110 protein-coding genes (1 of these 110 running past the window's edge) are annotated in these 115,343 nt (G+C 40.6%); 54 read left to right on the top strand and 56 right to left on the bottom strand.

All coding sequences use genetic code 11. The features are described from left to right. From EHQ64_RS19405 to EHQ64_RS19425, 5 genes are all read left to right on the top strand, one after another. Positions 1-281 (top strand): YdcF family protein (locus EHQ64_RS19405; RefSeq protein ID WP_135651465.1); only part of this gene is annotated, 281 nt, incomplete at its 5' end. A gap of 8 nt (positions 282-289) precedes the next feature. Beyond that, on the top strand, positions 290-697 hold the full coding sequence (locus tag EHQ64_RS19410; RefSeq protein WP_135651466.1) for a cytochrome c maturation protein CcmE domain-containing protein: 408 nt from the start codon (positions 290-292) through the stop codon (positions 695-697). A 95-nt stretch (positions 698-792) separates the two neighbouring features. Continuing rightward, the gene (locus EHQ64_RS19415) at positions 793-2,976 is read left to right on the top strand and encodes a heme lyase CcmF/NrfE family subunit (protein WP_135651467.1); all 2,184 of its coding nucleotides are present in this window, start codon (positions 793-795) and stop codon (positions 2,974-2,976) included. Next, positions 2,973-3,551 carry a cytochrome c-type biogenesis protein CcmH gene (locus EHQ64_RS19420; protein WP_135651468.1) on the top strand — a complete coding sequence of 193 codons (579 nt, stop codon included), beginning with the start codon at positions 2,973-2,975 and terminating at the stop codon, positions 3,549-3,551. Before EHQ64_RS19415 ends, EHQ64_RS19420 begins: the two co-directional genes overlap by 4 nt. Continuing rightward, the gene (locus EHQ64_RS19425) at positions 3,551-3,952 is read left to right on the top strand and encodes a zinc ribbon domain-containing protein (RefSeq protein WP_135651469.1); all 402 of its coding nucleotides are present in this window, start codon (positions 3,551-3,553) and stop codon (positions 3,950-3,952) included. The genes EHQ64_RS19420 and EHQ64_RS19425 overlap by 1 nt, the downstream gene beginning before the upstream one ends. A 14-nt stretch (positions 3,953-3,966) precedes the next feature. Here EHQ64_RS19425 and hisE read toward each other — a convergent pair whose 3' ends face one another. After that, positions 3,967-4,245 carry a phosphoribosyl-ATP diphosphatase gene (gene hisE / locus EHQ64_RS19430; protein ID WP_135651598.1) on the bottom strand — a complete coding sequence of 93 codons (279 nt, stop codon included), beginning with the start codon at positions 4,243-4,245 and terminating at the stop codon, positions 3,967-3,969. A 121-nt stretch (positions 4,246-4,366) separates the two neighbouring features. Here hisE and EHQ64_RS19435 point away from each other — a divergent pair, with 121 nt between their 5' ends. After that, positions 4,367-5,182 carry a thioredoxin family protein gene (locus EHQ64_RS19435; protein WP_135651470.1) on the top strand — a complete coding sequence of 272 codons (816 nt, stop codon included), beginning with the start codon at positions 4,367-4,369 and terminating at the stop codon, positions 5,180-5,182. 3 nt (positions 5,183-5,185) lie between these two features. On the opposite strand, the gene EHQ64_RS19440 is transcribed toward EHQ64_RS19435, so the two are convergent. From EHQ64_RS19440 to EHQ64_RS19460, 5 genes are read right to left on the bottom strand one after another with little or no spacing between them, the layout of a single operon-like run. Further along, entirely contained in the window at positions 5,186-6,496 is a 1,311-nt protein-coding gene (locus tag EHQ64_RS19440; protein ID WP_135651471.1) for a UDP-glucose dehydrogenase family protein, read from the bottom strand. 42 nt (positions 6,497-6,538) lie between these two features. After that, positions 6,539-7,741, bottom strand: coding sequence for an ABC transporter ATP-binding protein (locus tag EHQ64_RS19445; RefSeq protein ID WP_135651472.1), 1,203 nt, complete (start codon positions 7,739-7,741; stop codon positions 6,539-6,541). Next, positions 7,738-8,508, bottom strand: a complete 771-nt coding sequence (locus EHQ64_RS19450) for an ABC transporter permease (RefSeq protein WP_135651473.1) — start codon at positions 8,506-8,508, stop codon at positions 7,738-7,740. Before EHQ64_RS19450 ends, EHQ64_RS19445 begins: the two co-directional genes overlap by 4 nt. Positions 8,509-8,546: 38 nt before the next feature. Then, entirely contained in the window at positions 8,547-9,218 is a 672-nt protein-coding gene (locus EHQ64_RS19455) for a JAB domain-containing protein (RefSeq protein ID WP_135651474.1), read from the bottom strand. A 2-nt stretch (positions 9,219-9,220) separates the two neighbouring features. Beyond that, positions 9,221-9,445 carry an LIC12298 family protein gene (locus EHQ64_RS19460; RefSeq protein WP_135651475.1) on the bottom strand — a complete coding sequence of 75 codons (225 nt, stop codon included), beginning with the start codon at positions 9,443-9,445 and terminating at the stop codon, positions 9,221-9,223. Positions 9,446-9,722: 277 nt separating this feature from the next. Between EHQ64_RS19460 and EHQ64_RS19465 the strand changes: the two genes are divergently transcribed. Beyond that, positions 9,723-10,592 carry a hypothetical protein gene (locus EHQ64_RS19465; protein WP_135651476.1) on the top strand — a complete coding sequence of 290 codons (870 nt, stop codon included), beginning with the start codon at positions 9,723-9,725 and terminating at the stop codon, positions 10,590-10,592. After that, the gene (locus EHQ64_RS19470; RefSeq protein WP_135651477.1) at positions 10,589-11,887 is read left to right on the top strand and encodes a hypothetical protein; all 1,299 of its coding nucleotides are present in this window, start codon (positions 10,589-10,591) and stop codon (positions 11,885-11,887) included. Before EHQ64_RS19465 ends, EHQ64_RS19470 begins: the two co-directional genes overlap by 4 nt. A gap of 8 nt (positions 11,888-11,895) precedes the next feature. On the opposite strand, the gene pssA is transcribed toward EHQ64_RS19470, so the two are convergent. From pssA to lexA, 5 genes are read right to left on the bottom strand one after another with little or no spacing between them, the layout of a single operon-like run. Then, positions 11,896-12,654, bottom strand: a complete 759-nt coding sequence (pssA, locus tag EHQ64_RS19475) for a CDP-diacylglycerol--serine O-phosphatidyltransferase (RefSeq protein WP_135651478.1) — start codon at positions 12,652-12,654, stop codon at positions 11,896-11,898. Further along, positions 12,651-13,667: a tRNA (adenosine(37)-N6)-threonylcarbamoyltransferase complex transferase subunit TsaD gene (tsaD, locus tag EHQ64_RS19480; RefSeq protein ID WP_135651479.1), complete on the bottom strand. Its 1,017-nt coding sequence runs from the start codon at positions 13,665-13,667 to the stop codon at positions 12,651-12,653. Before tsaD ends, pssA begins: the two co-directional genes overlap by 4 nt. A 4-nt stretch (positions 13,668-13,671) precedes the next feature. Then, entirely contained in the window at positions 13,672-15,039 is a 1,368-nt protein-coding gene (locus tag EHQ64_RS19485) for a S41 family peptidase (RefSeq protein WP_135651480.1), read from the bottom strand. Continuing rightward, entirely contained in the window at positions 15,029-15,331 is a 303-nt protein-coding gene (locus EHQ64_RS19490; RefSeq protein ID WP_135651481.1) for an LA_1448 family UV-C exposure upregulated protein, read from the bottom strand. Before EHQ64_RS19490 ends, EHQ64_RS19485 begins: the two co-directional genes overlap by 11 nt. Before the next feature lie 59 nt (positions 15,332-15,390). Beyond that, the gene (lexA, locus tag EHQ64_RS19495; protein ID WP_135651482.1) at positions 15,391-15,999 is read right to left on the bottom strand and encodes a transcriptional repressor LexA; all 609 of its coding nucleotides are present in this window, start codon (positions 15,997-15,999) and stop codon (positions 15,391-15,393) included. A gap of 151 nt (positions 16,000-16,150) precedes the next feature. On the opposite strand from lexA, the gene EHQ64_RS19500 reads away from it, so the two are divergent. Continuing rightward, the gene (locus tag EHQ64_RS19500) at positions 16,151-16,396 is read left to right on the top strand and encodes a type II toxin-antitoxin system Phd/YefM family antitoxin (RefSeq protein WP_135651483.1); all 246 of its coding nucleotides are present in this window, start codon (positions 16,151-16,153) and stop codon (positions 16,394-16,396) included. Next, the gene (locus EHQ64_RS19505; protein WP_135651484.1) at positions 16,393-16,779 is read left to right on the top strand and encodes a type II toxin-antitoxin system VapC family toxin; all 387 of its coding nucleotides are present in this window, start codon (positions 16,393-16,395) and stop codon (positions 16,777-16,779) included. Before EHQ64_RS19500 ends, EHQ64_RS19505 begins: the two co-directional genes overlap by 4 nt. Before the next feature lie 4 nt (positions 16,780-16,783). Here EHQ64_RS19505 and EHQ64_RS19510 read toward each other — a convergent pair whose 3' ends face one another. The 4 genes from EHQ64_RS19510 to EHQ64_RS19525 all read right to left on the bottom strand — a co-directional run bounded on the left by EHQ64_RS19510 (position 16,784) and on the right by EHQ64_RS19525 (position 21,784). Next, positions 16,784-17,965 (bottom strand): efflux RND transporter periplasmic adaptor subunit, encoded by a 1,182-nt coding sequence (locus EHQ64_RS19510; protein ID WP_135651485.1) that lies wholly within the window; start codon positions 17,963-17,965, stop codon positions 16,784-16,786. Positions 17,966-17,967: 2 nt separating this feature from the next. Then, complete coding sequence (locus EHQ64_RS19515) at positions 17,968-19,326, bottom strand: TolC family protein (protein WP_246048863.1); 1,359 nt, start codon at positions 19,324-19,326, stop codon at positions 17,968-17,970. A gap of 200 nt (positions 19,327-19,526) precedes the next feature. Then, positions 19,527-20,189, bottom strand: a complete 663-nt coding sequence (locus tag EHQ64_RS19520) for a hypothetical protein (protein WP_342775383.1) — start codon at positions 20,187-20,189, stop codon at positions 19,527-19,529. Positions 20,190-20,221: 32 nt separating this feature from the next. After that, on the bottom strand, positions 20,222-21,784 hold the full coding sequence (locus EHQ64_RS19525) for a tetratricopeptide repeat protein (protein ID WP_135651487.1): 1,563 nt from the start codon (positions 21,782-21,784) through the stop codon (positions 20,222-20,224). 292 nt (positions 21,785-22,076) lie between these two features. Here EHQ64_RS19525 and EHQ64_RS20450 point away from each other — a divergent pair, with 292 nt between their 5' ends. From EHQ64_RS20450 to EHQ64_RS19550, 5 genes are read left to right on the top strand one after another with little or no spacing between them, the layout of a single operon-like run. Further along, the gene (locus tag EHQ64_RS20450) at positions 22,077-22,379 is read left to right on the top strand and encodes a hypothetical protein (protein ID WP_246048853.1); all 303 of its coding nucleotides are present in this window, start codon (positions 22,077-22,079) and stop codon (positions 22,377-22,379) included. Continuing rightward, entirely contained in the window at positions 22,376-23,041 is a 666-nt protein-coding gene (locus EHQ64_RS19535; protein ID WP_135651489.1) for an ABC transporter ATP-binding protein, read from the top strand. Before EHQ64_RS20450 ends, EHQ64_RS19535 begins: the two co-directional genes overlap by 4 nt. Further along, on the top strand, positions 23,038-23,943 hold the full coding sequence (locus tag EHQ64_RS19540; protein WP_135651490.1) for an ROK family protein: 906 nt from the start codon (positions 23,038-23,040) through the stop codon (positions 23,941-23,943). Before EHQ64_RS19535 ends, EHQ64_RS19540 begins: the two co-directional genes overlap by 4 nt. Beyond that, complete coding sequence (locus EHQ64_RS19545) at positions 23,940-24,290, top strand: histidine triad nucleotide-binding protein (protein WP_135651491.1); 351 nt, start codon at positions 23,940-23,942, stop codon at positions 24,288-24,290. Before EHQ64_RS19540 ends, EHQ64_RS19545 begins: the two co-directional genes overlap by 4 nt. 19 nt (positions 24,291-24,309) lie before the next feature. Further along, a complete protein-coding gene (locus EHQ64_RS19550; protein WP_135651492.1) occupies positions 24,310-25,278 on the top strand; it encodes a lysylphosphatidylglycerol synthase transmembrane domain-containing protein in 969 nt (322 codons plus the stop codon). On the opposite strand, the gene EHQ64_RS19555 is transcribed toward EHQ64_RS19550, so the two are convergent. Next, positions 25,268-25,786 carry an OsmC family protein gene (locus EHQ64_RS19555; protein WP_135651493.1) on the bottom strand — a complete coding sequence of 173 codons (519 nt, stop codon included), beginning with the start codon at positions 25,784-25,786 and terminating at the stop codon, positions 25,268-25,270. The two genes, EHQ64_RS19550 and EHQ64_RS19555, sit on opposite strands and share 11 nt — an antisense overlap. A 319-nt stretch (positions 25,787-26,105) precedes the next feature. Between EHQ64_RS19555 and EHQ64_RS19560 the strand changes: the two genes are divergently transcribed. Beyond that, positions 26,106-27,392 (top strand): beta-ketoacyl-[acyl-carrier-protein] synthase family protein, encoded by a 1,287-nt coding sequence (locus EHQ64_RS19560; RefSeq protein WP_135651494.1) that lies wholly within the window; start codon positions 26,106-26,108, stop codon positions 27,390-27,392. Positions 27,393-27,399: 7 nt separating this feature from the next. Continuing rightward, entirely contained in the window at positions 27,400-27,942 is a 543-nt protein-coding gene (locus EHQ64_RS19565) for a SiaB family protein kinase (protein WP_135651495.1), read from the top strand. On the opposite strand, the gene EHQ64_RS19570 is transcribed toward EHQ64_RS19565, so the two are convergent. The 5 genes from EHQ64_RS19570 to EHQ64_RS19590 form a co-directional block, all read right to left on the bottom strand. Then, positions 27,939-28,514, bottom strand: a complete 576-nt coding sequence (locus EHQ64_RS19570) for a Uma2 family endonuclease (RefSeq protein WP_135651496.1) — start codon at positions 28,512-28,514, stop codon at positions 27,939-27,941. The two genes, EHQ64_RS19565 and EHQ64_RS19570, sit on opposite strands and share 4 nt — an antisense overlap. A 112-nt stretch (positions 28,515-28,626) precedes the next feature. Then, positions 28,627-29,391 carry a PP2C family protein-serine/threonine phosphatase gene (locus EHQ64_RS19575; protein ID WP_135651497.1) on the bottom strand — a complete coding sequence of 255 codons (765 nt, stop codon included), beginning with the start codon at positions 29,389-29,391 and terminating at the stop codon, positions 28,627-28,629. Between the two features lie 153 nt (positions 29,392-29,544). Further along, on the bottom strand, positions 29,545-30,306 hold the full coding sequence (locus tag EHQ64_RS19580) for an SDR family NAD(P)-dependent oxidoreductase (protein WP_135651498.1): 762 nt from the start codon (positions 30,304-30,306) through the stop codon (positions 29,545-29,547). Continuing rightward, positions 30,303-31,184: a four helix bundle protein gene (locus EHQ64_RS19585; protein ID WP_135651499.1), complete on the bottom strand. Its 882-nt coding sequence runs from the start codon at positions 31,182-31,184 to the stop codon at positions 30,303-30,305. The genes EHQ64_RS19580 and EHQ64_RS19585 overlap by 4 nt, the downstream gene beginning before the upstream one ends. Continuing rightward, positions 31,181-31,624: an acyl-CoA thioesterase gene (locus tag EHQ64_RS19590; RefSeq protein ID WP_135651500.1), complete on the bottom strand. Its 444-nt coding sequence runs from the start codon at positions 31,622-31,624 to the stop codon at positions 31,181-31,183. The genes EHQ64_RS19585 and EHQ64_RS19590 overlap by 4 nt, the downstream gene beginning before the upstream one ends. 329 nt (positions 31,625-31,953) lie before the next feature. Here EHQ64_RS19590 and EHQ64_RS19595 point away from each other — a divergent pair, with 329 nt between their 5' ends. The 7 genes from EHQ64_RS19595 to EHQ64_RS19625 all read left to right on the top strand — a co-directional run bounded on the left by EHQ64_RS19595 (position 31,954) and on the right by EHQ64_RS19625 (position 43,028). After that, on the top strand, positions 31,954-33,768 hold the full coding sequence (locus tag EHQ64_RS19595; protein ID WP_135651501.1) for a CoA-transferase: 1,815 nt from the start codon (positions 31,954-31,956) through the stop codon (positions 33,766-33,768). Positions 33,769-33,840: 72 nt separating this feature from the next. Further along, positions 33,841-34,818, top strand: a complete 978-nt coding sequence (locus EHQ64_RS19600; RefSeq protein WP_135651502.1) for a ketoacyl-ACP synthase III — start codon at positions 33,841-33,843, stop codon at positions 34,816-34,818. Positions 34,819-34,867: 49 nt separating this feature from the next. Next, positions 34,868-40,243: an AAA family ATPase gene (locus tag EHQ64_RS19605; protein ID WP_135651503.1), complete on the top strand. Its 5,376-nt coding sequence runs from the start codon at positions 34,868-34,870 to the stop codon at positions 40,241-40,243. A gap of 30 nt (positions 40,244-40,273) precedes the next feature. Further along, positions 40,274-40,831 carry a SiaB family protein kinase gene (locus EHQ64_RS19610; protein ID WP_135651504.1) on the top strand — a complete coding sequence of 186 codons (558 nt, stop codon included), beginning with the start codon at positions 40,274-40,276 and terminating at the stop codon, positions 40,829-40,831. Positions 40,832-40,833: 2 nt separating this feature from the next. After that, a complete protein-coding gene (locus EHQ64_RS19615) occupies positions 40,834-41,208 on the top strand; it encodes a DUF1987 domain-containing protein (protein ID WP_135651505.1) in 375 nt (124 codons plus the stop codon). 88 nt (positions 41,209-41,296) lie between these two features. Then, positions 41,297-42,766: an adenylate/guanylate cyclase domain-containing protein gene (locus EHQ64_RS19620; RefSeq protein ID WP_135651506.1), complete on the top strand. Its 1,470-nt coding sequence runs from the start codon at positions 41,297-41,299 to the stop codon at positions 42,764-42,766. 109 nt (positions 42,767-42,875) lie between these two features. Beyond that, positions 42,876-43,028: a hypothetical protein gene (locus EHQ64_RS19625; protein ID WP_167882436.1), complete on the top strand. Its 153-nt coding sequence runs from the start codon at positions 42,876-42,878 to the stop codon at positions 43,026-43,028. On the opposite strand, the gene EHQ64_RS19630 is transcribed toward EHQ64_RS19625, so the two are convergent. Together EHQ64_RS19630 and EHQ64_RS19635 are read right to left on the bottom strand one after the other, a co-directional pair. After that, a complete protein-coding gene (locus tag EHQ64_RS19630) occupies positions 43,025-43,483 on the bottom strand; it encodes a VOC family protein (protein WP_135651508.1) in 459 nt (152 codons plus the stop codon). The genes EHQ64_RS19625 and EHQ64_RS19630 overlap by 4 nt on opposite strands. Positions 43,484-43,555: 72 nt before the next feature. Next, the gene (locus tag EHQ64_RS19635) at positions 43,556-44,641 is read right to left on the bottom strand and encodes an endonuclease/exonuclease/phosphatase family protein (RefSeq protein ID WP_135651509.1); all 1,086 of its coding nucleotides are present in this window, start codon (positions 44,639-44,641) and stop codon (positions 43,556-43,558) included. Between the two features lie 157 nt (positions 44,642-44,798). Between EHQ64_RS19635 and EHQ64_RS19640 the strand changes: the two genes are divergently transcribed. Further along, the gene (locus EHQ64_RS19640; RefSeq protein ID WP_246048854.1) at positions 44,799-45,824 is read left to right on the top strand and encodes a hypothetical protein; all 1,026 of its coding nucleotides are present in this window, start codon (positions 44,799-44,801) and stop codon (positions 45,822-45,824) included. A 21-nt stretch (positions 45,825-45,845) separates the two neighbouring features. On the opposite strand, the gene EHQ64_RS19645 is transcribed toward EHQ64_RS19640, so the two are convergent. Next, positions 45,846-46,796, bottom strand: a complete 951-nt coding sequence (locus tag EHQ64_RS19645; RefSeq protein WP_135651510.1) for an alpha/beta hydrolase — start codon at positions 46,794-46,796, stop codon at positions 45,846-45,848. Positions 46,797-47,110: 314 nt separating this feature from the next. Here EHQ64_RS19645 and EHQ64_RS19650 point away from each other — a divergent pair, with 314 nt between their 5' ends. From EHQ64_RS19650 to EHQ64_RS19660, 3 genes are all read left to right on the top strand, one after another. Next, positions 47,111-48,496 carry an MFS transporter gene (locus tag EHQ64_RS19650; RefSeq protein WP_135651511.1) on the top strand — a complete coding sequence of 462 codons (1,386 nt, stop codon included), beginning with the start codon at positions 47,111-47,113 and terminating at the stop codon, positions 48,494-48,496. Further along, entirely contained in the window at positions 48,497-49,201 is a 705-nt protein-coding gene (gene mtnC / locus EHQ64_RS19655) for an acireductone synthase (RefSeq protein ID WP_135651512.1), read from the top strand. 115 nt (positions 49,202-49,316) lie between these two features. After that, positions 49,317-50,591, top strand: a complete 1,275-nt coding sequence (locus EHQ64_RS19660) for a tetratricopeptide repeat protein (protein ID WP_135651513.1) — start codon at positions 49,317-49,319, stop codon at positions 50,589-50,591. Between the two features lie 15 nt (positions 50,592-50,606). Here the strand turns inward: EHQ64_RS19660 and EHQ64_RS19665 are convergent, their stop codons facing one another. Next, entirely contained in the window at positions 50,607-51,743 is a 1,137-nt protein-coding gene (locus EHQ64_RS19665) for a putative glycoside hydrolase (protein WP_135651514.1), read from the bottom strand. 93 nt (positions 51,744-51,836) lie between these two features. Here EHQ64_RS19665 and EHQ64_RS19670 point away from each other — a divergent pair, with 93 nt between their 5' ends. From EHQ64_RS19670 to EHQ64_RS19705, 8 genes are all read left to right on the top strand, one after another. Further along, entirely contained in the window at positions 51,837-52,763 is a 927-nt protein-coding gene (locus EHQ64_RS19670; protein ID WP_135651515.1) for a histone deacetylase family protein, read from the top strand. Positions 52,764-52,835: 72 nt separating this feature from the next. Next, a complete protein-coding gene (locus EHQ64_RS19675; protein ID WP_135651516.1) occupies positions 52,836-53,066 on the top strand; it encodes a hypothetical protein in 231 nt (76 codons plus the stop codon). Positions 53,067-53,356: 290 nt separating this feature from the next. After that, on the top strand, positions 53,357-55,396 hold the full coding sequence (locus tag EHQ64_RS19680; protein ID WP_135651517.1) for a 6-bladed beta-propeller: 2,040 nt from the start codon (positions 53,357-53,359) through the stop codon (positions 55,394-55,396). Further along, positions 55,393-57,402, top strand: coding sequence for a tetratricopeptide repeat protein (locus tag EHQ64_RS19685; protein WP_135651518.1), 2,010 nt, complete (start codon positions 55,393-55,395; stop codon positions 57,400-57,402). The genes EHQ64_RS19680 and EHQ64_RS19685 overlap by 4 nt, the downstream gene beginning before the upstream one ends. A gap of 17 nt (positions 57,403-57,419) precedes the next feature. Beyond that, positions 57,420-57,902 carry an SRPBCC family protein gene (locus tag EHQ64_RS19690; protein WP_135651519.1) on the top strand — a complete coding sequence of 161 codons (483 nt, stop codon included), beginning with the start codon at positions 57,420-57,422 and terminating at the stop codon, positions 57,900-57,902. 401 nt (positions 57,903-58,303) lie between these two features. Further along, positions 58,304-58,651: a hypothetical protein gene (locus tag EHQ64_RS19695; protein WP_135651520.1), complete on the top strand. Its 348-nt coding sequence runs from the start codon at positions 58,304-58,306 to the stop codon at positions 58,649-58,651. Between the two features lie 106 nt (positions 58,652-58,757). After that, on the top strand, positions 58,758-61,166 hold the full coding sequence (locus EHQ64_RS19700; protein ID WP_135651521.1) for a TonB-dependent receptor: 2,409 nt from the start codon (positions 58,758-58,760) through the stop codon (positions 61,164-61,166). A gap of 10 nt (positions 61,167-61,176) precedes the next feature. After that, on the top strand, positions 61,177-61,560 hold the full coding sequence (locus tag EHQ64_RS19705; RefSeq protein ID WP_135651522.1) for a hypothetical protein: 384 nt from the start codon (positions 61,177-61,179) through the stop codon (positions 61,558-61,560). An 8-nt stretch (positions 61,561-61,568) separates the two neighbouring features. On the opposite strand, the gene EHQ64_RS19710 is transcribed toward EHQ64_RS19705, so the two are convergent. Continuing rightward, positions 61,569-62,015 (bottom strand): methylglyoxal synthase, encoded by a 447-nt coding sequence (locus tag EHQ64_RS19710; protein WP_135651523.1) that lies wholly within the window; start codon positions 62,013-62,015, stop codon positions 61,569-61,571. Positions 62,016-62,108: 93 nt separating this feature from the next. Here EHQ64_RS19710 and EHQ64_RS19715 point away from each other — a divergent pair, with 93 nt between their 5' ends. Next, positions 62,109-62,915 carry an FcpA-related putative periplasmic flagellar protein gene (locus EHQ64_RS19715; RefSeq protein ID WP_246048855.1) on the top strand — a complete coding sequence of 269 codons (807 nt, stop codon included), beginning with the start codon at positions 62,109-62,111 and terminating at the stop codon, positions 62,913-62,915. Between the two features lie 11 nt (positions 62,916-62,926). On the opposite strand, the gene EHQ64_RS19720 is transcribed toward EHQ64_RS19715, so the two are convergent. The 3 genes from EHQ64_RS19720 to miaB all read right to left on the bottom strand — a co-directional run bounded on the left by EHQ64_RS19720 (position 62,927) and on the right by miaB (position 66,961). Beyond that, positions 62,927-63,763: a hypothetical protein gene (locus tag EHQ64_RS19720; RefSeq protein WP_135651525.1), complete on the bottom strand. Its 837-nt coding sequence runs from the start codon at positions 63,761-63,763 to the stop codon at positions 62,927-62,929. A 73-nt stretch (positions 63,764-63,836) separates the two neighbouring features. Continuing rightward, positions 63,837-65,615 (bottom strand): LptF/LptG family permease, encoded by a 1,779-nt coding sequence (locus tag EHQ64_RS19725; protein ID WP_135651526.1) that lies wholly within the window; start codon positions 65,613-65,615, stop codon positions 63,837-63,839. Continuing rightward, positions 65,612-66,961, bottom strand: a complete 1,350-nt coding sequence (miaB, locus tag EHQ64_RS19730; protein WP_135651527.1) for a tRNA (N6-isopentenyl adenosine(37)-C2)-methylthiotransferase MiaB — start codon at positions 66,959-66,961, stop codon at positions 65,612-65,614. The genes EHQ64_RS19725 and miaB overlap by 4 nt, the downstream gene beginning before the upstream one ends. Before the next feature lie 107 nt (positions 66,962-67,068). On the opposite strand from miaB, the gene EHQ64_RS19735 reads away from it, so the two are divergent. Beyond that, on the top strand, positions 67,069-67,716 hold the full coding sequence (locus EHQ64_RS19735; protein WP_246048856.1) for a J domain-containing protein: 648 nt from the start codon (positions 67,069-67,071) through the stop codon (positions 67,714-67,716). Continuing rightward, positions 67,688-68,329 (top strand): hypothetical protein, encoded by a 642-nt coding sequence (locus tag EHQ64_RS19740; RefSeq protein ID WP_135651528.1) that lies wholly within the window; start codon positions 67,688-67,690, stop codon positions 68,327-68,329. Before EHQ64_RS19735 ends, EHQ64_RS19740 begins: the two co-directional genes overlap by 29 nt. A gap of 10 nt (positions 68,330-68,339) precedes the next feature. Here the strand turns inward: EHQ64_RS19740 and EHQ64_RS20455 are convergent, their stop codons facing one another. From EHQ64_RS20455 to ribH, 5 genes are all read right to left on the bottom strand, one after another. Then, the gene (locus tag EHQ64_RS20455; RefSeq protein WP_246048857.1) at positions 68,340-68,729 is read right to left on the bottom strand and encodes a hypothetical protein; all 390 of its coding nucleotides are present in this window, start codon (positions 68,727-68,729) and stop codon (positions 68,340-68,342) included. A gap of 385 nt (positions 68,730-69,114) precedes the next feature. Next, positions 69,115-70,416, bottom strand: coding sequence for a HEAT repeat domain-containing protein (locus EHQ64_RS19750; protein WP_210410899.1), 1,302 nt, complete (start codon positions 70,414-70,416; stop codon positions 69,115-69,117). A gap of 35 nt (positions 70,417-70,451) precedes the next feature. Next, the gene (locus EHQ64_RS19755) at positions 70,452-72,521 is read right to left on the bottom strand and encodes a tetratricopeptide repeat protein (RefSeq protein ID WP_167882437.1); all 2,070 of its coding nucleotides are present in this window, start codon (positions 72,519-72,521) and stop codon (positions 70,452-70,454) included. Further along, positions 72,469-72,933, bottom strand: a complete 465-nt coding sequence (gene nusB / locus EHQ64_RS19760) for a transcription antitermination factor NusB (RefSeq protein WP_135651529.1) — start codon at positions 72,931-72,933, stop codon at positions 72,469-72,471. The genes EHQ64_RS19755 and nusB overlap by 53 nt, the downstream gene beginning before the upstream one ends. 3 nt (positions 72,934-72,936) lie before the next feature. Beyond that, positions 72,937-73,398: a 6,7-dimethyl-8-ribityllumazine synthase gene (gene ribH, locus EHQ64_RS19765; protein ID WP_135651530.1), complete on the bottom strand. Its 462-nt coding sequence runs from the start codon at positions 73,396-73,398 to the stop codon at positions 72,937-72,939. Positions 73,399-73,445: 47 nt separating this feature from the next. Between ribH and EHQ64_RS19770 the strand changes: the two genes are divergently transcribed. Together EHQ64_RS19770 and EHQ64_RS19775 are read left to right on the top strand one after the other, a co-directional pair. Then, positions 73,446-74,237 (top strand): tetratricopeptide repeat protein, encoded by a 792-nt coding sequence (locus EHQ64_RS19770; protein WP_135651531.1) that lies wholly within the window; start codon positions 73,446-73,448, stop codon positions 74,235-74,237. Between the two features lie 99 nt (positions 74,238-74,336). Next, complete coding sequence (locus EHQ64_RS19775; RefSeq protein ID WP_135651532.1) at positions 74,337-74,738, top strand: GxxExxY protein; 402 nt, start codon at positions 74,337-74,339, stop codon at positions 74,736-74,738. 79 nt (positions 74,739-74,817) lie between these two features. Here EHQ64_RS19775 and EHQ64_RS20280 read toward each other — a convergent pair whose 3' ends face one another. Beyond that, on the bottom strand, positions 74,818-74,985 hold the full coding sequence (locus EHQ64_RS20280; protein WP_167882438.1) for a hypothetical protein: 168 nt from the start codon (positions 74,983-74,985) through the stop codon (positions 74,818-74,820). A 75-nt stretch (positions 74,986-75,060) separates the two neighbouring features. Between EHQ64_RS20280 and EHQ64_RS19780 the strand changes: the two genes are divergently transcribed. Continuing rightward, positions 75,061-75,642 carry a hypothetical protein gene (locus tag EHQ64_RS19780; protein ID WP_135651533.1) on the top strand — a complete coding sequence of 194 codons (582 nt, stop codon included), beginning with the start codon at positions 75,061-75,063 and terminating at the stop codon, positions 75,640-75,642. Further along, positions 75,636-76,970, top strand: coding sequence for a peptidoglycan recognition protein family protein (locus EHQ64_RS19785; RefSeq protein ID WP_135651534.1), 1,335 nt, complete (start codon positions 75,636-75,638; stop codon positions 76,968-76,970). Before EHQ64_RS19780 ends, EHQ64_RS19785 begins: the two co-directional genes overlap by 7 nt. Here the strand turns inward: EHQ64_RS19785 and EHQ64_RS19790 are convergent. Next, positions 76,951-78,165: a helix-turn-helix domain-containing protein gene (locus EHQ64_RS19790; RefSeq protein WP_135651535.1), complete on the bottom strand. Its 1,215-nt coding sequence runs from the start codon at positions 78,163-78,165 to the stop codon at positions 76,951-76,953. The genes EHQ64_RS19785 and EHQ64_RS19790 overlap by 20 nt on opposite strands. 325 nt (positions 78,166-78,490) lie before the next feature. Here EHQ64_RS19790 and EHQ64_RS19795 point away from each other — a divergent pair, with 325 nt between their 5' ends. Further along, positions 78,491-80,794 (top strand): hypothetical protein, encoded by a 2,304-nt coding sequence (locus EHQ64_RS19795; RefSeq protein ID WP_135651536.1) that lies wholly within the window; start codon positions 78,491-78,493, stop codon positions 80,792-80,794. A 106-nt stretch (positions 80,795-80,900) separates the two neighbouring features. On the opposite strand, the gene EHQ64_RS19800 is transcribed toward EHQ64_RS19795, so the two are convergent. From EHQ64_RS19800 to lon, 5 genes are all read right to left on the bottom strand, one after another. Next, positions 80,901-81,368, bottom strand: coding sequence for a Dps family protein (locus tag EHQ64_RS19800; RefSeq protein ID WP_016543993.1), 468 nt, complete (start codon positions 81,366-81,368; stop codon positions 80,901-80,903). Positions 81,369-81,531: 163 nt separating this feature from the next. After that, positions 81,532-81,897, bottom strand: a complete 366-nt coding sequence (locus EHQ64_RS19805; protein ID WP_135651537.1) for a hypothetical protein — start codon at positions 81,895-81,897, stop codon at positions 81,532-81,534. A 207-nt stretch (positions 81,898-82,104) separates the two neighbouring features. Further along, the gene (locus EHQ64_RS19810) at positions 82,105-83,220 is read right to left on the bottom strand and encodes a DegT/DnrJ/EryC1/StrS aminotransferase family protein (RefSeq protein ID WP_135651538.1); all 1,116 of its coding nucleotides are present in this window, start codon (positions 83,218-83,220) and stop codon (positions 82,105-82,107) included. A gap of 59 nt (positions 83,221-83,279) precedes the next feature. Further along, the gene (locus tag EHQ64_RS19815; protein WP_167882439.1) at positions 83,280-84,485 is read right to left on the bottom strand and encodes an Lcl domain-containing protein; all 1,206 of its coding nucleotides are present in this window, start codon (positions 84,483-84,485) and stop codon (positions 83,280-83,282) included. Positions 84,486-84,752: 267 nt separating this feature from the next. After that, on the bottom strand, positions 84,753-87,221 hold the full coding sequence (gene lon / locus EHQ64_RS19820; RefSeq protein ID WP_135651540.1) for an endopeptidase La: 2,469 nt from the start codon (positions 87,219-87,221) through the stop codon (positions 84,753-84,755). A 434-nt stretch (positions 87,222-87,655) separates the two neighbouring features. Between lon and EHQ64_RS19825 the strand changes: the two genes are divergently transcribed. Together EHQ64_RS19825 and EHQ64_RS19830 are read left to right on the top strand one after the other, a co-directional pair. Then, positions 87,656-89,083: a pectin acetylesterase-family hydrolase gene (locus EHQ64_RS19825; RefSeq protein ID WP_135651541.1), complete on the top strand. Its 1,428-nt coding sequence runs from the start codon at positions 87,656-87,658 to the stop codon at positions 89,081-89,083. A gap of 70 nt (positions 89,084-89,153) precedes the next feature. Beyond that, the gene (locus EHQ64_RS19830) at positions 89,154-90,674 is read left to right on the top strand and encodes a pectin acetylesterase-family hydrolase (protein WP_135651542.1); all 1,521 of its coding nucleotides are present in this window, start codon (positions 89,154-89,156) and stop codon (positions 90,672-90,674) included. A 2-nt stretch (positions 90,675-90,676) separates the two neighbouring features. Here the strand turns inward: EHQ64_RS19830 and EHQ64_RS19835 are convergent, their stop codons facing one another. Both EHQ64_RS19835 and EHQ64_RS19840 read right to left on the bottom strand, forming a co-directional pair. Beyond that, a complete protein-coding gene (locus EHQ64_RS19835; RefSeq protein WP_135651543.1) occupies positions 90,677-91,234 on the bottom strand; it encodes an O-acetyl-ADP-ribose deacetylase in 558 nt (185 codons plus the stop codon). 293 nt (positions 91,235-91,527) lie between these two features. Beyond that, positions 91,528-93,024, bottom strand: coding sequence for a hypothetical protein (locus EHQ64_RS19840; protein ID WP_135651544.1), 1,497 nt, complete (start codon positions 93,022-93,024; stop codon positions 91,528-91,530). A 300-nt stretch (positions 93,025-93,324) separates the two neighbouring features. Between EHQ64_RS19840 and EHQ64_RS19845 the strand changes: the two genes are divergently transcribed. Beyond that, positions 93,325-95,037, top strand: a complete 1,713-nt coding sequence (locus tag EHQ64_RS19845; RefSeq protein ID WP_135651545.1) for a methyl-accepting chemotaxis protein — start codon at positions 93,325-93,327, stop codon at positions 95,035-95,037. Here EHQ64_RS19845 and EHQ64_RS19850 read toward each other — a convergent pair. Together EHQ64_RS19850 and EHQ64_RS19855 are read right to left on the bottom strand one after the other, a co-directional pair. Then, positions 95,034-95,669 carry a hypothetical protein gene (locus tag EHQ64_RS19850; RefSeq protein ID WP_246048860.1) on the bottom strand — a complete coding sequence of 212 codons (636 nt, stop codon included), beginning with the start codon at positions 95,667-95,669 and terminating at the stop codon, positions 95,034-95,036. The genes EHQ64_RS19845 and EHQ64_RS19850 overlap by 4 nt on opposite strands. 178 nt (positions 95,670-95,847) lie before the next feature. Continuing rightward, complete coding sequence (locus EHQ64_RS19855) at positions 95,848-96,879, bottom strand: zinc-binding dehydrogenase (RefSeq protein WP_135651547.1); 1,032 nt, start codon at positions 96,877-96,879, stop codon at positions 95,848-95,850. A gap of 247 nt (positions 96,880-97,126) precedes the next feature. On the opposite strand from EHQ64_RS19855, the gene EHQ64_RS19860 reads away from it, so the two are divergent. The 3 genes from EHQ64_RS19860 to EHQ64_RS19870 all read left to right on the top strand — a co-directional run bounded on the left by EHQ64_RS19860 (position 97,127) and on the right by EHQ64_RS19870 (position 98,968). After that, positions 97,127-97,705 carry a PaaI family thioesterase gene (locus EHQ64_RS19860; protein WP_135651548.1) on the top strand — a complete coding sequence of 193 codons (579 nt, stop codon included), beginning with the start codon at positions 97,127-97,129 and terminating at the stop codon, positions 97,703-97,705. Positions 97,706-97,782: 77 nt separating this feature from the next. Then, positions 97,783-98,214 (top strand): MAPEG family protein, encoded by a 432-nt coding sequence (locus EHQ64_RS19865; RefSeq protein WP_135651549.1) that lies wholly within the window; start codon positions 97,783-97,785, stop codon positions 98,212-98,214. Between the two features lie 139 nt (positions 98,215-98,353). Beyond that, complete coding sequence (locus EHQ64_RS19870; RefSeq protein ID WP_135651550.1) at positions 98,354-98,968, top strand: glutathione S-transferase family protein; 615 nt, start codon at positions 98,354-98,356, stop codon at positions 98,966-98,968. 45 nt (positions 98,969-99,013) lie between these two features. On the opposite strand, the gene EHQ64_RS19875 is transcribed toward EHQ64_RS19870, so the two are convergent. The 10 genes from EHQ64_RS19875 to EHQ64_RS19920 form a co-directional block, all read right to left on the bottom strand. Next, positions 99,014-99,397, bottom strand: a complete 384-nt coding sequence (locus tag EHQ64_RS19875; RefSeq protein ID WP_135651551.1) for a hypothetical protein — start codon at positions 99,395-99,397, stop codon at positions 99,014-99,016. 83 nt (positions 99,398-99,480) lie between these two features. Then, a complete protein-coding gene (locus EHQ64_RS19880) occupies positions 99,481-101,382 on the bottom strand; it encodes a PAS domain-containing sensor histidine kinase (protein ID WP_135651552.1) in 1,902 nt (633 codons plus the stop codon). Between the two features lie 96 nt (positions 101,383-101,478). Continuing rightward, positions 101,479-103,584, bottom strand: a complete 2,106-nt coding sequence (locus EHQ64_RS19885; protein WP_135651553.1) for an ATP-binding protein — start codon at positions 103,582-103,584, stop codon at positions 101,479-101,481. Positions 103,585-103,836: 252 nt separating this feature from the next. After that, entirely contained in the window at positions 103,837-104,499 is a 663-nt protein-coding gene (locus EHQ64_RS19890; RefSeq protein ID WP_135651554.1) for a YrhB domain-containing protein, read from the bottom strand. Between the two features lie 64 nt (positions 104,500-104,563). Then, positions 104,564-105,061: a hypothetical protein gene (locus tag EHQ64_RS19895; protein ID WP_135651555.1), complete on the bottom strand. Its 498-nt coding sequence runs from the start codon at positions 105,059-105,061 to the stop codon at positions 104,564-104,566. A gap of 170 nt (positions 105,062-105,231) precedes the next feature. Then, positions 105,232-105,960, bottom strand: a complete 729-nt coding sequence (locus EHQ64_RS19900; RefSeq protein WP_135651556.1) for a histidine phosphatase family protein — start codon at positions 105,958-105,960, stop codon at positions 105,232-105,234. 1 nt (position 105,961) lies between these two features. Next, a complete protein-coding gene (locus EHQ64_RS19905; protein ID WP_135651557.1) occupies positions 105,962-106,357 on the bottom strand; it encodes a DUF6285 domain-containing protein in 396 nt (131 codons plus the stop codon). An 8-nt stretch (positions 106,358-106,365) separates the two neighbouring features. Continuing rightward, positions 106,366-107,409 (bottom strand): phosphotransferase family protein, encoded by a 1,044-nt coding sequence (locus tag EHQ64_RS19910; protein WP_135651558.1) that lies wholly within the window; start codon positions 107,407-107,409, stop codon positions 106,366-106,368. Between the two features lie 2 nt (positions 107,410-107,411). Beyond that, positions 107,412-108,587, bottom strand: coding sequence for an acyl-CoA dehydrogenase family protein (locus EHQ64_RS19915; protein ID WP_135651559.1), 1,176 nt, complete (start codon positions 108,585-108,587; stop codon positions 107,412-107,414). A 20-nt stretch (positions 108,588-108,607) separates the two neighbouring features. Continuing rightward, the gene (locus EHQ64_RS19920) at positions 108,608-109,828 is read right to left on the bottom strand and encodes an SMP-30/gluconolactonase/LRE family protein (protein ID WP_135651560.1); all 1,221 of its coding nucleotides are present in this window, start codon (positions 109,826-109,828) and stop codon (positions 108,608-108,610) included. A 32-nt stretch (positions 109,829-109,860) separates the two neighbouring features. Here EHQ64_RS19920 and EHQ64_RS19925 point away from each other — a divergent pair, with 32 nt between their 5' ends. From EHQ64_RS19925 to EHQ64_RS19940, 4 genes are all read left to right on the top strand, one after another. Continuing rightward, positions 109,861-110,496: a Crp/Fnr family transcriptional regulator gene (locus EHQ64_RS19925; RefSeq protein ID WP_135651561.1), complete on the top strand. Its 636-nt coding sequence runs from the start codon at positions 109,861-109,863 to the stop codon at positions 110,494-110,496. A 3-nt stretch (positions 110,497-110,499) separates the two neighbouring features. Beyond that, positions 110,500-111,699, top strand: a complete 1,200-nt coding sequence (locus EHQ64_RS19930; RefSeq protein ID WP_135651562.1) for an acyltransferase family protein — start codon at positions 110,500-110,502, stop codon at positions 111,697-111,699. Positions 111,700-111,852: 153 nt separating this feature from the next. After that, positions 111,853-112,845: a hypothetical protein gene (locus tag EHQ64_RS19935; RefSeq protein ID WP_135651563.1), complete on the top strand. Its 993-nt coding sequence runs from the start codon at positions 111,853-111,855 to the stop codon at positions 112,843-112,845. A gap of 90 nt (positions 112,846-112,935) precedes the next feature. Further along, positions 112,936-113,589, top strand: coding sequence for a response regulator transcription factor (locus EHQ64_RS19940; RefSeq protein WP_135651604.1), 654 nt, complete (start codon positions 112,936-112,938; stop codon positions 113,587-113,589). On the opposite strand, the gene EHQ64_RS19945 is transcribed toward EHQ64_RS19940, so the two are convergent. Continuing rightward, positions 113,586-115,343 carry the 3' portion of a sensor histidine kinase gene (locus EHQ64_RS19945; RefSeq protein ID WP_135651564.1) on the bottom strand. The gene runs 576 nt beyond the window's last position, so the window shows 1,758 of its 2,334 coding nt (coding positions 577-2,334); its start codon lies off the right edge, out of view; the stop codon is at positions 113,586-113,588. The genes EHQ64_RS19940 and EHQ64_RS19945 overlap by 4 nt on opposite strands.

Raw genomic sequence — 115,343 nt, forward strand, 5'->3', positions numbered from 1 at the left:
AATGGAAATCCGCGATCTTAATTACTTCCGCATTTCATATGGAAAGATCTCTTTTAGTATTCTCAAATACTGGGATCAAGATCCATCCTTGGCCTACTGACTATAGGTCGAGAGTAAAAATCCTAACAATAGATGATTTTATTCCTTCTTCCCAGAGCTTGGAGAATACTAGCATTGCATGGAAGGAAAGGATCGGGCTTTTCGTTTACGGGTTTAGGGAGAGTATTTCCACTTTTCTTCCCCTCCGTATCCGATATCCTTGGTCTAAGGACTGGAATTAAACATAAATATGAACATAAAATTTACTGTGCTTGCAAGTATAATCGGACTGTCCTTGGGTTCGATCGCATTCTTCTCATCAAAAGAAACCTCTTATACTCTATTGGATGCTTCTGATCTGGCTGCAAATCCTGCTAAATACGAACCGGACGATCTTCTAAGAGTAAGAGGTTTTGTAAAATTAGGCTCTGTAGTTAGAGAAGGAAAAACAGCCAAGTTTGTTCTCCAACTAAACGAAAAAGAAGTTCCAGTTTTTTTTACAGGGGCTACATTATTACCTGACGCATTTAAAGAGGGCACAAGAGCCAGAGTGGACGGTGTCTGGAAAAACGGTGTTTTAGTCGCAGATAAAGTAGAAGCTAAATGCGCTTCAAAATACGAAGCGGGTTATAAGGAAGAAGACGGAAAAGAATATTAATATTATAATTTCATAATGGTAGAATCCTTGCGAATAGTTCGGATTTTTTTGTTCCAAGTTTAAACTAAGGTCCCAATTTTTAAAAAAGTAAAACAATGAACGATTTAGGCGCTGTTTGTCTCATATCCTCCTTTTCCATCCTATTATTCTCGATTGTCCAAACCAGTTACGGAATCTTTAAGAATGACACCAGGGCCTTAGAACTTGGCCGCTATACATTGATGGCCAATTTTGCGGTCATCCTTCTCGCATTTATTGTGTTGGTTGTCCAACTTATGAGAACGGATCTATCCAACTATTATGTTGCGATGCATTCGAGCCAACATTTACCTTTATTCTACAAGATCACTTCCGTATGGTCCGGATCTTCAGGCTCTCTTCTCTTTTGGAATTTATTATTATCAGGATTCACTTTTACAGTTCTCTGGCAAACCAGAGATCTTTTGAATGAAAGAATTCCAGTCATGAATCTTTCCCTGGGAGTGATCGCGTGTTTCTTCTCCTTTTTAGCGATCTTCTTTCCGGACGCGCAACCTTTTAGAGAATTCCAACCTGCGGCTGTTGCAGGAAGAGGTTTAAATCCTTTATTACAACACTGGGCGATGATCATCCATCCTCCGATCCTCTATGTGGGTTACGTAAGTTTTGCGATACCTTTTGCGATCGCGGCTTCCGCTCTTATTACAGGACAACTTTCCGAAAACTGGTTTAGATTCGTAAGAAGATGGAGTATCTTCTCCTGGTTCTTTTTAGGCACAGGGATCTTACTTGGATCCAAGTGGGCTTACGAAGAACTTGGCTGGGGCGGTTACTGGGCCTGGGATCCGGTGGAAAACGCAAGCTTAATGCCTTGGCTTCTATCCACTGCATTTCTTCATTCCATGATCATCCAAGAAAGAAGAGGAATGTTAAAATTTTGGAATATGCTTTTGATCATACTAGCATTCCATTTTTGCCTTCTCGGGACCTGGATCACTCGAAGTGGGGTTTTGGAAGGACCACATTCCTTTTCCAAATCTAGCATAGGAACACCTTTCATAGTATTTATCGGAGTAAGTTTCGTTTTCTACTTAGGAATACTGATATATAGAAAAGAGAAACTAAAACCGGAAAGAAATTTAGAAGCGATCACATCCAAAGAAGGAAGTTTCTTACTGAATAATTTCCTTTTGGTGATCGCAACTCTCTCCATTCTACTGGGAGTATTCTCTCCTTTATTATCCGGAGTGGAATATAAGGCTCCTTGGTTCAACTCCTGGGGAGTTCCTGCAGGGATCCTACTTATTCTTTTAATGGGAGCAGCGCCTCTTCTTGCCTGGAGAAAGGGAGCGGATAAGATCTTTTTTACTACATTATTCAAACCTCTACTCGCAGGTGTGATCGGTGCCGGACTTTATATTCTATATTACACCAAAAATTTCTCCATCAGTGATTATAGTTTAGGAGATGTGTTGGGAGAAGTTTATAGCGTTCTTACAGTCGGGCTCGCTATTTTTACGATAGCCGGTATAGTTCAAGAATACCATAGCGGCATTAAGGCGAGAAGAGCTGCTATTCCTAACGAGAATTATTTCCAAGCCGGTTTCAGAATGCTTCTGAAGAATAAAAGAAGATACGGCGGCTATCTTGTGCATTTGTCCATGGTAATCCTATTCATAGGCCTTGCGGGAAATGCATTCAAACAAAACACTTCCGTTAAATTTTTCTATTTCCTCAGATTTTCCCCAACAAATGAGCTAATCTATACGAGCGATGATACAGCAATTCTTGGAGATTATACGATCGGAGCAAACACTCTAAAGATCAAACCGATCGTAAACGGGGATCCCGAAGCCGGAGTCAATCATAGAAACGTAATTGTTTCTCACGAAGCTACCTTCGAAGTCAAAAGACAGCTGAAAGAATTCGATACGATGGTGACCGAACGTAGGTATTATCCTCAGATCTCACATCTTAGCGGGGATTTCGAGACTCATATTCCTACAAGTGAACCTTCTATCTCTTCCACACCGAAAGAAGATCTATATATTCAATTGGGTGCGATAGAACATGCGGATCTTTCCGATGAGAATCCTGATCTACCTGGAATGTTCTTGGATTTCTTTTTTACAAGAGATCCTGCGATCAAAGCAGCTAAGTATCTGAGATTTCCGAATCAAATCGTAGCAAACTTAGAAGTGTGGATCAACCCTCTTGTAAAATTCATCTGGGCAGGTTCCTTGATGTTCTTTTTATCCGGATTATTGATCCTTTTACCGATCGGAGAAGATAAAAAATGAGATCTACTTTTTCTAAGTTCCCAAAGATCCTACTTATACTTCTTTCATTCTTTGTTTGGACGAGTGCGATCTATTCGGATTCCACATTTACGAATCTAACGGATCCTGAACAAATTCGCAGCTTCCATAATGTTACCGAAAGGATCCGTTGTATCTGTATTCCTTCTATCGCGATCAAAAGTTGTTCCTTCAATAATTGCACAGTTTCTGCTAAACTAAAATTGTTTATCGAGAATAGGATCCGTGCAGGAGAATCTGCAGATGTGATCGTAGACAAAATGATCCACGGTTTCGGCCCGGAAGTAGAATCAGATCCGGTCATTGCAAAATTTATAGAAACCGGAAACCAAGGGATGGCTCAAGGAGTGATCATGGGATTCGGACCGGATATATTGGCAAAACCGGACTCTTCCTGGATAGACTTTAGCATCGCAGTAGCCGCGGCGTTGGGAATATTACTTATTTATTTATATCTCAAGAAAAGAACCGTTCCGAAAGCTGCGATCGCTACTGAGATAGAACACGATTCCTCCTTTAATAAATATATCTCCGAGATAGAGGAAAAACAGAAATAATGGATTATTTATTAATTTTCTTTTATATAGTTTTAGTAGGGATTATCGCCTCCCCTTTCGTTTATGTAAGCATGTTCGCTAAGCAGATCCCGTTCGAGACAAATCCGGAAAGTTCCGAATTATTCGATAGAAGAGATGTTCTATTAGATAACTTGAAAGATCTAAAAATAGAATTCGATACCGGAAAATTGACTGAGCCTGAATTTAAATCCATCTCTTCCGGACTCGTGAAAGAATTGGAAGACCAAGACAAAAAGATTAGCTCGGGCGCTGCGAGCCAAGTAACTGCATCAGAATCCAAACCACAGTTAGGAGGAAAGTTCTGTCATAACTGTGGATTTAAAATAGAAATTTTTGGAGCAAAGTTCTGCCCGGAATGCGGGACCAAACTACAGGCCTAAAAGAAGATCTGATCTTAAGAATGTCTTTTGCGGAGTTCTTCCACTATATCCGCGAAAGACAGGCCCCTCTCCACTAATAATACCTGTAAATGAAAGAGTAAATCTGCGGATTCATGAGTGAGTTCTTTTTTGTCGGCATTTTTTGCCGCAATAATGACTTCCCCAGCTTCTTCCCCTACCTTTTTCAAGATACGGTCTACTCCGCCTCTAAAGAGGTCCGCAGTATAAGATTTTTCTGGGAGTTCCTCTTTTCTTTTTTTAAGGATTTGCTCTAACTGAAGCAGAAAGTCCATCATTACCACCGAAGATACTTCGAATATCCGGGCCTGTTCGTACGGGTAAACAAAAAATTCCGCAATTTCTGCGTTTCCTTTAAAACGAAACGCGGAAAAAAAGGTCGAAGAGAATAGGCTCATGCTTCATTTTTTAAAGATCCCCTTTTTCATCCTACTCATCAGTCTTTCTTTCCCCGTATCCGCCGAAGTATGGGAAACTTCCGTAGAGACCGCCTTTCAAAAAGCGAAAAAGGAAGGTAAACCGATCTTCATAGATGTATATGCGGATTGGTGTGGTTACTGCAAAACCCTAAAGAAAGAAATTTATCCTAAAAAAGAAGTCCGAAAAGAAATGTCCAAATTCGTATTATTATCTTTGGACGGAGATCGTTTTCCAAATTTAAAGAAGAAGTATAGCGTAACAGGTTATCCCACTCTATTATTTTTGGATAAGAACGGAAGCTTAACTGAAAAGATCGCAGGAATGCCGGACCATAAAATGGTCATTAGAACATTACAGTCCGCTTATTTAAAACGAGATAAAGAAGTGGTATTACTTGGAGAATTAGAGAAGGATCCGGAAAATAATCTGCTCCTTCTAAAAATCGGCGAGTATTATTACGAAGCAAGAGATTATAAAAAATCTGCGGATTTCTTTTATAGATCCTTTGCTTCCGAAGATCCCAGAACTCCTGAGAACAGGCATAAGGCATTATTCAATCTGGGATTAAGTTTTTCCGAATTGAAGAACTGGGAGAAAACGATCAAAACGTTTTCATTATATTTGGATAAGTTCCCTACAGGTCGTGCAAAGGCTGCCTATTATTATAGAGGAGATGCACATAAGGCTTTGGGAAATAAAAAAGAAGCGACTGAAGATCTGAAAAAAGCCCTGGAGCTCAGCACGGATCCCGAAGAGAAAAAAGAGATCCAGGACTTATTAAACCAAATTTAAAAATTAAACCGGTTTTTTACCGATGGAAAGATATTTAAATCCTTCCTTCTTCATATGATCCGGACGATACTGATTTCTACCGTCAAAGATCACATGGCCTTTCATTAGTTTTTTCATTCTCGAAAAATCAGGCTCTCTGAACTCTCTCCATTCGGTCAAAAGGAGAAGTGCATCCGCATCCTGAAGAGCTTCATAAGCGTCTTTAGAATATTCGATCTTACCTTTAAAATAATGTTCGGAAGTTTCTTTCGCAACAGGATCGAACGCTTTGATCTTAGCACCTTCTTCATGCAGCTTTAATAATAAAGGAATGGAAGGAGCTTCTCTCATATCGTCCGTGCCTGGCTTGAATGCAAGACCCCAAACTGCGAAAGTTTTGCCCTTGATCTGATCTTTTCCGAAAAAATTCTCTATCTTAGTATATAAACGGACCTTTTGGTCTTCGTTTACATTTTCAACTTCTTTGATGATCCTCAAAGAAGAAGAAAAGTTTTCCGAAGTCCTAATAAGAGCCCTAACGTCTTTAGGAAAACAAGAACCGCCGTATCCGATCCCTGCGTATAAGAATTGGCGACCGATCCTTGAATCGGTTCCCATCCCTTTTCTTACGTCTTCATAATCCGCGCCAACCGATTCGCATAAGTTCGCGATCTCGTTTGCGAAAGAAATTTTTGTAGCTAGGAATGCATTACACGCGTATTTAGTTAGCTCTGCGGAAACTGTTCCCATTTTGATGATCGGATTTCCGTTCAATACGAAAGGCGCATATAATTGAGCTACAAGCTCGCCAGCCTTCTCGCTATCCGCCCCGATAACTACCCTTTCAGGTTTCATAAAGTCATCAATCGCAGCGCCTTCTTTTAGGAACTCCGGATTGGAAACCACATCGAATTCATGTTTTGTATTTTTAGAAATGATCTCTTTTACTTTTGCAGCAGTGCCCACCGGAACAGTGGATTTATCTACGATCACCTTGTAACCGTTGAGAGATTTTCCGATTTGTTCCGCGACTGCATAAACTGCACTTAGGTCGGCAGATCCGTCGTCGGATGTAGGAGTTCCTACAGCGATAAATATAAGTTCGGAACTTTCGACTCCCTCTTGGATGGAAGTACTGAAACCGAGTCTGTTTTCCTTATGGTTACTTAAAACCAATTCAGATAAACCAGGCTCATAAATAGGAATGATCCCTTTTTTTAAGTCCTCAATTTTTTTAGAGTCCTTATCCACACAGATCACATGATTTCCATATTCAGCGAAGGAAGCTCCGGCCACAAGACCTACATAACCGCTTCCAATTACGCAAACTTTCATACGGAAACCAGAATCCTTGCTATGGGAAGACTGGGAAGGAATTTATCCTGAAAAATCCCCTTTTTTCGCCTCTACTTTTACAGGGATCCAAGCTGCTCCTTCGAATTTAGGGATATCCAATCTTTCCAATTCAAATTGAATAATCCCGTCTTTCCAAAGATAGGAACCCTCCGCATGACTCTCTCCCGAATGTAATGCGATTCCTAGGGAATACTTGCCCGTGGATAAATTCATGGGAAAACGAAAATTTATCTCCACGACATCCTTAGGTTTTATATTTTTCTGACGACCGCCTATATGAAAGGTATTCGTTCCGAAGACCCGTATCCCTCTATGGTCGTCGATATGAAAACCAACAGTTAGATCATCCAATTGTGTCCGAAATGATGTCTTAACTTTTAATAAAATTTCCGCGCCGACCGGAAGGATTGCAGGATTCGTTTTGCCCGCATAAACGACTTCCACATCCAAAGATTCCACTAAAGAATCCCGATCTTCAATCTTAGTATTTCCTTCTAAGGAAGAAGAAGCGATGATCTGCATGTATTTCCTAAATCCGTCGATCGGATCCCCGTCAAAGACCAGTTTCCCTTTTTCTAATACTAGCAAACGAGTGCAGACCGATTTTAATAATTCTAGATCATGACTTACGATCAATGTCAAAGTCCCCTCTTCGGAAAACTTTCTAAATCGATTTAAACTTTTCTGTTGGAAACTTGCATCACCTACAGCTAATGCCTCGTCCACGATCAAAATATCAGGACGTTTTGCCGTAGCCAAAGCGAATCCTAATCTCATCGTCATTCCGGAAGAATAATTTTTTAGAGGACTCTTTCTAAATTCCGATAAGCCCGAAAACTGAAAAATTTCCTCGGAAGATTTTGCCAATTCTTCCGGATCTAATCCCCAAACGAGACCGTTATAGTATAAGTTTTCTTCTCCGGATAATTCCGGATTAAATCCTACACCAAGCTCCAGGATAGAACGAACCGTTCCTTTCTTCTCCAACTTACCTGAATCAGGCTTGGAAACCCCTGTTAATAATTTCAATAATGTGGATTTTCCAGCACCATTTCTACCGATGATACCGATCACTTGGCCTTTTTCAGCGGAGAAAGAAATACCATCCAGAGCCTTATACTTAACATCCAAGCCCAAATACCCGAAGGTCAAAGCGCTCAGTAAACGATTCCAAGGTTTACTATATCCTTGGTACGTTTTAGAAATATTTTCGATCTTAATCAAAGATGATCCAACACTACTTGGTTTAGTTTAGCCCGACTCAAAATAAAGATCCCTAAAAAAATGATAAGGAAGGGTAAGAAGTCTATAAAAACAGCTTTAGATTCGTATCCCACCAATAACGCCGAACGAAAAAGTTCCAGAGGGAAGAAAAATGGATTCCATACATTCAATTTCCCTAATGTACCTTTGGATTCGTAAACGATGGGAAGTCCCCAAAATAAAAATTGGGTCAATAATCTGACCAAAGGAGAAATATCCCTGAGAATTATATTTACCCTCGCCAAATAATTTTGAAGAAAAGATAAAAAAAGTCCCGCGCAAAAAATACAGAAAAAAGAAAGAGGAAAACTCCAAATTCCCAATTTACCTGCCCAACCTAAAAATAAAAAGATAGGGATAGAAGTGATCAGCCAATGAAGTAAAAATTGAACGAAGGGGATCCATAGAAAAATTTCAGGACCTAAAGGAGATCTTTTGATCAATTGCCTATTGTCCGTTAAGATCCCAGTTCCTCTGATCAAATATTCCTGTAAAGGGATCCAAAAGAGTAAGCCGCTAAGTACATTAGAAAAATATTCTATAGAATTTTCTCCTTGAGAACGAATTCCCAAAAAGTAAAACACAACGGTATAGATCAGGATCAAACTGACATTTTGTAGGAACATCCAGGTCAAACCGAGAGCGGAACCTGCATATTGTAGAGCGTAATCTCTCCTAACAAGGACGAGTAAGATCCTGAGATTACGAAAAAATGCAAAAGAGGTCACTAAAACAACCTGGGGATCAATTCTAAGAGGAGAAGGGCTTAATTCTCGTCTAGTCGAGTAGATTGTTTGCAGGAAAAGATCCCGTCAATTCCAAAAATCCAGTGATCCAAGAGCTCCACATCCAAATTAGCAAGAAGCTCCTTTAGATTTAAATACACTTCCCAATCCTCTTGGCTTGGAAAGCAGATCATTCCTGGATGATTATGAGCAAGTATAGCCTGGGAAGCCTCGTCGTTCAGTATGATCCTTACTAAATCTCTAGGTAGGACTCCTACTTCTTCCAAACTACCTTTGGAAACAATTTCTACTCTGAGAAGATTACCTGCAGGAGAGATTGTAGCTAAAACAAAACATTCTCTTTTTAAAGGGGAAAATAAGGACTGTAGATAGGTGGAAAGTGTTTGAGGATCATAACCTGCCATTTGGATGGATTTGTACTTCATCCGTTTTGCCAGCTCGATAGAAGCCATCAGAATCGAGGACTTGGTCTTTCCCAAACCATGAATATGAAAATTTCTGGAAATATCGGCGGAGAGAAGTCCTCCCAAACCTTGGGATGCTTTTAAAATATCCCGGCTTAGATCTTCGACAGGAAGTCCCTTGCTACCCTTACCTAAAAGAACGGCAATCAGCTCCCAGTCTTCTAGGCTCTGTGCATCGTGAAAGATACGAGTCCTAGGATCTTGGCCTGAGCCCCAGCGCTCAGCCAAGATTAGATTTTTCTCAAGTTCTTCTTACTCAGATCGGAAAGGGTCTCAGAGAACCAATTTCCGTCCTGAACCAAATCTCCTTGGAAAGACTCTTCTAAATAATCGGCGAAGGTTTTAGAGTTCGGTTCAGAAGAACGAACTTTTTCCCTCCAATCGAATCCTGCTCCCGCGAGACCTTTGCGGTTTCTCTCGTAAGCCCCTGAATCTTGTAGAGATCGAATCATCATAAACTTTCTCTCCCTGTCTTTAGTTAGACGACATAAATTTGATTTTTCACACCAATAATCTACTAAACGGTTATTTATATACTATACGAATTTATAGATACCGTCAAGCGTTTACTGTATTTTTTCAGGGAAATTCCCGAATTTCGATTCCGGAATCACCCTTTCAATAAATTCCATTCTACTCCTGGCCCGGACAAATTTCGGCCCTACCTTCTGAATTTTCAAAAAAATCCCAAAAATCGCCACCAACCTCTCTTCTTTCAGACCCGTCTTGGGAATGAGGTTCCTTCATTTACTCCTTTTTCTTCTACTTGCAGACCCGATTTTCGGGAAAGGCCAATCCATTCCCGCAGAGATCTGGTTAAAACCTTGGTGGGTTGGCGGAGAAGTTTCCGTTTTTGGAATATTCGGATCGGAAGAAAAGTCTAGAGCCGGAGTCAGTTTCCAGATCCCGATCAGGATCGAACCAAAAGAAGAATATAGGCTTCAGTACATCCGAACAGCTAGAGATTCCCAAAGAGAATTTTTTGAAATCCTTTCTCTTGGATACAAGGTAAGCCTAAATTCAGACTTCGGCTTTCAGGCACAGCTAGGAGGAGAAACCTCAGGCTACACTTCTTACTTTGGCGCTTTAGGATTTTATACTTCTAAAACAAGCTGGGATCTATTCGGCAGAAAAAATCAGGAAGAGAATTCATTCGGTATCTTGGTCCGTTCTTTACCGAACGATCAATATCGGATCAGTTTAGGTTACGAAAGAATTCGATCCGATCTTTTTGATCCTGAAGATAAATTCTCTATCGGAGTTTATTGGAGCTGGGAAAAACTTTTAGGTCAGATCCAGATCTTAGAAGGAGAAGGATCTCCAATCGGTACCGCGGGTCTCGGAGTTTCTCCTTTTATAAGATCCGAAACAAAAGTAGAAGACACCCCCACTACCATCCAAAGACCAAAACCAAAAGAAATATTTCCAATCTTAAAAGAAGAAGAGATCCTTCGTTTAGGATTTTCCCTGCAAGAGGCATTTCTTATCTCCAGTTTATCCAAAGGAGAGAGTGAAAAATTTCGCGAATACATAGAAGGACTTTCTGAGCCAAAGAGGAAAAAACTTAGAGGACTGATCTATTCCAAGAGGAGCTTGAAATGAAACGGCTCCTCTGGATCCTATTTGTTTTTCCGAATATACTTTTCTCGGAAAGTCTACCTTCTCCTTTTTCAATGGGAGTTTCTTTTTCAGGTTATGATTCTAGATTTTATACTAAACGGCAGGAAACGATCTGGATCAGAACTGATCTTTGTCTGAAATACCCGATCTTATTCGAATCATTTCCTGAATGTTCCAAACATAAATTCTTTTTGGAAAAACGTGGAGAAACATTTTTAGGATCTTATTTATACGAGGATCAGAGAATTTATCTTTCTTACGGGAACCGTTTCCGTCCTTTACAACATTTTTTCTTTCTGAGAGAAACATTCGATTTCTCCTCTTTTTGGTTTTTAGAACAACCGACTGTTAGGACCGGATTCTTGGGTATAAAGATAGGAGAAAGTATGTTCGGTTCCTATTACGCAGAAAATTCCGCGAAGAAGCAGCCAGGCTTCTTCTTTAAACCTTATAAAAATTATTTGGAATTCGCATATTCTCCGGAAACTAAGGAAGGTTTTTTTCTTTTAGAATTTCCTTCTTCCGAAGAAAGAAAATCGGAAACAAAACCATATTGGTTCAGAACTGAAATTTATGGAACAAAAGCGGATCCCCAAGGGATCTTCTCCGCATCTTGGTCGGATAGAGAAAAAGATCGCAGAATATTTTTTTCAGGATTCCGAGGAAGAGCAGGACAATTATTCAATCTATCCGATAGCAGAGAACCGGAAGAAAGAGCCGAACTTTTCAGATTTGTATGGGAACCGGGGCTTTACCAAAGATTCCAATTTGCAGAATCGGATCTTTATTCATCCGATGGAAAAAGGTCTTATTCTGCAAAATCCATTTTAGGAAGAATTTCTATTTTAGAATTTCCTTGGATAGCAGTGTTAGCTCAATTGAGAACATATTCTTTTTCGGAAACATCCGAGTGGATCTGGGGGCGAGGATTATATCTTTCTTATCAGAAAAGATTTTGGAAATGGGAGATCGGACAAGAATGGAGAAAAAACGGAGATAGATTAACCGAAGCAGGGATCCAACTATCGATCGGCAAGGAGTGGAAAATTTATTCCAGCTTAGTGTATGCGGATGAAAGAAATCTGTTACCTTCCTTTGCAGAAGAGTCAATCACTCCGGAAGAAACAGGATTAGTAGTAAATGATAAGGCTTTTTATTCTTTTTTACGGATCTTTCATCCATACTTTGCGATCCATATCCGCCACACTAGAGAAAAAGAAAGTTCTGGTGACGGATTAAGTGTTCGATTTCAGGTATATTTGCCTGTGTTGGAGTGAAGTCGGACTTAATCCAACTTCACCCTTAGTTCTTGGATTATATGAATGAGGAAGGTCAATAATCCGGAGAATATATAAAGACAGATCAAACCGTAAACAAGCCAAGGCCAACGTTGGAAACCTACAAAGAATAAGGCAACCAAAGCGGCACCTAACATCAAACCCGCCTTCAAAGGAGTTAATGTAGAACGGATCGCTGCTTGAGGTTTTCCATAACGAATATTAGAAACCATTAAAAAAGCGATTAGAATGAAAAGTGGGATCCCGACCCAATGAGGAAGAGTATGATCTTTTCCTAAGAAGATAGGAAGAAAACCGATCGTGATCCCGGCAATTGGAGAAGGTAGTCCTGTAAAAGAAGAAGGATCGTGAGCGACATTAAACCTTGCGAGACGATACGCGGCACAAGCAGGAAAAACGGCAGCGATCAACATTCCGATCGGGAAAAGATCCTCTTTTCCGAATACGTCTATCTTATACTCACCCAGAACCATATTATAAAAAAGGAATCCTGGTGCGATACCGAAAGCGGTGAGATCTGCAAGACTGTCCAGGTCCGCTCCTAACTCACTCGTAGCATCAAGCGCTCTTGCGACCATTCCGTCTAAGCCGTCGCAGATTGCAGCGAGCAGAATAAAAAATCCGGATAGGATGTAAGATTGGGGACCATTCCCCGTTGCTTCGGAAGCGATGAGTATGGAAACAAATCCCATACTCAAGTTTCCGAGAGTGATCATATTTGGAATCCAATGTAGCTTGCGATTCATATATAGGTCTCCTGCCTAACCGGACTTACGGTAAAGTCCAAACTCTTAGAATATCCCTGCTGAAACAGATAATAACCGAGGGTCGCAACCATAGCGCCATTATCCGTGCAGTAGATCTTTTTTTGGGGAGAAAAAAATTCCAGGGAATTTTTTTTCGCGAATCCGGATAATCTAGCTCGAAGAGTAGAATTTGCCAAAACTCCCCCTCCGGCCACGATCCTTTTAATCCCGGTTATAGAGACCGCACGTTTTAAATTTCTTTCCACAAGTTCGAATGCGGTCTTTTGGAAATGATAACATACCGCAGGAACGGAAAGGTCCGGTTGTTTAGCGATCAAATGAGAAACCGCCGTTTTTAAACCTGAAAAGGAAAACGCAACCCTATCCTGTTCCAAATTTCTAAGCAATGGAGGCAGAAGATCTTTTTCTTTGGGAGAAGGATTGTATTTAGAGGCTTCTTTTTCGATAGGAGGTCCACCTGGATAAGGTAAGGATAATAGACCTGCAACCTTATCAAAAGCTTCTCCTAAAGCATCGTCCATTGTGTCTCCCACAACTTCCATCTTACCAAAATGTGGGATCTTATAAATGGCCGAGTTTCCACCGGAAAGAAGAAGGCCTAATACCGGGAAGACCGGTTCCACTCCTTCCAACTGTAGTACGGCAAAATGTGCCTGCAAATGACAAAGAGGAACAATCGGAGTTCCATGTATTGCATGGATCGATCGAGCCAATTGAGCTCCGATCATCAAGGAACCAGTTAAGCCGGGAGAACGGGTCACCGCTACATAGTCCAGATCGGATAATTTCAATTTAGATTCTTCCAGAACTTCCGAAAGCAAAGGATTTATCTTTTCCAAATGTGCTCGGGAAGCGATCTCCGGAACAATCCCTCTGAAAGGTTTATGCAAATCGATTTGGCTAAAAATTTTCAGGGAAAGTAATTCTTTCCCGTCTTTTACTATACCTAAACTGGTTTCGTCGCAGCTAGTCTCTATCCCAAGACCGATCATAAAATTATGATTTGGAAGAAAGAAGGTCCACTGCTTTTTTCAACTGAGGATCCAACTCCATATCCGTCATACTTCTTTCTTTTTCAGATTGGGTTTTATTCTTATAAACTGCTCGAGCGACATCTGAACTAAGTTTGACCCCTTGTTCTTTCAGAGCTTTTTCGAAATTATTAAAATTCTGCTCATTATAGTCCGGATACTTTGCAACCAATTGGTCCAAAAGTTTTTTCTCGGTCATTTTTCTGAGATAAAAACGATCGTCTTCATTCGGCTCGATCGCCTTAACCGCAACGTCAGGCTGGATCCCTTTTCCGTGTAAGGATTTTCCGGAAGGTGTATAATATTTCTGTACCGTAAGTTTTACTGCCATTCCGAAAGAAAGAGGATAAACGATCTGAACAGAACCTTTTCCAAACGAAGTAGTTCCTACGATCTTTCCTCTTTTATGGTCTTGGATCGCGCCTGCAAAAATTTCGGAAGCGGATGCGGAACCTTCATTGATCAAAACAACCAGAGGAATGGTCGCATACTTTTCTCCACGATTCGTGGATTTGGAAACGTCTGCGAGTTCTCCGCCTCTTCCTCGAACGGAAACTATATCCAATCCTTCCGGAAGAAAAATATCGGAAAGAGAAACTGCTAAAGGCAATAATCCACCAGGATTCATCCTTAGATCTACGACCAGTCCTTCCGCTTTTTTATCCGACAAAGATTTGAGATGTTTTTTAAACTCTTCTAATGTATTCTCTCCCATGAATTGGTTCAAACGGAGATAGCCCACTTTTTCTTTTTCAAAGAAATAGGAGCGAACATATCGGATCTTGATATTTTCACGAACAAGAGTGAATTGAAGAGGCTCTTTTACGTTCTTTCTTTCCACTTTGATACTTACGGAACTTCCAGGTTTCCCTCGCATCAATTTGATGCCTTCCGAGTATCCTAAGTTTGCAGTACTTTTTCCGTCGATCTCTATGATCCGATCCTGAGGTAAGATCCCTGCTTTCATCGCAGGAGTATCTTCGATAGGAGAAACTACTACGATCGCGCCGTCGGTGTACGCGACTTCCATCCCCACTCCACCGAAAGACCCTCTGGTCTCTTCTCTCATTTGCCTATATTCTTCTTCTTCTAAAAAAGTAGAATGAGGATCACCGAGAGAACCGAGCATTCCTTTGATCGCTCCGAGGAAAACTTTTTCTTCATCCACGGTTTCGACATAACCGTTTTGCATAAGTCCGAAAACTTCATGGAATAATTGCAGATATTTTTCAGCAGTCTCAGAAACCGCTTTTGCTTGGACCGGACGGAATACTATTAAGGTAAAAAGGACAAGAACCGTTCCTGCCCAGGCGAATCTTTCTTTATTTTTCATTTTTACCGACCAATGCAAAATATGTTTTAGGGTATTTGATCCGGATCTGTTCTATTACAGAATCCTTATCTAGTTGATATCTTTCGCAGGCAGCTTCTAAAATTTCTGGATCTGTTCGGATCGTTTGTTCGGAAGTGTAATTTAATCTTTCCGCAAGCCTGGCTTCGGTTAGATATTCTAATACAAGTTTTAAGTCGCGATCACCGATCTCTTTTTTTCGAGAGGCACAATTGAATAAGAGAAGTAAAAGGAATAATGCCGCAGAAATGCGGAAAAAGGAAAGATTGTTCACTCTTTCAAAATCTTTCCTTGATCGGGACCAAGTGTCAACTAGGAAATCCGGAAATCGGATCAATACGAACGATAGAGTCCGATGAGTTTTCCTACGATGACGACTTTTTTACTACGGATCGGTTTGTATTTTGGATTACGAGCTTCCAAACGGATATGATCCGCCTCTTTAAAATATACTTTTAATGTAGCCTCGTCTTCGATCAGGGCAACTACGATCTCCCCATTACGAGCGATGTCTTTTTTTTGTATGATAGCAACATCCCCATCATTGATCCCAGCCTCGATCATCGAATCTCCCTGCACTTTTAAAGCAAAGGTGATCCCTTTGGATGCCATTTCTTCCGGAACAGGAATATAAGCTTCAATGTTCTCTTCTGCGAGGATCGGTAGACCAGCGGCCACTCGCCCTAAGAGAGGAATGCTTGGAGTAGGAACAGGTAGACTTTCGAAAGGACTCTGACGGGTAAGCTCGATTGCGCGGGATTGATTTTTGGAAGTCTTGAGGTATCCTTTCTTTTCGATCGCTTTGAGATGATCGTAAGCGCCTTTTGCTGTGATCCCAAACTCATCTCCGATCTCTCGGATTGTAGGAGGAAAGCCTCTTTCTTTGATTACACTGGTAATAAATTGTAAAACTGCGAGCTGCTTTTCCGTTAAGTCCTTCATGCTTAACAAGTTATTAGTGAATAAATGTTTTGCAAGTACTTTTTTGGGAGGAGGTAAAAAATAAAAAACCGATCCAAGACCAAGAGATTTTTTATATAGACATTCCTTAACTATTAGTCTAAAATTAGACTAATAGTAGACTACTACTTATATGAAGAAAGTAAATCTAAGCAAAGCGAAAGCCCATTTAGGGAAGTACCTGAAAGCAGCAAGCGCAGGGGAACAGATCGTTATCTTAGAAAGAAATCGCCCTGTGGCAGAACTAAAACCTATTTTCGAAACGATCCGGATCAGACGTTTAAAGCCCGGAATTTTAACCGGAAAGTTTTCAGTGCCTGATGATTTTAATTCTCCCTTATCCGAATTCGAATCCGATTATTACGGAGATCAGGTTTGAGAGTTATCTTATTAGATACCCAAATCATACTTTGGTTTTTACTGAACGATCCCAAACTTCCCGAAAAAGTAAAAGAAGTCTCTAAAGAAGAAGATACACGCTTCCTATTCCATCAAGTATCCATCTGGGAGATACAGATCAAATATGATCTGGGGAAATTGCCCTTGCATGACGCGCCTGAAAACTTTTTTGTCAAAGCTTGTATCCAATCCGGCTTAGACAAAGCGGATCTACAAGACGAAGCGATCTTCTTCTTAAGTAAACTCCCTAATTTGCATAGGGATCCATTCGATCGATTGCTTCTATCTCACGCCATGGTGAACGGTTGGGAATTCGCTACTGCGGACGAGGTATTGAAAAAATACCCTGTCCGTATATTATAAATTACTAAAACTTTAGATACTCGCTCTTTAGAACGAATGAACCTTTGGAGACAACTTCCGATCCGTCAGGAAGTCCTCCGAGTATAATGACATCGTCTTCGATGGTATCTCCCACCACAACATTAATCGCTTCGAAATTCCCTTCTCCGCGAGGAACAAATACAAAAGACTTTCCTTCTATCTCGTGGACAGCTTCTAGAGGGACCATTTTACGTTTTCCTCCACCGGAACTGACTACAAGACCTGCAACCTTGGCGGTCACTGTTTGACCCGGTTTCAATTTATTTCCCTTGTTGGAAACCATGATCCGAAGTTTTGCGGTACGTTTAATATTATCCAAAACGGTTCCTACATAACCGACTTTTCCTTGGATCTGTATATCACTATGCTCGTCTCCTAAAGGAAAGATGGTTGCTTGAGCACCCTCTCTCACTCCGGCGAGATCTTTTTCGTATACATCTAATAACACCCAAAGATGACTTAAATTCGCGATAGTGAATAATTCCTCATTTCGAGTTACTTGTTGGCCCAAGATTGCCTTTCTTTCGGTAACTTCTCCGTTGATCGGACTTCTTAAAATTAAATTAGAAGAAACGTAAATCCCTCTTTCGATCCCTTCTATCTCGGAAGGTGTAAGACCGTAATTGTCCAATTTGATCCGAGTGGTTTCAACTTCCGTTCTTGCGGTTTTATATTGCATGGTCGCGAACTCGTATTCTTTTGCAGAAGTAACTTTCATTTCGAAAAGTTCCTTAGCACGGTCCGCTTGCATCTTTAATGCGTCCAAGGAGGCCCTTGCTTTCACATAAGCGGCTTCCACTTCTCCCAATTGTATGGAAGAAAGGATCGCGAGAGGAGATCCTTGGCTTACCTTGTCCCCTTCTTTTACCAAAACCTTTTTGATCCTTGCTTCTACCTGGGATCCTACCTTTGCCATACTTTCCGGATCGTAGGTAATCCTACCAGGCAAGGCAAGTTCTTCGAATTGAGAGACTTCTTTTAAACCGACGTAAGTGAGAGGATGTCTTCTTAAAACATCTTCCGGAACAGTGAAGACGTTTCGATTCTCTTCGACCTGTTTTTTTTCGGGTTTTTTCTTGGACAAATATTTATAACCGAAAAAGGCGATCGTGATCCCCAATGCCAAAACGATTAATACTTTATATTTTTGGAATAATGCTTTCATGATCATTCTCCCTTCGCCTTATCACTGGAGGAAATTTCCGCAATTTTACCTGTCGCGGCTTTATACGCTTCTACAGCGTTAAAATATAGATAGAGTAGATCGTAGTATTCTCGGAGGATGGTGAGGTAATTTTTTTCTGCTTGAAGGAAGGTAACTTGATCGGAGGCGCCACGGACATATGCGATCCTGGATTTTTCTTCTAACTGTTTGTTCTTTTGAAGAAGATTGATCCTTTCGTATTTGGTCAAAAGTTCTTCCCGAGCTAATAATTCCTTTTTAGCCGCTTCTATTTCCGCGATCACTTCGCGTTTTTTCGCATCCAAGGCCAATTCGAATTTTCTGTATTCTTCTTTTGCAGAATATACTTTTCCTTGTCCTCTATCATTCATAGGGATAGGAATGGATGCGAATACTCCTCCGTAATTTTCCCCACCTTTGACTCTCCACTCTCCGCCTAACTGTAGCCAGCCGAAGGACTCCCTTCTTTGCAGTTCGATATTCATCTTCTTTTCTTGGAGTCTTTGTTCCAAGGCGGTAACGTCCGGGCGCTCTATAGAAGGAAAGTCCTCTTTTAGGTGGAGGCCCATTTCGTCCAAGGGCCTGAATCTCATGGAGTCTACTTTAAATGCGAATACACCTTCTTCTTCCGAAAGCCCGGAAAGAATTCGAAGGTCTTTTTCGATCGACTGTCTTCGAACAATCGCGTCACGATAAAATTTTTCGACCTGGATCCTTTCCAACTCCAAACGTTCGAATTCCAAAGGAGAAATATCTCCCTTCTGCACTCTGAACTTTGTGAGCTCCAAAAGATCGCTATAGTTTTCGTAGAATTCCTTATTGGTATCTACTAAAAGAGTTAAAAATACGAATGCCCAATAATTTTGGCGAAGTCTCATCCTAAAGATCCGATCGAAATTTCGGAAGTCTTGGATAGAAGCTTCGAATGATTTTTTTGCAACTCTGGTCCGAAGAGGAACTACTCCGTACACATCCACTTCTTGGTAAAGTCCAGGCGCTGTTTCCGGGCTTCCCCCTTGGGAATTCGGGGTTCCTCCGATGAACTGCTGTTGGAATTGCATCACAGGATTTCTATATAAGGAAGCGGTAATCACCCTTCCTCTTTCGATCCCCATATTCTGCCTTTCGGATAAATAGAGAGGGTTGTTCGAGACCGCATATTCGGTCAGCCGATCCACATCCCAATCGATCACCTTTCCTGCAGCTTGTGTATTCGTAGAAGAAGCTGTAGTAGTTACCGGAGGCACACTAGGATTCGGTTTATTAGAACTTGAATTTTGGAGATTTCCTTTTTTCTCTTCCGAACCTGATTCGAAAGGGATTGTTTCCGGAAAAACGACCATCCCAAAAGGGAATAAGAATGAGGAAGCGGCAAAAATAAAAAGAAGGATCCAACTTCTAGTCTTTTGATAGGAAGTTCTATCGAGTAGATCTTGTTCGGTTAACAATTGGAATTCCCGCATCCTCTTTCCTTATGACTATTTCAATACCAAGCCCTGGTAGAGCAAGTCCGTTTGCTTTTTTAGAAGGCTTAATCTGAAGTTTAGAAAAGCCTGAATAAGTACCATTTCCCGTCCTGCTTTATGAAATACGGATTGATGAGTTCTTTTTCCAATTTGGGATTTTCTCTGAACCTAAGTTTGAGTTCGCAGGCGATTTTACTCTCGTAATAAAAATCGGCTTCCACTCCTCCGGAAGAAAGGAACAGATCTCGGACGGTCCTTACCTCATTTGAGCCCTTTTGTTTTGCGAGAAGCTCTCGATCGAAAAAATAGGTCCGAAAATAATTCTCTGTCGAAGAAAGTTCTGAGATCAGTTGCTCTTTGGTCCAATTTCCTTTCAGATCCAGATAAATCCCTTCTTTCTTGGAAACCAGATCCGGTAAAAAATTCAAATCCTTAGCAACTGTTCCATCGATCAGTCGTTTTAGGATCTTAAGAATTTCTTCCGTGTCTTTTGTATGATCTCCAATATGCCCCGCTAAAAAAACTTTGCCCTGTCTGATCTCGGGAGGAAGTTCCGGATTTCTTTTAGTAGAAATCAGATTTTCTCCAAAACTTATGCAATGAAACTGTAATAGAAAAAAACTAAAAAAAACGAATCTAAAAAGATAGGACAGAGCCGATCGAGAACCGGAACTAAAAGAAATAGATTGGGAACCGAATTTAAAAGGCAAAACAAGTCCGAACGAAGATAGATGGAACATTGGTAAGACCTCTTTAGAAAGTTTAAGTTCCCTTATCCTTGGGACTTCAGTGCCTTTTTTAACAATTCTTCTAAATCCCTGCCGTATAATACCGAGAGCCTGGATGGGTTATCCGCCAAAAACCTTCGAGCTCCTTCCGTGAACTCTGCATCACCTACGATAAATGCCTTATCGAGTCCGAGGTCTTTGACTTGGCTCAAAGTGTCCCTCAAGAAAATGTCCGATATTTTAGCGTCTTTCCATTTTCTAAATTTGAATAATGCTCTGGTTTCTTTGTCGGTTTTATTCAATCCTTGGAAATTGACCCCGTCTCCTTCTTTGTTCGGGATCTCTCTACTAACAGTATAATTCAGGGCAAGGACCACTTTGACACAAAGGTTCTTAAAATCGACTCCCTTAAGTGATCGGTAATGATCCATAGCGCTGATCCCGATCTTATTAACGTCTACTATGATCTTATTTCCTTCTTCGTCTATGATCCCTTTAATATGGAAAGACTTAGAGGATTTTAAACCCGAGATCTCATAATAACGTTCTACAGGAAACAGCTCTGCGAATAATTTTCCGATTTCCTGATCCGGACTAAATCCGTTTTTAGAAACCTTTCCAAGTTCTAATCGTTTGGTCTCGACCTGATATTTATAATTCGCAAGTTCTATGATGCGATCGTCGTCCACTCTTTCGGATTCGGCTTCGATCAGATATTCGCTTGCGTCTTCTAATCTTCCCATCTTGACCGCGATGAGCGAGAAATGAAAATCGGAATCTATCATTTCCTGTTTCCATCCATTGTTCCTCGCGGTCTCCATGCATAATCTGGAATGTTTTAATGCTTCATTCCAATTTTCTTTTAGTATGAATTCCAACATGATAAACTGGAACAATGTGTATCTCACATATTCGTCCGTCACAACATCTACTACAGAGTTTGCGACTCTGATGGACTCGTCATGCTCTCCTGCTCTGGAAAGTGCTACCGCATACAAAAAACCTGCGACGGAAGATGTTGGATCTTCTTCAAATGCTCTTTGGAAATATGTTCTAGGGTCCCCTTTTCTAAGGATCGCTGAAACAACTCCCTTGCCGATCAGAAGTGCAGGCATTTTCAGTTTTTCATCCGGAACTCTTGAAAGGAATTTGTCTGCGATCCCGAATTCTTTTTGTCCGATCGCCATAAATCCGATCCGGATACAAGCTTCTAAATTATCCGGGTCTACTGAAAGTGTATCTGAATAGTGAAAGACCGCCTCTTCGTATAGGTCCTGTTGGTAAAAAATATCTGCGATCCTATTTGAAACTGCAACTTCGGAAATTTCCTTATCGAAGGTCCCGATCTTTTTTACCTTATCTAAATGTTTGGCTTCGTTTGTATAATCGCCTTCCATGGCGTAAATTTTTGCCATGATGAAATGAGCTTTCGCGTTAGAAGGATTTGAATCCAGTATATCACGGATCAAGATCCTGGAATCCACATAGTTTCCCATGGCCGCAAGAGCGAGTGCTTTCTCAAAAGAGTCCTTCTTGGACTGAATGAGAAAGGAACCTGCCGCGACGATCAGGATGATTCCAGCTGCAACGAGAACTACAAAGATCATTTTTCGGAATTTCTGCTATTAACTAAATAAATGTTGGATAAAATCAAACGTTTTCAATATCCTGCTCCCGATGGGAAGAATCACTTACCTGAGGTTTGCATTTTCCCTCTTCGTTCGGGATTGGACCACCAGCGTTTTGCATGTCGTATTCTCGACATTTTTCGCTTACGGATTTTTATTCGGATTTTTCTCCTTTCGTACGGAAAAAATACCCACCAACCTTTCTAGTATCGATCTGTTCTTGAATTCTCCGTATCTGCTTTTATCTCTTTGTGGCCTGGCTTTCATTTTTATGAGCATTGTCCGGGTCACGACTCGTTCCGGGGATAACGGTATAATGATGGCGGTAGGTGGCAATCGAAAGGGAGTCGTGTTCCTGCAAACCATGGAATTGTGGATCATTCACGGGATCGGCTTCCTTGCAGCACTGATTTTGAGCGTTTTTATCCCTTTCGGAAAGTCCGAATTGGTTTCTCCCCTCGACTATATCGGCAGTTTGGCGGCAGAAATTATTCTCACCGGGGCAACCGGGGCATTTGTAGCATATCTTCACACTTTAGTAGATCCGTATCAATCTATTAGGAGGGGAAAATGATCCTTCGGATTAATAATCTCTCCAGACAGTACGGTTCTACCAAGGCGGTAAATGGGATCTCGTTCGATATTAATCAATCCGACTATGTCGCGATTGTAGGACCTTCCGGTTCGGGTAAAACCACACTCCTTTCCATGATCACCGGAATGTTATCCAGTAGCTCCGGAGAAATTTACTTCGACACTCTCAGACTTTCTTCCATGAGCAAAGGTGAACTCGCAAAATTTAGAGCGAGAAATATCGGGCTCATCTTTCAATTTTCAGAACTAGTATCTCATTTAAGTGTAGAAGAGAATATTCTACTTCCGGCACTTCTCGTAGGAAAATTCGAAGAGCAGGAATACAGAGAAAAATGTGAATATCTGATTTCCAGTTTGAACTTACATCCTATCCGGAACCAACTTCCGACCAGCCTTTCCGGTGGACAGATCCAGATGACTGCGATCGCAAGGGCGCTCATCAACGAGCCTGAAATTTTATTAGCGGACGAGCCTTCGGGAGATTTGGATCCTGAAAACAGCGAGCTTGTTCGTAAACTTCTCTCTGACTTCAATTCCAGAGGTCTTACAATCCTACTCGTGACTCATGATATGAATTTAGCTTTCGACGCAAAAACGATTTACGAAATGAGAGAAGGAAGTTTTACCAGAGTCGTAAAATGAGATCTATCATCGGCGTTGATATAGGCGCTCAAAGTATTAAAGCCTGCCTAACAAACGAAACCGGAAAAATCTTTTTTCAATCCGATCGTAAGACCGGACCGGGAATGGATTCGAAACTTTTTTTGTCCTTATTGGAAAATCAAATCTCCGAACTAGTTTCGAAATCAGAAAATCCGATCTCAGGGATAGGACTTGGAAGTCCCGGACCGATAGATAAAGAAAACGGAATATTAGTATCTTCTGCAAATCTTCCTTTGCTAAAGAATGTTCAGTTAGTCGGTTTTTTAAAGGAGAAGTTCGGTGTCCCCGTATTCTATGATAACGACGCGAACTGCGCTGCGATCGGAGAATATTGGTTTGGAGAAGGGAAAAATTCTCCGAACCTGATCGTTCTCACTTTGGGAACAGGACTCGGCGGAGGCTGGGTCTTAGAAGGAAAACTTTTCGACGGTTATTTAGGAAATTCTATGGAAGTAGGACATACTACCATCCATCCTAATGGAGCACTCTGTGGTTGCGGACAAAAAGGATGCGCAGAGGCTTATTTTAGTGCGAGTGGATTTTCTTCTAGATTTTTAGAAAAGACAGGATCCACTCTTCCGGATATCCAAACATTATTCGATCTAACCACACAAGATCATAAAGAAGCCAACGAAATTCTGGAAGAAGGGATCGAAGCACTAGCACAATTGATCCGTAATCTGATCCATCTACTCAATCCGAAACATATAGTTCTTTCCGGAGGGATCGCTAAGTCCTATTCCTTTTTCGGAAAACGACTTGAAAACAGGGTGAAAGAAATCATATTTCCCATATTCAAAGAATACGTTAAAATACTTCCTGGAGAATCCGTAACAGGTGCTCTAGGAGCAGCAAGTTTGTGTTTGGACAATAAATCATGACAGATCCGAATTGTATATTTTGTAAGATCATCAACAAAGAAATACCTGCCAGAATAGAATTCGAGGATGAAAACCTATTAGCTTTTCATGATATTGCTCCTCAAGCGCCTACGCATGTTCTAGTAATTCCCAAAAAACATATCGTAGACCTGGATAAAACAGGTCCCGAGGACAAAGCCCTCCTCGGCGAAATTTTACATAGAGCTTCCGAAATCGCAAAATCCTTGGGGTTAAACAAAGACGGTTTCCGAGTGGTAAATAATATGGGAGTGTTAGGCGGACAAACGGTCTTTCATCTTCATTTCCATATTTTGGGTGGAAGACAAATGAAATGGCCTCCGGGTTGATAGAGCGCGGAGATCGATTTTGAAAAAATTATTATTCGGTTTTTTGATCAGTGCGGTATCCTTAGGTTTCCTATTCTGGAATCTGGATCTTTCAGGCTTTAGTTCCATCCAAGAAAGATGGAAACCGATCTTCCTAATTCCGTTCTTTATCGCAATACTCTGGGGTTTGCTACTATTCTCATGGAGATGGTATTTATTATTAAATAAAAAAGTACCGTTTAGAACCGCACTTCTTTCCGCATATATTGGAGTAGGAGCAAATCAATTCCTTCCTGCTAGAGGTGGGGATCTATTTAGATTGTATCTCTGTAAAAAAGGAGAAGATATCGGATACGGAAGTTTGGTAAGTGGGATCTTTTTGGAAAAGGTCTTGGACTTCTCCTTCATCTTTTGTGCGGGGCTAGGAGCACTTTTCATTCTAGGCGTGAATCAGTCCGAAACTAAAATCCTTTTCCCATTGCTCGGTATCCTAGGAATATTCTCTGCACTCGCGATCGTTCGCTTCTTTCATAAACAATTGATCTCTTTGGGGGAATTCCTATTTTCCAAGATCGGAAAAAAGGAATTTTTCTCCGAAAAACTTGCGCCACAGGTTTTCGAACTCGGAAGTTTTTTAACATTTCGTAATGTATCTAGTTACGGATTATTAACTGCAGCTACTTGGCTTTTCGGTTATGCGATCCATTATACCTTATTACAATATTTAGTAGGGATCCATTTAAGTCCATTAGAGACTGTATTCATTATGTTCTGCGGTGCTGTCGGAGTAATGGTCCCTTCCGCTCCTTCCGGGGCTGGAGTATATCACGCTTCCATCACTTCAGGATTCGTTCTCTTAGGAAGAGAAAGTTCGGAAGGCCTAGTGTATGCTACCACTGTACATTTAGGGCAAATGGTAGCTTTAGGAATATTAACCGCGATCCTTTATATTTACTGGTCTTTTACCGGAAAAGAGAAACAGGGATCCGGCCTATCTCTTAAGAACTGAAAACTTTATTTTCTATCTTTGCATTCACTTTAGTTCCTGAAGATATCGTTTGATAGACTACGCAATATCTTTCAGTAAGTTTTAGTAATGTCTGGATTTTTTCTTGATCCGCATTTGAAACCAAATCGAAAGATAAACGAATATCAGAAAACCCTACAGGCGATTCTTTCGACACTCCTAAGGTCCCTCTAAAATCCAAATCTCCTTCCGCATTCACAATTCCTTCTTGGATCTGTATTCCGAGAGAAGTTGCCACTGCGCTCAAAGTCACTCCTGCACAAGCGACTAAAGCTTCTAATAGTAAATCGCCTGAGCAAAGCTGCATTCCGTCTCCTCCTGTAGCAGGATGAAGTCCGGCACTCGCCAATGCCCTACCTGTTTCTACGTTACAGGAAATACCCTCACCTAATTTTCCTTTCGCTCTTAATGTGAAAATTGCTGCATCAGGATTTTCACGATATTTATCTTTTAAAGGAGTTTGTATTTTTTTTAATTCCTCTGAATTCATACACCGGCTCTATCTAATTTTCTCGGCCCAAAAAAATTCAGAGACCGATATCGATACAACAATCAAATCTTGGATATATTCGGAGAAATTTAAGAATGATCCTATACAATTCCCCCCGGATCGATTTCAGAAACAAAACCTGATATAACACAAACTTACTAAACCGAAATCTGATCATATTCCGCTAAAATCTAAAATTCTTTCGCCTATTTCCGGTTTTATGAGATTTTTCGCCGTTTTTTGCGTCGGATACGTTTTGGAATGATTTTTTTATTTCCAAATCCAATCCTCCTAGGTAATTTCTAAACCCTCTAATTCTATGGATAAATCTAAAAACGGAAAAAACTCTCGAGTAGTTATCACAGGAATCGGAGTCATTCTTCCGAATACTTTCAGTGTTCAGGACTTCTGGACAAATCTTTCCGAAGGGAAATCTCAACTAGACTTTATCACTCGTTTTCCAACGGAAGACTTCCCGATTAAAGTCGCGGGAGAAATGAATACTTTCGACTGGAAAAAACATCTTCCGGATCTGAGTGATAAATATTCAAAAAATTATAATACGGAAACTCTTGCATTGATGGCTGCTATGGAAGAGGCAAATAAGGACGCAGGAATTAAAAAAGGAGAAATCGCTCCTAGTAGGGTCGGCTTCATAGATTCTTCCTCTAGAGCCTCGATGGCTTGGTGGGATTTTGCCTGGAGAAAATATTTAGAAGAAAAAGATCATAATGTTTTCGATCGATATTCTGTTCTTACTTCCATGGCTTCCAATCCTACAAACCTGACAGCGATCAACGCGAATATACAAGGTTTTGTAACTACAGTTTCTGCGGCATGTGTCGGAGGACATCACGCGATCAGCTTATGTTACCAAGCGATCCGAAAAGGTAGAGCAGAAGTAATGTATGCAGGAGGCCATGAATTTCCATTGCTCAAACCTTTGATGATGATGTATTCAGATCCTTTGAGTAGAGTAATGTCTACCGAGAAGGATAATCCTAAAAAAGGAATTCGTCCTTATGATAAGAATCGAGATGGATTTTTGTTAGGAGAAGGCGCGGTCGTTTTGGTAATGGAAAGATTAGATAGGGCCATACAAAGAGGAGCAAGGATCTACTCCGAAGTTTTAGGAACATATAGTTATAACGAAGCGGATCATGCGATGAGAATGGACATGACCGGAAAAAAAGCCACTAACGGACTACGCCATCTTCTCAAGATCAGTGGATTACGTTTAGGTGATATAGATTATTTCTGCGGACATGGAACCGCAACACATAATAACGATTTAGCGGAAAGTAGAGCGATCAGTCAGCTTTATGATGAGAAACCCAAATTTCATTGGGCGCCCGTAGGTTCCATCAAACCGATCTTCGGTCATACTTTCGGAGCAGCCGGGATTATTAATGTTGCGGCAACCTCTCTCATGCTAAAAAATCAAACTCTTTGTCCTACGATCAATTTGGAAGAACCGGATCCTGAATGCGACCATGATCATGTTGCAGAAGGAGCGAGGAAAACAAAGGTACGAAACGCAATCTCTATGGCGTTCGCGATCGGAAGCCAATCTTCTTTTGTCAGTTTAGCAGCACCCGAATTTTGAGGAATATATGCAGTTATCAAAACAATATAATGTCTTAAAAAGGACCGGAGTCGCTCTTTTATATAAAGGACCTTTTTCAGAAACTACGATTTCTTCTTTGAACGATCTTCTGAAAGAGAAATTAGAAGGAGAGAAAAAGAAAAATCGGATCCTGACTGTCTTTGTGGAAATGGCACAAAACGTAGCTCATTATTCCATAGAAAGGGACGAGAAAAGTGGGATCGGAATTTTAGTTTTAAGAAGAAAGGCCCATAACTGGGAACTGAATTGCGGAAATGCGATCACCAGAGAACAGGCTGATTTTTTAACAAAACGTTTAGAAGAAACCAAACAATATTCCCAAGAAGAACTCAAACAAAAGTATAATGAACAGATCCGATCCGACAGACCTGAAAAAAGCAAGGGAGCCGGTTTAGGATTTTACGAGATCGCAAGAAAATCGGATATGCCTTTAGTCTATCAATTTGAAGAGTCTGGAGATTCGGAAGAGATTTTCTTTAGACTTACCGCAAGATTCCTATTGGAAGGCGCCTACTCCACCGGTCTCTAAACTCTTTCGTATAAAAATTCGGAAGATTCAACGTAGAATCCAGGAAGTACATCGCTAATGATTATTCTTCCGGATTCTTTTTTCCAAATCTGATTGTTTTGGTTTTTCCACACCTGTATCATTTGGTGATTCGGATCTATAATCCAATATTCTTTTACACCGCAGGCAAGATACCGATCCGCTTTTTTACCTAAATCTAAACTTCGAGTAGATTCACTTAAAACTTCACATACCAAATCTGGAACTCCACGAATATGATCTTGGATAGAATTTTTATTTTCGTTCAGGATCACGCTGATATCAGGTCTTAGCACATATTTAGGATCTGGGAAAAAACTATCGGTTTCCATTGTCATTCTTGCAATCGGATTTCTGCGTAAGTATTCTCTCAATTTATATACAAAGATAGATTGATTTTCCCCATGAATAAAAAAAGCACTTGGACTCAAACACAATACTCCTTCGATTAATTCGTACTTGAATCCGTCTTCTGGAAGATTGTTGTATTCCTCTTGGGTGAGCGCCTTTCCTAAATTAGGAGAAAATCGGTGTGCAGATAGCAGGGCAGTCATAAAAAAGATTATAGGTGGAAAAATTTTTGGATCAATAGAAAAAGAGCGGAACGAAAATTCCAAACCGGAAAAGTCATTCCGGAGTTTTAAATTATAAAAATAGAATATAAATTCAGATCTCGTCAATCCGGATCACTAAAATAGTATGATTGTCTTTAGTTAGTCTAAGATTTGCCTCTTCCGAAAGTATCCTACAAGTCTCTCTCAGATCCTCGTGTTCTCTCATGATCTTTTCGATCTGATCTATATTCAGGACTTCCGTCAGTCCATCCGTGCAGATGAGAAGAAAATCTCCCGAAGAGAATTTTCCGGAAAAATCAAATGTGTCGACTTCTATACTTTTTGTTCCGCCACCGATACAGCTTGTGAGCAAATTTCGACCATAACTGGAACCCAACTCTTCCCCGATATTATGATCTACAGTAACCTTGCTCAGACCATTTTTATTGAGATGATAAAGCCTGCTATCTCCTACATTAAAGATCCAAGATTTTCTTTTTCCTAAAAGACAACCGACTAGTGTAGTTCCCATCTTGGGTTTCCCTATAGATTCTCCGTAGGCATTTACTTCATTATTAATTTTACGTAGAAGATTTTTCCAACCGGAAGAAGGGAGTTCCTCGATGGGTCGGATCGCCTTCTCCATCCAAGAAAGTTTTTCTAGAGCGACTCTGCTTGCAATCTCCCCTGCCTCATGTCCGCCCAATCCGTCTGCGAGTGCGAATAGCCCTGCCGTCTCATCCGTATCTAAAATTTGTACGGTATCAGACTCTCCATGGGTTTGTCCACAGACCAAATTTTCATGAGCTAGAAAGGAATCCTCATTATGAGATCTAAAATTCCCTTTGTCTGTGATGGCATAATACCGAAGTTTCATATTTTTTTGGTCGGAAAAACCGATTACGAAAATTTTCGAAACGGAATAACGTATCTTTGACTCATCAGAAGATTCCTACAAGAAAAAAGAATTCGCTCTTCATATGAGAAAATAACGAAATTTTGATGGATTCCCAAACAAATTCTGTGATTTTTATTTTGCAGTGTATCCGCCATCTACCGGAAGCGCCACGCCTGTAATGAAAGAAGCCTCGCTGGAACATAACCAAACTGCCGCTTTCGCCACTTCCTCAGGTTCGGAGAGTCGATTGACTGGATGCAATCTTGTGATCTTTTTTTCCGCCTCTTTTGGATCCGGAGAAGAGTGAAATAAACCTTCTAACATTTCTGTCCTGATGAATCCGGGACAAACAGCGTTTACTCTGATCTTTTTTTCTGAATATTCCAAAGCGGCGGATTTAGTAAGCCCGACCACTCCATGTTTGGCGGCAGAATACGGAGCTACTTTCCAATCTGCTCCCACAAGTCCTGCGATCGAAGAAATATTTACGATAGAACCACCTTGTTTCTTCAGCATGAGTTCTATCTCGTATTTCATACAGAGCCAAGTTCCCTTTAGATCCACTGAGATCACTTTGTCCCAGACTTTTTCTGGGTACTGGTGCAGATCCTGGGAGAGCCCACCTACAGCCGCATTATTTACCGCAAAGTCCAAACCTCCAAATTCGGACTCTGCCTTCTGAACGAATTCTTTTACTTGAGAATCGTTGGATACGTCACAGGGAAAATATTTCGCTGTTCCGCCTAGTTTCAGGACTTCTTCTTCCGTTTTTTTTCCTTCGTCTTCTCTTCTTCCACAGAAGATTACTTTCGCCCCTCTCGAAACGAATTCAAGAACGATTGCTTTTCCGATCCCGGTATTTCCTCCGGTAACTAACGCGATCTTATCTTTCATCTGATCTTTCTAGTTTCTCCGGTTCGTACTTTGTTCAGGTATTTTTTTAGATGAGAATTGATCGTTTGTAAGTCATCCAACTCTTGGGAAGGATCTACTTCTCCCAGATCTGCAACTAAGATCAAAAGATATCTAAGCTCTTCCAAATGAACTTTCGCTCTTAGGATATTTTTTACTTTTTCGGAGCGGATCCTTGTTCCCCATGCCCCTGCGATCCTTACGGGCAATAAAGAAGAAATGGATTTGATATGTTCGATTAAGCTAGGTTCCACCTTGTCTTTCCAAGTTTCGCAAAGCTCATATAAATGAAGAAGAAATACGTGAGATAGATTCCAAACTTCCAGTTTACGAAAACCGAATACGAATCCGTCCGGCCCTAATATGTTTTCGGACCCTTTTCCGATCTCAGGACTAGGTTGTTTTACGAATTTTCCGCCTTCGAATTTTTTACGGAATTCGGAAGGGATCGGAACTACTTTTCTTTCTTTATAATCAAAGAATAATACTCTGATCTTGACCAAGGATACTTTTTCCGTCCGATTCTTTTTAGAGAGCCTAAAATATAGATCGAATGACTTCTCTCCCAGATTATTCAAGGATACGTCTATGATCACCTTATCCTTAAATAATAATTCTCCCTGATATTGAATGGAAGCGTTCGCAAAAATAATACTATTCCCATGGATATCCGTAACGGAATAACCTAGGTATTGGAAAAACTGAAGATGAGCTTCCATCACAAGATCCAGAACACTCGCGAAAGAAACATGAATGTCTAAACTCAGATCTATCTTACGGATCGGGATCTCCGTGGAAAAAAAATATTCGGAGGGAAATTCCAATTCACCCGTTTGAGATGTTTGGGGTTTGGAGCTCATACGCTAAATTTTTCCCTAAAGCCGGAAGGGATCTCCAAAGTTTTTTTGGACAAGTAATCGTAGAAGACCAGAGAGATTTTTGCGAAGCCAACTTCTTCTTTCGAAACTTTTTGAACTGCTTTGATATGAAGTTCACAGGACTTTTTTCCCAATTGAAAAGCACCTGCAAAAAATTCTAAAACGTCTCCAGCCTTAGCTTCGGATCTGTATTCCACTTCCATTTTAGGGATGATGATATTCGCACCGGAAATATCCGCTTTGGACCATGAGTATGATTCTAAAAAAGCGTCAAAGACCTCGTTCACTAATGGAATAAAAGTTTCGTATGTTAGGTGAGAAACGTATAATCCGCCTACTACGGTCGCACTTCTGGTGTCGGATCTACGAACTGTCAGTTCCATTTGGAATGGATAAGAGGTTTGGATCTGGGTTTCGGACATCCGGTTCTCACATCGAGGGTTTCTATCTTAGTATCGGAACCAAGAAATCTGATCTTAAAGCGAAGCTCCGGCTTCTCGGGCCAGATTTAGCGTATACTGGAAATTTTTTATACTCGAGTCTGGTCGAAAAAAATGGGATCTAATCCTTCCGATTTAGAAAACTAAACCGTATGATACGATGTTAGTTTATGAGAAAAAAGTACGGGGATTAAAACCTCTATTGGCAGTATTTTCCTTGAGATTTCGTATGAATCCGGCCTTTTTTCCGTCAAAAATTAGACCTTTGGTAAAAGGGCCTATTTGTCCGGGTCTTTTTGCAAAATAAACGAATGCCGCAAGAATTTAAACATCCAGAGTCGATAAAGATCCTCTCCGATCCGGACTCCCTGGTAAGGGAATTCGTTAAACCCGGCATGTACTTACATTTGGCCACCACTATGTCCAGGCCAAACGCTCTTATCTATTCTCTCTGTAGAGTTTTCGAAGGACTAGATCCTAAATTCACGATCAGTGTAGCAGGAATTCACTCGAACGCTCACAGTCTTGCTCTCTCTGGGATCGTTAAAAAAATGATCACCGGATTTGCGGGAGATAATTATCCGAAACCTGGGCCAAACGGTTTGTATAAGGACTTAATGAGAGGGCAACCTTTCGAACTGGAACTCTGGTCACTTCTTTCCTTAGTGCAAAGATTAATGGCTGGAGCGATGAAACTTCCAGGTTTTGTTTCAAACTCTTTAGTAGGCTCGGACCTGATCACGGACAAATTAGGTAAGACTGCCTTCTTATATCATAAACCTACCGAAGGAAATGCTTTTGGAGAAGCAGCAAGTCCTCACCTAGTATCTGAAAGTCGTGGCACAAAAGAAAAGGACATGGTGGTACTTCTTCCTCTTTGTCCTGAGATCACTTTAGTGCATGGAGTGGTTGCGGACGAAGATGGAAACATCGTACTTTCTCAACCTGGAGGAGAAGCCGCCTGGGGAGCGTTAGCCGCAACAAAAGGTGTGATCGCTACTGTAGAAAAAATCGTTCCGAGAGGAACCATACCTCCAGAACTTGTACATATTCCTAGTTCTAAAGTTTTGGGAATTGCTCCTGCAAGATTCGGAGCTCATCCTCAATCTTTAAGAGTACAAGGTTTTCCGGATCTTCCCGCATTCGAAGGAATAGACTCCTATTTGGATGATTACGAATTCCAAATGGAATCCAATAAGGCCGCTGGAATTCCTTCCAAGGCAGAGAAATGGTATAAAGAAAACGTAATGTTATCCGGAGGCCATGAGGAATATCTGGATATGATCGGAGAAGTCAGGCTCAGACGTTTGAAAATGACTCCTCCGGAACATTCTCTCAATTCTCCTGAAAATCCTAAAACTGTAAACGACTCCGAGCAGATGATCATTCTTGCAGCAAGAGCGATCATTGAAAGAATAAAAACGAAAGGTTATAAGACCATACTCGCAGGAATAGGTGCCGCTCATATGGCGGCCTGGACAGCCGCGAAACTTTTGGAAAAAGAAGGGATCCATATTAAGATCGTCGCAGAACTAGGTTTTTACGGAATGAAACCTTTTGCAGGAGACGTATTCTTATTCAGTCAACTTCATACTCATTCCTGCTCCATGTTATCCGATATAGTCAGTATATTAGGTACAGTAGTTCCTGATGATTGTTTAGGAGTCATAGGCGCTGCGGAAGTGGATTGGTTCGGGAACATCAACTCGGTGTTAGACGGTAAAGGAAATTTCCTCGTAGGATCCGGCGGTGCAAACGATATCGTCTCCACTGCGGACACGATCGTAGTCGCAAAAGCGAATCGTTATCGTTTTGTTAGAAAAGTAAAACATATCACTTCTCCGGGAGACAGAGTTGTGGAAGCAGTCTGTCAATTCGGAAGATTCAAGAGAGAATCTTTTTCGGATCATCCTTTCGAGCTTAGCTCTTGGATCGCTCCTGCATCCGACGATGAAATGGAAGCGGAAGAAGCGGTCCTAAGATATACATTCTGGCTTCCTCCGGACGAGGACCTGCCTATTTCGCAGGAAGCGCCGATCACTTCCGAAGAATTGACCGCTCTTAGAGAATTGGATCCGGAAAGAATTTACACAGAACAATTTATGGTCTACACTCGTTTGCCTTAACTATGATAAAGATGAAGCAAAAGATTGGAATTATGACTGGAAATTTATTATGGACCGAAGGAGTATTGATCCATGGCGAATTCTAAAAACCTAGCCTCGAACGGAGTTAGGATCACCGGGATCGGGCATTATCTTCCGGAAAAGATCGTCACAAACGACGAAATTCGTCCTAGATTAAAATATCCTGAAATGCATCCTGCAGAGAAAGCTGTGATCGGAAATATCGGGGTCGTTGAAAGAAGAAGGGCAAACGAAAAAGAAACCGCTCAATTTATGGCGGCAGAAACTTCTAAAATGATCCTGAAAGACGCGGGAAAAAAAGCGGAGGATGTGGACTTATTCATTCTTGCAAACTGGACGGACCGTCTTTATCTTCCGGATCTTGCCCCACAAGCTTCTAAACTTGCAGGCACATCCAACGCGCTGGCATTCGATATCTGTACTGCATGTACAGGGTTTGTTCACGGAATACAAATGGGTGCTGCGTATCTTGGCACCGGAAAATTTAAAACCGCACTCGTGATCGGAAGCGAAAGATTCTCCGTTCGTACTAGAATGGGTGGTTATGGAGAATTTACTGCAGGAGATGCAGCCGCAGGAGTTCTACTCGAATACACTGGAAATAAAGAATTCGGGATCATCGATTCTTTCTTAAAAGATAATGGGGATCTTTCCAATATCATCGAAACTGGACCAGGACCGAACTTTTACGTAAAAAGTTATCCTGAGTTGGTCACAAATGCTGCAGACCTCACTCTTTCTTCTATGGATGATCTTTTAGAAAAGAACGGAGTTTCTTTAGAAGAGATAGATTGGGTGATCCCACATCCTGGAACGGATGTTGTGGTCCAAGACGTTCTCAAAAGGACAAAATTCCCTAAGGAAAAAATCCTTTTAAATTTCGAAAGAGTCGGAAATACTTCTGCAGCTTCGATCCCTATCGCTTTATCCGAATATTATTATAAAGGGATCGTCAAGAAGGGAGATCTGATCCTCTCTCCTGCGGTTGGAGCCGGATTTTACTGGGGCGGACTTTTATATCGTCTCTGATAATTCGATAATTAGAATAGAAAAATACAAAGCAAGGTGAAGTAGAAGGATGATCGTAACAGGGTTCGAACTAAGAGAAAGATTAAATGCCGAATCTGCGTCCGAAGTTTATAAAGCTGTCCGTAAAGAGGACAACAAATCAGTTATTATCAAATTTCTTCCTGTATTAGATGAATTACATCCTTCCGTAGTGAATCTTAGGAACGAATACGATATCTTAAATTTATTATCATCCGGTTTTTTTGTTAAACCTCTTAAATTCGAAAAACTCCAAGACGGGTTCGCTCTTTTTATGGACTTCGTTCCTGGAGGTTCCTTAAAGGATTTTATCTCTAAAAAGCCGATGACACTTTCGGACTTTTTTCCGATCGCGATCCAACTCGCAGAAAGACTTAGCGAAATACATTCTAAAAAGATCATACATAAGGACTTAAAACCGGAAAACATCATCTTCAATAAGGATGAAAAACAGATCCGGATCATCGACTTCGGGATCTCCACTCGTTTGAATAAGGAAGAAACTTCCTGGTCCGCTCCTAATATTTTAGAGGGTTCCATTCATTATGTTTCTCCTGAACAAACAGGAAGAATGAATCGTTCCGTAGACTACAGAAGTGATTTTTATTCTCTCGGGATCACATACTATGAGATGCTTCTCGGGAAATTACCTTTCGATGGAGAAGATCTTCTTCAATTAGTGCATGCACATTTAGCTAAGACCCCTTCTGCTCCTAGAGAAGTCAGATCGGAAGTTCCTACAGTACTTTCCGAGATCGTAATGAAACTTCTCGCGAAAAACGCGGAAGACAGATATCAAACCGCAAGAGGTTTGCAGGGAGATTTAGAAAAAGCATATTCTTTATGGAAAGAAAAGACTGATTTCCCTTCTTTCCCTCTGGCCCAAACAGATTTTTCCACAGAATTTAAGATCCCTCAAAAACTATACGGAAGGGACGAATACATCCAAACTCTTTTGGAGGAATTCAAATCAGTAGCAGCCAATGGAAGATCCAGAATGGTACTCATCGGAGGTTATTCCGGAGTAGGAAAATCTTCCTTAGTAAAAGAGATCAATAAACCTCTTACCGAATCCAAAGGATATTTCATTTCGGGGAAATTCGACCAATACAATCGAAACCTACCCTTCTCCGCAATTATCCAAGTGTTCTCTAGTCTTGTGGAATTGATCCTAACAGAACCTCCAGAAAGGATAGAAGCCTGGAAGAGTAAGATCAAAAAAGCTGTGGGCGCCAACGGGAAAGTGGTCACTGATGTGATCCCTGAATTAGAGATCATCATAGGCAAACAAGAACCTGTCCCAGAGCTTGGCCCCCAAGAAAACGCAAACCGTTTTTATATAGTATTCCAAAACTTCATTAAGGTTTTTGCAAGTTCGGAACATCCTCTCGCGATCTTCTTGGATGATATGCAATGGGCGGATACCGCTTCTTTGGAGCTCATCAAGAACCTGATGGAAGATGTTACGGTAAATTATCTTTTCATCATACTTGCTTACAGAGACAACGAGGTGGATTCTTCCCACCCTTTCCAAGCTCTATTGGATACCTTGGAAAAAGAAGGTTTGGATCCTTACAAGATCGTTCTTCAACCTTTAACTCTTAAGGACGTAAAACAACTTTTAGCAGACAGTTTGTATATCTCGGAAGATAAGATCGGAGAATTAGGAGAGATCATCCATTCCAAGACAGGAGGAAATCCATTCTTCATCGGAGAACTTCTAAAACAACTTGCTAAAGAAGACTCCGTCTATTTCGACCAAGGTTCCGGAAAACCTGGTGAAGGTATCTGGAAATGGGACATCAATAAGATCAAGAACACTAAGATCTCTGATAACGTAGTAGAACTTTTAGTAAATCGGATCAGAAAACTTTCTCCTAAGATCCAAGAAACCTTGGAACTAGCTGCATGTATCGGAAGTAGTTTCGATCTAGCTCTTTTAACCAGGATCTTGGAAACGGATTATAAAACAGCGCTTGGTTCCTTACAAGAAACAATCTCCGAAGAATTGATCGTTCCGATCGGAGAAAACTATAGATTAGCGGAATCCTTCGAAGAAACAGAAGCGAATAAGGATAAGAATTATCAGACCGCAAAGACTGTTACTTTCAGATTCCAACATGATAGGGTCCAGCAAGCCGCTTACGAAATTATAGAAGAAGAAAAGAAAAAGAAAATCCGCTTACAATTAGGAAGATTCCTAACAGAAAACGCGGACTCCAAGCAGATCGAAGATAATATTTTCGATATCGCAAACCATATGAATATCGGGTCCGGACTTATCACGGAAGCTTCCGAAAAATTGAAATTGGCTCAATTGGATCTGATCGCAGGAAAGAAGGCAAAAAATTCCACTGCATATAAACCTGCACTTTCCTATATCGCAAAAGCGAGAGAATTACTCTTCCTTCTTCCGGAAGCGTCGGAAGGAGATGATAAACTCTGGGCTTCCAGATACGAACTTTGTTATTCTATTTTTAGAGAACTGGGCGAAACCCAATATCTTACCGGAAATTTCGAAGATTCTCAAAATACGATCGATACGATCCTGAAATATGCGAAGTCTCCGATCGAAAAAGCGGATGCATATAATCTTTTAATTATACAGTATTCCGCTCTAGGCAAATTCGACCTTGCACTTCCTATGATCATCAAGGCATTACAACCTCTGGGAGTGGATATCCCCGACAAAGATCATGAGAAGGTCGTAGGTTCTGAAACAGAGATCACAGATAAAGCCTTAGAAGATAAAACGATAGATTCCTTGTTGGACCTCCCACTGATCCAACATCAGGAACAGATCATGGCGGTAAATCTTCTCATCAGTGCGATCCCTACAGTATACAATTACGCTCTTTCTCTTTTCCCAGTGATCGCGCTAAAGATGGTAAATCTTTATCTCAAACATGGAAATCTTTCCGATCCGTACGGGTATTCTATGTATGCGATCCTTCTTACTTCCGCATTCCAGCAGTATAGAAGAGGTTACGAATTCGCAGAACTTGCGATCAAGGTGAGTGAAAAATATAAGAACCCGAGCGGTATCGCAAAGGCTGCGAATATTTTAGCGAACTATACAACTCCTTTCGTTAGGCATTTAAAGTATTCGGAAGAGATCAACCATAGAGGGATACAGGCCAGCTTGGAATCCGGGGAATTCCTACACGGCGGTTACTGCGCGATGAACGACGCGGTGAACGTGGTACTTCAATCCAAAAATATAGAATTAGTAAAACCTAAAATAGATGGACTCTTAAAATTCACTCGCAAAGTAAAAAACAATCTGGCAATCGATACTGTCCTCGCTTCCGCGCTGGTCGTCTCCAATATCAGAGGCAAAACTACTTCTCATCTTGAATTTTCCATCGAGGAAATGAGCGAGAAAGAATATATAGAATTATGTAATTCTCACCAAAGCCCTTTCCCGGTTTGTCTTTTCAAAATTATGAAAGGTAGAATGTTATTGTCCTACGGAGAACCGGAAGCTGCACTCAAAGAATTGGAAGAAGCGGAAGGTATGCTCGGATTTATTTCGGGACAGATCGCTGTAGAAGAGCATGGATACTTGTATTCTCTTGCGATGGCTGCGAATTATAAACTTTCCACCCAAGAACAGAAGGCTAAGTATCTGGAGAGGATCAAAAAGAATCAGGAAAAACTGAAACTTCTCTCCGAAAACGCTCCTGAAAACTTCGAGCATAAATTCCTTTTAGTAGAGGCGGAACTTGCCAGATTGGAATACAAAAACTGGAAGGCTGCAAAAACCTACGAGCAAGCGGTACAACTAGCTGGCAAAAACGAATACTATAATGACGAAGCTTTAGCTGCGGAACTTGCCTCCAAATTCTGGTTCTCCAAAGGAAGTGCAAAGATCGGTTCCCAATACATTGCGGAAGCTTACCAAAAATACGGAAGATGGGGAGCGACCAAGAAGCAGGAACTTCTCAAAACAAAATTCCCGGAATTCATCCGAGAAAAAGGAAGAGATACATTCCGAACTACTCGCACGATCGGAACCTTAAGCACAAGAACAGCTTCTGCTACGGAAGTCTATTCAGGGCAGACCCTCGACTTCCAATCCATTCTAAAGAGCTCTACAGCGATCTCCGGAGAGATCAAACTGGAATCCTTATTGGATACCTTGATGCAGATCTCCATCGAGAACGTCGGGGCCGAAAAAGGGGTCATGATCCTGAGAAGGGACGGAAAACTTTTCGTAGAAGCCGAAGGAAGCATAACGGACGATGAGATCCGAGTATTACAAGGGATCCCGATCCAAGAAAGTAAGAATATACCTATTAGCGTTATTTACTATGTAGAAAGGACCAAAGAAGATCTGGTGCTCAGAAATGCTCACGCGGACGAGAAGTTCAATAAGGACCCTTATATCCGAGAGAGAAAAACAAAATCCGTTCTATGTTCTCCGATCATCAAACAGGGAGAATTGATCGGGATCTTATACTTGGAAAACAATCTTTCCGAAGCTGCCTTTACTTCGGATAGGCTACAAACGATCTCCATTCTGTCTTCCCAGGCGGCGATATCCATCGATAACGCGTTATTGTATGCGAACTTGGAAAGTAAGGTAACGGAAAGAACCAAAGAATTAGCGGAAGCCAACGACGACTTGGCATTAAAAAACCAGCATATTACGGATAGTATAACATATTCTTTGAATATTCAACAGGCGATCCTTCCGTCTCCGGAAGTGTTGGGAAGCGCTTTATCCGATTATTTCGTCGTCTTCCGCCCTAAAGATATAGTCTCTGGAGATTTTTACTGGTTTTCAAAACAGGAGGATGCAATATATATCGCACCCGTCGATTGTACCGGCCACGGGGTTCCGGGGGCTCTTATGTCCATGATCGGAAATACGTTGCTCAATCAGATAGTGAATGAGATCGGCATTACGGATCCGGGAAGTATTTTGGAACATCTGCATAAGAAAGTCAGACAGGCTTTAAAGCAGGACCAGGATCAAACCAATTCCAGAGACGGTATGGATCTTTGTTTACTAAAGATCCAAGACAATAATTTATTCTTTGCGGGAGCGAAACGTCCTATTTTTATAGGAAAAGGCGGAGTCTTGACCGAAATTAAAGGTGATAGATTCTCGATTGGCGGCAGGCAAAAAGAAGAAACGCGAAAATTTACAACGCACTCCATTCCCTTAGAAAAAGGAATCCGAACGAGTGTTTACTTAACCACGGATGGCTTTATGGATCAGCCAAATCCGGACCGACAAAAAATAGGGACCAAAGGGCTTCTAACATTCTTGAGCGGGATTGAACATCTTTCCTGTAAGGAACAAAAAGAACGTCTAGAGTCCTTCCTGCTGGCTCACCAAAATGTGGAAGCACAACGGGACGACATAACACTAGTCGGTGTAGTATTGGGGGGAATATAAAGGAGATGTTTCTGAAAAAGGAAGATGCTGATGATGGAAAATGAAGTCGTAAATCTGTTTAAGACTTATCAGGAAACCAGCGAATACAATCTGCTCGTGTCCTTTAAGGGCAGACTGTCCCAGGAAGTTCTGACCGAATTGGGCTCTATGATCCGGACTTCTTTAAGCACGGAATCTAAAATTAAGAAAATTTTCGCAGTATTTATTGAACTAGCGCAGAATATGCTGCACTACTCCGCCGAGCGGAAAATCAACGAAGAACAAAAAGACGCCGGCGTAGGGATCCTTATAGTTAGGGAAAATTCGGTTGGCTACCATGTTGCTTCGGGAAATTTGGTACTAAACGAGAAAACCGAGTTTTTGACCGAAAGGATCCAAAAAATCAACTCCATGAGTAAGGACGAATTAAAGTCCTTCTACCAACAGCAACTTAGATCGGAGAGGCCTGAAGATAGCAAAGGAGCAGGTGTGGGATTAATCGATATCGCTAGAAAGTCCGATGGGCCTCTGGTGTTTCGTTTCGACGGATTGGATGGTGGGAAACTGTCCTTTTTTACAATCTCCGCATTCTTTACGAAGGAAAACTAATCATGGAATCCTTACATATACAACAGACTAAAACTTCACCGGAAATTATTTTAGAATCGGATAAGGGGCTCGCAGAAATTATCGGAGAATCCTATCCGGAAAACGCGATGGCATTTTATAAGCCAGTATTCGAATGGTTGACTGCGATCCAAAACGTTAGCAAGCAGATCCAATTCCGTTTTCAAATGGATTATTTCAATACTAGTTCTTCCAAAGTGATCATGGATATTTTGGACAATCTCCAAAAGTATCATGACAAAGGTGGAAAAGTTGAAGTAGAATGGCTTTATAAAGAAGACGATGAAGACATGCAGGAGACCGGAGAGGAATTCTCTTCCGATTTGTCCCTGCCATTCAAAATGAAATCTTATAAATAAGATCTCATTCGTGCGGATATGGTCGCTTCGCTCCAGAAACCCGAGGCTAATTATCTAAAGATAATCTAAATTTTGGAACGGACTACAAGTGGAAAAGAACGAATCTTCGAAAGAACAAAATACTTTTTTCGAGCAGGAATTTAAACTTCTCTCGGACGCTCAGACGTTTTTAGAAGATTCGAGCCCTAAAGAAGATCCAAAACATAAACTAAAGACGATCGTAGATTCTTACGAGTCCCTTTTAAAACAATCTTCTAAAATTATGAAGATCGGGGACTCCACTCAGCATAGACTTCTCAAAACCCAAGAAGCATTAACGGATTCTAATATCATGCTCGAGGCAGCCTATATGGACCTCAAGCTTGTGACCGAGATCGGAAGGATCATAACTTCTTCTCTTGAACCTAAAGTAATCATTCAATCAGTTTACGAAAATACAAAATCTATCGTTCCGATGGATGTCCTCGCATTCGGGACTTATGACGAAGAGAAAAAAGAGATCAAATATAAGTTTTGCGTAATAGACGGAAAATACGTCCCGGCCCCTTCGGTAGATTCTTTAGAAGAAGACAACCCTTCTTCTTATTGCGTAAAACAGCAGAAAGAATTGATCACTCTAGATATAGATGCTGACTTTCCGAACTACGTTGCGGATATCCGAAAACATTTCGGAGAAAATTCCAAATCGGCTCTTTATTTCCCTCTCAAAGTAGAAGAACGTTTAATCGGAATACTTACTGTTCATAGTTATAATAAAAACGCATTTCAACCCAATCAGTTGAATATTCTTAGAACTCTCGCGAACTATGTTGCGATCGGTGTGGATAATGCGGATGCGTATCGCACACTTTCCAAAAGAAACAAAGAATTGAAGGATTCTTTGGAAAAGATCGAAGTTCTGAATAAGAGTATAGAGGAAGAAAGACAGAAGTCAGAAAATCTTCTCCTGAACATTCTTCCCAGAAGTATCGCAGATCGTTTAAAGGGCGGAGAAGGAGTCATCGCGGACTATTTCCCTTCTTCTACCGTTCTGTTTGCGGATATCGTAGGATTTTCCAAACTTACTACCAAGATCCAGACACCTACAAGACTCGTAGAGATCCTAAATCGTATCTTCACTGAATTCGATGTGATCGCAGATAAATATAAATTAGAAAAAATTAAAACGATCGGTGACTGTTATATGCTCGCAGGTGGCATTCCGGTCCCTACAGAAGATCACGCATATAAAGCTGCCCAGGCTGCTCTTGAAATGATCCATCGTTTGGACGAATTAAAGCCCGAGTTGGAATTCGAGTTTAATGTTCGGATAGGACTCCATACCGGAGAAGTTGTAGCTGGGGTCATCGGTAAGAACAAATTCGTATATGATCTCTGGGGTGATTCTGTGAATACTGCTTCTCGTATGGAATCTCATGGCGCGACCGGAAGGATCCATGTTTCAGAAGCAGTTTATCTTTCCTTAAAGGATAAGTATAATTTCGAGGACAGGGATGTGATCGAGGTGAAAGGAAAAGGCCCGATGCACACTTACTTCCTTTTGGATTCTAAGAAGTAGGAATCACTTTTCCGCTCTCATTTTTCTTCATTCATTGACATTCTAATTTTAATCATTGTTCTCCGCATATGCAGGAGATAGACAACTATTTCGTTATGAGGCATTCACTATGACAATTGCGGAACAATTAAAAAAGGAAAGTACTCTCGAGATCGCTCGAAGAATGATAGCTAAAGGTTTTGAACTTGCCACCATTTTAGAACTAACCGGTCTTTCAGAAAAGGATCTCATAGAGAACGAGATCCTTCCTAAATCAAATTAACTTAATGCTTTAATCACATCTGCAGGAGCTTGTACGAGTTCCACAAGTACTCCTTCTGCGCTTAATGGAAACTCTTCGTTTCCTTTTGGATGAATAAAAGTAACTTCATGACCAGCGGCTCCTTTACGGATCCCACCTGGAGTAAACCGAACTCCCTGAGAAGTTAACCATTCTACCGCTTTATGAATATCATCTACCCAAAGTCCGATATGATTTAGTTTCGGATCGTTTACTTTCGGGCTTTTGCTAGGATCCACCGGCTCCATGATATCCACTTCTACAGCGTAAGGTCCTTTTCCCATTCTGAGAATATCTTCGTCCACATTCTCTTTTTCACTACGAAATGATCCTGTGTTCTCGAGCCCTAAGGTATCCACCCAGAATTTTTTGAGTTTCTCCTTACTGTCCCCTCCGACTGCGATCTGCTGTATTCCCAGAATTTTAAACGGTCTCATATTGGCCTATCTTCGATTTTTTTCCAACATTCCTTTTGCTAATAAAAGGGCAAGAATTTGTCCGATGGAAATTTAACGTGGGCTGATAGTAAAAACCGCTTCTAAAGGGAGATGGTCACTGGATTCAGAAGCTTCCTTTGCTCTTAACACAGAATACTCCTTCTTAGAGATCCCTTTGGAATAGAAGATATAATCTATGGTTCGATCCGGCTTCGCGATCTCCGGATCATTCGGATAATGAGTGTAAAATTTTTCCTTATCAGGTCCGTTCAATTCTTCTTTTGTCGCAGTAGAATTCCATTTCTTGAATAAGGGAGAAATTTCCTCTTCGTCGCTATAATAGTAGGCTCCATTCGGATGTAATTGGCTTCTTGCAAAACCGGGAGGAAGAAGATTAAAATCTCCCGCTAAGATCCATTCCGACTTTTTAAGATCCAATTGTTCCAACACCCCTTCTATATAATGCACCTGTCTATGCATTGTATCTGTTCCCATGGAGAATGCGTCCAAATGTGTGTTTAGAATTGTGATCGGTTCCTGGCCCTTCACTTCCAACTGTGCTTCCAAAAGAGCTCTTTTTAAAGAAAGTTGTCTTGTCAAAGGATCCGCAGGAGGGACTGGCAATTGATGGCGAGAAGCGGAGAGTATTTTATATTTACTGAATATTGTTAGCTTCATCCCGACCGAACCCATGATCTTTGGATGTGGAACAAAACCTGCCTTCCAATAAAACGCTTCCGTGCGGCATGGATACAGATCCGAAAGCAAAGGTAAGATCCTCTCGGATTGATTTTCTCCATATGTTTTTTTGGCGCCATCATCCACTTCTTGGAAAAGTACAAGATCGGGATCCCTTTCTAAGATCAGATTTGCTACTTTCTTTAAAGTGGATTCTATCTCCTCCTTGGAAGGAGCTGTATCCGGCCCGCTATCGTCCGGTACATCATACCAAAAAACTCTATCCTTTCCCGCAAAGTATTGTATATTCCAAGATAAAACTTTAATGGATTGAGAAGGTTCTAAAGTTGGAGCATTTCCTTCACATTTAACTTCTTCAGTTTCTAGATCGTTTGGATGAAAGGTGGAAAAATATACGAGTAATAATAATAAAGCGAAAGCGCTTAGAAGCACGAACAAGATTCTTTTCAGTAATTTCAAGTGGGTCCCCGCAGGTTCGTTTTTTTTGTTCCGATGGAAGCATCCTTTCTAATCAAATCAGCTCATTCGTCCACAATTTTAGAGTTTTTACATAAAAGATGGATCAGGGGAAAGACTTTCCCTTTTTTAGGGGATAAGAAACATTGGAATCGATCCCATGCAGAAACAAATTTTAATCCTATTCTTTTCTAGTTTTATATTCTTTGCATTATCTCCCTTGTTTGGGGAGGAATTAGAACTACAAGTCGTTCTAAAAAACGGAAGCACAGGCGGTCCAGGCTCCGCAGAAAGTATTCGTTTATTCGCATTAGAAAGACAGATGATGCCTTTGCAGATCCCAGACTCCGGTCCGTTTCGAGGTAGTTTCAAATTATCTAAAATAAATGCACCCGATGGTTTGCCAGTACTCTTACAAGTGACTTACAACGGAGTGAATTATAATAAGATGATCCCTCCTGTCCCTATGTTAAGGACAAGACCTCAGGAAGTGATCGTTTATGACAAGACTCCGGATCGTTCCGTTATCAAAACAAAATCATTACTACATTTAGTGAGAGAAAAAGAAGCATTAGTAGTTTCTAAAGTATCTATTCTCACAAATAATACGATCCCTCCTAAGAGTTTCCAAAACCCGAATGATCCTTTGGAAGTTTATATTCCGGAAGGAGCCTTGGAGATCAATGCTCAACTTACACAGAGCACGAATCAAATGGCGATCCCGATCCCGTTGACTAAAGGAAAGAACGGTTGGGTAATCGATCGCGCGATCTTACCCGGAACTTCTCAGTTGATCGTAAACTATATGATCCCTTCTACGAATCTTTCTCCTACACAATTCAAGGATAAGCTTCTTTTCGAGAATAGAGAGGGAGAAAAGGTGGTCTTTTCGAAACCGAAAGATATGCAGGTTTCGTTTATAGGGCAGAAAGGGATCCGTCCTGTTCCGGTGGACGCTCCTCCAGATGTGACTTCGAATATAGTTTCTTATGCAGGACCTCAGTATGAGATCACTCTTTCTGTGATCGGGGGAGAACCGATCCAAGAAACCGCAAATCAAGAAAGAGAGATCAATAATGGAAGTATATTCGTCTCTACGGAAAAGACGATTTATGGGGTGATAGGGGTACTTTCCTTTCTATTCTTCCTTTCATTTACGATCACTTATAGGATCCGTAAAGAATAGAGAATCGAAGCAGAAAGAGATTTATTTTCTTTTTGCTGCCACTTTCTTCTTAGAAGCCGGTTTTGCTTTTACTACCTTTTTAGAAACAGGCTTCTTAGAAGCGGATTTGTTTCTTTCCGGCACGAGAGAATCCATAAACTCTTTGATATCCTTTAGAACCTTGTCCCTTTCTCCGGCAGGTTCGTTCATGAGTTCGTGATAAAAGCCCTTATAAGTCTTCATTCTTTTATTCTTATAAACTAAATGATTATAAAATTCTAAACTTCCTGCAGGATCCGCGATCCCGTCCGCAAGGCCATGCAACACTAGGATCGGAGTTCTCAGAATTCCCGCCTTTCTATTTGCGATCGCCCCCTGTTGGAAGAGTTCATATCCCATAGAAAAGGAAATTTTCCCATGGACCAGAGGATCGTCGATATACGCCTGCACTACTTCCGGATCTCTACTCACTAAGCTAGTATCTAAATTTGCATCCAAGGTAGTGGAAGGTGCGATTTTGCGAAGAAAACCGGCAACTGCGATCTGAAATCTTTGCACGGCAGTTGTCGGGATCTTTAAAGCGGAAGAACAAGCCAATAATCCGTAAATATAATCCTGATTAATTCCCTCTAACGCGTAGCGGATCACCACAACTCCCCCCATCGAGTGACCTAAAAGTAGGATTTTATCCTTACTTTCTCTTTTTCTCACTTCTTGAACGAAATCAGCCAAGTCGTCCACAAAAGATTCGAAACTCGCAGCATGTCCCCTTTTGCCTTCCGACTTTCCATGACCTCTTAGATCCAATCCGTAAAAGCTAACATCGCTATCCTTAAAATATTGGATCAGGTTGGAATACCTACCGCTATGCTCTCCGAAGCCATGACAAAAAACAACGATACGATTTGCCCCGGATTTGGTCCAAGCTTGGCCGAATAGTTTGGTATTATCTCTGGAAGATTGTAGGAAGAATTCTTTATGTTGGTAGGCCATGTTTGGCTCCATCTATGTAAGGGGCGGCGATCCCTTGTAGTCGGACCGAAGCTATAGATAAGTAAACGATGGGTCAAGTATTTATTCCGGAACGGATAAATCCGAACTACTCGACCTAGAATAAAGTAGTTTCATCACATAAAGTTGGAAGAACAAACTCACATTTTCGTTGCCGATTCCCTTTCCCCTATTCAATCTGTCGCTTTACATGTTTCGAATGGAAAACCGACATGAATTTGAAACATATATTAATTTGTTAGGACCCAATCAAAAATAATGGGCCTAACTTAAATGTAAAATTTGGAGAGAATTGGATGTCAGAACCTTCTTCTGAAAAAAGCCTACTTCGATATTTCGGATTAGGCGAACTTGCCAGCCATGGTGGGAACGCGATCCTCGCGTTTTGGATGATCATGGGAATGGCTTTCTTCCTATTTGCGGACCAGAATCTGATCGCGCCTAACCTGAGAAATATTGCCGGATCTTTCGGGATTACCGACCAACAGGAAATCGACTGGAAACTGGGAGGGCTGATCCCGATCTGCTTTTTCGTATTAGGCGGTTTTGTTTCCGTTTATATGGGATATCTCACCCAAAAATTTCCTAGAAAACCTTTGGTGATCGGAACAGTATTATTGGGAGAGATCCCTTGTCTTCTTTCCGGATTCGCCAGAAGTTACGACGAATTTTTAGTTTTAAGGACCTTAACCGGTTTCGGTTTAGGGGGAAGTTTCCCTCTTCTTTTCTCTCTTGTAGGAGATTATTTTTCGGATAAATCCAGATCCACTGCCGCAGGTTATCTTTCCCTTTCTATGGGATTGGGCGTTGGACTTGGACAGATGGTAGGAGGGACCTTAGGGACCTCGGATCCGATCAATGGATGGAGAGAAAGTTTCATCTATATGGCTGCCCCTTCTTTCCTATTCATGCTAGTTTACGGATTATTCTGTAAGGAGCCTGTTAGAGGTGGAAAAGAGAAGGAATTTAAAAATGCCTCTAACGATCTAAATTCGGAATCTGTTCGTTTAACATGGAAGGATATTCGAACTATCTTTGCTACCAAGAGTAATATCGGGATTTTCCTACAAGGGATCCCGGGCTGCGTGCCTTGGGGAGTATTCTTCGTATTTTTGAACGATTATTACGAATTCTATTATGGAATGTCCAAGGATGTTGCCTCGGCTATGGTGATCTTTGCTGCGGTAGGGATCTTTATCGGTACCTTCTTCGGTGGACTTGTAGGACAAAAGTTATATGATAAGAATAAGACCTATTTACCGATCTTCTGCGGAAGCATGATCCTACTTGGGATTATTCCTACTGTTTATCTATTGCATGCTGGGACAGTCGCCGCAAGTCCTGCATTCATTTTTATCAATATACTTACAGGTATCATTATTTCAGTAACTGGACCGAACGTAAGAGCCTTGATCATGAATGTAAATCCTCCTAAGAGTAGATCTTCTATGTTCGCTCTTTATAATCTTACGGATAATTTAGGGAATGGACTCGGACCTGCAATGGCAGCCTTGATCCTCTCCGTATTACCCGATAGGACTCAGGCTTTTACGATCGCGATCCTCTTCTGGATACCTTGCGGACTCGCATGGATTTATATCCTGAAAAACTTCAAGCATGACGAAGCAAAATTGCACGAAGAACTTGCTTCAGAAGCCGGCAAAGTAAAAAGGACCGCATAATTGGATTATCAAAGTACCGAGTTATTCTTATTCGATATAGAAGGAACAACTACCCCGATCGAATTTGTGCATAAGGTTTTATTTCCTTACTCGGTACAGAACTTTCAGACTTTTTTCTCCAAAAACTCTGCAGAACCAGGTTTTGCAGAGGAACTAATCCAATATTCCAAAAACGAAACGGAATATAAGGAAGAAGTTTCCAATTCTCCCGGATCCTTAAGTGAGTTTTGTAAGTTTTTAGTATCTAAAGATCGTAAATTAGGAATTCTGAAAGAGATCCAAGGAAGGATCTGGAAGATAGGATACGAATCCGGAGAACTGAAAAGTTCTATATTCAAAGATGTCCCCGCGTTCTTGGAAAGAATTCAAAAAACAGGCAAACGAGCTGCGGTATATTCTTCCGGCAGCGTAGAAGCACAAATCCTAATCTATAAATATTGCGAAGCAGGAGACCTAACTCGGTTTTTCGAAAATTATTTCGATACTGCCGTAGGCGGTAAGAGAGAGGCGAATAGTTATACGAAGATCGCGGAGAAACTTTCGATCCATCCGAGCTCTATCGTATTTTTTACGGATATCAAAGAAGAGGCAGAAGCCGCAACCAAGGCAGGGATTAAACCTATCATCCTTTCTCGCCCAGGAAATCATCCTCAAGGCGAGCACCCTTTCCCGGTAATCGAGAATTTTGACGGGATACTAAGCTAATCCTCTGGAAATTTTCTTCCTACAGATCTCATTTTAAGTTAATATTATCCGAGTTTCGGCGGATTCTTCGAAATTTCGGATATTGCCTGAGTTCGATCCGGCCGAAAATAAAACTATGGCCCTAACCCGACCAGTATCGATCTTTGTCTCTCTCCTTCTTTGCTTTTCTTCCTTAAATTCCAAAGAATTCGTATACGCATTCAGAGATGTAGGAATGCCTAAGAACACTGGCAAAGACGGGATGCCTAGAAAAGAGAAAATGATCTTAATCGGAGAGACCATTATGTTCGATAAGGTCAAACCGATCGAATACGAAGGGAAATACAAAAGTTCAGAGTTAGGCTACGATACTCGTCCTGATATAGTCACAGTTCAAGTACATCATGACCCTGGCATCCGTCCTGGACAGATCTTATATTTAATCGAAAAAGATTTCGATCATGAAACATTTAAAGATGGAAGTATCGTAGGACAAATCGAAGTAAAATCCCTATTCCAAACTGCATTTACAGGAAAACAATTGAGAGGAGTTGGTTATCTTGGAATGGCTAAGGAGAAGGTTCTATCTGTAGCTTATCCAGTATCTTCCGAACTCACCGGACCTGCACTTGTAGAACGTAAAACAGGTGATTATCATTTTACAAGAGATGAGATCCCTGAAGCGATCCAATCCTATAGAAAAGCGATCCGTATGGATCCACTCTCTCCAGTACCTCATTATAAATTAGGAATGTTATATCTGAATGAAGCAGGAGTGAATTCCAAAGAATCGATCTGCTCCGGTATCCTTCCGATGAGTGCAGGCGCAGAATTTTCCTCCGCATGGAAAAAAAGATCCAGATTCGATTCAGATCAAGACTTCATTCGATTTTCCAGAGAATATGTTTCTTTCTTAAATTGTAAGGCGGAACAGGCTCCGAGCTTCGCTAAGAATAGCCAAATACCGGAAGAATTAGAAAGAGCACAAGAAGTCGCAAGAGAAGGTTTTCGTCTTTCTAAAACGGATTACGAACTTTTGATCAGAAGTGCAGAGACTTATTATAAATTATATCTTTCTTATTCTCCTAGCAAAAAACCGAAAGGTTCCGCAACTCCCGAAGAAGATCCAAAGCTCAGGAATCGACAAGAGAAATCCTGGGAGATCGCTCAGAAACTTCTAAAAGAAGCAGGCCTGGATAATATTACGGATTACAGACTTCATAGGCTCGTATCCTTATTGTATGGAAAAAGATATTTAGAACTTTCCGGAGGTTCTAAGTCCACTACTCTCAGTGAAGAAGCGAACTTCTTAAGAAATAAAGCCCTGGAATCCATCCAGGCTTATAAGCTGCATCGACCTAAGAATGTCCCCGGAGATAAAGATCTTCTGATCCTAGAAAAAGATCTTTAATCGAATTCGAAAAACCTAATCTTCTACCTTTAATTTTCCGCTCTGGATACTTTCTTCCAGAGCCCTAAAGGTATCTCCATATTTTCCTACAATATTCCAAACAACAAAGCCGTCACTATTGCTATCCACACTCGCTTCTATTTGGGCCTTGATATAATCTTTTAATGATTTTCCGGAAGGACCTAAACTCATTCCAAAACCTTGGATCCAACCTACTACACGAGTTGTAGACAAGGATCTTTTTCTAGTATTTTTCAGACCATCGTAAACTGTTTGGTATGGATTTGCGATCCTGGAAGGTTGTCCATAAAAATGAGATGGATACAGCATAGGATAGATCACATCTACCATTTGTGCGAAGTTCTCCACCTTCTGACCGATCTGATCATCACGATTAAAAGGGATCCTTCCGAAAATATCCGCACCTAAGTAAGGAAGTTTTTCACATTGATTCGCTTCCGTACGGATCCGAGTTACTATCTCATTTATGTTTTGATATTTCTCTTTTAACGCAAGGTCTATATCGGTAACATCCGCATAACGTATATAATCCAATTGGATCTCAGGAAACCCGGAAAGACAAGCCTTACGAACATAACCTAAAATGGAATTTAACCTTTCCGGGCTCGGGTATTTGGTTTTTAATCCACCATCAAAGTTCACCAATCTTCCTACGGGATAAAAACCTAATTCCTTGACTCTCGCAATCTCTTCCGGAGGAGGAGTTTTTGGTTGTAGATCGATCACAAGAACATTGACCCCATATTCGGATGCTTCTTTTAGAAGACCTTCCCATTCCTTTTGGCGAGCCTTATTAGAAACGATCTCGTTATTTATATACAGACCTCTATAAAACTTAGGTTGGGTAAAGCTAGCTCCCCTGTTTGCGGGTCTTGAAAAAAATTTCTTAGGTTTTTGACTTGGAGACTCCTTTTCGCTTTCCCCGAAAACATTTCTGGAAGAAAGTCGACTATCCTTCTTATCCTTTTCTTTCGGAGAAGAAATTTGAGGACGAGATCTCTCTTCCTTCTCCGGTTCTAATACTGGAATTTCCTGCTTCTTAGGATTTTCGGGATAAGGGATTGTAAACTCGGCACAAACCGGAAAGGCTACAAGAATTAAGATTGGAAAAAGGGAAAACGGTTTGCGCACTTATTTTACTCCGTATCTATATAATAGTATCGAACCCAAGATGACTGTTCTTGCCCTCTTTGTAGGAGTTCCATCAAAAAACGGGAGAATTAAATGAAACTCGGTTACGCGTATGATGATACTTTCCTACTTCACGATACCGGAAATTTTCATCCGGAATCTCCCCAAAGATTGGAATCCATACTCAATAGATTAAATAAGACTTCTTATTTTAAGGACCTTCATTGGATCAAACCGACTAAACTTCCAATGGAGTTTATTGAGTCAGTCCACAATCATAGACATAGAGAAAGGTTTTCGAACATCCAAGGCAAAAAGGGAAGTTTTGATGGAGACACCCCTTTTTCAGAATCAAGTTTTGACGCCGCATTACTCGCCGCAGGAAGCGGAGTAGACTTAGTTAAAAAGATCCAATCGAATGAAATAGAGACTGGGATTGCGCTCGTGAGGCCCCCAGGGCACCATGCGGAAACCGGAAGATCCATGGGATTTTGTATATTAAATAATATTGCAATTACTGCAGGTTACCTTCTTTCTCAAGGCGCGGAAAAAATTTATATATTAGATTGGGATGTTCACCATGGGAATGGGACCCAAGAAATATTTTATGATTCGGATAAAGTATTCTTCGCTTCTTTGCATCAATATCCGTATTATCCTGGAACAGGCTCGGCTTCAGAAACCGGAGAAGGAAAAGGAGAAGGTTTTACTCTAAACGTTCCTCTTCCTATGGGCTCCGGTGATAAGGAATACTTCCATCATTTCCAAGATAAGATCATACCCTCTTTGTTGGAATTCCAACCTGAGTATGTGCTTATCTCTGCAGGCTTCGATGGTCACAAAAGGGATCCTCTTGCAGGAATGAATCTAAGCACAAATGCATTCGCGGAATTTACCCGTTTGACCCTTTCCGCCACCAAACAAGTCGGAGCAAAGACCATCTCCTTTTTAGAAGGGGGTTACGATCTGGATGCATTGGCTGAGAGCGTAGAAGCACATGTCGCCGTTCTCGCCGGCTAAACTTTTTACTCTCGATTGAAAAATTAGAATAAAAAATGCCTAGTTTCAGGTCGCAAGGCCGATATTCAAATCATGCAGGAACTTTCCTCAAATACCGATCTGGCCCTGCGATTCAGAAACTACGTGATCTTACTGGATCGACTCGTTAGAGAGGTGGAAGAGGAACTCCAACAAAACCAGTCCGTTCGAAATGAATGGTCCGAATGGCATTCTAACTGGAAAAGAGCCTGGTTATCCCCTTCTAATAATTCTCCTAGTTCAAATCTTAAAGAAAGATTCTCCGTCAAAAGAAGACTCGGCTGACGCTTCGAATCTTTATCAATAATTTAACAGTATAACGAGACCTTTGTCTAGGGCAAGATACACCCCGCCCACATAGGGTGGGGGCCGGGCGGTGGTACGACTTCAATAAGAATCCCAATATCAGAATTAAGGCCTAATAGAAATCCTTTTTCTCCTCCATAACTTGTAGGAGCTCCTACAAGTTCCTGATGAATTAAAAGCTTGCCATTAGCAAAATCTCTCATAAAAGCTTCGAAAAATAGGTTGAAATTATGTCTCTTAAGCCGTTCTATCGACTATAGAGGATTAGAATGGGGAGACGTACGCAAACAAAACTATTTGTTTCAGTTCTACTATTAGGGATCCTCACGCAAGCAGGTTGGTCTGAGCCGCTGCCCAATTTCGGATTAAAAGAAAAGGAAGCTAGGACCTTTTTTAAACGAGGGCTCGCTTATTATAATAAGGGAGAGTTCGCGGCATCAAGAGAAAATTTCATTCGTGCACTTTCTATAAAGCCGGATTTTGTCCATCCCAAGTTTTTTCTTTCGGAAGCATACTACCTAAGCGGAGACTGGCAGGAAAGCCTTTCCGAATTGGAACAATTAGAATCTTCTAATAAACTCGATCTAATCAGCAAAAATCGTCTAGACGCACTTAGATATAGGCTCGGCGGCGGGAATCGCAGAGATAATTTAGAATATTATAAATCTATTATGGGAGATGATCTGAGAAGATTCAGGTTCAGGAATCCCGCAGACCTTGCAGTCGACGAAGAAGGTTATTTATACGTAGTAAGTTTTGACACTGCAAACATAGTAAAATTCGATGCAAACGGATTTCCGGTAGAAAGTTTTAAAGGTTCCTTCGGAAGGAATTTAGAAGGACCAGTTGGGATCTCTATAAGAGGAAAATCCATTTTCATCGCAGATTATGCAGGGGATAAAATTTACGAATTCGACACTAAAGGTTCTTACGTAAACCGTTTCGGTTCTACTGGAAAGGACCCGGGAAGTTTTCACGGCCCTGTCGGGCTTTATTTCACTAAGGAAGGTTTTTTATATGTTTCCGATATGGGAAACAATAGGATCCAAAAACTTTCCAGAACAGGAGAACCTCTCCAAGAGATCGGAGTCGGAGTTCTTAAACAACCGGCGGGGATCAAAGTAAATAATCGTGGAGAAATTTTCGTAGCGGATCGCGGAAACAAAAGACTCGTAGTCTTCGATCATGAAGGAAATTATTTAAAAGAGATCGTAAACCCTTCTTTCAAAAAACCTAGAAATCTTTCCATTAAAGATAATAAGATCGTAGTCGCTGACGAGACCGCGGGACTCTTCACATACGATTCTATATCCAAAACATGGTCAGGGTTCGACAATTTCAGGGATTCTAAAAATACAGTTCGAAATTTTGATCAGGCATTTTCGGTTACTTTCGATTATACAGGCTCTATGTTTGTTGCGGATTTCAATCGCCATAGGATCGAATCCTTTTCTCCGAAGGGACAACTTTCTTCTAACCTGGATCTGATTGTTGAAAGAACGATTAGCTCAGATTATCCGGATATCTCCTTAGTCGTTCATGCTAAAGATAGGCATGGAGTTCCTGTTAAAGCAATTCCAAGAAATTCATTTCGGATCTACGAGATGGATAATCTTGCTCCTCTTATCGGATTAACCGATATGAAGAAATACAATAATCGAGTTAGTGTATCTATCGTTGCTGAAAATTCCCAACTAGTATCCGATTCCTACCCTACTATCGAAAAAGCGATCAGGCCATTTTTATCCGAGATCAGAGCGGAGGATAATATCCAATTACTTCGTTCCGGAAAAGATACTCAAACCGCTTATCCCTTCGGAAAAAGTATGTATGATATCCTAAAGGCATTACGCTCATTTGTGCCCGAAGAAGAATCACAAATCGGTAAATCTTTACAAAAAGGGATAACGGATCTTTTGGACAGCTTAGGTCCTAGGGCGGTAATAGCGATAGTCTCCGGGAAAGATTCAAAGGCGGCCTTTACGCAATTTTCTCCTACAAAGATCATCCGCTTCGCAGTCGCCCATGATATCCCGATCTACTTTCTTTGTTTGGGAGAAAATGGAGAATCTGCATCCGTATACAAAGAAATCGCCGAGAAAACGGGCGGAAAATTCCTGACAATCCCATCAGGAGGAACGGAGAAAAATTTGAGATCTTGGATAGATTCCAAAAAAGACAGAAGATATCTCCTATCCTTTAAAAGTAGGATCAACTCCAACGGAGGGGACGTATATGTCCCGGTTGTGGTAGAAGCAATATTCAGAAATTCTAATGGAAAAGCGGAAACGGGATTTTTTACGCCATGAAAAATGATCTAAAAGTTTCGAGGCTAAAAATTGTTCTTAGAAACATTTCCATTCTTTCTTTATTATTTTGTTTTTTCCCTCTTTCTTCCAAACAAACCATAGATTGGATCAAAGAAGGAGAAAGCGCCTTAGCATCCCGAAATTACCCTGCTGCTTATGATTCATTCAGAGAAGCGGTTAATTTAAATCCTCTATCTGTTCGCTCCAGATTAGGCCTAGCGGAATCTGCACTTAAACTCCATAAAGAAAAAGAAGCACTACAATCTTTGGATAAAGTTTTAGAACTCGAGCCTAAAAACAAAAAAGCTGTCCGCGAAAAAGCGATCACTCTTGCGAAATTAGGACGTTACGAAGAAGCATTCCAGATCCTAAAACCGTTTTTAGAAGAAGATAAATATGATTCCGATCTATTCCCGATCTATATAGAGGTCCAGCTTGCATCCGGCAAGAGCCAAAAGGCTAGTTTCGAATTTCATTCCGCTTACTCAAGGATCCCAAAAAATAAAGAAGTAAGAGCATTAGAAGCAAAAGTGGAGGCTTTTGATGGGAACTTCACTAGAGCTTCCACTCTTCGCAATCAATTGGAAGCCGAATCTTCAGACGATCCGGGAATTTTTTTAGATTCTGGAAAATTTCTTTTGATATGGGCGGAGAAATCTCAAGGAAACAAAAGAGATTCTAAAATTGCGGAAGCCGCCGAAAAATTCGAGCGCTCCGTATCCTTACACCCGAATGAGGAAGAATCCTTAAAACTATTAGCGAAAACCAGAATATACTTCGGAAGATACCAGGAAGCCGAAGAGTATTTAAACAGATTATTATCCTTATTTCCGAATTCTACGGAATATCTTTATCTTCGTTCCTATGCCAGACTAAAAAAGGATCCCGCTTCTAAAGATGCAAGAGTGGATCTTGAAAAATTGATCTCTTTGGACGATCTAGATCCAATCGCAAGGAATCGGGCCGAACTATATTCACTTGAAAATTTACCAGAGGGTAATTCCCTCAGAAGAACTTTAGGAGAATATAGACTCCAAAGGTTCAGGGCAAACAAAAACAGTTTCCTATACGATCTTGCGTGGTATCATTTAATTCGTGCAAAAGAATTACTTCCGAATCGCCCTGAAATATTAGTATTAACATTAGAAGAATATAAAAGACGAGGACTATTCCCTAACTATTTTAACCTTCTGCTGTTGTTAAGAGATAAATTTCCGGACAATAAAAAATACGGCTATTCTGTTGAGAATAATCTGGAAGGTTTTAAAACTTCTTTAAGTTATAGAGAAGGTCTTGTGAAAATCGGAGAGTTCGGGATCCAAGAGGATTACGGAAGGACTCCTCCGGAAGTTCTCGTTTTTGATCCGGATGGAGAGGATTTTTTAGCAAAACATACAGATCTTCCCGCATTGGCGGGGAAAATTTTGCGCCATTTCTTGGCGACAGATCCAAGGATCCGAAATATAGATTTAGATAATATTAGAAAATCCGAATCCTTAGAGGCGGAGCCTTATTCCGGAGCAATTCATAAATCCGAAAAGAATTATTCTTCTATCAAAAATTCTAAAGGAGAGAATATTCGCTTCGTTGTAAGCGGCAAGGTTTCTTTTCAGGATGGAAATCTGCGCTTAGAATGGAGCGTTAGAGATCATAAAGAAGAAAAAATCCTTGGGAAATTCAGGATTTATGCAAAAGGAAGAGATGCTTTGGCCGAAGCAACTTTGAGAGCAAGAGATAAGATCCTTTCTTTGATCCCTTCTAGTGGCAAAGTCCATAGAGTTAAAGAAGATTCTTTAATAGTAAATGCGGGGACTATCGACGGACTTAAGAAAGGGACAACAGTCTATTTTTTCAACTCTGCAACCCTATTGGGAGAAGGTGACGTAGTCGAAGCGGACCTATACACCGCTAGAATTGTTCCGAAAAACCAAGATGCAGTTCTTAGAAACATTGCAGTCGGAAATAAGGCATACTGGAAGAAAACGGAAGAGCCTCCTAAAAATTAATTCAGTCGGATCATAGTTTGATTTTTGTATGTCGCTCCAAATTTGAATGCTCTGCTTCTTCTCTATATGAATTTCATGCCGGCCCAGACGGTTTTTCGAATCTCGTTGGTTTATCAAAAAAAGCTAAAGTAGTTTCTCCTCCACCTTCTTTACAACCTGGCTCCAGGGCAATCGTTGAACTTAAGATCCTTCCTGGAATTAGAATAAGATGGATCGCCTTACATACGGAGCTTGTGCCCGGAACTAAATTTGTAGATATCCAGGAGTCAGGTCCTTTTGCACAATTTCAACATGAACATATATTTGAAGAAGCGGGCAATAATAGTTCATTCTTAGTGGATAAGGTAACCTGCGCTCCTCCTTGGTTCGTAGATCATTTTTTATTTAAATTCATTCTTGTGAGAATTATGAAGAAGGAATTTTTCATACGCCATCAGGTCACTGCTAAAAAAATCGGCTGTAATTATCGAATTGAGTTTTGTGGAAGATTAACTTCTTAATAAAAATCCCGGAATGGAATTTCGATTCCATTCTGCTTGCTACTTAACTTCGAATGAAGCTCAATCTTCTATATTATAAAAATCTGTAGGACCTCCTACAAGATTGGAAGGGTAGAATTTTTGCTTGTATAAACGCAAATTTTATGTTAAAGGCCTTTTCAGTAGGCCACCGGTACCACCGCACCGGCCCCCACCCTATGTGGGCGGGGTTTCCCCTTACAAAGCAAAAGCCCCCGTACACAACCAAATCCACCTCCAGAAAACCCCGGAGAGCACTCACCCCACAGTAGACACCCCCTCCCAAAGGTCACATTCAGGCAAAATACTCCATCATCATCTGAACTGCATTTTTCCCAAAAATAAACCTTGCTTATTAATAACGATTTATCATTATTGACAGAATGAATTCCGGAAAGAAACAAATCGGAGAATTTAGATCCAAGTGGCTTACAAGCCGAAAGACCTATCTAGCCTTATTTGCCTTTCTGATCGGATTCATAATTTCAAGTGCTCACACCCACGAGGCATCGGAAAAAAGCCTTCTTTCTAAACATTCTTCTAAAATAACCCATGAAGTTTGTATTATCTGTTCTCAGATCCAAGCGCACGCAAATGCAAATCTGGATCAAAAGATAGAATCTAAAGATCCGGTCTTAGAATATAAAGAAATCTTAATTTTTAATGCTTCCCCAATAACGAAGCCTCAAACCGCAAACATCCAGGGTCGCTCTCCTCCCCTATTTTCCTAATCATCAAAGAACATTGTAGTTAATTTCGGCAAATCGATGATTTCATCGGATATGTCGCGTCTTAGTTACGAATTCGATCCCTATGATGGATCGACGATTAGGAATAATGAAAAATATATATTATAAATTTAAATTACTTACTCTGATCATGGGTTTGATCTTCCCATTTTCGGAAATATTCTCCTTAGATGTAAACGTACGAGGAATATTAAAGGATTCGGAAGGACAACCAATTGTAGGAGCAAAACTTTTCCTTACGGAAACCAAATCGGTTTCGCGTTCCGGAAAAGATGGAACATTCGAATTTCAGCATGTATCACCTGGAAACTATACTTTGGTTGTATCTGCACCGAATTTCGAATTAAAAACTGAAAGATTCGAAATAAAGGATCTGGACAAAACATTAGAAATTACTTTGAGACCTTCTTTATTGGAAGGTATAGCGATCAATGTTACCGCTAAAACAGTCGCTTCCGATTTTCTCTCCACTCCTCAGCCCACAACGGTTTTGGAAGGAAGACAACTACAAAGATTGAGAGGGCAAAACGTAATGTCCGCTTTAGAAAATACTCCCGGAACCGCCACATTAACCACAGGAGCAGGGACATCTAAACCGGTCATTCGAGGTTTGACAGGACAAAGAGTACTAGTCATGACAGACGGAGTCCGCCAAGAAGAACAACAGTTTGGAGACGATCATACCGTAGATTTGGATGCATTCAATGTGGATAAGATGGAAATCGTCCGCGGACCTGCCTCTGTTCTATATGGGTCTGACGCATTAGGAGGCGTGATCAATATTATCCGCTCCAAGGCCCCAACTGCAAAAGACGGTGCTCCTCTTTTAGGTGGATCGATTTCAACAAATAGTTTTTCAAATAACAAACAAGATGCGGGAGCAATTTCCTTATACGGTTATCACAAGGACACGAACTTCGGCTATAGAGTTCAAACGGATACGAGAAAGGCAGGAAGAATTACCACACCGAACGGAACACTTCCTAATACAGGATTTCACGAAAGAAATATAAATGCTTCCTTAGGAACGGACGGTTCTTGGGGAAATTTCTACGTGGATTCTTTCCAGAGATATCAAGAACAGGATCTATATGATAATCCGAATGAATCTTTAGGTTCAACGGCATACCAAACTGTCCTTCACCAAAAAACGCATATGCACGCATTCTTCATCCTTCCCTTCGTGAATGTGGAATTAGATGCGGCGTATCAAAGGAATAATCGAAGAGAAATTGAAGATAAGAATAGATACATGCCTATCAAGGATACCTTATTAGATCCTACGGCTGATCCTTTATATAAGGCTGCTTCTGCTTACCAAGTAAATAGATTCGATTATAAGCAGGGTTTAAACTTATCATTAGATACAACGACTGCAGATGCAAAGGTACATCACAAAGAATGGAAAGGTCTAAAAGGAACCGCCGGAATTTCCGGCATGCAACAAAAGAGCGCAACGATCGGGACCGAACCCTTGATCCCTGCTTACAACTTGAGCGCTATTGGATTCTTTCTATTCGAAGAATGGAAAGTAGGGGATTTTAGTTTTTCTGCCGGAGCAAGAACAGACAGAAGATTCATGGACATCCGAGCAAATTCGGATTTAGGAAACGCCGAGCAGACCAAAAATTATTCTGCAAGCACAGGGACTCTTGGAACTGTTTGGAAATTTGCGAAAGATTTTTCTCTCGCTCTTAATGCAGGAAGAGGTTTTAGAGCGCCCACACCTTTCGAATTATATGCAAACGGAGTTCACGAAGGAAGCGGCAGATTCGAGATCGGAAAAGATAGTCTTAGACCTGAAACTTCTCTCAATTATGATGCATCCGTAAGATTTGCTAATGATAAATTCCAAGCAGAGTTAAGCGTCTTCAGGAACAAAATTGATAATTATATTTATGCTGTAAGTGCAGGAGCTTTCGATTCCGATTCGGGATTGCCAGTATATCGATATAGACAGGATGCAGCGAAACTGGAAGGAGGAGAGTTTAGTTTCCAAGCACAAACTTCTTCTTGGTTGGTCCTTACCGGTGGTATCGATATTTTAAGAGCCACCATTCAAAAAAACGTGCCACCTGAAATATTACAAAACCCCGGTGCAACGGATCCTGAAGCAATTTACTCGGATATCAAAAGTAAATATTTGCCCAGGATCACTCCTAACAGAGCTCGTTTAGGATTAAGATTTACAACGGACAAACTTTTAGGGATCTCAAAACCGTATTTTTCGGTTAACGGAACATTCGTACAATCCCAATACAAGGTGGATAAATTAGAAACTCCGACTCAAGGATACAATTTATACGATATAGGTTTCGGTGGTGAGATCCCGGGAATGACGAATGGAAGCGAGTCCGCGACCTTCGACGTTGCAGTATTAAACGTATTTAATAAAGAATATGTAAACCATCTTAGCCGGTACAAAGATTATGCATTAAGCCCTGGAACTAACGTGACTTTCAAAATGAACATCCCGTTTACCCTGATATCTAATTGAGGAATTTATCATGAATAATAAATATTATATAATTTCGTTTATTTTAATTCTATTTACATGCAGTTCCGATCCGAACACGAAAAAGGAAAAAGAGGATTATCAAAACCAATCCTTACTCTCTACCGCACTCAACGGCAGCCAAAGATCGGATTGTGTATATTGTTCGGATACGAGAGCCTTCGAAGGAAATTGTTCCTGTTATAAGAACATACCAGTTTTCTCTTGTGCAGGAATTCCTACAGGGAAGGGAAAATCGAATTCCTATAAAGTTTCCTGCGATGAATTAACTGAAATGGGTTCTTGGACACAAGTTTCGTCAGATAGCTATTCTTGTAGCTATCTGACCTGCCCTCCGGAAGCGTATAGAGCCGCTTTTACGGAAGACGGAAAATAAGACGAAGGTTAGTAAATAGGAAGACCTGTATTATAATCGATCGTAGTTTTTTTGTAGGAACTTGCAAGTAGATCCGAAGAGATCAGATAATCTGCGGATCTACGATTATTTGCAATCGGTATATTATAAAGAACCGCGATCCTCAAAAGCGCCTTAACATCCGGATCATGAGGTTGAGCAGTCAAAGGATCCCAGAAGAAGATCACCACATCGATCTCTCCGTCCACGATCTTTGCTCCGATCTGTTGATCTCCACCCAGCGGTCCGGACAAAAATCTATGAACAGGCAAGTCAGTCTTTTCATGAACAATCTTGCCAGTAGTCCCAGTAGCATATAGATGATGTTTAGAAAGAATTTCCTTATGAAGTTGCACCCATTCTACTAAATCTTCTTTTTTATTATCATGAGCGATTAGTACGATTCGTTTTGTTTTAGGGACTTCAGGACCTTGCATTGAATGCTCCTAAATCAAATTCTGCAGAATGCTTTTCAAATGAAACCATTTTTATGGTTTATCTCCCGTAAGCATTTCCCGATCTTAGTGTTAATGAAACTCGACAAGCTTTCATGCTTAAGAACTTTTTTCTTACTTCTATTGATCGCCTCGACTTCATACCTATTTTCACAAGAAGATCCTCATGATCGGCCTAAAAGACTGGAATTACTGATCCCAGAGTCGGTAAAAGAAGGTCCTTGGAGTGACGATCCTACCGAATTTAAGGATATAGATATTCTTGGGGACTTTTCAGAAGACAGTTCCAAAAAATCCTTAGAGAAAACGGAAGAATATTTATCCACAGCAATGGACGGGTTCAGAAAAGTTTCCGATAGTATTAAATCCAAAAGAGAAAAGGAAGAAGGGAAAATCCTAGATTCGGAACGATTCCCTTGGCAAAGAAAAACAAGACTAGAAAACGCAGAACGGACCTTCAACCGAGAGCTCACTAAAGCAAGATTGGAATCCGTAAAAAACCTTTCTCTCGCAATGAAGAATATGGATAAGATCGCAAATCCGAAAATTAAAAGATCGGATTCTTTTTTAGAACTACAGGCTGGAGTATATCGCGAATTTATTAAGCACCAATACGCTTTGAAAAACTTCAATCAATCCGCGGAATTTCTGGAAAAATATATATCTCTAGATCCCAAGTTCAACGACGAAGCGGAACCTCATCGGATCTTATCTCATTGTTATGAAAGAATGTATCTCTCTGCCCAAAAATCAGGGCATCCGGAAGGTATGGAATATTATAAGGATCAGCGAAAAAAACACGGAATATTGTATGCGGAAAAAGCGTATGGTAGGAATTCCTACGAATTCAAAAAGGTATTAGAACTTTTTGCCAGAGACTGATCGAAAACGGATTAATTGTTTTCCGGAAGGCCGAGTTCTTTTCTTAAACGTTTGTTTTCCTCGACTAGTTCCTTGATTTCCTGTTCAGTATACTCGAAAAGTTTGGTTTGAGCTTCGAGTATATTCTTCATTTCTATTTCTTCTATACTCGAATATTCCAGGGCTCTTTCGGTGGCTTTTTTTAACTCCAGAGCGTGTTTCAGCTCCATAGTCTTCAGATTATCTATAATTTCGGAAACTTTCAGGCGTTCATGTAGGGTAAGTAACTCTTGGTTCTTAAGTTCATTTACCCTTTCGATCGCTTTATTTATATCTTCGTTATTCTTCTTAATTTTTGCTTCGAACTCAAGGATAGCATGTAACGCAGCGTTTGCCTTATGCGCATCCTTGTATTCCTTATTAGCAAGTTCGAATACTCCCTCGAAAAATCCAACGTTAGCTAGACAACTATTCCCGATCTCGTTTGCGACCATTTTGAAAAATTCGGTTTGGATTACACGATCCAATATGATCCTGAGTGCTCTTGGCTGGACCGGATTTTCCAGAACTTCCGTTTTGCCTTTAGGGGAAAGTTTATTGAAAATTTCTTCTGCGTCGGGAGAGGAGATGATGGTAAGTGCGACAAAAGGATGTAGTTCGAAACGTTTAAGAAAATCTTCTTTGATCTCGGCCCATTCTTTCAAGTTAGTATTCACATAGAATACGTTGATATCTTGAGCATCCAATTCGATCGATCTGTAGTCCTTAAGCTGGACCTTACGTAGTTCGATATTGATCCTCGGATGTTTCCATATATGTACGGGGAATTCAGCTCCGGAAGTGATATGCCAAATATTCGCGGTTTTCAAAGCCGACTTCCCCCTTAACAGACGCCCTAAATGAGACGTCTAAAGCTAACCCCATCCTTCGAAAAAACGGGATTTAACTACGATTTTCTCGATTTCTCCATAAGGATAATTTTTTGATTCCCTCTGTCAATTTTGTTTTTAGGGGAGAAAAAGGTCCTACAATCCGAGACAAAATGCGGATCACTGGAGATAAAAAATTGCCCAGGATCTGAAAGAAATTTACTACGCTTGGCGGAAAGCGCATATCGGTTCGTTTTAACATTACCACGGAACCTATGATGGCGATCGCAATATTCCCACTCCAAGGTCCCAACCAAACCGGAAATTTAGAACTCTCGGAAACATTCGAACCAAAAGTAAAAAGCGCCCAATACACGATGATCAAAACTACCGCCATCGTAAAACTCATACCTTTACCGGAACGTTTTACTACGAGACCTAAAGGTAAGGAGACTAACGAAAAAATAATGCAGGAGACAGGGATCGCGTATCTTCTTTGGATCTCAACATCAAATTGAGAGACTCTCTTTTTCGCTTCCTTCAATAAAGTAGTCAATTGTAGAACGACCGCGACACTCTGGGATTTTTGAGCGTCGGAAAGAGTCGGATCGTTCATAATATTCGGTAATTCGAATTGTAAACGTAGAAGTTTATCTTTTAAAGTTTCCTTTCCGTCAGAGTCTATATTCATCTCTTTCAGGATCTCTAAACCAGGAATTCTTTCCAATTTTCCGGACTTAATATTGTCTCGGATCTCGATCAAGGCCCAAAGTGTGAAAGATCCAGGATCCACATTGATCTCTAAACTTTTTTTCTCTTCGGATTTCGGAACGTTATAGTCCATCTCCCCTTTTCTAAGATCGCCTACTGAGAATTGTTGTTTTGCACGATCCCATTCCAAGATCCAAGCGTCTTTCAAACGTATGGATTTTTCGAATTCTCCGTCAGGTCCTTTTTTCTCCACCAGGGTCCCTTTTTTGGCGGATATGATTTGTGTAATATAAGATTCTCCTAATTGGATGGGCTTACTTGCGGCACCTAAAGAAACTAAAAATGGGTCTTGGTTTTGCGGAATAAATACGGTCCATTCTCTGATCTGAACTCCGGAAAGTTCCCCCGTTTTTGCGTTCACCCCTTCCGTATACATTGCGATCGCTTTTTCTGAGCCAGCGTTTTGGACCTGGTCCCCTGCAAATTGACCGGGAGTTAATGCAAGAAGAGGATTATATGCCAAAACCCATTTATTAAATTCGGTCATTTTTCGGGTATTGATCGGAGAAAGATAAAAACAAAGATAAGCAACGATAGAAGCTAAGAATATTCCGAATCCTATAAATACGATATAGATCCTGGAGAAGCCTATACCCGCAGATCTGATTGCAGTGATCTCTGAATCGCCAGAAAGTCTTCCTGCTGCCATTACTCCGCTCATCAAACATGCAAGAGGAGCGGTTGTAGGAAGAATATTCCCAAGCAAGTACCCGAAATAATCCAAAAGTCGGAACGGATCCACTCCCTTACCTACAAACAAACCGATCATACTCTTAAGAGCGATCGCCATATAGATACTTGTGAAAAATAGAAGAGCTACGAGGAAGGAAGGAAAAATTTCGGAAAGAATATAACGATCTAAGATCGGTATCCATCTCCAAAACTTCTCTCTATCCGTATGAACAAAAAAACCAGCAGGAAGATCTGCAACACTATGAACTCTAACTGAACGAAGATCTTTTCCTTGTTCTACTTTTCCGGAAGCTTCCGTTCCGAAACCAGTAGTATCCGCCTTATGAGAGGTCGATTTTTTTTTCTTAGGAGAGGAGTCGCCTCCCGATGTACGGGAGATCTTTTTCACTCGATCACCTCTCCTTTCAAGGTGGCACTCGTAGCAAAATTGATCTTTACGGAGACTGTTTGACCTATAAGAGAGTTAACGTCTACGCCTTCTTGTACTTTGAAAACGGTCATTCTCCCGCAAGGAGTGCGACCGCAAGCTTCCTTGGAAGATTTTTTAGAAGGTCCTTCTACCAAGATCGGGAATACTTTCCCGATCCTTGCTTGGTTCTGCTCCAAAGAAATAGAAGTCTGAAGATCCACTAATCTAGTGAGACGCTCCCCTTTCACTTCTTCCGGAACATCATCCGGATATCTTTTCTGAGCGATGGTCCCTTCTCTTTCGGAATATTTGAACATGAACGCCATATCGAATCCGACTTTGCGGACCAAATCCAATGTATCTTCGAACTGCTCTTCCGTTTCTCCCGGAAATCCAACAATGATATCCGTAGTAAGTCCCACATTCGGTACAATCGTTTTGATCTGATCCACTACTTCCAAAAATTCCTCTTTGGAATAAGTTCTTTTCATGTTCTCCAATACTTCCGTATTACCGGACTGTAAAGGAAGATGAATGTTCGGACAGAATCTAGGGTTCTCCGCCATGAGCTCCAAAAGATGCATCGGAAAATCTTTAGGGTGAGGAGAAGTAAAACGGATCCTTTCTATATCAGTTTCTTCTAATAAAAGACGGATCAAACCTGCAAAGTCTGAGCCTTCTGATTTATAAGAGTTCACATTCTGGCCAAGCAGAGTGAGTTGTTTTACACCTTGTGAAACCAAATCTTGGGTCTCACGAACGATAGAACGAGGATCTCTACTTCTCTCTCTTCCTCTTGTATAAGGAACCACGCAGAAAGTGCAGAAATTATTGCAGCCTCTCATGATCGTAACGAATGCTTGGATCCCATTTACTACGCGAGGTTCTATCTCGTCATACGTTTCTATCTTAGAAAGACGGGTTAAAGAAACGGGCTGTTTACCTGTACGAATATTTTGGATCAGATCAGGAAGAGTTCTATAATTATCCGGACCTACAACCAGATCCAAAGGAAGTTCCTGATGAAATAGATCGTCTCCCAAATTTTGGGCCATACAACCCAAAACCCCGATAACCAGATCCGGGTTTCTTTTTTTCAAATAGCCTAAGCTTTGGAGCCTGCCATAAATTTTGGCGTGAGCATTTTCCCGGATCGCACAAGTATTTAAGAAGATAACATCCGAAAGTTCCGGATCCGTAACGGTCTCAAACTGAGCGCCCTGCATTAAACTGGATACGATCCCTGAATCGTATTCGTTCATTTGGCAGCCATAGGTTTCTATATATACCTTTCCGGCTTTTTTCTCGACTTCTAGAACGCTCATAGGTCCAGTTTTGGAGAGGGAAAGACCCTGTCAACCCGCTCGAAACATTAAAAAAAAGTTTCCTTTCCGCTTAGAATCGGATCATAATCACAATTCTTGAATAGAATATGATGAATCGATCCGGAACAGGCTTAAGTCGAAAAACGGACTATTATGGACTGCTAGGCATTTCCAGGGACGCTTCTACCCGAATGGTAGAGGAGGCGTTTCATCGTTATGTACAAGACCTAAAAGAACATTCCTGGGTCCCATGGGGAGAAGCGGAATTAAGAGAAGGCGCAGAAGCTTATTATCACCTCTCCGATCCAACTCGCCGTAAACGTTATGATTCTTCTTTAGATTACGAATTAGTCTTACCTGACCCGGAAGGAGTCCCGGAAGAATTCGAAAAATATTTCGAAGTACAAAAGATCTCCACACCTAAGGAATATGAAAGACTCTACAAACAATTCCTCATGCTAAAGTATGAAAGGGAAGATAAACTTTGGATCTTCAGAGCCACTGTATATTTTATATTGGCATGTTTTTCAATTTTAGTTCTTTCCTCTCTTGTTTTCGTGATATTTCAGAAAAACGGTTGGCTCTCGGCGGGTGTCGACCTTTTCTATCGTAGATGGGGACTTTTAATTTCCACAACGTTTATGGGAACGACTTACTCGTTGTTCCGAATATTCTATCTGGAAAAAGTGATCTCATTCAGAGAGAAAAAAAGAGAAATAGAGCAGAATGAAGAAGTCTCGGACATCGGATCCTAAAGCGCTTACTGAAGACGAAATACAGTATTATTATACTCTTCTTCAGGAGGAAGTCACAGAATACAATTGTGGTAGTTTATGCGCTCCTTCCAACGGAGGGATCCCGGTTTGTTGCCAAGCAGACAATGCTCTTCCGGCATTATACAAAGCAGAATATGAAATGTTATCCAAAAGGACCGATCTTTGGAAAGCATACGTCCCTATGACCAGAGAGGAAAAAAAAGAATTCGCAGTATACGATCATAGGAAAATTACGTTTTGTGAATGTAAGGGCGTCGCTCATTGCGAAAGAGAAAATCGATCTATTAGCTGTAGGACATTCCCTTTAGAACCTTATTTGGATACAAGAGGAGTGTTAGTAGGGCTCGTATTCATGCAGGAATTCCAAACAAAATGTCCTCTTACTTCCAGAGCAAAAGACGTTCGCCAGGAATTCATAGACAATCATTTCCTTTTCTGGGAAAAATTACTGTTTAGAGTAGAATCGGAATACGAGGTTTATACTGAATCCAGTAAAGCTTATAGAAGAAAACGAAAACGCACTGGTGTAGAATTCCCAATTCTTTTTCCGAGTCACCTGAAAGGAAAAGAATATCTCAACCAATATCTATAAAAGATCGGTTTTAATATTCAAAGAAAAACTTAAAAGATAGAAGTTCGTATCCGAGCATCTGAACTTCCATCTGATTTATTCCGTCCTTGAAACAGGAATTTTTGAAAGCTACCAAAACCCTTTTCGTTTCTTCTTCGTACGAATTCAGCATTTTCTTTCTAGATTTTGCATCTAGTTTAGAATTTTCGAATTCATATTTAGAGATCTGAGAATTTCCTCCCTTTTCCGAAGGGAAAAAATAATAGGTATAAGGATATTCTATCTTATCCATCCCTTCACAATCTCCTAAACGTATCCCGATTTCGCCCAGAAGATCTACCGGGCGATACACTGTATTGGAACGGATATCTAATAAAAAAACTCTTTTCCCTTTCGGATCCCAACCCAAATTCGGATCCAAAATACTTGTGCCTCTTTTATTCGGAAGACTATTATTATTCGGATCTTCTAATATTTGTTTTAGAAAATTTCCTTTGATTTCCCAGGCTCTTATATCATATGCAGGCCGAAATTTCTCCGGCCTTTCCGCAATCCCAGCCTTCTTCTCCCAGGATTCTTTTTCCAGGATTCTTTTTCCAGATACTTCCTCTCCACCTCAGTTCTACAGGAGAATGTGAAGAATAAGAAAACAATAAGATAGTATTTCAAAATTTTATTCCAAACATCTGTGCTCTTTGTGATCTCTGTGCGAAAAATATTTTCAAGTCCCTTTTAAGTTCACACGGAGAACACAGAGTTCACGGAGATTTACAAGAGCATAAATCTATATTTAGACTTTATTTTTTCTACCTAGAAACTTTGATAGAAATGATCTCTCTGGTTGCTTTTTCCATTTCGGATTTTACTTCCGGAGTTTTTTCGATCACGTATGCATCGAATAACGCAGGTAAACATTCAGGATCTCCTATGATCCGAACAGTATCGATCGCTTGGAGTCGAAGTGGCAAATATTCTTTTTTATTGTTCAAAGCAAAAGAGATAAGAGCAGGAACAGAAGTTTTATCCTTCAATTCTGCGAGAGCCTTTAATAGAGAAAGTTTCACTTCGTTTACTTTCTCTTTTTCGAATATACGTTTTAACTCGTTCGTTCCGGGATTATATCCCAGTTTCCCCATTACTTCTGCGGCACGAGCACGAAGACCTGCATCCTTATCCGCATCCAGAACGGTTAATAAACCTTGGCCTCCGCCATGAGCGCCTAGTTCCAATAGAAGATCGATCAGCCTTGCCTTTAGGCCTGGAACATTCTCTTTAACCAACTGTTCTGAAACCGACTTTGCCCCTTGTTTATCGCCCAAATAAAAAAGAGCTTCCGTGCAGATCTTTCTAAGGTCAGGATTCGTTTCAGTGATCCCCTTATAGAATAAGGAAATATACTGCCTACTTTTTCTATTCTTTAAAATTTCCAAACCATGCAAACGAACATCCTCGTCAGGATCAGAGGCCGCCATTCTGGGAATATTCCCTCGATTATCTGGAATATTATTTCTATTTAATACAGTGAAAAATCTTCTGCGAAGCGCAGGGCTATCGTCGGAAGCGAATTTATTGATCAGGTTTTGCACCCTTTCATCTTTGATCCAGATCGCAGATTCTAAAAAATATTCCCGATACACTGGGTTATTGGAAACAGCTAAGTCCAACACATGAGGCATTGCTCTATCGTCTTTGATCCCCTGCACGTATCTGTAGGAAGATTGTCTTACCTCGAAATCAGTATGAGTCAAACCTGCAATTACCGCATAGATCAGTCTTTTTTCTTTTCTGCGATCCGCTAGTTCCAAGATCCTATTTTGGATCTCCGTATTTTTAGTATTTTTAAAAACTGTATCGAGTTCAGTCGCCCAATTCGGAGCAAGAGGATCCAGATCTTCTAATTCGGAAAATAAAGCGAGAGTGGCGAAAATACTATCGTCTCTCGCTTCTGGCTCTGAAATAATTTTAGGAAGTTCTTTTACCAAATCCAGACGATTCTTGGATTTGATCTCGGAAATGGATCTGGCCTGAGATCTTCCCTTAGACAATACGGATTCTTTAAAAGGATCCTTTTGTTCTTCGGCGAAAACGTTTCCGCCGAAATGGAAGATAAAAAGAAAAATCAGACCAAAGAATGGAATTCTTTTCAGAAAAGACCGTCCCTCTTGGAGGAATCCTCCAACGCAGCCGTTGCGGCTCTCTTATTATCGTAAGCTTCCGTATTGGACGGATCTAAGTCTATTGCATTTTGAAAGGAACGGACCGCCTTTTTATATTCTCCGTTCTTGTAATAAGCAACTCCCAGATAATTATAAGCGGTGGAAGCTGTCTTAGGTTTTACTTCGGATCGAACGATCGCAGTTAACTCTTCTATCGCCTTCTCTCTATCTAAAACGGAATTAGAGTCCAATAAAATTTTAGAAAGGACCAATCGCCCTTCGTAATCTTCCGGATCCATATGAGCAGAACGATACGCTTCGTCTTTAGCCCTATTTTTCAGATCCGGGTCCTTGGATTTATTGTATAGAAGAGCAAGCTTCTTATGAGCCTGTTTGATCTCCGACGCATTTCTGGATTGATTCAAGACCTGTAAAAGGATCTTTTCCGCGCTGGAGGATTCTCCGGTTCCCATATATGCTTCTGCGAGCTTGAGAGCTACTTTATAGTAATCTTCTTTTTGTTTGAAGAGCGCAGAATATTCTTCGATCGCTTCTCTATAAAACTTACTCTCCAAATAATAATCACCCAAGGCTTCTTTAGCTTTGATATCATTCGGATCTAGATAAGAAGCCTTACGGAAATTTTCAATTGCTTGGGTGCCGTTTCCTGTATGCTTGTATACAAGGCCTAGATTATAATATGCCTTAGCGTTTTTAGGATTTAGATCCAAAACACGATTCAGATAAGTGATCGCCTCTCCGTATCTTTCCATCTGATCTAGGACAACACCCAGATTCAATAAAGCAGTCTCAGTGAAACTATCACCTGGAGTGGAGTCTACGATCCTTCTGTATGTTTCTTCTGCTGCCAGAAGATCTCCGCGATTATAATACGTCTCTGCAAGTTGGAATAGAAGATCCAAATTATTCGGATTATATTTCAAACCCTTTTGAAGAGCATTGATAGACTGCTCTCCTTGATTCAACTGCTCGAAACCTTCCGCGATAGAACGGAATAATTCAGGATCATTAGAACCTGCCTGATTCGCAAGCTCCAGATATTTTACGGACTCTTCTAACTTACCATTCTTCTTCAAAACGATAGAAAGATTGTATAAAGACTTTGCATCATTCGGAGAAAGAGTAGTAGCCTCTCTAAAATAATGTTCCGCAGAAATATAATCTCCACGATTATAAGAGATATTCCCCAAATAAGAATTGGAAAGAGCGGCGAGTTTTCCGCCTCTCGCCCTCATCACGACCAATTTGAAATGTTCTTCTGCCTGAGGGATCTCACCTTTTTTAAAATAACTTAATGCAAGATTATAAGTTAAATAAGGATCGTCCGGAGAAGAAGAAAGTCCTTGTTTGTAAGCATCGATCGCCGCTTCCGGATCATTGATCTCGTTGAAAAGATTTCCTGCCATAAGAGCGATACGAGGATCGTTCGGCGCGATCTCTCTCGCCTTAAGTGCAGTGCTTCTTGCAGCAGAATTTTGACCGCTATGAGCATAAGCTAACGTTAAATTATAATAAGCGTATACATTATTCCCGTCAAAAGTGATCGCCTTCTGCAAAGAATCGATCGCTTGAGGAAATCTTCCGTCTTCATCATAGATCACGCCCAGAACAGTCAAAGCCAATGACTTCTCCTGGCTTGTAGCGGGCCCGGTCAAAAACTCAGTGCAATAATCGAAGGCCTGTTTTCTATAATTTTGTTTGTATAAGGTAACACATTTGGTGAGAAGAGGATTGTTTGTACCGTCAGGAAGATAAGGTCTTTGTAACTCCTGAGCCAAACTTCCCTTTGGCATAAGAGGAGATTTACCATCAGCGACTCCTGTTCCGAATCCGGACTTTCCTTCTTTGAAAAAAGAATACCAAATCGCTAGACCAAGCAAAAGAAGAAGAGAAGCAGCGAGTGCTCCCCATGCAAATGCCATCGGATTATAATGACGTTTAGGACGAAACTCTTCCGGCTCGTCCCCATAATAGTAGGAAGGTTTAGGTTCTTCCGTCTCCAGGAAGATTCGGTTCTTGCGGATCGGGTTTTCCATGTCGGTTCGTCTCGTACTGAAGAATTGAATCCAAAACCCCGTTGATAAACGGAACAGAATTCTCACTCTCGAATTCCTTGGTCAGCTCGACTGCTTCGTCGATCGTGACCCTAGGTGGAATTTCTTTGGAAAACAATAACCCATAAATGGACAAACGAAGAATACATTTGTTCACCGGGGAAATTCTGGCAAAATCCCAATTCCTCGAGTACTTCTTGATGAGAGTATCGATTGTTTCTGCGTTTTTCACAACACCATTTATGATCGAAATGGCAAAATCCCTTTCTTCCGTTTCGATCTTTTTATCGTACCAACGGAACTTTAGGACCTCCGACAAAGCGGGATCCACCAGCTCCAACTGATATAACGCCATTAATGCAATTTCTCGGGACTTCCTTCGGGAAGATGACATAGATTAGAGAAGTTTCAGAAGATTGGTCATTTCCACCGCAGTCAAAGCGGCTTCATAACCTTTATTTCCAGCCTTGGTTCCCGCTCTTTCAATAGCTTGCTCGATCGTATCGGTGGTCAAAACTCCGAATATCACTGGAACGGAATGTTGCACTCCGATAGATCCAACTTTCGCAGATTCTCCTGCAACAAAATCAAAATGAGCAGTAGCTCCTCGGATCACTGCACCTAGGCAAATGATAGAATCGAATTTTTTACTTTGCGCGGCCTTGGACACTACGATCGGAAGTTCGTATGCTCCAGGGATACGGACTACAGTAATATCCTTATCTTCTACTCCGGTTGCGTGGAGTCCATCTAGGGAGCCTTTTAAAAGGCTTTCGACTATGAATTCATTAAAACGGGAGACTACGATACAGTGTTTCTGTCCCTTTCCGTCTAGCTTGGCTTTCAATTCTTGAGGCATCTGTTTCCTGGTTGCTTCTTATATCGAGAAAACACAAGTTACCCTGAGTGGCAACCGGAAAAGAAGCTTCTATCCCTAAAATCTGCATATTCCTGATCCTATTCGGATTTCTCGTTTCCTGCGAAACAATCCGTTCCTTTTGGAAACCAAAGGATGCATTTATCAAAAGTTTGGATCTACCAGACTGGGTTTTAGAATCCTCAATCAAACTTAGGATCTTCAACGACTCTCCGAACGTAGTCAATCCGGAAGACGCACTACCTGAAGACGATATCGCCTCTTATGGAAATCAACTTAGAGTATTACTCGCAGTTTCTCCAGCTGCAATGAGAGATATATATGAGATGGCAGGTTGTTTAGATGGAAGTGATCTTTTAAAACTCAGCGGGAACAAGATGACGGATAGCGGAGAAGATATCTGGTTCGGAGTTTGCAAAAGTGGAGCGAAAGACGCGATCGTATTTAGAGTATTAGAAATGGGAAACAACCAACTCTATTATTTATATGAAGAAGAGTTAATCAAAACCTGGGAAGAATCCAAGAAGAACGCAAAAACAAATCCGGACAAATCTATGAGACTCGCCACAAAGATCATAGAACATGAGCCTGCTCATCCGGGAGCCAGAAGACTTTTAGGAAGTCTTTATTTAAAAACAGGATATTGCGCTGGTGCAGTTCGTAATTATAGAATTTATCTCAGAATACTTCCCCACTCTCCTGAAAAAAACAGAATAGATGCACTTCTTAAAAAAACCTGTGGAGAAACACTGATCCCTAAAAAACCGGAACCGAAAGAATTCTCCGACGAACTCCCCACCTTAGAAGAATCCGGTTCTTAATTTTTTTTCGCACAGAGACCACGGAGGACACAGAGATATTAGGAAAAAAGTGCAATCAGACTACGCATGCTAAGACCCGTAAAATATTAGGGGTTAAGTATGAAAGATTTGCAAATCAACGAAATTACAGAGATTATCATTGGCTCTGCCTTAAAAATTCATAAAGATATAGGTCCTGGCTTATTCGAATCGATTTATGAATTCATCTTAGAAAAGGAGCTACAAAAACAGAATCTCTTAATTGATCGGCAGAAGAGTATCACATTCCAATACGAAGATATTATCCTTAAGAATGCCTTTCGAATCGATCTATTGGTCGAAAAGCAAGTAATTGTCGAAGTAAAGTCGGTGGAAAAACTATTGCCGATACATGCAAAACAAACGCTCACGTATTTGCGATTAATGAACTTACAGTATGGGTTACTTATTAATTTTAATGAGACCTTGTTAAAGAATGGAATTACTAGATTAGTGAACGGTTACCGAGAAAACCCTCAGTGATCTCCGTGTCCTCTGTGCGAAACTTTGCGGCTCCGCGACTCTGCGTGAAAAAAACTTCGCGCCTCTTTTCTCTCTGCGGCTATTCTTTCACTCTAAGCACGAGTGTTATCTTGCCGTCCGCTTTTTCCACGACTTCGAAACCTTCTTCTCTAAGAGTTTTTTTGATCCGGTAAAATCCGAGGTTTACGACCTTAGGTGGGTCGGATTTGCGGGGAGGAGAAGGGTAACGATCAGCAGAAGCATCCATCCCTATTAGTTTCGGTTTCGAGAAGGTCCGTCTTGACCTTGACAGAAAGAAAACCTTTTACTAAATGAGAAAGTAATGAGGCGAATTTTTGCTCTCGTATTTATCTTCTCAATTATCGGATTAGGATTCTCTGCGTTTTATCTGCAGGAATGGTTCGATTCTCCCGGATTTCGCTGGGCAATTTCCAAGTTTTCCTTTTGGGTCTTCTTATCTGTATTACTTCTTTCTTCCTTGGCAATGCTTCGGATCTTCAGAAGGGCCAGAAAAGCAATCCATACCCAAAGAGAAGCGATTGAAAAACATCTAAGTAGTATCTTAGAGGAATTGGTCCAAGATTCCCAAGCACTGGGGGAATTTTTGCGGATCGATCTGCCTCAGATGGAAGATCGGATCAAAACCTCTAAGGAAAAACTCCCGAAAGAGATCTATTCCGGACACACTGCGAATTGGACCAAGATCAGGACAGAGGCAGAAGCTGCTCTTAGGGATTTGGAGACTCTTCCTTTAGAGCCGGAGTTCGACACTCCTCCTAAAAACCATGCGGTTTTAGAATACAAAGACTTACTCAATAAACATACAAAAGCAAAATCCATTTTAGAAAGAGTCAGATCCGATCTTTCCTTATTAAAAGAAAAACTCACGGAGAAAGGATGTTAAAAACAATCCCCCTCATCTTACTTTATATTTTATTATCCACTTGTTCTTCTTTGCCGGAGACGAATTTTTCCATTGCAGAATATGTTTCTCCCATACATCCGATCGCTCAATTACTTCCTGCGGATCGAACACTTACGGATCTTTCTTCTGTCCGTAAAAAAAATAAAGTAAGCGGGATACTCATCCATCACACGAAAGGATTATCCACCGAAGAATACATTACAAAAAGTGCACATTCAGGATGGCTTGTGCATTATATAGTGGATAAAAAAGGAAAAATTTACGGGTTAGAAGAGCCTGGGAATTTTTTACTGAGGGCGGCACCTAAAACGGATCAAAATATGATCCATATTTCTTGGGAAGGAGATAAGGAAGAATTACTCAAACGCCCGATCCAAAAAAAGGCCCTTTTATATTCGATCGCAAAGACTGCAAAAGAATTCGGGATCCCGGTTTCCAATTTCGATGTAGGTTCTCGTTCAGGGATCTTCACGCATAGCCAGGCCAAGAAAAAATTCGGTGGCTTCTTAAATGGGAGCGACTGTGGGAATGAAAATGTTCTCAAATCCTTATTAGAAGAATTAAGAGGTTCTTATTTCTCCGAAATGGAATGGAAGGATAGATACGGAGAATGGGTACTTAGAAAGGAAAAACCTTTTGTAGGACAAAATGGAGAAGTAAAAGATCCGAGCTACGATAAGGGAAGAGGAGTTACTTCTACTCCTATAGCGGAATTAGAAACGATAGAAAAAACACCCGAAGGTTTATTGATAGAAGAAAAAAGACTTAGATACAATTATCGAGGAGCGATCTCCGCGGATTGTGTGGTATTACATTTTACCGCGATCAATGATTATGACGGAACTCTTAAAGTATTAGAAAAACGGAATTTAGCCGCTACTTTTCTCGCGGATAAAGACGGAAAAATTTATCAATTATTAGATTCTCCTCTTCATATGGCCGCAGCAGCGACCGGGACCAACCGTAATTGTTTCCAGATAGAGATCGTAGGAAAAGATACTGAGATGCTTCTTGCTAATCATGCTCAAACTACTGCGGTTTCTAAACTTGTACAAGAGCTTTGCAAAAAATACGAGATCCCTTTGAATAACCAGAAGATCGAATCCTTGAAAGGGATTTTCTCCCATACCCAAGCCAAGAAAAAATGGGGAGGTTCCATATTCCTGGACGCTCTGGATTTCGATCCGGGAGAACCTTATATGAAAAGGGTGATAGAACTTTTAGGTGGGACTTATTACGCCGAAAAGGATTGGTATGACAGGACTGGAGAAGAGTGGATCCTTCTCTTTACCGATTTTCAGCCTTAACCGGCCGATTTTTCACAGAAATTTTTTCAGAACCGAGTTCAACCATGCCACCGATCCCTTTTCCGAGAGGCAAACCGGATCGGCTAGTATGTATCTTTTGTTTCTCAGAAGGTTCCAACTTCTTCTGCCTTAATTGGCTTGGGGTTTTACCTGTTACTTTTCGGAAAGCATCGTTGAATGAAGATTTGGAATTAAATCCAACGAAATAGCAGATGGAAAGAATATCCTGATCCGGTTTTTCTTCTAAAAGTTTTACCGCCTCATCTATCCTGAAACCATTAATATAATTATGAAAACCTGTTTGAAGATGTTCGTTCAAAAACTCTGTCAGTTGATACGGTTTAATCCCTAAATCTTCAGATAAGGAATGTAGAGTGAGTTCAGGGTCCCTATAGAGTTTATCTTCTCTCATAAGCTCCTGGATCCTAAGTTCCAACAGATTCAGATCTATACCTATTAGTAATGACTTTTCATACTTCTTCTTTCGAACTTCGCGGGTCAAAGGTGCAAAAAAATCGGGATAACGAGAAGGAGCCAAAAATAACATCGTAACGATTGTAGTCACAAGTAAACCGCCAATCCGAAACAAAAGATCCATCCCGAACATGAATCCGAACACCAAAGAATACATTGCAAAAACCGTAATGGTAGCCAGTACAAAAATAAAACGGATCTGAGACTTTAAATCCGGGATAGAGATCACAGTCAGAAGCATTCTATACCTGAATCCGAAATAGGCAGTAGTTAGTGCAGTCGTTAGGAAAAATCCCCAAGAGAGAAAATGTTTATATCTAATATTTCTAAAGTCACCTAGATCTGAAATGATCGAATCCCAGGGCCTTCCGAAAAAAAAGATCTCGCCTAACAGAAAAAGTCCAGGAACTAAACAATGAAGCCGTATGTCTCGATACAATGTTTGGTTCGGGTATATCAAAGAATGCGTATATAGCAAAGATAAGGGGCCGATAGCCGAAAAAGAAGTGAGTAATAAGAAGATTGCATGCGGGTAAGTTCGATCAATTTCAAGAACTACATTCGCAACTGCAAATAGTATGATCCCCAACGAAAGAAACAGAAGTGCTCCAATCCTGTCTTCTCTTCGTTTTTTTGGCGGAATCAACCTTTGGATCACTAATAAAAAGGAAAGGCCGCTTCCGAAGTAGAATATTGGAGTTACCACTTCGGGATTTAACATAGGCGGTATATTAAGAAAATACCTAGGCTTGTCAAGTGTTCTCAATCAAAACACTGCTTAGAACCATTTGGCATCCAATAAAATATAAGGAAAATTTTTATTTCGAACACTTGCATTTTTCTTAATTCAAAATGGAAAAATCTCTCTTTTGCTTATATTCCACTTATTTTTAAAATTCGGATTTTTATACAACTGTTCGAATAATAAAACTCGAACGTTCGAATTTTGTCTCTCGGACGACCCTTTTTTTCTTATGGAGTATTCTTTTCCGCCAGAACTGATCCGGGATCCTTTCAAGACTCCGGACTAGGAGCGGAAAATGGAAATGCAAAGAACACGTGCCGTAAAACGTTATTTGCGGTGCGCCTTGTTAGGGATGGCTGTATTAGCTGCGGGTTGCCCCGTAGGAATTTTTACTGAATTCCCCAACCAGGAAGAAGTATGTAAATTTGATCCGATCAGAGAAGGAATTCGTGCGGTGTCCGCATCTTCTTTCCCTGAACCGGTTTTACAGCAGGTGCTGGTAAATGGAAATCTTGTATGGCAAACTGTGACGGATGGGCCGGCTTACCCAACTCCAACATTTAGCCCGGGCCAAACGATCACTCTGAAAGGAACAGGTTTCGGTGCGGGGCCAGAGATAGACTTCTCTAAAATTATGATCGGAAATACAAGGATCCTAGAGACCGATCTAAGAATGTTCGAACAAAGATTGGATATCACCAAACAGGTGAACTTCGAAGTGGATGAACCTTTGGATAGCTGGAGCAAATACGTTCTTGCTTGGACTGATAATCAGATCCAATTCAAAATTCCCGAGCATGCAACTTCAGGTGCTTTGATCGTTCAGATCCAAAAAAGGCTTGGATACAACGACTCTTTATTACATCCGGGACAACCTCATAACGTAATCGATGCACAAACACGCAGGGTAACTGACGAAGATTTCAAACATAAATGTGATGTAGTCTCTATCCTCAGCGATGCAAAGGGAACAACTCCTCTCCAAGTGAATGTGAATAATCCCGGTTTTGCTTCTATTCTAGCCTTAGGTGAAAAGATTTTCTGGTCTTACGACTTCAATATAGGTGTGGCTCACGCGATCCGTAATTTGGATTGGAAGAAAATTTTTGCATACCAAGCAAAAGATCCTGTTACTGGATACACTGCAGATCCTCTGCTTCTATTCGGCGCTTACCAAACTGTTGCAGGACAAGTTCCTTCCGCAGCGATCGATAATATTTACTTTGATCGTTATCCGCAACCTACTCCGATCCCTGGATATTTAGGCGGTGACCAATTATTCAAAGGAACTACTAAGAATAGTGGTTGGGCAGGATATAGATATGCAGAAGCTTCTCACCCTTACACTGGTAAAGGAGAATGGATCGGATTTAACTGTGCTTCTTGCCACGGGTATAAGATCACTTATGAAGCTTCTCCAGGAAATACCGTAACAAAAGTTATTCCCGGACTTCCGAATCCTAAATGGTCCATGAAATGGTCTTTATTAGGAGATTTTAAAGGGATTAAAGAGAACGAGCCGGGACCTAGTTTCGATTCTTCTTCTAAAGATGTGGATAAGACTATGCTGATCTACGTTATGCCTCAAGGCGCGGGAGAACATTCTTTGATCCGTATCAAAGGAGAAGGTAGCGAAACGGATAACGATTACGAATTCTCTCCGATCGCAATTCCAAACGTAACCAACTATATGGGAATCAGAAGATCTCTTTCTCATACTGAATCTTATGTTGGATTCGAAGGATCTTATATCCATTCGGAAGAACCTGATGGAGCGACCGGAGCAATGTATGCAAAAGAATTGCAAGCTCTCACTGCGTACATGACTAAACTAGATCAGAATGACAAGGCACTCAGACAAGTCGGGATCTATCGTTGGTTGAAATCCAAAGGAAAACTACTCGCACAAGCGGGAGCTGATCCAGGAGAAGGAGCATTCGTACAATCTGGATGGGAAAACCAACCTGGAATTGCAGCGGCAGTTGCAAGAGGTAAGGCTACTTTCCAAAGAGATTGTGGATCTTGCCATAATGATAAAGTCGGTTTGAACTCCAACGAGAAGATGTTCAAGATCAACGAAGTAGGAAGATTTTTCGCTCCTACAATTTATCATAAACAACAACAATCCGTCCGTGCAACTTTCTTAAGAGATATGTATTGGGTACAACATAGAGGTCTTTTGAGCGACGGTCACGTTCGTAACTTAGAAGACTTGGTCAACCCTGCACGATGCACGGAAGGATCCTCTCTATACAACCAATACTATACTCTTCATGCACCTGTAGTTCCTGCACTAGGCGGAGCGGATCATCCTGAACCATATCCTCCACAAAACAGAAAGTCGGACGTATTTAGAGTATTCAAGTCACCGAATAACGATGCTGGTACGAAAAGAAACAGGTTCATTGAAAGACATAAATACTTTGTAACCGTTCCTTGGGATCCGGATTGGTATTACTGGGATTATCAAAAGATGAGAAGGGAATATGGACCGCAGGAATTGGGCACTGCTCAACCAATCGGATTACCTGCAGCCCCTCACCCTTGGTGTTCCGCCACCGCAACTGAGGTGGATGATCTAGTGGAGTATATCCTCACTCTCTAAACTACTCTCAACGAGCCCGGGAAGTAAGATCAAATACCGGATCTTACTTCTCGGGCTTTTATTTTAGGATTTGATCCTAAATTTCAATTTTTCTAATATTAGAAAATTACTCCAACATACTTCTGAGCATCCAAGCGGTCTTCTCATGGATCTCCAATCTTTGGGTTAGAAGATCCGTTGTCACTTCGTCGCCGCCTGAGTCTGCAGAAGGAAGGATCGCCCTCGCAGTTCTGATCACTGCTTCGTGACCCTCGACTAGATTTTTTAACATATCTTCTGCCTTAGGAACTCCATCTTCTTCTTTTAAGGAAGTCAGACTGGAGAATGCCTTGTATGTTCCTGGAGCGGGGTATCCGAGAGAACGGATCCTTTCCGCAACTAGATCCAATGCATTCCAAAGTTCCGTGTACTGGGTCATAAACATCAAATGTAATGTATTAAATAAGGGCCCGGTAACGTTCCAATGGTAGTTATGAGTTTTTAAATATAAAAAATACGTATCCGCTAAAAGTTTTTGTAATCCTTGGTTGATCGCTTCCCTATCTTTTTCCGGAATTCCTATATTCGGCTTCATGAGTTTCTCCTATTTTATTTATTTAGAATCATTCTAAACATATAGTTTAGACAGTAGCAAACGATTTCTAATCGATTTTTTTAAATTCCCTAGGATCTAAATCAACTCGGAATCCTTAATTTTTTTCAGAAAAATAGAAAGATCTCCTAAGCAAAAACCCCTATTAAAGATAATTATAAAGTGGATCCGTATTAAAAGCGGAAACACAAGCAGGAAAAGTAGGAAGTGTAAAACTCATACCGAAGAACTGATTCTCTTCCCGAAAGCTATTACAAGGGGTAAGCAGAACTTGATTGATACAACCGTTAAGAGTGCTCTTATCAATATAAGCATAGGAAGATTCGCAACTTCTAACCTCTTTGTATGCCTTATGGTCACTGTCTGGGGCTGAACAACCGTCTCCTTTTAGAGTAAACGAAGCTGCAAATGAGAAATCTGACTGATACTCCTGGGAACATGTAGAAGATTTAAGGATTACAGCATTCACGAAAAGGGACTTACCTTCCCCTCGACTTATTTTTCCATCCATACTATCTATCTGATCCCAAACAGGATCCAAAATGCAAAAACCAAAATGGATCGATACAAAAACTAATAAGATTATTTTTTTCCAATACAGCATACTATCGAAATACATTTAAAAAACGTATACGGTCATCATCTTCGAAGAAAATTTCCTTTAGATATAAAAAAACCGCCCGAAGGCGGCTTTAAAATTTGCCAAATGTGGAAAATCTTATTTTCGGTATTCTTTGATCGCAGTGAAAACTTCTTCCAATTCAGAATCGGTCATGTAAGGGAAAAGTGGAAAGTTTAATATAGAATCGCAGATTTTTCCCGTTCTATGTTCTTTTCCAAATTTTCCTACGATGTACGGTTTCGCTCCAGGTTGATCGCTCATCGCTCCAGGATAAATTACCCCGAATCCGATCCCTTTTGTTTTCAAAACCTCTTGGATCTTAGGTCTTTCAGCCGGATCAAAAAGAGTTACGTTACAATATCCATTCTCCAAGAAATCTTTTGGAGGGTGAATTACATTCACTCCCAATGTAGGAAGTACTTCATAATATTTTTCAGCGGATTTTCTGCGAGAAACAATCCTTGCATCCAGATATGGAATATTCAAATTTAAGAATGCAGCTTGTAAGGTATCCATTCTAGAATTCCAACCCACATCTCCGTAACCGTAGTGGGACGTCCGTCCATGGTTTCCGAGCATTCTGACTTTGTTTGCAAGTTCTTCGTCATTGGTGAATACCGCTCCACCGTCTCCTGCTCCACCCAATACTTTTGCAGGGTAGAAGGAAGTAGTGGTGATCAGCGCGTCTTGGTATACTGGTTTACCTTTGTATAATACTCCGAAAGACTGAGCGCCATCTTCCAATAGAAATACGCCCTTCTCTTTACAAAGTTTGCGATAGTCTTCTAATTTTGCGCTTCCCCATCCGTACAGGTGAACGATAATAGCTGCTTTTGGTTTTACTTCATCCAAAGCTTTTTTGAATTCTTCAAAATCCATTTGGAGATCGTCAGGATCCGTATCCACAGTAGCAGGATCCGCTCCTACGTTTACTACCGATTCGAATGTTGCCCAGAATGTAGAGTCCGGAACAAGGACTTTGTCTCCCTTTCCTACTCCGAGAGCTCTTAATGCAAGCTGAAGTGCGTCTGTTCCGTTCGCACAAGCGATCGAATATTTTGTTCCGGCAGCTTGAGCCAGATTTTTTTCAAGGTTTACGACTTCTTCTCCCCCGATAAAGGAAGCGTTCTTACTGAGAGTTTTTACTTTCTCTTCCCAAGCTTCTAATAATCCCGGCTCGAATCGTTTTATATCTATGAAAGGTACGCCCATATGGTCTCCTTCGAACAGCGTCCGAGAAGGGGCCTAAAAAGCAAATTCTTTTGGCAGGTTTAAGGACCGCTACTTACACAGCGAAAATTCAGGAAATTCGTCTTAGTTTGCAAAGTCATCTCGCCGGTATCGGTAAGATTTGCATATGCGTTTACTTCTGTTCCACCTCCTCCTTGAGAAGAAGAAGTCCAATAACCTACAGAAGCTATAGTATTAAAGATAGAATACACTCTTGGATCTGTGCTATCCGAATAATCCACAAGAAGATGTAATTCATTTAAGTTCGGAAGTCTCCACGTAAATGCATTCATATTAAAAGAATTGCAGATAGCGACAGCAGTATCCCAGTCTATGGAATTTGCACCGGATCCACATGCTCCTGCAGAATATGTTTCTCCGTTATTACATTTCTGGATATATAGTTGTGTGTTTTCCTCAAGTACGATCCCATTCCCTTGATCCATAAACACAGGAGCAGAAAGTGTTTGTCCTGCAACACATCGAACCGCCAAACTAGAAGCCTTATTAAATGGCATCGAATTTCCCGTAGCAAAGTGAATTCCGTATGCTTGCACACCACTTCCCGCAAATTGTGTGGATGTCCAGTATGCGACTGTCGAATCCGTGTTCGGAAAATATGTGGTTTCGATCAGAGGCACGGAACTATTCAAACTAATTAAAGTATATAATTCCTTTGCGGTTGGAAGTCTCCAATTGGTAAATCCCGCGTAACCAGGTGCAGTATTCAAATTTGTGCATACATTTGATGCTCCCGCCCAATCCAAGAATGTAGGAGTTCCACTGCAGCTCGGATCAGTCTGGCCTTCTGCACAAGTCTTCCAATACAAACCTCGAATGAGATCTAGAGTGATCGTTTGATTTGTAAATGTAGGATGTGTAGTGGGTGTATTATAACTCCTGAATCCCGGTAGATTGGAATATTGACCGTCTTGGCCAGTACAAGAGGCTCCATTTCCCGAATTATCCGTACAATTAGATTTCCCCGTATCAGGGACTGCTCCTAAATCCCATACCGAAACGTTAAACGTATCTTGAGCCACATCTATGGAATTGGTCGCAGTTACAGTAAAAGAAAGTAAAGTGGTTTGAACTGTAGGTGTTCCTGAAATTTGACCGGTGGCAGTATTAAAATTCAATCCTGCGGGGAGAGTTCCGGATATGGAATAAGTGATCGGGGTCGTGCCGGTCACCGCGGGAGTAAAAGTTTTGGTAGACCCTATATAGAAATCAATGGAATCGAACATATTTCTTTTATATAATATGGTCGGGCCGGAAGGAGGCGGTGGCTCCTTTACGCATTCGGCCAACTCCCCAAGCATACATTTCAATATTTGGGTTTCGTAAAATTCCTGGGAACTTGGATCTCCCGGATTATAACCGCCGGAAGGTTTACAAAATCCCGATGATAGGCATAAAATACAAATAAGATACCGAAAATACGGCAATGAAGACATGTCTCGATGTTCCTACTTTAAAACATATCTTCTAACCACAATGGAAGAGTCAAAATTTTACTTATTTAATTTTTTACCTTTGGATTTCTTTTTAGGAATACTCTTTGTCTTCTTCCCCTTTACTATTTTTTCAGGAACTTGGGACTTTGGTCGAACGGATTCCAGGACTTTTTCTTCGAAAAGTATTTTTGCTACCTCTTCGAATTTGGAAACGGGAAAGAATTCCATTCCCTTTTTCACATAGTCAGGAATTTCATCCAATTGAGGGCGATTGTCGGCCGGGAAAATAATTTTATGTACTCCGACCCTTTTAGCGGCCACAATTTTTTCCCGTAAACCACCTATTGCCAAAACTTCCCCGGTAAGTGTCAATTCTCCAGTCATCCCGAATCCCAATTTGATCCTTTTGCCAAGGACTAACGAGAGAATGGTTGTCGCCATAGTAATCCCCGCACTCGGGCCGTCCTTAGGAGTAGCACCGTCAGGTACATGTAGGTGGATCGTTTTTTCGGTAAATAGATCCTCTTTACCTAAGAAATTCTTAATATAGCTAAGAGCGATACTGGAAGATTCTTCCATCGATTTTCCGATCATACCTGTTAAAAGGATTCCGCCCTTCCCTTTCACAAAGACTGCTTCTATCAATAATGTCGCACCTCCTACAGAGGTCCACGCGAGCCCCAATGCCGTTCCCGGAACGGTAGGTTTGGTCATTCTATCGTCAGTATATTTTGGAACTCCCAATAATTTCTCAATATCCTTGGGCTGAAGATCTTTAGGATAAGATTCTCCTTTAACGATTTGTAATGCTAGTTTACGAGCAAGTTTGTCGGATTGTTTTTCTAAACCCCTAACCCCCGATTCTCTGGAGTAATGATCTATAAGACTAACGATCGCCTTCTTATCGATTTGGATCCCGTAAGGTTCTATACCGTTCTTTTGCAAAACCTTCTTCCATAAATGTTTTGTAAAGATCTGTAACTTTTCATCCGTGATATATCCGGATAGATTGATCACTTCCATCCTATCCAAGAGGATCCTACTGATAGAATCCAAAGTATTTGCAGTCGCAATAAAGAATACGGAAGAAAGATCGAATGGAAGATCTAGATAATGATCTCTAAACGTTTTATTCTGCTCCGGATCCAGAACTTCCAGAAGTGCTGCAGCAGGATCTCCCTGCATTCCTAAACCTAATTTATCTATCTCATCCAAAAGAATGACTGCGTCTTTTTCCTTAGTGATCCTTAATGCAGTGATGATCTTTCCAGGCATCGCTCCTATATAAGTTCTACGATGTCCCTTGATCTCTGCTTCGTCTCTCATTCCACCAACGGAGAATCGGAAAAATTTTCTGCCCATCGCCTCGGCAATCGACTTAGCGATAGAAGTTTTTCCTACACCAGGAGGACCCACTAAAAGTAGAATGGAACCTTTCTCAGTCGGTTTCAATTTTTTCACCGCTAAAAATTCCAGGATCCTTTCTTTCACATCGTCCAGTTTATAGTGATCTCTATCTAAGGTCTTTCTTGCCTTATCCAGATCGATCTCCCTGGAAGGAGCGGATTCCCAAGGAAGGCTTTCCATAATATCCAAATAATTTCGGATAACGTTATAATCCGCGGTATTTTGATCCGTGTAGAAGAACTTATCCATTTCACGTTCTACTTCTTCGATCACTTCCGGATCCGCAGGGATAGATTTCAGTCTTTCTAAAAACTTTTCGTACTTTTTCTCGTATTTTCCCTCTTTCTGTCCGAGCTCTGCCTGGATCGCTTTGAGTTGTTCTCTAAGGAAAAATTGCCTTTGTTGTTTATCGATCTTATCTTGGATATTTTCCTGTATCTCTCTTTGAAGACTAACTAGATCGATCTCTTTTTTAAGATATAATAATACTTTTTCGATCCGATCCTTCAGATTTACCGACTCGATCACGGATTGATAATCTTCTTTTTCTATATTCAAAATACTGCATACGAAATCGGCCATTTTACCCGGCTCGTTCACATTCAGCATAGTGAGTTTCATCTCTTCCGTAAACAAAGGGTTGTTCTGAGCAAGCTCTCTTGTCATGATCAGAAGTGTTCTCATCATTGCCTTGATGGTATTTTTAGATGCACCTGTTTCTTCTTCCGGATAAGTCACTTTAGAGATCAATAATGGTTCGACTGACGAAAAAGATTCTACCTTGAATCTGCGAACGGTATTGATGAGAATATTCACAGCCCCGTCGGGAAGATTTACTTTTTTTAGGATTTTTGCAACGACTCCGTAATCGTAGATATTCTCCTCCGTCTTCTTTTCATTTTCCTCGTCCTTTAATAGTACAAGTCCGATAAAAGAATTTCCTTTGAGCGCTTCTTCTACTGCTTTGGAAAATTTCCCACCCGGAACGATAAGAGGAGTAATAATGCCCGGAAAAACGGGTCTAGTCTTGATCGGGACCAAAAAAAGCTCAGGCGGGAGAATGGAATCTACCGGGATGATACTTCCGTCAATTTCGCCTAGATTATCAAAAAGATCCACATTTCACCTTCGCTTTTAAGATTATTCGGAGTGGATTCCAGTTTCTGGGTTACTGCCAAAGACTCAAATCTTTCTTTTCCTTGGATTGGCCAGGAAAAGAGGATCGACCCGGAAAAAGTTTTGTAGGAACTCCTAGATCCGATCGGTTTCTAAATGATAGTCCCCAAAAACGGAGGGTATCCTGAGAAAATTAGGAAAAATTTCCGGGCCTAGAAAACATTTTGTCGGGAAATACATGGATAAACTTTGATTTCCAGAGTGTTTATAAGTTTGGGCAAATCTTGAACTCATGTTCAAATCCCGAAACTTAATATAACGACCGTTCTTTCTTCTCTGCCTGAACAAAGGATACGGATTGACTTTTAAGTACTTATATTTAGTCTAAATTGAAAATACAAAACTTTCTCGGCCGTTTAGATCTAGGGGATACATACATGCAGTTTAAAAATTATACTCTCTTTCTTATGATCTCGATCACGTTATTCGTAGGTTGTAAAAAAGATGAGCCCGATAATACCAAGGCTCTAACCGGTCTTGTACTTGCCGAAGTGCTTTATAATCCTTACCAAAGGATCACTCCTCCCGAAACGGATACCATCACAATCCCAAATACAAATGCAAGTTACCAAGCAGGTAGGCAATACACTCCGAAATGTTTTGGGAATTCAGGAAATACGGAATTTTATTTTTATAGAAAAACAGTAAGCCCGAATAACAAAAAACTTCTCATCAATTTTATGGGAGGAGGAGCTTGTTGGAGCGATAATAATTGTTTCGGAAATAACACCACTACCTTTTTCAATCTTTTAAACACGGTTCCGGACCTATTCGTCAAGATCGCATTCCAGGGGATTTTAGATGCGAATAATTCCTCCAATCCATTAAAAGATTATGATGTTCTTTTTATACCGTATTGTACTGGAGATCTTCATATAGGTTCCAGGGATACCACAACCGATTACAATGATCCGTATGTGGCGGTTGATCCGGAATACAGCCATAGGGGCCATGATAACGTACTCTCTGTACTTAAATACGCTCAGGAGAACTATTCCCAGGTCACGAACGTAGTTGTCGCGGGCCAAAGCGCCGGAGGTTACGGAGCAATATTAAATTATCCTCATATTCGCCAGGTATTTAGCGAATCTGCAAAATTTCCTAATTTTAACAAAATGGATCTTGTTGCAGACGCTTCTAACGGGGCAGTCATTAACGGATTCTTCCAGGACATAGTCAGAGACAAATGGGGAAGCGCCATCAACATGCCTGACTGGGCCGTAGGATCAAGCACCTACTTAAATGGAACACCTTCTATCCAAGACTATATGACTAGAGTCGCTAACACATACCCAAGTGACAAGATCGGTCAATATACCGCCGCTTTCGACGCCACTCAAAGATGGTTTTATAATGTAATGGGGATCATTGATTCCGGAACTCCTGCTTATTCGGACTCTAGTTCTTATTTCGGACCGGGCGATGCGAGAGAGGTTTCCGATGATCCGATCGGTGGAAACACTCCTTCCAATTGTAATTGGGCAATCAATGCAAGAACTGCAATGACCGGGATCGCGAACTCTAATTATTCTTATTATATCGCCCCGGGAGATATTCATACAATCACTACAAGCGATAGTATGTATGGTCTTACAAGTAACGGAACAAATTTTAACACTTGGTTGAAAGGGATTATCTCAAGTGCATCCATCCCTGCGGATGTGGATTGTTCTCTAGGTTCCGGATCCCATCCTTGTACGGATAAGAATTATAACTTCAATTCTTACAATGATAGTTTAAAAAGAGCGACTTCTCACGAATCTTACGACGCGAATAAGGATCTATACGAGACTTGCTTCCCTTGACATTTTCGGAAACTTGAATAAACTATAGCTAATATCGCCCTCACATCTTAAGAGGGCGTATTAGGTTTTTATGCAAATCCGTCTTCTAGTTCTCTTAGTCGTATTCTCCCAAGTTTTTTGTACCAAACCGGACAAAGAAGATAATACACAATTATTGGCTTCGGCTTATATCTTGGATCTAGTCACCACACCTTACGTAAGGATCACTCCTAAACCGGACACATTTACTACTCAAGTGGACCATGGGGCGACACCTTACACATACACTGCGAATTTCGATCCGAAATGTAGCGGTACTGAAGGAAATGTGGACTTTTATTTCTTCCGAAAAATCGTTGCTCCGAATAATAAAAAACTACTCATCAATTTTATGGGAGGAGGTGCTTGTTGGGACAATGCGAATTGTTTTGGCAATAACACTGTTACTTATTTCAATCAATTGAACGTGATCCCGGATTTTGCATTGGATCTTTTATTTAAAGGGGTCATAGATCAATCCATCGCGGCGAATCCATTCAAAGATTATGATGTTATTTTTGTTCCGTATTGCACGGGAGATTTGCATATCGGTAGCAAGGATAAAACTTATACGAGCGGAACGATCAAACACCACGGATATGATAATGTAATCTCCGTCTTAAAATTCATTCAAGGTTCTTATTCTTCTTTAGATCGGGTTTTCGTAACCGGTCAAAGTGCAGGCGGATATGGAGCGATCCTAAATTATCCGATCATCCGAGAAACGATCACTACGATCGATCCAAGCGCTACCGTCAGAATGTTATCCGATGCTTCGAATGCAGTGGTTCCTACGGGAGCTTATTCCATAGGTCCTGCATTTTTTCCATTATTAGAAAGTTCTTGGGGAGTGGAAACGAATGGGATTGGAAGTGGTAGCGGGTTTTCGAATTCAAATCTTCCTCAGTGGGTAGCCGGGATCGGGGCCAATTATACTACTACAGGAAGTCCTTCGATTAACGATTACTTTAAAAAAGTAGCAACCGAATACTCCGGAGATCTTCTAGGGCAGTATACAGCGCTATTCGATGGGAACCAAAGATTCTTTTATCATACAATGGGTCAGATCAACAAGATTAATAACTCGACTTTAACTTATTCCACAAGCGCTGTTGCGGACCCTTATCAAGCAGGCAGAAGTTATTCTTCCATTTATGGGGATAGCGACGGAAGTTCCGTGCCCGACGGTTCTAGTTCCAGCTCGAACGATTACACAACTTGCGATTGGTCTAAACAAGCCGTCGCCAAAATGGTAGATGCAAGTTCCAAAGCGAATTATAGATACTATGTAGGTCCTGGAGATGTACATACGATCACTACTTACAATGAAATGTATTCTCTTAAGAGCGGTGGGGTGAAATTCTCCACTTGGTTGAATACATTTGCAAACGGAGCAAGCCCTCCTGCAAGTGTTCAATGTAATGATTCCTCAGGATCTTGCGTAAATACGAACTTATTCGATAATACGATAAATAAGAATTTTGGGAGTGCGACTTCCGACGAGTCCTATTCTTTAAACCCGAAACAGGATCTATTCACAGCATGCGGTGGAGCGGCAGGCCTAGGTCTATAAATTTAAAAAGAAGAAATACCCTCTTTATATTCTGTCCCGGATTTATTTAGAATTTCTTCATATAGATCTTTTGTTTCCTGATCGAAACATACAAAGATCAGTTTTCTAGGAAATTGGCCTTTATGCTCCAATACGGTTTTGATTGCGATCGGGGCCGCCAACTCTTTCGGATAGGCAAAAATCCCGGTACTGATACTTGGGACCGCAACCGACTCGAATGCCCTTTCGAAAGACAATTGGAGTATGTTCTTATAACAGGTTTCTAATAGAGAAGCCTCCCAATATTCTCCTCCCTTCCAAACAGGCCCTACTGCATGGATCACGTATTTTGAGGGAAGCTGGCCACCTGAAGTCAGAACGCATTGCCCTGTAGGAAGTCCGTTCGGATATTTTTTGATCTTTAATATCCTACATTCCTCGGCGATTTTGGGCCCCCCTATTCTATGAATGGCCCCGTCTACACCGCCTCCTCCCCCCAAGGAAGAATTGGCTGCGTTTACCACCGCATCCGTTTGAACGGACGTAATATCGCCTTTCCAAACATAAATTTCCATCGCTATTTAAAGAGACCATAAACGGATCTCTTGCAAGGAAAATTTACATATTGTTTTCATAATTCGTTTAATAATAATGAGTAATTCAATATCCCTAAAACGTCAAAATCAATTCCCTAATAATCGATTTTGTTTCTTTTTTAGACATTTCTTTAATAATATATTCGTTATTATATAAAATGGAGTTAGATCATCTGCTCACAAAACGGATCGGCTTCGTTCGAAATTAAATCTAGGAAATGAAAAAGGCTCCGAACCCGCCAGAGCTCGAAGCCTTAAACCGATCTATGGGACTAAGATCAAATCCCTTTTAAGAGTAGATCGATCGTTTTGGAAAGCACCGCGCGGATATCGTCTTTTGCATCCTCATCCGGTAAAACCTTATGGTTCCATATCTTCAAACCGAATCGAATAAAGAAGTTATCCAAGAACTCGGTTTCTATATGGGTTCTCATAGCCGTTTTTGAATTATCTCGATCCCATCTAAGAACGATACTTGTTCCTTTTCCATTATTCGCCTTTACCAAAGTTTCAGTGAATTCATAGATAATGGACTGAAGATTTCCCGGAATAAAAATATTGATCGCCCAAGAAGGAGCAAAATATCCGAAAGCACCACTTACATCGAATTCTTCTATCTTAGTGATCTTTAAATTTAAGATCCCGGATGTAGCCGTATTTGAAAATCTACCCAATAATTGGACATCGTTGTTTTCTAAGACTAATCCGTATAAATTCGCTTCCATACTCGCCTTTACAACGAAAGGAAATTCGGAGAGAGAACTTAATGTGAAAGCTTCTTGAGGATAAAAATTCCCCTTAGTATCGTATGGGATAACTTTCCCGTTCAGAGTGTAGAATTTGAAACGGATCTCTCTTGTTTTGGATTCTATCGCAAACTCAGCGAGTGATCTTCCGGAAACGTTTGTGATCCTTAATTTAATAAAACCTAAATATTTGATATCATCCAGATAATCGCCTAGATCCGGATAATCCCTCATCAATGTCTGCTCGATATTCCCTTCGAAACTAAATGCAGTAACTCCGGGAAGTTTTCCTTCCGGTTGCACTTTTAACAAAGAATCTAGACCGAAATAGTAGCTCATGAACTTTGCGAGAGCGGGGAAAGATTCCGTAAAATCATTAATCGCTTTTCTCGCTTCAGGATCCTTGATCTTTTTAAAGGATGTGGTCTCCGGAGCGCTTATAGATTTTAAATTGTTCGCATCCAAAAAGTGTAAGCCTGAATCCATAGCATTCAATCCATGCTTATGAGTGAAAGGGCCAAGATGTGTTAGTACATCCAAATTACCGGAGTAGGAATTCCCACCATACGTCGGGTTCGGATTATGTTTTAAGGCAAATTCAGCTGTAAAATCGCCGAAGTTCGGAATGGCAACGTCTTTCATTCTTACGGATTCAAGGCTTACTTTATATCCATCCGTAGCGAATCTTCCCCTATAAGTCACATAGTGTTGGCCGCTTGCGTCCTTCTCCATGTATTCCGAATTGAATAAATTTTTTAATTCGAATCTTTCCAAGGAGCGATCCAGATATTTATGAAAACCTTCCGCTCTTCCATCGTATTTGTTCTTAATAATCGCGGTTTTCAAAAATTGGAAGAATTGTCTGGAGATATTTCTTCCATCCGGACCGATCGAATCCGGGATTTGTTTTAGTGAAAATGCGGATATGGAGATTGCGAATCCGCTGATTAAAAATAATAAAATCAGAATTCGGAGCTGCAGATTCCCGGATTTTTTTTCTCTTTCTATTCTTTGTTTCAAAAGGCTCATTCCTGCCTCTCCCATTTTATAACATTTGTATTATAAAAGCCAAGGGGCTTGTTCTCCGACATTAACCAGCAATCAGGTTCTGTCAAGTCTATAGCGATCGCTACAATAAATCAGGATCCTCTAGTAAGCGCCGGAAGTAAAGGTTTCATACCCTCTTGAATATTTAATCTGAGGCAATCTTATTTCCTTCTAAAAGTAAGAAAGTGTATATCCCACACAAATCTTATCCGAGAAAGAAACGTTCTAATTTACTCGATCATTTTCCAATACTATGATATCATCCCTGCCTCGGAGTATTCCATGAAGTGGTACCTGCGTTTAAGTTTGAAAACAAAACTTTCCATCCTATTTTCATCCGTGCTCATTCCTTTCCTGATCATATTAGCACTTTCTCTTATCAATTCCGCATCTAGGATCCGGGATATAGAAACCATCCGAAACGATAGATTAATTCCTTTAAAACAGTTAAAAAAAATTTCAGATCATTATGCGATCTCTATCGTTGATTGCGTGCATAAAGTAAGAAGCGGGGCTTTTACATACGACCAAGGCGTGGAAACTTTGGATCTTGCGATGAAAGAGATCAAAGAAGAATGGAATACTTATCTTCAGACACATTTAGTAGAAGAAGAAACTGTATTGATCACTCAATTAAAACCTCTTTTCGAAGAGGCGGATAAGAGTGTAGACGAAGCCAAAGGCTTGATGATCGCTAAGGATAAGGAAGGGCTCGGTGTTTTTGCAGACCAGAAGATGTATTCTAAAATTGATCCTGTTGCCGGAAATATCGAAAAACTGATCTCGGTCCAACTTCTCATTTCGGAAAGGATCTATGAGAGAGCCGAGACTGAATATGCATTTAGTTTGGCCGTTTTTTTAAGTTTGTCCGCTCTGACCCTTGCTTATATACTTTATGCTTCTATTAAATTCTCGATCCGTTTAGTAAAAGGATTGAATCGGGTCAGAATATCGATCAGAGATGCCGACTTCAGTCATCCGATCGATATCGAGGACGATGAACTGAATCAGGACGAATTATTTCTTCTCTCAATTATCTTCAAAAATTTCCAGATCAAAGTGAAGAATATGTTATCTTCTATCCTAACTTTTTCCGAATCAATTTTGGCCTCTGCAGAACAACTTTCCAAAGCAAGCGACTATCTTTCCGAAAATGCACAAAGTGAATCCGCTTCTGTGGAACAAATCTCCGCGTCTGTAGAAGAGATCAGCGCAGGTATGGAGCAAGTCACTAATAACGCCGAATCCCAATATAAACTCATCCTTTCCTTCTCCGAAGAAATGAGAGAATTAGATACTCTGATCACGAAGGTAGGTGATTCTGTTTCGGATTCTCTTGGTAGAATATCTGAAATGTATTCCAAAACTGAAGCAGGTAAAAAAAATATGGGAAGCCTTTCCGAAAGTATGATCAAAATTGAATCCAGCTCCGGAGAGATGAGATCCATCACTGCGATCATTCAGGAAATTTCAGAAAAAGTGAATCTTCTCGCATTAAACGCGGCCATCGAAGCTGCAAGAGCTGGAGAACATGGAAAAGGTTTTGCAGTGGTGGCAACTGAGATCACAAGACTCGCGGAACAAACGGATCAAAGTACTAAAACGATAGAAGATCTGATCCGAGCAAGTAACAAAGAGATCGAATCAGGCAAAAACTTTGTGGATAGTTGCGTGAAAGTTTACGGAGAAATTTTGGAAGGTTTATCTTTTATTAAACTATCTTCGGACAATATAGTATCTACCATGCAGATCCAGTTGGAGAAAAAGGAAACGATCATCGGCGCGGTCAATGATGTGGATTCCAAGTCGGAGGAGATCCGAACTTCAGTAAGAGAACAAAAGATTGCGGTTGCAGAAACTGCAAATGCAGTTTCTAATATTTCAGTAACCGTTCAAAGTAGTGCGGCCAATTCGGAAGAGATTGCAGGAAGTGCAAATGGGCTTTTGAATATCGCGAAAAGCCTAAGAGATACTATGAGCTTTTTAAAGGCTTAGTTGGATATTGGATCTTCTTCCGATTTTTTCTCTTTTTTTAACAGATAATAAGTCGGATACTGCAAATATATATCCGCAGTCATAATAAGAAAAAAGATTATGATAGATAATATTTGTCCGAAAAAAGAATCCATCATTTCTTTTGAGTTCGAGATCAAAGCTCTTAAAAGTATAGGAAAGAACAAGATCACGAACGGAGATAAAGATGCCACAAAATAGTCCGGGTCTCTTAGACAATTGGGTAATTCTCTTAATCCCTTCAATATACTTAACTTCGAAAGAAAGATCGGTATAATATAATACAAGGCCGAGCCCATTACAAAAAAAATGATCAGTGAGAGACGGATCAATTCAGGAGAAAATGGGGCCTTGGGATCCGCCTCCTCTTGCTTTTTTAAAATTTCTAAATTCTGGGATCCTATAAATGGTTCCATTAGAATAAAAAGTAAAAAGACGAACACTATTAGAAATATGGCTAGTAAAAATAAAAAAACAAAATAGTTCCCGAAATCTACAGGCTTTTTCGGATCCATTCCCGAACGGATCACATACCCGTTAAAAACAAAAGTCATGATTAGACCTAAAAACGAGATCATGAAACCGCCGGAACCGGTCGCTTCGCCATTTAGCATGGCTATGTACGTGATACCTATAAACAAAAACAAGATGGATCTGGTAAACAAGATAGATCGCACTTGTCCTCTTGAAAACACGTATTGCAAATATTCTTTAAACATCGACTATCTGATAGAATTTAGAACGCTAATACGATAGCAAGCAAAGTTCCTACACTTTTCAACCAATGATTTCTCAAGGAGTGATCACGATACGGATCGGATTCCCTTTTCTATCTTCCAGATCTTGGAGTCCTTCATTAATCTCCTCTAATTTTCGCACTGCGGTGATCGATCTGGAGAGATTTAATTTTCCCTGTACATATAAGTCGATCAATTCAGGGATCGCCCTTCTATCGGAACCATAAGAACCTGCAACAGTGATCTGCTTTTCTATAATGGAAAATGGGATCGCAAATTTTAACGGTTCTCTCCCGATACCTACAAGTACCATTCTTCCCCCGGAATTCATTGCGCGAAGAGATTCTTCTATATTTGTCATTCTTCCGGAAAAATCCGCGAGTAGATCCACTCCTTTAGAAACTTCCTTTAAAGCCTTACCCGGATTTTTTACTTCTCTAAGATTGATTACCTCGTCGGCTCCATAGGCCAGAGCATTTTCGAGAGCACCTCTATCCACATCTAGAGCGATTACCTTACCTTTAGTCAAAGCCCTTGCGATCACTACACCATGGATCCCGAGTCCTCCGCATCCGAACACAGCCACATTATCTCCGTCTTGGATCTTTCCTCGGAACTTGATCGCATTATAAGGAGTAGAAACTGCATCTGCAAGGATCGCACCCTGCTCGAACGGAACTGAGTCAGGTAAAGGATATAAATAACGCTCTTCTACTATATTATATTCTGCGAAACTACCTTCTCTATCGAATCCGAATACTCCGAGATCTTTACATAAATTCTCTCTTCCTGCAAGACAATGCGCACATTCACCACAACTAGTTCCTGCAGCGATCACGACTCGATCTCCTTTTTTGACACGAGTCACTTTTTCTCCGACTTCTTCCACAACGCCGGAAGCTTCGTGGCCGGGGATTTGAGGATAATGTTTACATTTTAAAGTTCCGTGTAGGATCAAATGAATATCAGAACCGCAGATCCCACATGCTTTGATCCGCACTTTTACTTTTTCAGGTCCGAGTTCTGGAACAGGGACTTCTTTGATAATTAAATTTCTTTTTCCGGATTCTAATACTGCGGCTTTCATTCGAACTCCTCGACGGAAATGAGATTATAAATCCTAGCGGATCGGTCAAGGGATTTGAGATAAGAAATTTTGGATCTAAGATTCGATTCGGGACCAAAACCATTCTCTAAATTTGTCTCTTTAGAAACGATTTAAATCTTTGAGATTGTAGGAAGAATACGCTGTTCGTTATCTATTCTTGCTTTTTTCGTCCTTGTTCCCCAAGACTGCGATTTTTCCATGGTAGTAGTAAATACAGTAATAACAGATGACTGCGGAAGACATTTATAAACAAATTAGGGCCAGCCAAAACGGACAAGATTGGCATCATAAGAATTGTTTCGGTTGCGGACCCGAGAATAAAAGAGGTTTGCACGCAAGCTTTCCATTTCATGAACCTACTGGAGAAGTTCGATTCAATTGGACGATTGAAAAAGATTTCGAAGGAGCTCCAGGATATGCACATGGAGGAGCACTAGCTACTCTTTTAGATGAAGCACAAGGAGTTCTTTGTTTTCATTTAGGACATTTCGTAATGACGGATCAATTGTACATGCGTTATTACAAGGCTTGTCCTTTAGGAGAAGAGATAGAAGTTCGGTGCTGGGTTACCATGGTAAGGCGAAGAAGATTGTATACCAAAGGTACAGTGCATTTGAAGAAAACAGGAGAACTTCTTCTTACCTCAAAGGCTCGTTGGTACGATATGCCAGATCGGGTTTTTTCAAGAATGTTCCAAGGCACCGCTTTTCCAGTAGATATCATTCTAAAAGTTTTGGAAGAAAATCAGAAAAGAGGAAAGGAGATCAGGAAACGCCTCAAAAAAGAGAAACTCAAATCCGAGTAAGTTTATTTTTTGCTGGTCGGAATCGGATTTAATCCGGATTCTATGCTCCGAAAATCTTTTTCGTTTCGGAGTATAGAATGGAATCTTCCTGGCAAGTCTTCTCGATCGTTTCCGTACTTCTTTTCTTAAAACTACTTTCCACTTCCATAGTTCAAGGACTGGTCCGTATCAAAACCAAAACATTTCGTTGGAAAGAAGATGCAGAGTTTTTCACTCATTCCTTTCCTGCAACGGATGATCATCCGATAGTTGCAACTGCAAACGGGATCTTTAGGAATGATCTGGAGAATATTCCGATTTTCTTATTCTTACTGATCGGGTATATTCAGACTTATTGCTGGCAAGAGGGAACGATTATTTATTCCGGAATATTTATAGTTTCCAGGGTACTACATGCAATTTTTTACTTTTTACATAAGCAACCTTGGAGAAACATCTCTTACAACCTAGGGATCCTGGCTATGTTATTACTTTCCGGGCATATTCTACATTCCATTTTACTTTCTTAAATAGGATCGTAAGTATTGGATAAAAAACCGGTACGGCCAAAAAGAATTTTGATCTTGGGTCGAAAAACGGAGTCAAACTTATAAGCTCGGATTTTCGGGCTTTTTTACATAAAAACGGAAGTCTCAAAAGGAGAATATTTTGATCGAATTATATACAGCTGGAACTCCTAACGGAAAAAAAGTTTCCATCATGTTGGAAGAATTAGGAATTCCTTATACAGTACATCCAATCGACTTTAGCAAATTGGAGCAAAAAGAAGAATGGTATCTAAAGATCAATCCGAACGGAAGGATCCCTGCTATCGTTGATAAGGATAATGGGGATTTTCCCGTTTTCGAATCCGGAGCAATTCTACTCTATCTCGCAGAAAAAACCGGAAAATTCTTATCCAAAGATCCTAAAGAAAGATCTATTGCGATCCAATGGTTGATGTTCCAGATGGGAGGAGTCGGACCAATGCAAGGTCAGGCAAATCATTTCGTCAAGTTCGCTCCGGAAAAGATCCCATACGCAATGAATCGTTATGTGGACGAGACCAAAAGATTATATTCGGTTTTAGAAAGACGTTTAAAAGAATCCGAATATCTTGCTGGAAGCGAATTAAGTATCGCAGATATCGCGACCTGGCCTTGGGTGAAAGGTAGAACTTATATAGATCTTTCCTTGGATGAATTCCCAAAACTAAAAGTTTGGGAAGAAAAACTGGGAGCAAGACCGGGTTTTATCAAGGGTTCTGAAATCCCTAAAAAATAAACGAAAAGGCCGCGATAACAAGCGGCCTTCTTATTTCATTCCAGTTTAAGCGTGTTTATCTATGGAAGCTCCGATCGCTGCAGAAACGAATACGATTTGAACATATCTAAGTCCAATTTGCACGAAATAATCGGAGACACTCATTCCGTTTAAAGGAAGAAGGATCAGAAAATCCAAGACCCAATTTTCTATTAACCAGATAGATCCAATTCCTAAGAAAATTTTGAAAGATGGTCTTTGGATCCTTTTGGAAAGAAGAAATAATAAATAAGAACCTGTTGCAGTTCCTACAAGCAACATGATCGTTTTAAATAGGAACATATCCACCAAAAGTTTTCTTTCCGGGGAAAAGAAACCCATGGCTACAACGAAAGGAACAAGCCAAACTAAAAATCCAAAACTAAGCACTCGCACTAAAATACTTTTCATGGCGAAAATTCATAAATAAAACAAGGGAATAGTAAATCAAAGTTTCGGGTAATGCGGCAAAAAGTCCCCGATTAGAAATCCGTCTAAGAGATCTCTGTCTCTGCCAAAGGAAGAAATACTCTAAAAGTGGTCTTTCCAGGAATGGATTCAAAATCGATCTTTCCTTTATGCATTTCTACTATCTTTCTACAAATGTCCAGGCCCAAACCGCTTCCTTCTCCTTTTTCTTTTGTGGTAAAGAATGGTTCGAATATCCGATCTTTGATCTCATCCGATATACCTGGCCCGTCGTCCGTAACAGTAACTATCAAAAATCTTCCTGAAATATGGGACTCTAATGCTAAAGTTCCTTGGTAAGAGATCGCTTGGAATGCGTTATTGATCAGGTTTGCCCAAACCTGGGTCAACTGGTCCGCCTGGCCTCGAACCATTGAATTATCGCAGAAATCCCTTCTGATCTCCACTCCTTGTTTTACTTTATTATAATATAAGGTGAGCACAAGATCCATTTGCTCCCGAATATCGATCAGACTAATCCCGGTATGATCCTGATAAACATAGGTTTTTAAGGCGCGGATCACGCGAGTCGCCTTGATCGCAGCCTCTCTAACTACATTACTGTATCTTAATATTCCGGAAAGATTGTATGCATTCGTCACAAGGGCCGGAAATTTTTCCTTAGAAACATGTTTTACCAGATCCGGAAGATCTTCTACCCGAATACCCAATTCGGCTAAATTCTCCGAAATGAATTCAGGAGATGAAAATCCCAATTTAAGTAATGTTTCTCGGATGATCTTTCGATTCCTTCTCTCCTCCGATGAATCATAAAAGTCAGGAAAGATACTTCCTTTTATGAAAATTTTTCTCCATACATCTCTTTCCGGAGGATCAAGATCTGCAAACTCGCAAAGTAATTTTTCCCAATCATCTCTAAACACACTTTGGATCCCCTCGTTCGAAGAGATGATAGCACCTAGAGGAGTATTCACTTCGTGAGCAATCCCCGCGATCAATTGGCCTAGAACAGCCATCTTTTCGGATTGGACCAATTGAGCCTGAGTGGATTTAAGTTCGTCCAATGCAACGAGTAAGTCCCGATTCGTATTTTCCAAATAAGTATTCGTTGCCTTTAATTCTTCCGTTCTTAGGATCACTTTTTGTTCTAAGACTTCGTTTAGTTTTCGGATCTCTTCTTCCGACTTCTTTCTTTCGGAAATATCCCTAACGATCGCTTGGAGTAAAGTTCTCCCGTTCATAGTGACCGAATTTAAGGTCACTTCCGCATCGAAAGTTGTTCTGTCTTTTCTACAATGAACCCAATCGAATGTTTGAGGTCTTCCCGCAAAAGCAGCCTGGATCTTTTGGATCGCCTTCACTGAAGAAGGAGAACCGTCCGGTTGGAACTCAGGAGAAAAATCTACAGGAGAAGCACCGATGATATCTTCCCGTTTGCAACCGAACATCTCGACCGTTTTAGGATTACATTCTAAAAAGACACGCTCATCCATGAGAAAGATCGCTTCTCCCGCAGAATCGAATAAGGTCTTGAACTTGATCTCGTTCTCTTTTAAAGCCGTTTCTGCGGCTTCTATATCGGATAGAGTGACTGCTAATTTTTCCTCGGTTTTCTTTTTCTCAGTCAGATCCTCAAAAATCAAAGAGATCCCGAAAACTCCTGATTCATCCGAGAGTGGATTCACTCTGATGCGAACCTGTAGTAAAACTTTGCTAATTGTAGTGGAATAAGGACCTTCGTAATCGGATGCTTCTCCGTCTAAACCCCTTCTGATCAGACCGGAAATATTTTTATCTCTAAGGTCCGAGTATAATAATCCTATAACTTTTTCTCGACTTGCTTGTAGGAAGCGTAAGGAAGAATCGTTTGCTTCGATTACCTTTCCTTCTTTATCGAAAATCATTAACCCGATCGGCGATTGTTCGAATAGATCACGATATACGTTTTCGTTCTTCTGTTCGTTCATAGGGATCTTTGCATAATCATTACAAGACTCGCACAACTCTGTACACCCGATTTTACGGATCAACCGAATAATTTCGCTTATTAAATACGTTTTCGGTCAGGATGCAGGGAGGGTAACGTAGAAGGTGGTTCCTTCTTCCGAACTTTTAAAACGGATCGATCCTTTATGTTCTTCCACAACGTTTTTACATATATCTAGGCCAAGCCCTGTCCCTTCGCCTGGAGATTTTGTGGTGAAAAAAGGATCGAAAATCCTCTCCTGGATCTCTTGAGAAATACCACTTCCGGTATCTTGGATGGATATTTCCCAAAAATCACCTTTTCTTTCCGCATCTACAAAGATCCTACCAGAATAATTCATCGCGTGCAAAGAGTTCGTGATCAAATTTGTCCAGATCAAATATAATCTTTCCGGATCGCCCGCTATTCTTGCGGATCCAGGTACATTTATATCTACAACCACTTTATTTTTTATTTTAGAATAATATAATGTAATAATATTTTCTATTTGTTCTCTCGGCGAGATCGATTCCAAATGAGGAGTCCATTCCCCTTCACCAACTGCATATCCTTTTAAGGCCTGGATCACTCTAGAAGCTTTGATAGAAGCATCCAAAATCAACTGACTCGATCTGGAAATACTAGAAAGAGAAGAAGCGTTACTGACTATCATCCACCCCCTATCTCCTTTAGGAATTTTATCCAGGATCTCAGAAACTTGTTCAGGAGAGATCCCTAAGTCAGTAAGAGCATCCGCCATAACTAAGGAATTCTCAACATCAGCCGAACTTAAGATAGATTCTGTCTTCTTTCTTTTGGCCCTTTCTTCTTTGGAATCGAAATCAGAATTAATACTTCCTCCTTTCTTGAATAGAATCGCCCAAAATTCCCTTTCTTCCATATTGAAGGAAGAATATTCTTTTATAAGTTTCTCCCAAGGTTCGCTTAGAATAGAACGAATACCTTCCGTAGAGGAACGGATAGCCCCCAAAGGAGTATTCAACTCATGGGCGATCCCGGCCATCAATCTTCCTAAAACAGCCATTCTTTCTGAACGAACTAAATTCTCCTGGGTCCTTTTCAATTCATCCATCGCAGAACGAAGTTTATCGTTTGCAGTCACCAAATATTTGTTAGTTGATATGAGCTCTTCAGTTCTTTCCGCAACGGTAATCTCCAATTCCTTATTCGCATTTCGGATCACCTTCTCCGCGGTAGCAAGATCCGCAACAAGCAAACTTTGACGAAGACTTGCGATCACCACCATCACGCCAGAGCAAAACCAGATCACTAAACGAATGATCTCAGGCAGCTCTGGAAGAGTTAAGGACAGAATGATCGCAGCAGAACAAACCAAAACTTCCAACAAAGGAAGGATCCTAAGTAAACCGCTTTCAGTCGCAGTCTCTTGTTCTATGCCGTCCTTCAAAGGATCCCAAGTAAGAGTTCCATATCCTAAAAGTAAAATACTAGCGGAAAAACCTGCGTTGATCAATGTGCCATCTTCCGGAATAGCGATCAAGAACAGAGAGTTCCATTGCAACCAACTGATCCCAGTACCTGCAAGTCCAAGCACCAAACATAGAAAGGAAAAATCCGCTTTTAATCGCAAAGAAGGTTTCATCAGGATCCCGATACAAGCGGCAGACAACATGGACACAGGATAAACAGATAGAGTTAGAAGTTGAAACCAAGGCCTATCTTCTTTTCTAGAAAGATATAAAACAAGAGTCACCGCAAGGACGGCGATCGCAAGCCCTAACGCGTCCATGAAAGCAACCTTCATTCTGTTAGATGGAATTCTGTCTTTCAAAAACCGGGCGAAACCTAATGCAAAAAAAAGTCCAAGCCATGGATAGAAAAGATCACTCGGGGAAGGAAAACTATAAAACTCGATGATCGCCTGGATCTCCCAAACGATTTGTCCGATAAAGTAAGAGAGAATTCCTAAAAAGAAATAGAGCCTAAATTTTTTCGTCTCTCCTTCTGAAGAACGATATCCGAACCAAGCAGTGATCGTTGCGATCCCCATCGAAGATGTCCAATGGATATTATCTAAAATCCGTAATAATTCCGTTTCATTTGTGAAATAAATAAGGATAAATAAAAATAGAACAAAGATGGATCCGATATAAATAGATAAGAAGCCTAGGCTCTTATCCTTTGAGGAACGAATTTCTATAGCGGTAGCCAGAGCATTCATGCGGATCAGCGGGCGTGAATATTACACCTTAGAAAACTTAAGTCCACACTTTTTTAAAGATCGTTTAGAGCATGTTGGAATTCCAACAATAGGTAAGATCCGGGTTTATAAACATTTTTTGGCGGCCGGACGGGCTCTCCGCTTCGGTCAATTTATTTCACAATAAACAGATCGGGAACATATCCCGAATTGGAAATAAATTGACCCCGCATCGATCCCTGGCCCGGAGTGGGATCCATTTAAGAAGCTCGATTACTTTCCGTCTAAATCCGTAAATGGAAAATCGACTACATCTGCGTTTTCCCTAAGTATGCGAGCTAATTCATTTTCAACGAATTCACCAGAACCTACGAAATCCGGAAAATACTGTAATTCATATAAGTAAATCTCGCCATTAGGGCTTCCTGATCCAAGTGGATAAATACTCCCATCATACTTATTTAGGATCAAAGGGCCAGAACCAAACAAAAGATATGAATCATCATTGGTATCCAAGTATTTCTTATTTGCAAAATGTATGATCCAGCCGTATCTTTTCGTTTCAATTTCAGTTATTAAATAACTATCGTCACCTAACGATAGAGATCGATTATTCAGATATTCCTCAGCCTTTGCTCTAGCTTCCCTTTCGGTGGAAAGAATGATATTGTCTCTTAATGTTGGATTTCTTTCAATGAGCTTTAAATTTAAATCTTGATTCTCATTCAAAATCGCATTAGCCTCAGCTTCCGGGAAACGTCCAATCGAAATGCCAAGCTCATACGGATTGAGAATACTTTTTAATGCTTTTAGATCAAATTGAGAATGATAATTGTCGTATTTTTTAACGAAAGCTATTTCATCTTCTGAAGCCTTCTTCCCTTTAAATTCTAAAAAAATGATATAAGAGACTTTGGAACTATCGACAAAATTCATAATATTACGTTGATCGAATGTGCATCATTGACAATTGAACTCGAAACCCTTTAAAAATAATTTCCTAATTAAACTTTCCATCCAGCAGTCGAACAATAAACCATTTAATGATTTTACATTCAAATTTAAAAAAGGCTAACCCAATAAAATATACCGCAAGAGGAATAATCAAAATTTTAGTAGTTATTTTATCAGCGCTTACGTTTGTTTCAGTCTGCTCAAACAAAGGCGATATGAAAATCAAAATCGGAAAGAAAATAAAGAGCACAAGTAGGATTTTCATCACAGGATGCAATCGAGCCCTAATCGAAATAAATGTAATTCCTTTCTCAGGAAATAACGTGCCTTGTACATATGGGAGACAAGAATTTCTATATCCAATAAATCTATACATTTGGAATTGATTGCCGACTATTCTTTTGTAATAATCATTTCCAGAAACATTTTGGATCCTTTCGAAAATTTCTCCTTCAGATAGCTTAGTATATAAAATGTAGTTTTCATACATTAAAAGCTCTTTTGAGAAAATTTTAACTTTATCAAATATCTCCTGAATGTTCATCTTACCTATAAAAATATGAGATATCCCCGTATAGTATTTCCTATTATGGGAAACTGGTGAATGAATTGAGCAGCCAAATTATTCTCCACTTGCCTTTTTACCAATTTTTCCCAGAAATTATTTATAAAAACTACTATATTTTTTATAAATTTTAAAAACTTGCAAAAAACCTAATATAAAGTTCTCAAAGACTTGTCTGCGATATGAGGCAGAAAATTCAAACTTACAGGAATATATCTACCTCTGACCCAACGAAACATGCTAACGGAGCTATTCCAGATCCAAGGCATCCATGTAAATGCGTCCTCATCCTGGTTTAGCATCTTCCTTAAGGTTAAGGAGATTGGAGTGCCGGAAGTGAAAATAAAGATCCTTTCTGCACTAGATGGTTGAAAATAGGTATCACAGGCAAGATTTACTCTTGATTGAAAATTCTCGTAAGTTTCAATCCCTTGGGGAGTAAAACTCCCTTCTCTCCAGACAGATAGAATCTCTTCCGTTAATTTAAAGAATAAAGCAGTGGATCGCATTCCCCCCTGAGGACGAACCTTTGCAAATTGAGTTAAGGTTCTCGCAAAATCAGTCCGGGTAGAAGAAAGATATTCTGCATACTTCTTCCATAACTCGGCAGGAAATTCGTTCCAATTCGGATCAATCGTATGAAAATCCGGAGCAGTTTTGAGTTCGGAACAAACGGAATGAACGCCTTTTAAGAAAAATTCTGCAGTTTCTTTATGGCGTCTCAAAGATCCCGAAACGATCTTGTCCGGAAGATCTCCGTTATTCGCCATACATTTCCCAAGAGCAAATGCTTGTTCTTTGCCTCTATCGGTCAATAGATCGTAATCTTCTCCGGTCGAATTCGCCTGTCCGTGACGAATTAAATATAGAACGGACATTTTACGATTCCGTTGAGAATCTAGGGTTTACTACTTCCACTTTTTCGATTACGGATTCTTTTATATGTTTCCAGTAGTCCGAATCTTCCAAAGATTTTTTTTCCTTACGGATAATATCTCTTAGTTCTTCATTCCAAGAAGTAGTGAGTGATTTTTTCTCATTCCATGTTTTAGGGAATTCATTCTTCTTTCCTAATAAGGAAGCAAGTCTGGACAGTTCTTTGTCCAATAATTCCTCTCCTGAACGTATCTCTCGAGAGATCACTCCTAACATATTCCAACTTACTAATGTTTTATATGCTAAAAGATCTTTGTCCTTAAATTCAGGTAGGACTTCCTTCATTAAAAAATCTTGGATCGCTTCCAAAAGTTCCGTTGCGCTCGGTTTATCCTGCATATGATCCTCTATTTTACGGACTCTTCTATGAGTCTCATTGCTTCGTATTCCATCTCGCAGGCTCTTCTACCGATGGAAGCGAGTTCTATACCCTTATCTTTTCCGGAAAGATGTCTTTCTGCCTGACCGATACAACCGATCGCCCAACGAAGATTTCCCATCACTTCCCAATATCTGATCTTTTTAGGATCCAATTTTACTCCGGAAGCTTTTTCGTAGATCTCGTAAAATTCGGAGCGTTCCGCAAACCCTCCGGCTTCCTTATTCAGTTTTCCGAATCTCCAGTCTCTCATGCATAACCAGGTAAGATCTTCGTGGCGATCTCCCCAATGCGCGAATTCCCAGTCTACGATCCCTTGCAGACCTTCGGAGTTGACCATAAAGTTCCCCGTCCTAAAATCTCCATGGATCAAAACTACAGAATCGGATTCCAAAGAATTTTTTTCCAGCCAGTTCAGAATGATCTCCATAGCAGGATATGCTCCGTCCATAGATTCCAACTGAGAACGTAGCGCCTGAACGGAACCTTGAGCAACGGTTTTGCCCGAAACGTACTGACCTAAATTCAAAACCTCTTTTAGTTTTTCATCCTTACATTTGTCAGGAGTAACCGAATGGATCTTAGCAAGATTCTCCGCGAGCTCTTGTGTAATCTGTTTACGTACTTTATTTAAACTAGCATCTTTAACTACAAATCTTCCGGTTGCTTTTCCTTGGATCCTTTTCATAAAGTAAAAAGGATTCCCCGTGATAGCAAGGTCTGACTCCAGCCAGAAAGGCTCAGGAGTTTTTACTCCTGCTTCAAAGGCCATTCTACATACTTTAAATTCGTCTATCCTGGATAAAGAAGCGAGTAACGCAGCGCCCTTATCCGTTCTATAAACGGTTTGATATGTTCCGGACTCGGGGCCACCGTTCACTTTTATATCGGCCGAAAAATTTTCCTGACAGGCCCCTCCCGAAAGAGAAACCATATTAGCGATTTCTACTGTTCCTTGTAGCCTTTTTCCTAAATACGATTCCAGCCTTTCCTTCAATTCGGAATCTTTCACGATTAAAAGTTCTCCTTTCCGGACATTAAGTTCCTTCCGATCACCATCTTATGAGTTTCGGTCGGACCATCAGCGATCCTTGCAGCCCGTGCATCTCTATAAAATAATTCTAATTTTAGGTAACGACTAAAACCGTGAGAACCGCAGATCTGGATCGCTCTATCAATACATTTATTCAAAGTTTCACTCACCTGCCATTTCGCTAAGGACACTGCCTGCCTCGCGTCTCCTTTTTTACGAAGAATGTCAGCTGCCTTTAATGTTAGCAGGAAGCCTGATTCGATTTCCAAAGCAGATTCTGCAAACATCCATTGGATTCCTTGATGTTCGGATAATTTTCCACCAAAAAGTTCACGTTTGATCGCATAATCTCTCGCGATCTCCATGGATCTCCTAGCAAGACCGATCCATCGCATACAATGTGTTAGTCGAGCGGGACCAAGCCTTTCTTGCGAAAGTCTAAAACCTTCTCCTATTTTTCCAAGAACTTGCGACTCATGGACTTTTACGTTTTCGAATTTTAACTCACAATGTCCACCTGGACCATGAGAACCTAAAACACCGATTTCCTGTACCATTGTATATCCTGGAGAATCGGTTGGCACTAAGAACATAGAAGTTCTTCTGAAACTATCGTTTACCTTAGACATCACGATCAAAAAGGAAGCTCCGTTTGCTCCGGTACAATACCATTTATGACCGTTCAGGATATAATGATCCCCGTCTTTTTCTGCGTTAGTCGAAAGAGTGGTCGGATCAGAACCCGCTCCGGGAGGAGGTTCAGTCATCGCAAAACCGGACCTGATCTTTCCTTCTACAAGAGGATGGTAGAATTTTTTCTTTTGTTCTTCGTTTGCTGCTAGATGAAGAAGATGCATATTTCCTTCGTCGGGTGCATCACAGTTGCAAAGATAAGGTGCGATCGGAGAACGTCCGAGCTCGCTAAACACTAATGCGGTCCCGACCAGGTCCAAACCTAATCCACCTTCCGATTTAGGAAGATGAGCGGTCCATAATCCTCTTTTTTTAGCCTCTTCTCTTAACTTTTGTACGATAGGTTCAGGCATTCTTCCGTGATCATAATCATAATGATCTTCTGCGGGTATCGCTACTTCTTCTACAAATGCCTTAGCTCTTTCTCTAATTCCTTCGACTTCCTTAGGTATGGATAAGTCCATGTATATTCAGTTTTCCTTATTTATTCTTTTATGAGTTCAGGAGGTAATTTGAATTTACCGATCCTGTCGTTATGAAGACTTCCCAAGTAGATATAATCTCCCTTTCTCTTAACCGAGGTAATCTCTTTCAGATGTTTTCCCTTCGGCTCTTGAAAGCTCGCTTCCACCACCCCATTCTCGTCTAAAATCACTGCAAATCCGTAAGGTTGAGGCTTAGGCCAAAGAAATTTAGGGAGTTTTGCTACTAAGGATTTTGTCCAAGGACGAGGATGTAGGATCTTATCCACCATTGAATTTCGAACTGTGAATAACGCTAAATAGAATCTTCCTTTTCTATCGGAGGAGATATTATCCGGAAATCCGGGAAGATTTTCCGCCCAGATCTCGCTTGTCCCGGCCTTTGGTCCCTTGATCCAATATCTATGGATCCTATATTTGTAAGTTTCGTTTAATACTAGAAAGTCCTCATTCTGAGAGATCGCCACTCCGTTCGGAAAGAAAAGATCCTTCATCAAAGTAGTGGTCTTTTTAGTACGAGGATCGTATTTTAAAAGTCTTCCGTGAGGAACGGATTCCATTAGGTCATATAAATATTCCGCAGAACCGTATTTATCACTCGCATCCGAAAAATAGATCGTTCCATCTTTTGCAACGTCAAGATCGTCCGTGAATTTGAAAGGGACACCTTCTGATTCTGTAGTTAATACTTCTACTTTTCCATCCCGACCTACTTTCAGTAGACCCTTGATCGCATCTGCGACTATGATGGAACCGTCTCCTAATAATTTCATTCCAAGAGGTCTTCCTCCCGTAAATGCATGAGCCTTGATCTCTCCATCTTTTGAGATGAGATAGATCTTTCCGTCTTCGCTTGCTGAGTAAATATTTCCTTCTTCGTCAGGCTCTATATCTTCCGGGCCATGTATTTTTCCGAGAGCCACGAGTTCCGCGGACTCCAAGGCCTTGTTCTCTTGGAAGCCACCTATCAAACCGGTATCGATAGGAGGTTGATAAGCGATTGGTTGTATCGGGGAAGGTTTGAGTGCAAAACCTATTGTCAGTATGATAAGAAACGCTGCAAAGAGCAGGAGGATTTTTTTCGTGTTCACGATTCCCTCCTTAGGGAAAACGAAAGAGACGCTACCTACGAAGGGTGCCCAGTCAACGTAAAATTCCTTCTTCCTACCATCTTTCCGAGAATAATTGATTGCGGCTCCCAACCAATCGCCGATATCGTACATGAGGACTAAAACTTTTTAAGTTCGCTATGATAATGAAGATATCGGAAGATATGGTGCAAAAACACGGCCTCCGCTTTAAGGAATCCGCAGTTATTTTCGATGAGAATGAGCCAGCAGATCAAATGTATCTGATTCTTTCCGGTAAGGTGGGGATCCACAAAAAGGTAAAGGAAGCTTTCAAACTTCTGATCGAATTGAAAGAAGGTGATATGTTTGGCGAGATGGCTCTCGTAGACAGAAAACCAAGAAGTGCCAGAGCAATTGCAAAAACGGATGTACTACTTTTTGCGATCACCGAGAGCGTGTTCTATAACCTTATCCAAACAAATCCTTCCTTTTCTTTAAAAATGGTTAAAATGCTTTCCTCAAGATTAAGGGAAACGAACCAAACCATCGCGAGCCTGTTAAAGGGAGATAGAAAAAATATAGTCACTTCCGCGCTGATCACTTTTGCGCAAACTAGGGGCGAACAAGAAGATTCAGGACAATACAAAGTCCATTTGGCCGCTTTTATGAAATGGGCCATCTTAAGAGTGGGATTAGAACATACCGATCTTGTATCGGCGATCAATCTTTTAGTAAAAGATAAACTGATCGAACAACCTAAAAACGACCCGAGCCATATTCTGATCAGGGAAACGTTTTTTAAATATACTCTGGACCAGTAATTCTTGGTTTCTCAAACACAACCGGCCAAAAGCCCTAGGCTGGATTATTTAGACAATCTTAGATCGTTTGCTCTTCTACTTGGATTAGCCTTCCATGTTGCGATCGTATATGCAGCAATTATCATTTATCCTCTACGTAACGAAGAAAGATCCATCGCATTTGACGTGTTTGGAGAATGGGTCCATCTTTTCAGGATGCCTATGTTCTTCGTCCTTTCCGGATACTTTACGGAGAGGATCTATCTTTCTAAAACTTTTAACGAATTCTTAAAACTTAGGGCGCTTAGGATCATATTACCCTTGATCCCAGGGATCATCCTTTTTGCTCCGATGCAATATTATGTAAATGCGTTACAGGAAGGATACCAAGGGAATTATTTCAGATTTTTATGGGAAGAGTTCCTACTTAAGAACCCCGCACCTTCCCACCTCTGGTTTATATTATATCTTGCTTTATATACTTTTTTGTATTTAGGGGTCCGACCGGTAGTTTCCAAGATAGGAAATCTGATCCTTCCGGTTTCCAGGTACGGAGAAAATTCTTCCGCATCCAAACAATTGATCAAATGGGAAACTATATTGATCGCGGGGATCTGGTGTACGATCTGGACCTGTGGAATTAATTACTTTTTTCTAAAGGATGAAAAGTATTTTAATATCGAGCCAGTACAATTCGTATACGATTTCAGCTTTTTCTTATTCGGGAGTTTTTTGATCGGAAGAGAAGGAACTGTATTAAAAGGAAAAATTGAACGCTCTGAGATCCTATTCTTAGGGATCCTTTCCATAATTTCCTTTGGTGCTTTTTATTGGATCAGCACGATCGATCCGTACTGGTCGTATTTCGGATATACTGGATATTCAAACAGAATACTTCATATTTTCTTAAAATGTTTGGGTGGCTGGATCTGGATCGAATTTTTCATCCGACTCTTCCAATTATATTTTTATCATACTAATAAACTTAGTTCATACCTGAGAGAGTCCAGCCTTCCGGTTTATCTGATCCATCATCCAATTTCTCTCGGAGTCGGATTCTTGGTTGTAAGCTCAGGTCTTTCCATTTGGATCAAATTCGCTCTACATATCTTTTTGGTTTATTTAGTAACCTTTGCGATCTATCATTTTGTAATCCGCGATTCCAATTTCTGGCTTACGGTACTTGGGAATAAAGGGATCAGTTTTAAAAGAAAAGAAAATTAATCCAATTCCCCATCGACTCTGGATCAACGCTGAGATTTCCTTCTAAAAACCCTTCGGATTCTACTTAAAATAGGAACATACCCTAGTAGTTCCACGAATAGAAATTTATGTATTAAAGGGGCATAATTTTTCGAAAAAGGTAAGGCATTCGTCATGAACCTAAATCGAAAAGCATGGATCTATATTCTTATTTATTACTTAATTAGTATTTCTGCATGTAAAAAAGACGATGGGCAGAGTCTTTCGGACACTCTCGGTTTATTAGCCGTGATGAATAGCCTACCTGTTGCGGATATAGTATTTCCAAAAGGTTTTCCAGGTTCTGAAAATACGATTTCCGGCAATTTTACGGGAGTTTCCGGAGATTATACGGTTTTGGTTAATGGGGTTTCTGCGACCGGGATTGATCTTCCTGGAGATGGAAGTTTAGAATTCATAATGCCTACCGTTCCAGGCGTTTCCGAAAATGCCACATTCCCAATGATAGTTAAAAAATCGGGAAACACTGTCCTCTCTAAAACTGTTCGTTACAGACCTCTCATCGACGTAACCTTAGCAGTTCCGAATAGTTTAAATCGTCCGATCAGTTCCGCCGATCCGAGCAGTTTTTTAAGCATCAATGTCGGTAGCACCGGAGATGTTCTTTTTAATATGTTCGGCCATATTGGAGTAAACGTAAGCTTATATTATTACGCGACTCCAACTTCCCCACAAACGATAATCGTCGAAAATGAGAGATCTGGAGCTCAATTCAAAAAGGTAAATTTGGCCTCCGGAACATATATTATAGAAGTTAAATATGCAGATGGTTTCCTTCCTGCGCTTTATAGAACGAATATTACAAGTGGGCAGATCCAAGCGACATCCGTCAACAACTGGACCAGCTCAGCACTTTGTTATGAAAGATTAGGAGCAGGAAGCACTTACGTCGGGGCCTCTCACGATTGTAACGGTCTAAATTCAGCAAGTATGACTCGGACTGGACGATGCACTTATCCAGGCAATGAAGGGATCACTACCAGAAGTTATTATATTTCTCCTCCAGGAGGAGGTCCAGGATTCAATACAAGCTACGCAGAGCAGACTTGTACTGTTCCTGGAAATGGATCTTATAACGAAGCAGACGCAATTTTCGAAGACAATTGAAAAGTGCTTCATGATTTTATAAAGTGATTCGGTCGAGGAAGAAATTTTTAAGGATTGCCTTTATTATTAGGTTTGGTAAAATCCCAAAGAATGCCAGTTCGAACTCGACCTAAAATTTTTCTAATAGATGATCATCCGATCGTTCGCTCCGGGTTAGAATCGGAGATCAAGTCTTCCGGAGAGTTCGAGCATTGTGGTTCCGCTTCTTCTATCAAGGAAGGACTAAAAGCCATGACTTTTGCGGGTCCGGATCTTTTGATCTGTGATGTTTCCCTGCAGGACGAGAACGGGATCAAAGAATTGGATTCTCTCAAAAAGAAGTTCCCCGATCTAAAAATAGTATTTTTGACTATGCATAGGGATTGGTCCTATTTACAGGATGCAATCTCCGCAGGGGCAGATGGTTATCTTTTAAAAAGCGATTCAATGGAGTCCATTATGGCATCCATTAGAAAAATATTAAATAGAGGCAAGGTCTTTCCGGGAGAGATCACCAATTTCAGCTACGATTCAGATTGGATCAAAAAAGTCGGAGAAGTCATCCAAAAGTTAACTAAAAGAGAGGCAGAGATACTACATTTTCTTTCTAAAGGAAGATTAAATAGAGAGATCGCTTCCGAATTAAATGTTAGTATCCGCACGGTGGAAGCACATAGAGCTTCTATTTTTAAAAAATTAGAAGTGGAGAACGTAGTGGAGCTGACCCGGATACTTGTACAATTGGAATCTTCCGAAAAACCCTAACAAGGAAGTAAGATCGTAAATTTCGAACCCTTCCCTTCTTCCGAGTTCAAAAGTATTTCTCCACCGTGAGCAGAGACGATCTTTCGGATGATGGACAATCCCAATCCGTAGCCATAAGGCTTTTTACTATTAAATCCTGTTTCGTACACATATTCCAATATTTCAGGACCGAATCCTTTTCCATTGTCTTCGAAAATTAAATACAATACGTCCGATTCTTTTTCCACACGAATAGAGAATATTCCGCTTCCAGACATCGCCTCGGAGGCGTTTTTAGCAAGATTAAAGATCAATCTCCTGACCCTAAGAGGATCTAAGCGGATCTTTCCTTTTGCGTTCAGATCAACAGAGATCTTCATATCTGAAGATTGGGAAAATAAAATTAAGTCTTCGTAAATTTCCGTAAAATAAGAACGTATATCCACCGGCTTCATATCCAAGATAATCTTATTTTTAGAAAAATCTAATATATCCAAAGTAAGGTTCGTAAGAGCGTCTACTTCCTTTTTTGCCTGTGAAATGATGTTCTTCCGATTGACTTGTTTTTTATTCTCCAAGTTCCTTAAACTCTGCTGGATCATCGCGATTGAGTGCCCTAGATCATGGACCACTTCCGTGGAAAGTTCTCCTATGATCGCCAATTTTTCTCGGTCTTGTCTCGCAATATTCCGAACAGAAAAAGAAAGTGCATGCGCGATCCCTTGGATCCAATCTATTTGTGAATCATCCGAATATCCGGAAAAAGGAAGATCCAATACCGATAAATAAGGCTGTTCTCCTTTTACAGGAATGATCAACCTTCCGTTCAAAACGATCGGCTCCGAGAGTGTGTTCGGATCCAATCCCATTCTATCCTTGATATCGTATTTATGTACTTCTCCAATTTCCAATCCGCCGTTAGATGGTATGGAGTATCTTTTCCATACGGATGAATTCGGCTCTTCTATATATACGAATAATACGGAGTTCTCTTTTTTTCCCTCTGATAAAATTTTAAGAGTCGAATTTGCAGCTTCCGAGTAAGAGGAAGAAAGCATGATTTCCCTCGTAGAGCTTACCAGAGATTTCATCTGATTTCCTAAACGATCCGATCTAGAAAAAGCAGCGGAGAATAACTTAGAAATCAAGATCGAATACGCGAGGATCAGAGCAACTTCTCCATATTGGATCATGTAAAAAGTATTAAGAACTCCGTAGTTAAATAATATATCATTCACAGTACAAAGGCTTATACCCGCGTATCCTAAAAATAAGACTAATACACCTTCCAATCTTCTTCTTAATCCACTAACAAGTAAAACTCCCCAGATCGGCATAGTGACGAACGGCATATATAAGGATATAGGAAGTAATGTTAGAGTGTAGATCGAATTCGGAAAAAATATCGTAAGTACGACTGCGATATAGTATGGAATACAAAAATAATGGCCGTATTTTCGCCAAAAGTCCGTTTTACAATAACGGTATAAGAAAGCGTAGAATGTGGGACCTGATGCGTAAAGGGTCATGTATTCCAATCGATTCGGAAGTTCCCAAGATAAACTTTGTAGGAACTCATACCCCAATCTTGAATCACTGTTGGTCAAAGAACGGATCATGATCAAAAAACAATGTAATGCGAATAATAAATGTGCGGATTCATTTCTTCTGAAAAAATAGAAGAATACGTTGTATATCGCCATGATCGCTGCGATAAGGACCAAGGCCCATTCTATATCCCTTTTCTTTCTTTGGGCACTTGATATATCTTCCCA

The organism is Leptospira sarikeiensis, assembly GCF_004769615.1.
Classification (GTDB): domain Bacteria; phylum Spirochaetota; class Leptospiria; order Leptospirales; family Leptospiraceae; genus Leptospira_B; species Leptospira_B sarikeiensis.

Coding starts and splice junctions, on each gene's coding strand:
- EHQ64_RS19410 (WP_135651466.1), top strand. CDS start 290: ATGAACATAAAATTTACTGTGCTTGCAAGTATAATCGGACTGTCCTTG.
- EHQ64_RS19415 (WP_135651467.1), top strand. CDS start 793: ATGAACGATTTAGGCGCTGTTTGTCTCATATCCTCCTTTTCCATCCTA.
- EHQ64_RS19420 (WP_135651468.1), top strand. CDS start 2,973: ATGAGATCTACTTTTTCTAAGTTCCCAAAGATCCTACTTATACTTCTT.
- EHQ64_RS19425 (WP_135651469.1), top strand. CDS start 3,551: ATGGATTATTTATTAATTTTCTTTTATATAGTTTTAGTAGGGATTATC.
- hisE (WP_135651598.1), bottom strand. CDS start 4,245: ATGGACTTTCTGCTTCAGTTAGAGCAAATCCTTAAAAAAAGAAAAGAG.
- EHQ64_RS19435 (WP_135651470.1), top strand. CDS start 4,367: ATGCTTCATTTTTTAAAGATCCCCTTTTTCATCCTACTCATCAGTCTT.
- EHQ64_RS19440 (WP_135651471.1), bottom strand. CDS start 6,496: ATGAAAGTTTGCGTAATTGGAAGCGGTTATGTAGGTCTTGTGGCCGGA.
- EHQ64_RS19460 (WP_135651475.1), bottom strand. CDS start 9,445: ATGATGATTCGATCTCTACAAGATTCAGGGGCTTACGAGAGAAACCGC.
- EHQ64_RS19465 (WP_135651476.1), top strand. CDS start 9,723: ATGAGGTTCCTTCATTTACTCCTTTTTCTTCTACTTGCAGACCCGATT.
- EHQ64_RS19470 (WP_135651477.1), top strand. CDS start 10,589: ATGAAACGGCTCCTCTGGATCCTATTTGTTTTTCCGAATATACTTTTC.
- pssA (WP_135651478.1), bottom strand. CDS start 12,654: ATGAATCGCAAGCTACATTGGATTCCAAATATGATCACTCTCGGAAAC.
- tsaD (WP_135651479.1), bottom strand. CDS start 13,667: ATGATCGGTCTTGGGATAGAGACTAGCTGCGACGAAACCAGTTTAGGT.
- EHQ64_RS19485 (WP_135651480.1), bottom strand. CDS start 15,039: ATGAAAAATAAAGAAAGATTCGCCTGGGCAGGAACGGTTCTTGTCCTT.
- lexA (WP_135651482.1), bottom strand. CDS start 15,999: ATGAAGGACTTAACGGAAAAGCAGCTCGCAGTTTTACAATTTATTACC.
- EHQ64_RS19500 (WP_135651483.1), top strand. CDS start 16,151: ATGAAGAAAGTAAATCTAAGCAAAGCGAAAGCCCATTTAGGGAAGTAC.
- EHQ64_RS19510 (WP_135651485.1), bottom strand. CDS start 17,965: ATGAAAGCATTATTCCAAAAATATAAAGTATTAATCGTTTTGGCATTG.
- EHQ64_RS19515 (WP_246048863.1), bottom strand. CDS start 19,326: ATGGTCGTTTTTCCGGAAACAATCCCTTTCGAATCAGGTTCGGAAGAG.
- EHQ64_RS19520 (WP_342775383.1), bottom strand. CDS start 20,189: ATGTTCCATCTATCTTCGTTCGGACTTGTTTTGCCTTTTAAATTCGGT.
- EHQ64_RS19525 (WP_135651487.1), bottom strand. CDS start 21,784: ATGATCTTTGTAGTTCTCGTTGCAGCTGGAATCATCCTGATCGTCGCG.
- EHQ64_RS20450 (WP_246048853.1), top strand. CDS start 22,077: ATGAGCATTGTCCGGGTCACGACTCGTTCCGGGGATAACGGTATAATG.
- EHQ64_RS19535 (WP_135651489.1), top strand. CDS start 22,376: ATGATCCTTCGGATTAATAATCTCTCCAGACAGTACGGTTCTACCAAG.
- EHQ64_RS19540 (WP_135651490.1), top strand. CDS start 23,038: ATGAGATCTATCATCGGCGTTGATATAGGCGCTCAAAGTATTAAAGCC.
- EHQ64_RS19545 (WP_135651491.1), top strand. CDS start 23,940: ATGACAGATCCGAATTGTATATTTTGTAAGATCATCAACAAAGAAATA.
- EHQ64_RS19555 (WP_135651493.1), bottom strand. CDS start 25,786: ATGAATTCAGAGGAATTAAAAAAAATACAAACTCCTTTAAAAGATAAA.
- EHQ64_RS19560 (WP_135651494.1), top strand. CDS start 26,106: ATGGATAAATCTAAAAACGGAAAAAACTCTCGAGTAGTTATCACAGGA.
- EHQ64_RS19565 (WP_135651495.1), top strand. CDS start 27,400: ATGCAGTTATCAAAACAATATAATGTCTTAAAAAGGACCGGAGTCGCT.
- EHQ64_RS19570 (WP_135651496.1), bottom strand. CDS start 28,514: ATGACTGCCCTGCTATCTGCACACCGATTTTCTCCTAATTTAGGAAAG.
- EHQ64_RS19575 (WP_135651497.1), bottom strand. CDS start 29,391: ATGAAACTTCGGTATTATGCCATCACAGACAAAGGGAATTTTAGATCT.
- EHQ64_RS19580 (WP_135651498.1), bottom strand. CDS start 30,306: ATGAAAGATAAGATCGCGTTAGTTACCGGAGGAAATACCGGGATCGGA.
- EHQ64_RS19585 (WP_135651499.1), bottom strand. CDS start 31,184: ATGAGCTCCAAACCCCAAACATCTCAAACGGGTGAATTGGAATTTCCC.
- EHQ64_RS19590 (WP_135651500.1), bottom strand. CDS start 31,624: ATGTCCGAAACCCAGATCCAAACCTCTTATCCATTCCAAATGGAACTG.
- EHQ64_RS19595 (WP_135651501.1), top strand. CDS start 31,954: ATGCCGCAAGAATTTAAACATCCAGAGTCGATAAAGATCCTCTCCGAT.
- EHQ64_RS19600 (WP_135651502.1), top strand. CDS start 33,841: ATGGCGAATTCTAAAAACCTAGCCTCGAACGGAGTTAGGATCACCGGG.
- EHQ64_RS19605 (WP_135651503.1), top strand. CDS start 34,868: ATGATCGTAACAGGGTTCGAACTAAGAGAAAGATTAAATGCCGAATCT.
- EHQ64_RS19610 (WP_135651504.1), top strand. CDS start 40,274: ATGATGGAAAATGAAGTCGTAAATCTGTTTAAGACTTATCAGGAAACC.
- EHQ64_RS19615 (WP_135651505.1), top strand. CDS start 40,834: ATGGAATCCTTACATATACAACAGACTAAAACTTCACCGGAAATTATT.
- EHQ64_RS19625 (WP_167882436.1), top strand. CDS start 42,876: ATGACAATTGCGGAACAATTAAAAAAGGAAAGTACTCTCGAGATCGCT.
- EHQ64_RS19630 (WP_135651508.1), bottom strand. CDS start 43,483: ATGAGACCGTTTAAAATTCTGGGAATACAGCAGATCGCAGTCGGAGGG.
- EHQ64_RS19640 (WP_246048854.1), top strand. CDS start 44,799: ATGCAGAAACAAATTTTAATCCTATTCTTTTCTAGTTTTATATTCTTT.
- EHQ64_RS19645 (WP_135651510.1), bottom strand. CDS start 46,796: ATGGCCTACCAACATAAAGAATTCTTCCTACAATCTTCCAGAGATAAT.
- EHQ64_RS19650 (WP_135651511.1), top strand. CDS start 47,111: ATGTCAGAACCTTCTTCTGAAAAAAGCCTACTTCGATATTTCGGATTA.
- EHQ64_RS19660 (WP_135651513.1), top strand. CDS start 49,317: ATGGCCCTAACCCGACCAGTATCGATCTTTGTCTCTCTCCTTCTTTGC.
- EHQ64_RS19670 (WP_135651515.1), top strand. CDS start 51,837: ATGAAACTCGGTTACGCGTATGATGATACTTTCCTACTTCACGATACC.
- EHQ64_RS19675 (WP_135651516.1), top strand. CDS start 52,836: ATGCAGGAACTTTCCTCAAATACCGATCTGGCCCTGCGATTCAGAAAC.
- EHQ64_RS19680 (WP_135651517.1), top strand. CDS start 53,357: ATGGGGAGACGTACGCAAACAAAACTATTTGTTTCAGTTCTACTATTA.
- EHQ64_RS19685 (WP_135651518.1), top strand. CDS start 55,393: ATGAAAAATGATCTAAAAGTTTCGAGGCTAAAAATTGTTCTTAGAAAC.
- EHQ64_RS19695 (WP_135651520.1), top strand. CDS start 58,304: ATGAATTCCGGAAAGAAACAAATCGGAGAATTTAGATCCAAGTGGCTT.
- EHQ64_RS19700 (WP_135651521.1), top strand. CDS start 58,758: ATGAAAAATATATATTATAAATTTAAATTACTTACTCTGATCATGGGT.
- EHQ64_RS19705 (WP_135651522.1), top strand. CDS start 61,177: ATGAATAATAAATATTATATAATTTCGTTTATTTTAATTCTATTTACA.
- EHQ64_RS19710 (WP_135651523.1), bottom strand. CDS start 62,015: ATGCAAGGTCCTGAAGTCCCTAAAACAAAACGAATCGTACTAATCGCT.
- EHQ64_RS19715 (WP_246048855.1), top strand. CDS start 62,109: ATGAAACTCGACAAGCTTTCATGCTTAAGAACTTTTTTCTTACTTCTA.
- miaB (WP_135651527.1), bottom strand. CDS start 66,961: ATGAGCGTTCTAGAAGTCGAGAAAAAAGCCGGAAAGGTATATATAGAA.
- EHQ64_RS19735 (WP_246048856.1), top strand. CDS start 67,069: ATGATGAATCGATCCGGAACAGGCTTAAGTCGAAAAACGGACTATTAT.
- EHQ64_RS19740 (WP_135651528.1), top strand. CDS start 67,688: ATGAAGAAGTCTCGGACATCGGATCCTAAAGCGCTTACTGAAGACGAA.
- EHQ64_RS19755 (WP_167882437.1), bottom strand. CDS start 72,521: ATGGAAAACCCGATCCGCAAGAACCGAATCTTCCTGGAGACGGAAGAA.
- nusB (WP_135651529.1), bottom strand. CDS start 72,933: ATGTCATCTTCCCGAAGGAAGTCCCGAGAAATTGCATTAATGGCGTTA.
- ribH (WP_135651530.1), bottom strand. CDS start 73,398: ATGCCTCAAGAATTGAAAGCCAAGCTAGACGGAAAGGGACAGAAACAC.
- EHQ64_RS19775 (WP_135651532.1), top strand. CDS start 74,337: ATGAAAGATTTGCAAATCAACGAAATTACAGAGATTATCATTGGCTCT.
- EHQ64_RS20280 (WP_167882438.1), bottom strand. CDS start 74,985: ATGGATGCTTCTGCTGATCGTTACCCTTCTCCTCCCCGCAAATCCGAC.
- EHQ64_RS19780 (WP_135651533.1), top strand. CDS start 75,061: ATGAGGCGAATTTTTGCTCTCGTATTTATCTTCTCAATTATCGGATTA.
- EHQ64_RS19785 (WP_135651534.1), top strand. CDS start 75,636: ATGTTAAAAACAATCCCCCTCATCTTACTTTATATTTTATTATCCACT.
- EHQ64_RS19790 (WP_135651535.1), bottom strand. CDS start 78,165: ATGTTAAATCCCGAAGTGGTAACTCCAATATTCTACTTCGGAAGCGGC.
- EHQ64_RS19795 (WP_135651536.1), top strand. CDS start 78,491: ATGCAAAGAACACGTGCCGTAAAACGTTATTTGCGGTGCGCCTTGTTA.
- EHQ64_RS19800 (WP_016543993.1), bottom strand. CDS start 81,368: ATGAAGCCGAATATAGGAATTCCGGAAAAAGATAGGGAAGCGATCAAC.
- EHQ64_RS19805 (WP_135651537.1), bottom strand. CDS start 81,897: ATGGATGGAAAAATAAGTCGAGGGGAAGGTAAGTCCCTTTTCGTGAAT.
- EHQ64_RS19810 (WP_135651538.1), bottom strand. CDS start 83,220: ATGGGCGTACCTTTCATAGATATAAAACGATTCGAGCCGGGATTATTA.
- EHQ64_RS19815 (WP_167882439.1), bottom strand. CDS start 84,485: ATGTTCGATTCCATTGATTTCTATATAGGGTCTACCAAAACTTTTACT.
- EHQ64_RS19825 (WP_135651541.1), top strand. CDS start 87,656: ATGCAGTTTAAAAATTATACTCTCTTTCTTATGATCTCGATCACGTTA.
- EHQ64_RS19830 (WP_135651542.1), top strand. CDS start 89,154: ATGCAAATCCGTCTTCTAGTTCTCTTAGTCGTATTCTCCCAAGTTTTT.
- EHQ64_RS19840 (WP_135651544.1), bottom strand. CDS start 93,024: ATGAGCCTTTTGAAACAAAGAATAGAAAGAGAAAAAAAATCCGGGAAT.
- EHQ64_RS19845 (WP_135651545.1), top strand. CDS start 93,325: ATGAAGTGGTACCTGCGTTTAAGTTTGAAAACAAAACTTTCCATCCTA.
- EHQ64_RS19850 (WP_246048860.1), bottom strand. CDS start 95,669: ATGCTAAATGGCGAAGCGACCGGTTCCGGCGGTTTCATGATCTCGTTT.
- EHQ64_RS19855 (WP_135651547.1), bottom strand. CDS start 96,879: ATGAAAGCCGCAGTATTAGAATCCGGAAAAAGAAATTTAATTATCAAA.
- EHQ64_RS19860 (WP_135651548.1), top strand. CDS start 97,127: ATGACTGCGGAAGACATTTATAAACAAATTAGGGCCAGCCAAAACGGA.
- EHQ64_RS19865 (WP_135651549.1), top strand. CDS start 97,783: ATGGAATCTTCCTGGCAAGTCTTCTCGATCGTTTCCGTACTTCTTTTC.
- EHQ64_RS19875 (WP_135651551.1), bottom strand. CDS start 99,397: ATGAAAAGTATTTTAGTGCGAGTGCTTAGTTTTGGATTTTTAGTTTGG.
- EHQ64_RS19880 (WP_135651552.1), bottom strand. CDS start 101,382: ATGAACGAACAGAAGAACGAAAACGTATATCGTGATCTATTCGAACAA.
- EHQ64_RS19885 (WP_135651553.1), bottom strand. CDS start 103,584: ATGAATGCTCTGGCTACCGCTATAGAAATTCGTTCCTCAAAGGATAAG.
- EHQ64_RS19890 (WP_135651554.1), bottom strand. CDS start 104,499: ATGAATTTTGTCGATAGTTCCAAAGTCTCTTATATCATTTTTTTAGAA.
- EHQ64_RS19895 (WP_135651555.1), bottom strand. CDS start 105,061: ATGAACATTCAGGAGATATTTGATAAAGTTAAAATTTTCTCAAAAGAG.
- EHQ64_RS19900 (WP_135651556.1), bottom strand. CDS start 105,960: ATGTCCGTTCTATATTTAATTCGTCACGGACAGGCGAATTCGACCGGA.
- EHQ64_RS19905 (WP_135651557.1), bottom strand. CDS start 106,357: ATGCAGGATAAACCGAGCGCAACGGAACTTTTGGAAGCGATCCAAGAT.
- EHQ64_RS19915 (WP_135651559.1), bottom strand. CDS start 108,587: ATGGACTTATCCATACCTAAGGAAGTCGAAGGAATTAGAGAAAGAGCT.
- EHQ64_RS19920 (WP_135651560.1), bottom strand. CDS start 109,828: ATGTACGATATCGGCGATTGGTTGGGAGCCGCAATCAATTATTCTCGG.
- EHQ64_RS19925 (WP_135651561.1), top strand. CDS start 109,861: ATGAAGATATCGGAAGATATGGTGCAAAAACACGGCCTCCGCTTTAAG.
- EHQ64_RS19935 (WP_135651563.1), top strand. CDS start 111,853: ATGAACCTAAATCGAAAAGCATGGATCTATATTCTTATTTATTACTTA.
- EHQ64_RS19940 (WP_135651604.1), top strand. CDS start 112,936: ATGCCAGTTCGAACTCGACCTAAAATTTTTCTAATAGATGATCATCCG.